Here is a 114,274-nt window from a genome sequence, read left to right on the forward strand (position 1 = left end):
GTACACGCCGGAACAGCAGAACCTCAAGGCGGCCTTCCTCTCGGCAATCTCAGAAAACGGCGTGCGCGACGAATCGGGCAAGGAACATGCGGTGCGCCTGGTGATCGAGCCGGCCAGCTCGCGCCAGGATCAGGACGACCTGATCCGCCTGCTGCTCGCTCACACCAGCCTAGAAACCAACGCCTCGATCAACCTGACGGTACTCGGCACTACCGGCGCCCCGCGCCAGGCCTCGCTGTATTCGATCATCGAGGAATGGTGCCGTTTCCGGCTGTCGACCGTGGAACGCCGCACCCGCCACCGCCTGACGGCCGCCGAAAAGCGCATCCACATCCTTGAAGGCCGGCAGGCGATCCTGCTCGACATCGACCGGGTGATCAAGGTGATCCGCGAGTCGGACGACCCCAAGGCCGACCTGATCGCTGCCTTCAAGCTCTCCGAGATCCAGGCCGAGGACATTCTCGAAATCCGCCTGCGCCAGCTGGCCCGTCTCGAAGGTCTCAAGATCGGCGAGGAGTTGGCCAAGCTGCGCGAAGAAGCCGCCGGCCTGCGTACCCTGCTTGATTCCGAGGCCGCGCTGCGTGCCTGTGTCGCCGAGGAAATCGAGGCCGACGCCAAGAAATACGGCGACGAGCGCCGCACCACCATCGAAGTCGCCGAACGGGTGACCATGGCCGACGCCAAGAACGTCTCGGTGCCCGACGAGCCGACCACCCTGATCGTTTCGCGGCATGGCTGGCTGCGCGCCCGCAGCGGCCACAACGTCGATCCGGCAACGCTGACTTTCCGCTCCGGCGACAGTCTGCTCGCCTGCCTGCCCTGCCGCACCGTCGATCAGTTGATCCTGCTCGACAGCAAGGGCCGCGCCTACTCGATCCCGGCTGCCGATCTACCCGGCGGCAAGGGCGACGGCGTCCCGGCGACCTCGCTGGTCGACTTCCAGGACGGCGGCAAGACGGTGCTGGCGCTGGCGATCAAGCCCGAGCAGCAATACCTGGTCGCCGCTGACGGCGGCTACGGTTTCCGCGTCAAGGGAGAGGACCTGCTCTCGCGCGGCAAGGCCGGCAAGGCCTTCCTGACGCTGGGCGACGGCGAAGCCCCGGCGATCTTCCAGCCGGCCCCGGCCGACGGCGAGATCGCGGTGTTCACCAAGGATGGCCGGGCGCTAGTCTTTGCCCTCGACGAGATCCGCCAGTTGCCGAAAGGCCGTGGCCTGAAGCTGATTGATGCAGCGCCGGGCAAGACGGCGCTGGAGGCGATTGAGCCGGTGATTGACGGCATTGCCGGCAAGCTCAGGGGCGAGAAGCTGGAAAACTGCCGTGGCTCACGCGGCGGAAAAGGCAAGCCGACCCGCGCTATTCGCAAATAAGCGCACAATCAAACGCACAATCGGCAAAAAAGGCCCTGGTTCACGGTCAACCGTAAACCAGGGCCTTTTTCACCACAGCAGTGCCTGCTGTGCCCCGGCCCAAGCTGGCGCGGGCCTCGAACGCAAGGCAGCAGACTATCCATAAGCCATAGATACAACCGGAAGTCGAATCCATAGAATGACGGCGCATTGAGAGTTGTCGAGGCAAGCCTCTGCTCTCAGATGTACTCCCGTATGGCAAGCGGCCGGATTCCTCCCCGGTTCCGGCCCATTTACACCCGCCGGGGTCTTCCCGGCGGGATTTTTTTGCAGCCCGGGGGGCTCAGCCTTCCTTGTTGCGCATGAAATCGGCGGTATGGAAGAAATTGCCGAGCAAGGCGGTTTTCAGGTCGCCATCGATACCTACCGACTCCATCGCCAGGACCATGCAGGCCACCCACTGGTCACGCTCCTGCACGCCAATCGAGAAAGGCATGTGCCGGCCGCGCAAGCGCGGATGCCCGAATTTTTCGACAAACAGATCGGGGCCGCCCATCCAGCCGGAAAGGAACATGTAGAGCTTGTCGCGCGATTCCTTGAGGTCGGCCGGATGCATCGCGCGCAGTTCCTTGAATTGCGGCACCGTATCCATGAAGCCATAAAACCGGTCGCACAGCAATGCGACACCGGCATCGCCGCCGATCAGTTCGTAGGTAGTTTTCTTGTCTGAGGCGGGGACAGCATTGTCCTGCATGGTTATTCTCCCTGAAAGATTTTGGTGGATCGGCGACTCAGCCGCGTCCCTTATTGTTGCGTCCGCTCCCATTATTGCGCGCTGGCACCGGACCGCGTGTCGTGGAGCCACGGCTACCGCCGTTCCCGGCCGAGGTGTTGACGCCCGTCCGGGCTTTTGCGCCGCCCTGAGTCTTGCTGCGTGGCTGATTTTTGCCCGCTGGCGTAGGTTGACCGTGGCTGGCGCGCGCCTGCGCACGAGCGGCACACGACGTACTGCGCCCACCTGCGGCCGCATGCAAGCCGGTACCGGCCGGCTGCCAGGCCGGGATCAGTTGTTTCTTGCCATTGCCGATCAGATCCGCCCGACCCATCGCCTTCAGTGCTTCGCGCAACAGCGGCCAGTTTTCCGGGTCGTGGTAACGCAGGAAGGCCTTGTGCAGCTTGCGCTGCCGCGAATTGCGCACCGCCCCGACGACTTCACCACCCTGCCGCTGCAGCTTCTTGAGCGGATTCTTCTCGGTGTGGTACATCGTTGTCGCCAGCGCCATCGGCGTCGGCAGGAAAGTCTGCACCTGATCGAGACGGAAGTTGTTCTTCTTCAGCCACAGCGCCAGGTTGAGCATATCCTCGTCGGTCGTCCCCGGATGCGCGGCGATGAAGTAAGGAATCAGGTACTGCTCCTTGCCAGCTTCGCGCGAGAAACGCTCGAACAGTTGCTTGAAGCGGTCGTAGGTGCCGATTCCCGGCTTCATCATCTTCGAGAGCACGCCTTCCTCGGTGTGCTCCGGCGCGATCTTGAGGTAGCCGCCAACGTGGTGGGTAACCAGTTCCTTGATGTATTCGGGCGAACGCACTGCGAGGTCGTAGCGCAGGCCGGAGCCGATCTGGATCTTCTTCACGCCCTTCAGCGCCCGCGCCCGGCGGTAGAGCGAGATCAGCTGCGAATGGTCGGTGTTCATGTTCTCGCAGATGTCCGGGTAGACACAGGAGAGGCGCCGGCACGAGGACTCGATCTTGGGGTCCTTGCAGGTCAGATGGTACATGTTCGCGGTCGGCCCGCCGAGGTCGGAAACGATCCCGGTGAAGCCCGGCGTCTTGTCGCGCATTTCCTCGATTTCGCGGATCACCGAATCCTCGGAACGGCTCTGGATGATGCGCCCCTCATGCTCGGTGATCGAGCAGAAGGTACAGCCGCCGAAGCAACCGCGCATGATGTTGACCGAGAAGCGGATCATCTCCCAGGCCGGGATCTTGGCCTCGCCGTAGCTCGGATGCGGACGCCGGGCATACGGCGCCTCATAGACCGCGTCGAGTTCCTCGGTCGCCAGCGGGAAGGGCGGCGGATTGAGCCAGACATCGCGTTCGCCATGACGCTGCACCAGGGCGCGTGCGTTCCCCGGGTTGGATTCGAGGTGAAAGGTGCGCGAAGCATGGGCGTACAGCACCGGGTCGTCCTTGACCTGCTCGTAAGATGGCAGGCGAACCACGGTATGGGCGCGGCGCTCGCGGCGGGCAGCCAGGCGCTCGGCACGCGAGACGATGCGCACTACCTGTTCGCCCTTACCGGCAACAGCATCCTGAGCCTTCGTTCCCGTACCATCCATCGCGTAGGGATCGGCATGCTTGACCAGCGGCCCCGGGGTATCGACCTCGGTCGAATCCATTTCGTCCCAATCCTCACCCGGCAACCAGCCCGGTGGCACCATGAAGGCGGTGCCACGCAGGTCGCGGATTTCGCTGACCTTCTCACCCTTGGCCAGGCGGTGAGCCAGCTCGACGATCGCCCGCTCGGCGTTGCCGAAGAGCAGCAGATCGGCCTTGGAATCGGTCAGCACCGAACGGCGGACCTTGTCCGACCAGTAATCGTAGTGCGCAATCCGGCGCAGGCTGGCCTCGATTGAGCCGATGATCACCGGAACCCCGGAGAAAGCCTCGCGGCAACGCTGGGCATAGACGGTGACGGCGCGGTCCGGGCGCTTGTTCGGCTCGGCATTCGGCGTATAGGCATCGTCGGAGCGAATCTTGCGGTCCGAGGTGTAGCGGTTGACCATCGAGTCCATGTTGCCGGCGGTGACGCCGTAGAACAGGTTGGGTTTTCCCAGCTTGCGGAAGTCGACCGCAGAATTCCAGTCCGGCTGGCTGATAATGCCGACCCGGAAGCCCTGGGACTCCAGCAGGCGGCCGATCAGCGCCATCCCGAAACTGGGATGGTCGATGTAGGCATCGCCGGTGACCAGGATGATGTCGCAGGAATCCCAGCCCAATTGCTCCATTTCCTCGCGGGACATGGGCAGGAAGGGGGCCGGGCCGAAACGGTGCGCCCAGAACTTGCGGTAACCGAAGAGCGGTTTGGCGTGGGCGGAGAGAGGCTGAGTCGAATCCATGCACTATTTTACCGCGTTTTTGCCGGATACCCGAGTGAAGCAGTCGGGTATCCCCCGTGAATGAGCGCCAGGCAAACGCCGTGTTTTCGCCAAAGTGTCATCCTTTTCTGCGAGAATTCCTCTTTTGTCACCCCTTACTTCGGATTCACCATGACCTACAAAGTCTTTGTCGACGGCCAGGAAGGCACGACCGGCCTGCAGATCAACGAATACCTCGCGCAACGCGGCGATATTGAACTGCTCAAGATCGATTCCGACAAGCGCAAGGACCTGGCCGAACGCAAGCGCCTGATCAACGAATCCGACATCACTTTCCTTTGCCTGCCGGATGCCGCCGCCAAGGAGTCGGTGAGCCTGGTCGACAACCCGAATACCTGCGTCATCGACGCCTCGACCGCGCACCGCGTCGATCCGGCCTGGACCTTCGGCCTGCCCGAACTGGCCAAGGACCAGCGCACAAAAATCAAGGCCAGCAAGCGCATTGCCAACCCCGGCTGCCACGCCACTGCCTTCATCCTGGCCCTGCGTCCGCTGGTCGAGGCCGGCCTGCTGCCGGCGGCCACCCAGATCGCAGCCAACTCGATCACCGGCTACTCCGGCGGCGGCAAGTCGATGATTGCCGAGTACCAGAACGCCGCTGCCAGCACGACTGCCCTCAAGGCCCCGCGCCCCTATGCGCTGGCGCTGGCGCACAAGCACCTGCCGGAAATGCAGGCCTACACCGGGTTGACCGTGGCACCGATCTTCCAGCCCATCGTCGGCCCCTTCTACAAGGGCCTGGCGGTCACCGCCTATCTGCAGCCGCAGCAATTCAGCCGTGCCGCCGGCCCGGAAGAAGTACGCCAGATCATCGCCGACTATTACGCCGGCGAACGCTTCATCAATGTCCTGCCCTTTGACCTCGAAGCCACCACCGACGGCGGTTTTTACGATGTCGAAGCCAACAATGGCAGCAACCGCGTCGATATCGCCGTCTTTGGCAATGCCGAACGGATGCTGTTGATTGCCCGCCTCGACAACCTTGGCAAAGGCGCATCGGGCGCAGCGGTGCAGGCGATGAACGTACACCTCGGGGTCGAGGAAAGCCTCGGCCTGGTCTAATCCCCTGAGCAGTGCCCGCCCAAGCCGGGCGGGCAATCGAAGACGGTGCCTCACACTCCTCCGCCTGCGGCCGCCGAGCCCAACTGCATGCGCTGCCGGCATCACCTGATCACCCACGAGCAAGGTAGGCCTTACCAGTGCAATGCACTCGGGTTCAAAAGCGCGCGACTCCCCTGCAAGGTCGTGCTGGAAAGCTCCGGCTTGCCCTGCCTCGCCTACGCCCCGCGCCCGGCCAGGGACTAGGCGGCAAAGACGGGAAACCGCTTAAGCGCCGGGCGCCAAAGCGACTGCCGGCAGGGTAAACCGCAGTTCGCAGCCGCCACCAGCACGATTCAGCGCCTGGATACGACCGCCATGCCCCCGAATGATGTGGCGGCAGATGGCCAGCCCCATGCCCTTGCCACCTGCCGAAGAGCGCGTACGGCTGCTCTGGACAAAGGCGTCGAACACGCTCTCCAGTTCGCCTTCGGGAATACCGAGGCCGCGGTCGGCAACCGTAACCTCAACCGCCTTGCCCCCCTCGCACAAGGTAGCGGCGATACTGACCACGCTGCCAGGCGGCGAAAATTGCAGAGAATTATCGAGCAGGCGACGCAAAACCTCACCAATCCGGGCGCTGTCGCAATGAGCAGCCAGTTCCGGCGAAACGCCACTGGTATCGATCTGCAACTGCCGGACTTTCGCTTCGCCGTGCATCGCAGTCACCGCAGCCTTGACAATCGGGGCCAATTGCCCCGGCTTGAGGACAAAAACCGCAGATCCCGCATCCAGACCGGACAGATCGAGCAGGGAGTGAATCAACTCTTCGAGCCGTGTCGCCGACTCCGAAATGCGCGAAAAATACTGGGCAATCCGGGGAGGAATCGCTGAATTATCCTGGCACCGTTCCTCGCCCAGATGGGCAAATGAAACGACCGCATGCAGCGGCGTTTTCAATTCATGGGAGACATTGGCCAATAGCCTCGACTTGGCTTCACTGGCCTGTTCGGCCAGCCGGCGGGCTGTTTCGGCCTCAGCCGTGCGTTCGTCCACCATCCGCTCCAGACTGCAGCGATAACGCTCAAGTTCATCTTCGTTATGCGCCCGGCGGGTAATATCGATCACCGTGACCAGTGTTTTCTGCTCGTCGTCGATTGAAATCGGGGTCAAGCCAATTTCTGCGATGAATTCACTGCCGTCCTTGCGTAACGCCCAAATCCTCCGGCCGCTCCCCATCTGGCGGGCCATCGGTGCTGCATGGTAACCGGCGACATGGGCAGCATGTCCGGCCCGCGCCGCCAGCGGCACCAGAACCTCGACCGGCTGGCCGGACAGTTCGCTAGCAGAGTAGCCCAGGGTTGCCTCCGCCGATTCATTGCACAACTCGATGATCCCGGCTCGACTGACAATCAGGATGGCAAAAGGCGCCGCTCCGAGGACCGATGCCAGGCGCTGGCGCGAATGCTCAAGTGCCTGGTTGGACAGGCGCAACTCCTCGGCCTGGGTCCGCAGACGCTGCTCGCGGGCAATCGCCGCAGTCATGTCGGTAATCTGCAACATGCAGGCGGCACCGGTCAGCCCGGACAGCGGAACCACATGGATCATGTGGCGCATGCGCAGTCCCTGGCGGCGGTCTTCCGGATTCCGGTACAACGCCAGCAGGGTTCCGTGCAGCGCCGGCGAAAGCAGGGATGGCATCTGCCGCTGGATGGCAAAATTGACGGCCTCGATCAGACGACTACGCTCAATCGCTGGAAATACCTCGGGCAAGGTTTTACCCAAAGCCTCTTCCGGCGCAATGCCAGCCGCCGTGACCAGCCAGCGGTTCCAGATCACCACCCGGGCTTCGGCATCAAGTACCACGACGCCGTTGGCCAGCGCGTCGGAAAACTGCCGGATATCGGCCAACGACCCGCTAAAGCTCATTGCAGGCCGCTCTTGACCAGATAGACATCCAGACACTGCAACAAAGCTTCCAGCGAAGTGACGCTGAGCAGGAAAACGATATGCCCCTGGATGCGGTGCTGACTGATGCGCATCTCCACCTGCAGGAACAACACCATTGAATCCTTGCTTTCCTCGCCCAGCGCGTCGAGGAAGGCGTTGCAGGTATCACCGAAGCTATGTACCGGCAAGGTGCCATCGAAGGCAATTTCCAGCAGGTCGGCAACCGCGCTCATGCAGGCATTGAGGATGATGTTGCCGACCTCGCACATCGCCTCCTGCTCAAGCTCGGACAGTTCCTCGACACTCAGTTCGACTGCCCCGGCCATCAGCCGGACGATTTCCAGCGCATTGGTTTCGGGAAAAATCAGGATCGCCTGCGAATCGAAATCGCCGGTAAATCGCTGGCTGACCATGCTGAATTGACGGAACTCCAGCCCTTGCAGGCTCTCCTGAATGCGATCCAGCGGGCACAGTGAAATCGACGGCGCGGTCAGTTCGATCTGGTTGCCAACCACCAAGCTCAGGCTGGAGGCGGCACGCCCGACGCCGATATTGAAAATTTCGGCCAAGGCATCCTGCTGCAATTCGCTGAGTTCAGCCACCGCTCACTCCTCGAAACAGGCGACCATCTGAGTGATGCTGGCCTCGGTCACCGGTTTCTTGATGAAATACAGATTGAGCTTGCGGCTTTCCTGTTCGGTACTGGCCTGGATGTTGGCAGTACAAATCGCAATCCTGATTTCAGGATGGCGAATCCGGATTCGCCCGGCGGCTTCGAGCCCGCTCATCCCCGGCATATTCACATCCATGCTGACAAAGTCGGGCTGATGCGCTTCAACCTGCGTCAGCGCCTCTTCGCCGGATGCTGCCTCGACGATCGCCCAGCCGGGACGCAACTGGGTCACGATGGCGCGGATCAGCATGCGGGACATCCGGCTATCGTCAACAATCAGCAAGGTAGGGGTAGTTGTCATTTTTGGAGGAATGAGAGGAGATCGGCAGATTTCGAATCTTCCTTTGCCGCTGCGGATTTGTCCAGAGTCTATGACTAAAGTTTCAATAAACTTGCAGACGCCCTCAACGACAGGCTCCGGCAAGCTTTTCCAGTCTGCCGCCACAAGCCGGCAAGCGGCCGGTGGCGAGCGCTTGCCGCTATAATCCAGCCCCCGGCTTTTTATTGGCTGCTGCTCCCGGCGATTACTGTGCCCACCTCCCCCCTGCTTCCTCTGCCGCCCCTTCCCGCCCCCGGCTTGCGTCACGATTTGCCGCTCCCGGCTGGCTCGGCCGACGCCCTGCAACTGGCTGAAATAGCCCGCCGCCCGTCAGGCCGGCAATTGCTGGTGGCGATTGTCGAAAACGCCGCCGACGCGCAAAGGCTGCTCGATGAAATCCCCTGGTTTGCACCGCAATTGCGCGTACGTCTGCTACCCGACTGGGAAACCCTGCCCTACGACAGTTTTTCACCGCACCAGGACCTGGTTTCCGAACGCCTGGCGACCCTGTGGGCGACCTTGCAGGGCGAACTCGACATCCTGCTGGTTCCGGCCTCGACTGCTGTCTATCGACTGGCACCACCGGAATTCCTGGCCGCTTATACCTTTGCCTTCAAGAAAGGCGAAGCGATCGATGCCGAAAAGTTCCGCGCCCAAGTCACGCTGGCTGGCTACGCCCACGTCACGCAGGTGGTTTCGCCCGGTGAATATTCGATCCGAGGCGGCCTGATCGACCTGTTCCCGATGGGTTCGCCGGTGCCCTACCGGCTCGACCTGTTCGACGACGAAATCGAGAGCATCAAGACTTTTGACGTCGACACTCAGCGCACGATTTACCCGGTGCCGGAAGTTCGTCTGTTGCCAGCCCGCGAATTTCCGATGGATGACAAGGGGCGCACCCGCTTCCGCCAGAAGTTCCGCGAAGCCTTCGAGGGCGATCCCGCCAAATCAGGAATTTACAAGGATGTCTCGCAAGGCATCGCCAGCGCCGGGATCGAGTATTACCTGCCGCTGTTCTTTGAAGAAACCGCAACGCTGTTTGATTACCTGCCGCCGGATGCGCTGCTGCTGACTCACGGCGATGCCACGGCCGCCATCGGTGCTTTCTGGAAAGACACCCGTTCGCGCCACACCCTGCTGCAGGGCGACAAGGCCCGGCCGCTGCTGCCGCCGGAAATGCTGTTCCTCAGCGATGAAGAATTCTTCATCGCGGCTAAGCGCCACGGTCGACTGGCGCTAACCGGCAAAAATGCCGATCCTGCGGCGTCGACCGTGAAACTCCCCGACATCGCCGTCGACCGCCGCGCCGAGGACCCGCTGGGCAAGCTCCGGCAGTGGCTGGCCAGCCAACCGGGCCGCGTCTTGCTGCTCGCCGAATCGGCCGGCCGCCGCGAAACCCTGGCCGCGATGCTCGCCGAGCACGGCCTGAAGCCGGCCACCAGCAACGATTTTGCCGGCTTCCTCGGCGGCGATGCCGCGCTGGCGCTGGGCGTCGCCCCCTTGCACGCCGGCTTCATGCTCGCCGGCAGCACCACTGGCGCAGCGCTGAGTTTCGTCACCGAAGCCGAACTCTACGCCGGGGCTCCGCGCCGTACCCGCCGCGAGGCGGCAAGAAAAGCCAGTTTCGACAACTGGCTGAAGGACCTCACCGAACTCAAGGTCGGCGATCCGGTCGTGCATGAAAGCCACGGCATCGGCCGCTACCAGGGCTTGATCCGCATGGACCTCGGCAGCGGCGAGCAGGAATTTCTCGAACTGCACTACGCCAACGCGGCCAAGCTCTTCGTGCCGGTGGCGCAGCTGCACGTAATTTCCCGTTACTCCGGTGCCGAGCCGGAAGCTGCGCCGCTGCACACGCTCGGCTCGGGCCAATGGGAGAAGGCCAAACGCAAGGCCGCCGAGCAGGCCCGTGACACCGCTGCCGAACTGCTGGCGCTCTACGCCGCCCGCGCCGCACGCCAGGGTCACGCCTTCGCTTTCCAGGAAAACGACTACGAATTGTTTGCCGACGGTTTCGGTTTCGAGGAAACCGCCGATCAGGCCGCCGCCATCGCCGCCGTGATCGAGGACATGAAATCCGGCAAGCCGATGGACCGTCTGGTCTGCGGCGATGTCGGCTTCGGCAAGACCGAAGTCGCGCTGCGCGCCGCCTTCTGCGCCGTCGCCGGCGGCAAGCAGGTGGCCGTGCTCTGCCCGACCACCCTGCTCTGCGAACAGCACTACCAGACCTTCGCCGACCGCTTTGCCGACTGGCCGGTCAAGGTCGCCGAGATTTCCCGCTTCAAGACCGCCAAGGAATCGGCGCAGGCCCTGCAGGAACTGGCCGAAGGCAAGATCGACATCATCATCGGCACCCACAAGCTGATCGGCAAGGACGTCAAGTTCGACCGCCTGGGCCTCGTGATCATCGACGAGGAACACCGTTTCGGCGTCCGCCAGAAGGAAACGCTGAAAGCCATGCGCGCCGAAGTCGATGTACTGACCCTGACCGCAACGCCGATCCCGCGCACGCTGGCGATGTCGATGGAAGGTCTGCGCGACTTCTCGGTGATTGCCACCGCGCCGCAAAAGCGGCTGGCGATCAAGACCTTCGTCTCCAAGTTCTCCGACGGCATCATCCGCGAAGCCGTGCTGCGCGAACTGAAGCGCGGCGGCCAGGTGTACTTCCTGCACAACGAGGTCAACACCATCGAGAACATGCGCGAGAAGCTGGAAAAGCTGGTGCCGGAAGCACGCATCGTGATCGGCCACGGCCAGATGAACGAGCGCGAACTCGAACGGGTGATGCGCGACTTCACCAGCCAGCGCGCCAACCTCTTGCTGTGCACGACCATCATCGAGACCGGGATCGACAACCCGCACGCCAACACCATCCTGATCAACCGCTCGGAAAAATTCGGCCTCGCCCAACTGCACCAGTTGCGCGGCCGGGTCGGCCGTTCGCATCACCAGGCCTACGCCTACCTGCTGGTCCAGGATGAAAAAGCACTGACCAAGCAGGCCAAGCAGCGGCTGGAAGCGATCCAGATGTCCGAAGAACTCGGCTCCGGTTTCTTCCTGGCGATGCACGACCTGGAAATCCGTGGTGCTGGAGAAGTGCTCGGCGACAACCAGTCGGGCGAGATGCAGGAAGTCGGCTTCAACGTCTTCACCGAGATGCTCAACCGCGCCGTGTCGCAGCTGCGCCAGGGCAAGACGGTCGATACGCTGGACCTGACCCAGCCGCTCGGGATCAGCACCGAGATCAACCTGCGCACTCCGGCGCTGCTGCCCGACGCCTACTGCCCGGATGTGCACGAACGCCTGACGCTGTACAAGCGCCTGGCCAACTGCGAAAGTGCCGAACAACTCGACGCGATGCAGGAAGAACTGGTTGATCGCTTCGGCGAACTGCCGCTACAGGGCCAGTCCTTGCTGGCGACCCATCGCCTGCGTTTGCTGGTCAAACCGCTGCTGATCCAGAAACTGGATGCGGCGGCGGACCAGATCACCCTCCAGTTCAGCCCGGAATTCACGAAGAATCCGCCGATCGAGCCGATCAGGATCATCAATTTGATCCAGAAGAACCGGAACTACAAACTGGCCGGACAGGATAAAATTTCTCTTTTGCGCCACTGCCCAGGCCTTAATGACAAGGTGGCGGCGATCAAGGACATGATACGCGAGCTGAGCAAATGACCCCCAATACCGAAAACCTCAACGTGGCTGCCTTCGATGCCATGCCGACCCCGGCCGAGATTCATGCCCGGCTGCCGATTTCCGAGTCGGCGACGCAAGTCGTCACCGCTGGCCGCGAAGCGCTGCGCAACATCCTCGACCGCAAGGATCACCGCCTCTTCGTCGTGGTTGGCCCCTGCTCGATCCACGACCCGGTCGCCGGCCTCGACTACGCCCGCCGCCTCAAGGCGCTTGCCGACGAAGTCTCCGACACCCTGGTACTGGTGATGCGCGTCTATTTCGAAAAGCCGCGCACCACCGTCGGCTGGAAGGGCTACATCAACGATCCGTTCATGGACGACTCCTTCCAGGTCAATGTCGGCATGGAAAAGGCCCGCGAATTCCTGCTCGCAGTCAACGAACTCGGCCTGCCCGCCGGTACCGAAGCGCTCGACCCGATTTCACCGCAGTACTACGGCGACCTGATCGCGTGGACCGCGATCGGCGCCCGCACCACCGAATCGCAGACCCACCGCGAAATGTCGTCCGGCCTGTCCACCCCGGTCGGTTTCAAGAACGCGACTAACGGCGACCTCACCGTCGCGGTCAATGCGATTCTGTCCGCCTCGCGTCCGCACTCTTTCCTCGGCATCAACAGCGACGGCCGCGTCGCCATCGTCCGCACCACCGGCAACGCCTACGGCCATGTCGTGCTGCGCGGCGGTGACGGCAAGCCCAACTACGACACGGTCTCGGTCACCGTCGCCGAGCAGGCGATTGCCAAGGGCAAGCTGCCGGCCAACATCGTCGTCGATTGCTCGCACGCCAACAGCTCCAAGAAGCCGGAACTGCAGCCGCTGGTGATGAACGACGTGGTCAATCAGATCCGCAACGGCAACAAATCGCTGGTCGGGGTGATGATCGAATCCAACATTGAAGCCGGCAACCAGCCGATCCCGGCCGACCTCAGCCAGCTCAAGTACGGCTGCTCGGTCACCGACGGCTGCGTCGACTGGGACGCCACCGAAAAAATGATCCGCGACGCCGCCGTAATGCTGCGCGACGTGCTGCCGGGCCGGCTGGATTGAGTCACATGCCCATCGCTCCTTACCTGGATACCGCGCCCAGCCTGGATACCGGCGTTTATCTGCACGCCAGCGCCCAGGTCATCGGCGACGTGCAGATCGGTGCCGACAGTTCGGTCTGGTGCAACGCGGTGATCCGCGGCGACGTCAATCGGATCCGGATCGGTCTTGGCAGCAATATCCAGGACTTGAGCATGGTCCATGTGACACACCGCAGCCCCGGCAAACCGGAAGGCTCGCCGACCGTGATCGGCGATCACGTGACCGTCGGTCACGGCGTCATCCTGCACGGTTGCGAGATCGGTGACGAATGCCTGATCGGCATGGGCAGCATCGTGATGGACGACGCGGTGATCGAACCCCGGGTCATCGTCGGGGCCGGCAGTCTGGTGCCGGCCGGCAAGCGGCTGAGCAGCGGCTACCTGTATGTCGGTCGTCCCGCAGTCCAGGTCCGCCCCTTGACGGCGGAAGAAACCGCCTTCCTGCGCTACTCGGCGGAACACTACATCCGGGTCAAGAACAACCACGTCGAAACGGCTCAGGCAGCCACTTCGAGCGATCGCTGAACACCATGAATCTGATCATCCAGGGCGGCGCCCTGCCCACCTTTCTCCTTGACCGCATTTTTGCCGCTACCGGCGCGTCGACCGTGGAGCCACGTCCGCCGCAGGTCGTCCGCCTGCTCGGCGCGACGCGCACGCCGGCCTTTGATGAGCTGATCCCGCTGATCGAGGCCGAAAAGCTCGACTGGGCCTTCGTCCCGGCCGGCAGGAAGCTGTCCGATTTCGGGCTGATCTGCTTCGACATGGATTCGACGCTGATCACCATCGAGTGCATCGACGAGCTGGCCGATTTTGCCGGCAAGAAGGCCGAGGTTTCGGAAGTCACCGAAGCCGCGATGCGCGGCGAGATCGACTACCGCGAAAGCCTGCGCCGCCGCCTGGCACTGATGGCCGGACTCGATGCCCGCGTGCTCGCCCGTGTCTATGGCGAACGCCTGCTGCTCTCCGACGGTGCCCGCGAGCTGCTCGAAGCCTGCCAGAATGCCGGCCTGCGCACCGCGATCCTGTCCGGCGGCTTCACCTACTTCACCGAGCGCCTGCGCATCGAGCTCGGTCTCGATTTCGCCACCTCAAACGAACTCGAAATCGTCGGCGGCAAGCTCAGTGGCCGCGTCGTCGGCGACATCGTCGACGCCAGCGCCAAGGCCCACCACCTGCTGCGTCTGCGCGACGAACTCGGTCTTTCCAAAGATCAGGTGATTGCCTGCGGCGACGGTGCCAACGACCTGCTGATGATGGCCGAAGCCGGCCTTTCCGTCGCCTTCCACGCCAAGCCGGCAACCCGCGCCAAGGCCGACGTGGCGCTCAACTTTGGCGGCCTCGACGGGCTGCTCAATCTGTTCGACTAAAACCAGGGTGGCTGCGCCACGGGCCCGCTGAACTGCCGCTGAACCGCCACCCATGGCGGCAGATCCGCCCCAGCCAGCGCCGCTGGTTTAGCGATCAGCCAGAATCCGGGCAATCCGTTCGGCAGTTTCCGGATGCGAAGCCAGCCCGCCCCAGCCTGTCTGGCGATCACTGGCCGCTTCCTCTGCAGCCTCCCCGGCGGCGGCCGCATGCGCCGCCTCCAAGCGCTGGAGCATCCCGGCCAGCAGTTGCGGCGGCTGGCCGAGAGCGCGCAGCCGGGCCACCGCATAGGCATCGGCCTCGCGTTCAAAATCGCGTGAATAGCCGGCTTCGAGTAGCGCGGCAGCAAGCCCGGAAACCAGCGAGGACAAGTCGCCCAGGTAAGCTCCGGCAATAAAACCGACCAGCGAAGACTGGATCAACTGGCGCAGCCCGTGCCGTGCCGCGACATGGCCTAGTTCGTGCGCGACCACCGCCAGCACCTGCTCGTCACCCTCGGCCAGTTCGACCAGCGCATCGAACAGCACAATTTCGCCATTGGGCAGCGCCAGTGCATTCGGCCCCAGCGCCGAAGCCCGGAACTGCAGCTGCCAGGCCGGCCCTCCGGCCGCCGGTGGGAACCACTGCTGCGCCTTGGCACGCAAGGCCGCCTGCCGTGCCTCCGGCAAACGGCTGGGTCGCGTCATGCCCCGATCCAGGAAAGCCAGCGTCTGCTGCGCCAGATGCTCGCTGACCGCTGCCGGCGCGGCCGCCGCCAGCCCCCGGCTGAGTGCCGGCAAGCCCCATTGATAGGCGACCAGCACCAGCAGCACGGTCGCCGCCAGCGCCGCGCCGACGCCCCGCCAACTCTGCTGCCAGCGCGTTACCGCCGCCTCGCGCCGGCCCAGCAAGCGCAGCCCGCGTGCCAGGGCCGCGACGTCGCTGACCTCGAAGCTCTGGCCGTCGGCCAGCGTCAGGCTGCGCGGCGTGGCGCCGAGCACCTCGGAGACACTGAATTCGCCGGCCGGCAAACGCCATTCGCCGGCTTCGCTCTCGACCACCACCCCGGTCGCCGAAAAGCGCAGACAGACACGGTGCGCCCGCGCGCTCCGGCCGTCGAAATGACGGGCACTGACGGTAACCGTGGAGGCCTCAGAGGCTGACATCGAGATCAAACAGTTCTGCCGCCTCGTCGCCCAAGGCGGCGACCCGGGCCTGTTCGCCGGCGACAAAGTCGTCCAGCGAACCGTTCACGGCGAGCGCGAAATGCTCGGCACGGAACCGCGCCATGCGCACCCGCGCCCAGGGAATCGCCAGCCCCAGGGTGGCGACGATCAGCAGCCAGTTGCCGACCACGACCGCAAGATAGCCAGCGACCGGCAGGTCGCATTGCAGGCGATGTTCGCCCAGGCGGCTGGCGCTCCACACTGCATTGGCGGTTCGCGCTGGCACATAAGCCAGGACAAACAGATAAAGCGCCAGCGGCAACAGGGCGAACAAGCTGCTGAACGCCACCTTGCCCGCCACGCCGGCAGCCAGCAGCGGCGCGGCAAAGAGCAGCAGCGCAAACAGCGCAGCTACGGTCAACAGGCCCGGCGTGACAAAAATCCGGTAGATCACCCCGATCCCGACCGCGCAGGAAAATGGCGTCGTGCCGTAACGTAGATGATCGATGACAAAAGTACGCAGACGACGGTAGAAGAGCGGGAAAGCCAGCCCGAGGGTGACCAGGGAGAGCAGGCCATAGCCGAGAAAAACCCGGCAAGCCTCACCGTAGGAGGCGGCAAAACCGAAGCGCAGGCCACGGTAGCTGGTATTGAAGGCGCGGAAGCGGAAGGCACGGATCGCCAGCCAGGGCAGCGCCAGAGCGAAGCCGCAGATCGCCACGCCGTAGGCCAGCGGCCCCATCGACTGAGCCAGCGACAAGCCCATCAGTGCTGCCAGTGCAATGCCACGCCCCTTGAGGATGGCCCAGGGTTGGCCGTGATAGGCAAAGGCGGCACCGGCCAGTTGCAGGTTACGGTGGAAATACTGCTCGCGGCGGACCTTGGCCCAGGCCGAGTAAAACCCGAGGGTGATGATGCTGAGCAGCAGATTGACGATCCAGATGCGGAAATACTCGCTGCCCCTGCCGCTGAAATGCAGGCGTTCCCAACCTGCCGGAACTCCCGGAATGGCGGCCGGCTGCTCGGGTTCCGGCGCCAAGCGGGAGGCGGCCGGGAACAGCCAGGCATCGTAGGCCGCCCGCCGTCCGCCGTCGGACAGGGTGGCAAAGGCCTGCCGCAATTGCACCAGGCGTTCGCCGTCATCCGGATGCGGCGCAGTCAGCCGTTTGCGGAAGACTTCAAGCCGGGAAAAATAGGCAACCCGGATCGCCTCGGCATCGGCCTCAGGGGAAATTCCGAGTATTTCGTAGTGATTGAGTGCGGCAGCCGACATCGGCACAAATCCGGTTAATGACAGCCGCGTATTCTAAAGCCGAATCGGCAACCGCCCAAGCGGCAGCGAGAAAAAACAGGGGTTTTGCGGCAATCAAGCGACCAGCCCCTGCGCCAGCCAGCGCCGGATACTAGCCGTGTCCATCGCCCCGGCCTGACGCCGCACTTCGCGCCCATCGACGAAGAGGATCAGGGTGGGAATGCTGCGGATCCCGAAACGCTGACCCAGCGTGGTTTCGTTCTGGGTGTTGATCTTGGCGAAGCGCACCGCCGGTTCGGCGGCCGCCGCCTGGGCAAAGGCCGGCCCCATCATCTGGCAGGGACCGCACCAGGGCGCCCAGAAATCGACCAGGACCGGAATCTGGTTGCGCGAAATATGCCGTTCTGCATTGTCGACCGTGAGATTGAGCACCTGGCCGTCAAGTAGCGGCCGATGACACTGACCGCAGTTCGGGGAATCGGCCAGCCGTTCGGCCGGAAGGCGGTTGATGGCGTTGCAGTGCGGGCAGACCAGATGCAATGAGGAAGGGGCGGCGGACATGGCGACTCCAGAGAATCAGAAAACGCTCATATTGCGTCGATTCCCGCCTTTTCAAGCCCTGCCGAGGCAGGCGGGACATACTGCGCTCAACTCGACCTCCGGGCTATCCAGCCGGTAGCCGGCCTGCGCCAGGGTTTGCAGCAAGGACTGCAGGGCGGCCTCGGCGGCCAGTTCGCTGATGCCGCCGCAACGCGGGCACAGCAGGAACAAGCCGGGCAAGCGGTGCGAATCGTGGCGACAAACGACAAAGGTATTGCTGCGTCCGATCTTGTGCGCCAGCCCCTGTTCGATCAGGAAATCGAGCGCCCGATACACGGTTGGCGGCGTAGCGTTCGGCCGCTGCTGTCGAACCAGAGCCAGCAGATCGTAAGCCTTGAGGCCGGCCGGATGGCGATATAGCCACTCCAGCACCTCACGGCGGATGGGCGTCAGGCTCGCCTGCTGCTCGCGACAACGTTGCTCAATCCCGGCCAGATAGGCGGGCCAGTCTGCCTCGGCGGTCGTTGCTGCAGGCATGGCGGAGGATAAATCCATAGCGGTACGCTTCCCTGTCAAAATGCAATGTTATAACATTGCATTTTTTAATCTCTCAAGAGCGCCGATGGTACTGCAATTCAGCCGACCGTCGTCCGTTCGAACTCAGCCCCGATACTGATGCCAGACGCCGATCGCCGTATTCCCGTCACCCTGCTCACCGGTTTTCTCGGTGCCGGCAAGACGACCCTGCTCAACCACCTGCTGACGCAACCCGAGATGGCCCGTACCGCCGTTCTGATCAACGAATTCGGCAGTGTTGCGGTCGACCACCACCTGGTGCAGAAAATCGACGAGGACCTGGTCTTGCTCGACTCCGGCTGCATTTGCTGCACGGTACGCAGCGACCTGACCCGCAGCCTTGGCGAACTGTTCATGAAGAGCCTGCGCCGCGAGTTGCCGCCGATCAACCGGGTGATCATCGAAACCACCGGCCTGGCCGACCCGGCACCGGTGATCTACACCTTGATGGAAGATTTTTTCATTGCCGAGCGCTTCCGTACTGATGGCGTCGTCACCGTGGTCGACAGCACCCACGCCCTGAGCCAGCTGGCCAGTCAGCCAGAGCCGGTCAAGCAGGTGGCAATGGCCGACCGCCTGCTGCTCAGCAAATGCGACCTCGCCAGCCCGGAGCAGATCGCCGAAGTCAGCCGCACCCTTGCCCGCCTCAACCCGGCAGCAGCACAGATTTACCTCCGGCGCGGCGAAGTGGCGCTGGCTTCGCTCAGCGATTGCGGGCTCTACGATCCGGGTAGCAAGACGCCCGACGTCGCCAGCTGGCTGGCCGAAGAGAAGGTGCGCGAAGAACGGCGCAAAGCCCATGCCCACCACCATCATCACGATGTCGACCGTCACGATGCGCATGTTTATAGCTTTGCCCTGACCTTCTCCGAACCGCTGCAGTGGGTGTTCTTTGCCGATACGGTGGCGACACTGCTGGAAACCCTGGGTGACCGCATCCTGCGCATCAAGGGGCTGCTGAACGTCGCCGGTGACCACAAGCCGCGTGTCATCCAGTGTGTGCAGCATGTGATGTATCCCTACAGCCGGCTCGACGACTGGCCGACCGAGGCCCCGTACAACGACCGCCGGAGCCGCCTCGTCTTCATCGTCCGCGATGTGCCGCAAGCCATGATCGAACAGGCCTTCGCGATGTTCTGCGGGGTCCGCGACCAGGGGCACCAGTCCGACAGCGCAGCGGCGGCATGCTGATCCGCAAGCTGTTCAAGTTCGAGAATGCACACATCGTGCGCGGCTGCAGCACCCGGCGCTGTTCGCACTCGCTCCACGGCCATTCGTACAAGGTCGAACTGCTGCTTGAGGCAGACGCCTTCGATCACGGTCAGATGGTCTACGACTTCGGCCTGCTCAAGCCGGGGCCGGGTCGGCTGATTGATGCCTTCGACCACGCCATCACCCTCTGGTCGGGCGATGACCCGGAGTACATCGCCGCCGGCCAGCGCTTTTCCGAGCGCTGGATCCGCATCCCGGTCTCACCCAGCGCCGAACAGTTCGCGCGGATCTTCTTCGTCCTGATCGACCGCCTGCTGCAAACGACTGCCATGGACAACGGCGAGGCCGACGTGCGCCTGCATTCGGTAATTGTCCATGAAACCGAAACCGGCTACGCGCAGTGCTTCCGCGCAGACGCCGACAATCCCCGCATGGGCCGGATCGCGCTCGCCGACATCGTATTTTCCGACGCCATCCGCAACGACTGGCCCGATCCTGAGCTGTTCGACAAGCTCAAACGAGGCGAGCGAATCACCCATACGCTCTGGCAATGAACCATGATTCACCACAATCCACACGCCAGCAGGCAATTCACTGCAGCCGACCAAAGCGCAATCAGCGAAACGCCTACGGAACAAGTTTTGAGTCAGGTCGCATGAATCTAGCCACACACCGCCTTGGTAGCATCGACCGGCTGCGCGGCGCAGTCATGGTGCTGATGCTGGTCGATCACGTGCGCGAGTTTTTCTATCTCCATCAGCAGGTCGCTGATCCGATGAGCATCGCATCAACGCCACCCGAACTGTTTTTCACGCGCCTGAGCAGCCACATCTGCGCGCCGGTTTTCGTCCTGCTGACCGGTCTGGGGGCCTGGCTTTACGGTAGTAAGCGCAGCATGCAGGCAACGGCAACCTATCTCGCCAAGCGCGGACTGTTACTGATCGCACTGGAATTAACTGTGGTCGGGTTTGCCTGGTCGTTCAGCTTTGCACCGAAGATGATTTATCTGCAGGTGATCTGGGCGATCGGCCTGGCAATGCTGGCGCTTTCAGCCTTGCTCTGGCTGCCGCGCACCGCACAGCTTCTGCTCGCGGTTTTGCTCGTTTTCGGCCACAACGCGCTCGATGGCGTGCATTTTGCCAGCGGCGAGGCGGGATTCATTCCCTGGGCCATCCTGCATCAGCGCAGCGTCATCGAACTGGGCAGCAGTATCGCGGTACGTACCTCTTACCCCGTCCTGCCGTGGATCGGCATCATTCTGTTCGGTTACCTGCTCGGGCCGCTGTATGCGCACGAGGCATCGGCGACAACCCGGCAGCGCCGGCTGCGGGGGATGGGCTTGGCGGCCCTGGGGGCCTTCATGGTGCTCCGCCTGCTCAACGTTTATGGCGACCAGGCCTGGCAGGTCGGGAGCACGACATTGGCGAGCCTGATGTCCTTTCTCAATATCACCAAGTATCCGCCATCACTGCATTTCATCCTCCTCACCCTGGGCATCGGCCTGCTCGCTCTGGCCGGCCTGGAGCGCACCCAGCACGGACGCTTGCTGGCTGGAATCGGACGTGTGCCGATGTTTTTCTACATTGCCCACCTTTACCTGCTGCACCTCATCTATCTGCTGTTCGCCGCATGCTACGCCCCCAACCAGGGAGAGCGCTTCGGCTTTTCCCAGGTCTGGATGATCTGGGCTCTGGCCTTGCCTGTCCTCGCCAGCCTTTATCGGCCCTGCCTCTGGTTTGGCCAGCTCAAGCAAGCAGGGCGGCAGCGCTGGCTGACTTATTTCTGACTTTTTATTGGCATTAGACGTTTCGGACGCAACATGAAAATCAAAGCACTGACGCTCGCGGTCTCCGCCGCATTCGCCACCGCCGCACAAGGCGCGCCATCGGGAGAATCGACCATCACGCTGGGTGAAGTCACAGTACGCACTGAGCAGGGCGGCCCGCTGTTAACCCCCAATATCCTGACCTCGGTCGATGTCATTGCGGGGGATAAAGTCGCAGACAAGCAGGTGATGAACAGTTGGGAATTGCTCGGCCAGATGCCAGGCATCCAGCTTACCGAAACCCGCATGGGCGCGGAGTCCGGCAAGGCGACATTCCGCGCCTTCAACGGCGAGGGGTACATCAACGGGATCAAGGTGCTGATTGATGGCATCCCGAGCAATGTGAATAGCGGCAACCAGCGCTTCATCGATATGATTTTCCCGCTGGAAATCGACTACATCGAGGTAGTACGCGGCACCAACGACCCACGCTACGGCCTGCACAATATCGGCGGCAACTTCAATGTCGGAACCCGTCAGGGTGGCAACTACGCCGACGGACGCCTGACCTTCGGCAGCTTCAACACCCGTGAAATCCAGACGGCACTCGGCCGGGAATCTGGCGGTTTTGCCCAGAATTACTTCTTCGCCAAACAGGATTCAGACGGTCATCGCGATCATTCGAAATCGGAAAAATACTCATTGGGCGGAAAGTGGTTCTACACCACCGACGACCAGCGCCTGAAAATGGGCCTGACGACCCGCATCTATGAGCACGATGCCGAGGAACCCGGCTACCTGACGGCCACGGAGATGGCGGCCAGCCGGACCCAGTCTCCAGCCAAGAATGCCAATGACGCCAGCGCACGCAACATGAAGCAGGTCGCTGCCCACGCTGACTGGCAGATTAGCAACGACCTGCTGTTCAGCAACAAGCTGTATTTCAATCAATACAACGACGACCGCAGGATGACCTTTACCAGCTACACCATTGGCAATGCACCACGCCAGCGGCGCCAATGGGATGAAAAGCAGACCGGGCTGATCAGTACCTTGACCTGGCAGGCCAACGCGATGCTGACCCTGGATGGCGGCATCAACTATGAACATCAGGAAAACGAATATCGCCGCTACCGCTACAACTACAGCGTCCCGACTGATTTTTCCGCGACGCCGGCCCGCGTGCAGAACAATGACAACTACACATTCAACAATTTTGGTGCCTACGTCCAGGCCATCATCAAGCCGATCGAATCCCTGAAAATCATTCCCGCCTACCGTATGGACCGCTTTACCGGACATACGCGGTTGAACACGACGGGCTTATCTGCCCCCTTGCAAGATTACGGCTGGATCAGTCAGCCAAAACTGAGCATGGTCTATAGCGCAGACGCGAACACGCACGTCTACGCCAACTGGGGGAAGACCTTCCAGGTGTTGACCGGTTCTCGCGAGCCCGCCTATCTGACCAGCGGCCAGACTTCCTATAACCCTTCGGTCAATACCGGCAAGGAGATTGGCGTCAAATTCAAGCCACTGGCCGGCACCGAAGCCCGAATTGCCCTCTGGCAGCAGGACGCGACCGACGAGGTGGCGAACATGCCGAGCACGGGAACGACCGTCGGCCTCGGCCAGACCCGGCGCAAAGGCATCGATTTCCAGCTATCCAGTCGAGTGACCGACAAGCTGACCCTGTGGTTCTCGCATGCCCAGCAGGAAGCCAAGGTCGTTAGCGCCTACACGGCCAGCGGTATTTCTTTGGCTGGCAAAGAAGTATTTTCGACGCCGCGCCATATCACCAATCTGGGCGCCGAATACCAGGCTGATGCCAAGTGGCGTTTCGGGTTGCAAGGTCGCGCCCAGGGCAATTACTACATCGACGACCAAAATGCCAAAGGCAAGTATGGCGGCTTTGCCGTACTCGATGCCAGCGTCCGTTACACCCTTTCGGCCACGACCAGCATCGACATTCAGGTCAAGAACCTGACCGACCGCAAGTACGAGTATGTCTGGTATGACAACTTCTTCTGGGGCGGGGCCGACCAGCCGATGTTCTCCCCGGCACCTGGGCGTTCGGGCTACCTGTCACTCAACGTGAAGATGTAAGGACGAATGTTAGCCATGCCCAGCCTGCTCATCCGCAACGCCCGCTTGGTGAACGAAGGGCAAATTTTTGAATCCGACCTGCTGGTCCGCGCTGGCCGCATCGACAAAATCGCGACCAGCATCACCGCCAGCGCCGACCAGGAAATCGACGCCGCCGGCCATTGGCTGCTACCCGGCATGATCGACGACCAAGTGCATTTCCGCGAGCCGGGGCTGACCCACAAGGGCTGCATCGCGAGCGAATCGGCGGCGGCGGTGGCCGGCGGCATCACCAGTTTCATGGACATGCCGAACACCAAGCCGCCAACGCTGTCGATGGCGGCGCTGGCCGAGAAAAAGGCGATTGCGGCGCGTGACTCGCGGGCCAACTACGCCTTTCACTTCGGCGTTTCCTGCGACAATCTCGACGCCGTGGCCGCCCTTGACCCACGCGAAGTGGCCGGCATCAAGGTCTTCATGGGGGCTTCCACCGGCAACATGCTGGTCGATGACCCGGCCGTGCTGGAGCGCCTGTTTGCCTGCGCACCGACCCTTCTGATCACCCATTGCGAAGACACGCCGTCAATTACGGTCAACGAGGAAAAATGGCGAAAAACCCATGGCGACGCCGTGCCGTTTGCCGCCCACCCGCTGATCCGCGATGCCGAGGCCTGTTACAAATCCTCATCCCTGGCGGTAGCGCTGGCAAAAAAACACGCTACCCGGCTGCATGTGCTGCATATTTCCACGGCGCGCGAACTGGAACTGTTCGAGGACAAACCGCTGGCCGCCAAGCACATCACCGCCGAAGTCTGCGTCCACCACCTGCTCTTCGACGACCGCGACTACGCCCGCCTGGGCAGCCACCTCAAGTGCAATCCGGCGATCAAGACGCAGGCCGACCGCGATGCCCTGCGCGCCGCGCTGAACAGCCACCGGCTGGACGTGATCGGCACTGACCACGCGCCGCACACCCTTGAGGAAAAAGCCGGCAGTTACTTCCAGTCGCCGTCCGGCCTGCCGCTCGTCCAGCACGCGCTGCCCGGCCTGATGGGACTGGTGCACGACGGCATCATCGACCTGCCGACACTGGTCGCCAAAACCAGCCACCGGGTCGCCGACCTGTTCGCGATTGCCGAGCGCGGCTACCTGCGCGAAGGCTATTGGGCCGACCTGGTGCTGCTCGGCGACCGTGAGTTCGACGCAGCGGAGGACCCCATCCTCAGCCGCTGCGGCTGGTCGCCGTTTGCCGGCCGCCGTTTCCGCAGCCAGGTCACGACCACCATCGTCTCCGGCCAGCTGGCCTGGCATCGCGGACAACTGCGTCCGAACTGCCGTGGCCGATCACTGGCTTTTTTACGCTAAAGCCCGGTTGACCGTGAAACAGGAGATGCGCCGATGAATGCCCCATTGCCCGCCACCCATCCGGCGCTATCAGCGCCCGCCATGCACATCGACGCAGCAGCTGCCGATGATCCGCTGGTACTGACCGAAATTTTTGCCGACGCAGTGCAATTGGTCGAGTGGCGGCGCCCGCCGCAGGCAGCAATCAGCGCGTGGCTGGCAAGCCATGCCGGTCACCTCGGCAGCGGCCTGCGCCAAATCTTGCGCCCCGGCGACCCGGTCGATCTCTCGCGGTTCCCCGCCGGGCCGGGGCGTGACGCGCTGGCTGCCGATCTGGGCTTGCTCGCGGAAATGCTCGGCGAACTGGTTGCCGCCGAAAGCATCGGCCTGCGTCTCGAGGTGATGCGCCAGGCGATGTGCCCGCGCCTGCACGTCGACCGGGTTGGCATCCGGATGCTGTGCACCTATCGCGGCGCAGGCACCGAATGGGTTGCCGAGCGCGACGTCGACCGGCGTTTTCTCGGTGCCGGGGCCGCCGGCCAGCCCGATACCGACTCCGGCCTGCTGCGCCCCGGTTACCGGATCGAGCGGATTCCGCCCTTTGCGGTGGCCCTGCTCAAGGGCAGCCTGTGGCAGGGCAATGCCGGACGCGGGGCCGTCCACCGCTCGCCGGCGGTCACCGAGGCGCCGCGCATTCTGGTTGCGCTGGACGCCGGCTGGTAAGCCCTCATGCGCCCGCCGCTACGCCTGCCCCCGATGCTTCTGCTGGCAACCCTGCCCTGGCTCGCCGCCAGCTGGCCGGAGCAAGCCGGGGCCCATGTGCACGGCGAGGCGCGGCTGGAAATCGTACTGGCCGGCCAGTCCCTCGAACTGCGCCTCGACGTACCGCAGGAATCCCTGCTCGGCTTCGAGCGAGCACCGCGCAGCGCCAGCGAGCAGCAAGCCTGGACCTCCCTGCAGACGACCCTCGGCGCAGTGGAACGGCTCTTTATCCTGCCCCCGGAAGCCGATTGCCGGGCTGTTCCCGGCGCCGATGGCGCACGGCAACAGCCCGCACCGGCAAGCAGCGAGCATCCCGACCTGGTCCGCCACTATCGCTGGGTCTGTCAGCAGCCCGCGCGACTGCGCGAACTCGGTACCCGCCTGTTCAGCGAATTTCCCAGGCTGCAGCGAATTCGCGTCGAGTACGCCGGGCCTGACGGGCAAAAATCCGGGCGTCTGAGCGCCCGCCACAACCGCTTTGCCTGGTGATGGTCCCTGCCGCCAACCCGACCCTTGCGGTCCGCGCACTGCGTTACCAATGGCCCGGCCACCCCGACTTCGTGCTGAATGTGCCCGATTTCACGGTCGACCGTGGTCAGAGCCTGTTTTTGCACGGCCCCAGCGGCAGCGGCAAATCCACCCTGCTCAACCTGCTCGGCGGCGTACTGCAACCGCAGGCCGGCCATATCGAACTGCTCGGCCAGGTCATTTCCGACTGGCCGGCTCGTCGCCGCGATGCGTTCCGGGCCGATCACATCGGCTTCATCTTCCAGCAGTTCAACCTGATCCCCTATCTCTCGCTGCTCGACAACGTCCTCCTGCCCTGCCGCTTTTCCCGCCGCCGTGCCGACCGTGCCGGTCAGCCGGTGGAAGCGGCGGCGGCGCTGCTGCACGCCCTCGAAATCGCCACCGAACTCCATGCCCGCCCGGCGCACACGCTGTCGGTCGGGCAACAGCAGCGGGTCGCGGCAGCCCGGGCCTTGATCGGCGGACCGGAAATCCTGATTGCCGACGAACCGACCTCGGCGCTCGACGCCGGTCGCCAAAGCGCCTTTGTCGACCTGCTGCTGGCGCAGGCGAGCGCGCACCACAGCAGCGTTGTCTTGGTCAGCCACGACCTCCACCTGGCGCGCCATTTCAGCGCCGTACGCGCGTTGAACGGATGAAGGCAAGCCCGATCAGCTTGTCGTATTGTCCCCGATGGCCGCCCGAAGGCTGCCGGCGGCCCAGCGCACCCATGCAACGGCATGTGCTTTCAGCAATGCCCGCACCGCCCCCTTTTTGCAGCACCGACCGGCGGCGGTCTGCCCCCTCCCTATCCGAGATCGGCTGCGCCGCATGAACGCCCCCTCATTTCTGCTGCCGCTGGCCGCCGCCAGTGCCTGGAACCGGCGCGCTACGCTGGGCCTGACCCTGTGTGCGGTACTGCTCGCCAGTACCCTGCTGCTGGCCACCGAACGCCTGCGCCACGATGCCCGCCACAGTTTTTCCCAGGCCGTTGCCGGCAGCGACCTGATCGTCGGTGCCCGGGGCAGCGCCTTGCAATTGGTCCTGCATGCCTTGTTCCGCATTGGCGAAGCGAATGTGCCGGTGAGTTGGGCCAGCTACCGGAAAATTGCTGCCGATCCGGCAGTGGCCTGGAGCATTCCGCTGGTACTGGGCGACTCGCATCGCGGCTATCCGGTGATCGGCACCAGCGGCGACTACTTCCGGCATTTCCGGCATGGCCTGGGCACCCCATTGCACTTTGCCGCAGGCCGGGCTTTTGCCGACGACGACAGCGGCCTGTTCGAAACCGTGATCGGTGCCGAAGTCGCTCGGCAACTCGCTTACCGACCCGGTGAGCGAATCATCCTCAGCCACGGCGATGCCGCATTCGCGCCGGCTGAACACCAGGACAAGCCGTTTATCGTGGTCGGGATACTGGCGGCGACCGGAACCCCGGCGGACCGCAGCATCCACATCCCGCTGGCGGCCAGCACCGCACTCCACCTCGACTGGCAAGGCGGCCTGCCCCTGCCTGGTCTCCGAATTCCAGCGGAATACGTCGGCAAATTCGATCTGACGCCGCATGAAATCGACGCTTTTCTGCTTGGTCTGCGCCAGCGAACCTCGGTGTTTTCCCTGCAGCGGCAAATCGCCGCCTTCGACGGCGAGCCATTGCAAGCGGCGCTGCCCGGGATAGTTCTCGATCAGCTATGGAGCCGCCTGACCTTCGGTGAACAACTGCTGCGCGGCCTCTCCTGGCTGATTCTCAGCCTCAGTCTATGCAGCCTGCTGGCAGTCATGCTGGCCGGACTGGGCGAGCGCCGCCGCGAACTCGCGATCCTGCGCGCGGTCGGTGCCAGCGCTGGGCATATCATCGGCTTGCTGCTGCTCGAAAGCCTGCTGATCGGCCTGCTCGGCAGCCTCGGCAGCGTCTTGCTGCTGGCGCTGCTAAGCAGCCAGTGCGCGCCCTGGCTGGCCGCGCACTGGGGCATTGTCGTTTCGTCGCCCTGGCCGCAGAGCGATGAACTGCCCCGCCTTGCCGCGATTCTCGCCACCTGCCTGCTGGCCGGCCTGCTCCCCGGTTGGCGCGCCAGCCGACTGGCCCTCGCCGACGGCCTGACACCGCGCCTGTAACCTGCTCTGCATCTGCCCTCGCCCATGCCTTTGCCCGCTCCCATCCTGCCAGCACCATGCCTCATGGCCTTGCCGCATCCGGTCAGGCAATACGTCAGGCGGGTCCCGATCCTTGCCCTGCTGCTCGCCAGCACCGTGCTGCCGACCACCGCCGGCAGCGAACCGGCCAAGCCGCAACTCAGCGCCCAGGCCGCTTCGCTACGTCTGCAGCCCGTCCCAGCGGCCAGGCCAGGGGCGCGCGGCACCTACCGGGAATTGCGCTGGGAGGAACTACAGCCCAAAGACTGGGACCCGGCCGCCGGGTTCAGGCAACTCGATCTGAGCAAGCTCAAGGACAGCGATCCTCGCGCCATCGCCGCGCTGCGGGAATTACGCGCAGCCTGGAATCAGGCGCCGGTGCGCAAAGACCTGGCGGGCTGGCAGGTACGTATCGCCGGCTACGTGATTCCGCTTGACCGCCAGGGTGACCGGGTCAGCGAACTGCTGCTGGTGCCGTATTTCGGCGCCTGCATCCACAGCCCTCCGCCACCGGCCAACCAGACCATCCATATCGTGCTGAACCAGCCCCGCAACGGCATTCAAACCATGGACACCTTCTGGGTCAATGGCCAACTCAGCGTGGACCGGGGCGATAGCGGACTCGGCATCTACGGCTACCGGATCCGCGCCGAACGCCTCGATCCCTTTGCCATTCCCCGCGCTCAAGGCGCCGGCCAGGCACCGAGCGGACGATAGATGGCGCCCGAGGCAGTGCGTGTCGACTGCAGCAACTCAAACCTGGTCGCCCCCCAGGCCGGCAGCTGCAGCGGCGGCAAGAACTCGGGCAAGCGCGTCAATTTGCGCACCAGCGTCAGATGGGGAACAAATGGCCGGCCGGCTTCCGGCACGGAAAAACCGGCCCTTTCCACGGTCGACCGTAGCATGGCCGAAAATTCCGCCAGTTTCGGCACCGCCGGCTGGAGGCCGGCCCATAGCAATCGCTGGTGCGGCCAGACCGCCAGCGGCCCGAATTGCAAATCCAGGCGCGGCCAGGCCTGCGCCGCCTGGCTGGCTGCGGCAAGCAGCGCGGGCAAGTCGGTAGCAGCTAGATCACCGAGAAACAACAGGGTCAGGTGCAGATTGACGGCGGGCACCGGGCGGCCACCGTATTCGCCGGCCAAGCTGGCGGCGTGCGCGGCCAGAGCAGTCGCCAGAGCCGGCGGTAAAGGCAGGGCGAAAAAAAGGCGCAACCGTTCGCCGGCTGCGCCTTGGTTCAAATGCTCAGTCTCAGGCGACTTCGTCGATCCAGGCCTGCTGGATGGCTTCAAGAATTTTTTCACCACAGTGTTTGGGGTCATCATTAAAGCCGGGCAGCGCCATCACCCAGTCACGCAGGTCGACGAAATTGACGCGCAGCGGATCCTTGTCGGGATGCGCCTCGGACAATTCAATGGCAATGTCGTTGATGTCGGTCCACTTCATTTGCGGTGTCCTTCCTTGGCCATGTTGATGCTGTACTTGGGAATTTCGACCACCAGCGGGGTGCTGCCGACAATGGCCTGGCAGCCCAGACGCGAATTCGGTTCCAGCCCCCAGGCCTTGTCGAGCAGGTCTTCCTCGATTTCCTCGGCGGCTTCGAGCGAATTGAAACCTTCACGCACGATCACGTGACAAGTGGTGCAGGCGCAGGACATTTCGCAGGCGTGATCGAGCGGAATGTCGTTGAGCAGCAGGTTTTCGCAGATCGACTTGCCGGCCTCGGCCTCGATCATCGCCCCATCCGGGCACAGTTCCACATGCGGCAATACGATCATCTGGGTCATTTTTCTTCTCCGTGCGGCGTCAGCGCCTGCAATTCATCGACCGAACGCCCGGCCAGTGCGCGCTTGATGCTCTGGTCCATCCGGCGATGGGCGAACTCCTGGGTTTCGTAGCCGAGGTCATCCATTGCGATATTGATCAGGCGGCGGTTGTCACCGACCACCGTTTCGCGGAGCTTGGCAATGGTCGCCTTGATTTTCTCGGTTTCGGCCGCCGACAGCAAATGCGGGTCTTCGGCCAGTGCCGCTTCGGTCGCCTCGATCATCCGCTCGGCTTCGACCTGCGCCTCGCGCAACGCCCGTGCCATCGCGTCGTCCTTGGCATGGGTCATCGAGGATTTGAGCATCTCGGCGATTTCGTCATCGGACAGGCCATACGAGGGCTTGACCGTGATGCTCGCCTCGGTCCCCGAGGTCTGTTCGCGCGCGGTGACCGACAACAAGCCGTCGGCGTCGACCTGGAAGGTGACGCGGATGCGCGGCGCACCGGCCACCATCGGCGGAATGCCGCGCAACTCGAAACGTGCCAGCGAACGGCAATCGGCAACCATTTCGCGCTCACCCTGGACGACATGGATCGCCATCGCGGTCTGCCCGTCCTTGTAGGTGGTGAATTCCTGGGCGCGGGCGGTGGGAATCGTCGAATTGCGTGGAATCACCTTCTCGACCAGGCCGCCCATGGTTTCCAGGCCGAGCGACAACGGGATCACGTCGAGCAGCAGCCAGTCGTCCTTGCCGGTCTTGTTGCCGGCCAGCAGGTTGGCCTGGGTCGCAGCGCCGAGCGCCACCACCTTGTCCGGATCGAGATTGGTCAGCGGCTCCTGGCGGAAGAAGTCGCCGACTGCCTTTTGCACCTGCGGCATCCGCGTTGCTCCACCGACCATCACCACGCCCTTGACGTCGTCCACGCGCAGGCCGGCATCGCGCAGCGCCTTCTTGACCGGCTGCAGGGTCTTGGAAATCAGCGTCTGGGTGATTGCGGCAAAGGTTGCGACATCGAGCTTGACGTCGACCAGTTCGCCCGAATTGAGCCGCGCAGTGATCGGCGCCTCGGGATTCAGGGTCAGGAATTCCTTGGCTTCGCGGCAGCGCATCATCAACAAGCGCGCATCTTCCGGTGACAAGGGCTGCAAGCGCGCCTGCTCGATCACCCAGCAGAAGATGCGGTGGTCGAAATCGTCGCCGCCGAGTGCCGAATCGCCGCCGGTGGCCATGACTTCGAAGACGCCCTTGGTCAGCTTGAGGATCGAGATGTCGAAAGTCCCGCCGCCCAGGTCGTAGACCGCGTACACGCCCTCGGCCGCGTTATCGAGGCCATAGGCGATCGCCGCTGCCGTCGGCTCGTTGAGCAGGCGCAGCACGTTCAGACCGGCGAGACGCGCCGCATCCTTGGTCGCCTGACGCTGGGCGTCGTCGAAATACGCCGGCACGGTAATCACCGCCCCGACCAGTTCGCCGCCGAGCGCACCTTCGGCACGGTGCTTCAGATTTTTCAAAATATCGGCGGAGACTTCGACCGGGCTCTTGATTCCGGCTGAGGTCTTGAGCTTGACCATGCCCGGTGCTTCGATGAAGTCGTAAGGCATCGCCTCAAGGTGGGCGATGTCCTTGAGCCCGCGCCCCATGAAGCGCTTGACCGAAACAATGGTGTTCTTGGGGTCGACCGCCTGCTGCTTCTGTGCATCGTAGCCGGCTTCGTAGCTACCATCGGCATGGTAGCGAACAACCGAAGGCAAGAGCGGACGGCCTTGCTCGTCGTTGAGGCAAACGGCAAGGCCGCTGCGAACGGTAGCCACCAGAGAGTTGGTGGTGCCAAGGTCAATACCGACCGCCAGTTTGTGTTCGTGCGGAGCAGCGGATTCGCCGGGTTCGGCGATCTGGAACAAGGCCATAGACGCTTTCTTTCTCAGTCGTCGAGCGACGCCAGCGCGTCGTCGATCTCATGCAACAATTTTTCGAGGAACATCAGCCGGCGCACCCGGTCGGTCGCCAGCGGATAATTGCGTAGCACGTCGAGCAATTCGCCAAGTTCGTCGTAACGCCCGCGCAGGTCGCCATCGAGACGCTGGTAGAGGTGCTCCAGTTCGTGATGATCGCCGCCGCTCCGGGCTTCGGCCACGGCCTCCCGCCATTCCATCTGCTCGATCAGGAAATCGGCGGGCATCGCCGTATTACTCTCGGCCTGCAGGTCGTGGCCGGCGAGTTCGAGCAGGTATTTGGCACGCTCCAGCGGCTTCTTCAGCGTCTGGTAAGCTTCGTTGGCCCGCGTCGCCCACTGCATCGACAAACGCCGTTCAGCCTCGGAACCATGGGCGAAGCGGTCGGGATGCACCCGCGCCTGCACGTCGCGGTAACGCGAATCCAGCTCCGACAGATTGATGCGGAAGGATTTCGGTAGTTCGAACAACGAGAAAAAATCAGCAGTCAGGTCCAACTCAGGCCTCTCAAAAGCAGCGGATCAGGATGCGCTCCACCTCAAAGCGAAGGCGGGGCCAGGCGCCCCGCACGCAGACAGTACGAATGTACGGCAAGTGCGGGGCAATACCGCCCCGCCGAGCCGTTGACTAGACGTTGAAGGACTCGCCGCAGCCGCACTGATCCTTGACGTTCGGGTTGTTGAACTTGAAGCCCTCGTTGAGGCCCTCACGGGTGTAGTCGAGCTCCATCCCGTCGAGGTAGGGGAGGCTTTTGGCATCGACAAACACTTTCACGCCGTTGCTTTCGAAAACCTGATCGTCCTCGCTGGAATCGTCAACAAACTCCAGTTTGTAGGCCATGCCGGAGCAGCCGCTGGTACGTACCCCGAGGCGCAGGCCGATGCCCTTGCCCCGCTTGGCAAGAAAGTTCGCGACGTGCTGAGCAGCCTTTTCGCTCAAGGTGACTGCCATGCTTATTCTCCGTGCTTCTTCTTGTAGTCGGCGACGGCTGCCTTGATGGCATCCTCAGCCAGAATCGAACAGTGGATTTTAACCGGTGGCAGGGCCAGCTCCTCGGCGATTTCGGTGTTTTTGATTTCCAGGGCCTGCTCGACGGTCTTGCCCTTGACCCACTCGGTCACCAGCGACGAAGAGGCAATCGCCGAACCGCAGCCGTAAGTCTTGAACTTGGCATCCTCAATCACGCCGGCCTTGTTCACCTTGATCTGCAGCTTCATCACGTCGCCACAGGCCGGGGCACCGACCATGCCGGTACCGACGCCATCGTCTTCCTTGCCGAAGGAACCGACGTTGCGGGGATTTTCATAGTGATCGATGACTTTGACGCTATAGCTCATGTTGTTTCTCCTAAATTCAGTAGTCGTTGTTAGCTATCAGGACCAAGCAATCCGTAGAAGACTCCAACTCAATCCTTGATCCGAATAACCAGCAGTCAATCATCAATGCGCAGCCCACTGCACGGTGCTGAGGTCGACACCGTCCTGCACCATTTCCCACAGCGGTGACAGTTCACGCAGCTTGCCGACCTTTGATTTCAGCAAGGCCACGGCATAGTCGACTTCTTCTTCAGTGGTAAAGCGGCCAATCGAGAAACGGATCGAGCTGTGCGCCAGTTCATCGTCGCGACCAAGGGCGCGCAGCACATAGGACGGCTCAAGGCTGGCCGAGGTACAGGCCGAACCGGAAGACACCGCCAGGTCCTTGATCGCCATGATCATCGACTCGCCTTCAATGTAGGCAAAGCTCATGTTCAGGTTGTGCGGTACACGCTGTTCGAGGTCACCGTTCACGTAGGTGCACTCGATCTCTTTGAGGCCGTTCAGCAGCTTGTCACGCAAACGACCGACACGGGCATTTTCCTCAACCATTTCTTCCTTGGCCAGACGGAAAGCCTCGCCCATGCCGACGATTTGATGAGTTGCCAGGGTGCCGGAACGGAAGCCGCGCTCGTGGCCACCACCGTGCATCTGCGCTTCCAGGCGGATGCGCGGCTTGCGGCGGACATAAAGGGCGCCGATGCCCTTGGGACCGTAGGTCTTGTGCGCCGAAAAGCTCATCAGGTCGACCTTGAGTTTGGCCAGATCGATGTCGACCTTGCCGGTCGCCTGCGCGGCATCGACGTGGAAAATCACGCCTTTTTCACGGCAGATTTCACCCATCTGCTCGATCGGCTGGATCACGCCGACTTCGTTGTTGACGAACATCACCGAAGCCAGCACGGTATCCGGGCGAATCGCCGCCTTGAACACTTCAAGATCGACCAAGCCGTTTTCCTGCACATCAAGGTAGGTCGCCTCGAAACCCTGGCGTTCGAGCTCGCGAACGGTATCAAGCACCGCCTTGTGTTCAGTTTTGACCGTGATCAGGTGCTTGCCCTTGGTGCCGGCATAGAAATTGGCCGCGCCCTTGATCGCGAGGTTGTTGGACTCGGTCGCACCGGAGGTCCAGACGATTTCCTTCGGATCAGCATTGACCAGCGCCGCAACCTGCGCCCGCGCCGCCTCGACCGCTTCATCAGCTTCCCAGCCGAAAGCATGGGAGCGCGAAGCCGGGTTGCCAAACTTCTCGACCAGGTAGGGGATCATTTTTTCGGCGACACGCGGGTCGACCGGGGTGGTTGCCGAGTAATCCAGATAGATGGGGAGTTTCATCGTCATTCTCGCTCAGGTCGGTTTCGATATTTTCAGGCAGCGTTGAACGCTGCCAGTCCTTGCAGGCTTCCGACGGTGGCCTGCAGGGCGTTGATGAATTGTTCGATATCGGTCGCAGCAGTGCTGCTACCCAGGCTGACCCGCACTGCGCCACGCGCAATTTCGGGTGCCACACCCATCGCCTGCAACACATGCGAAGGCTCGGGATTGGCACTGGAGCAGGCGGCACCGCTGGCCACGGCAAAACCGGCACGATCCAGCTTCCCGACCAGCGTTTCGCCGTCGATTTCGGCGAAGGCGAAATAGCTGGTATTAGGCAAACGCTCGCTGTCGACCGCGAAAATACGGGCGCCCAACGCTGTCAGGCCGAATTCGAGATTGTCGCGCAATTTCCGCAAACGTGCCGACGTTTCGGCAAGATTAACCGCTGCAAGTTCCGCTGCCTGGCCAAAACCGACAATTGCTGCGACATTTTCCGTGCCGGAGCGCAAACCACGCTCATGGCCGCCACCGGCGATCAACGGCTGCAATTCGACCCGCTTGTCGAGAATCAGTGCCGCCGCACCTTTGGGACCACCGGCCTTGTGCGCCGACACGGTCAGCGCATGCACACCGGCTGCATTCAGTTCGCGAAACGACAGCGGCAGCTTGCCCAAAGCCTGCACCGCATCGCTGTGAAACCAGGCGCCGCAGCCCTTGGCCTGCGCTGCCAGCGCCGGAACAGCCTGCAATGCCCCGGTTTCGTTGTTGGCCAGCATGACCGAGAGCAACTTTGGCCGCTGCGCCAGCACATCACCGAAGGCAGCGGCTTCGACTCGCCCGCCGGTATCGACCGGAAGTTGTCGGACATCCCATCCCTGCCGAGCCAACTGCCCTGCCGGTTTGAGCACACAAGGATGCTCAATCGCCGAGATACCGAGCACACCGGGCCGCAGACAAGCGGCAGCGCCCTTGAGGAACAGATTGTTGGCTTCCGAACCGCCACTGGTAAACACCACTTCGGTTGGATGCGCCCCCACTGCCGCAGCAACTTGCTGCCTTGCCACGTCTACGGCACGCCGGGCGGCACGCCCGTATTCGTGGCGGCTCGACGGATTGCCAAACTGGTTTTGCAGCCAGGGCAGCATCACAGCAAGCACCTCCGGCAACAGCGGAGTGGTGGCGTTGTGATCGAGATAAACCGGGGCAAACATTAAAACCAAATCTCCGCTCAGGCCGCGACAGCCTTCTCCGCCTTGCCACGGCGCGGCAACGGCCCCAGCCGCTGATCGGCCAGCACGGCCAGGGTCGGCGTCGCCTCCTTGGCTTTCTGACGATTGACCAGATCCGCCAGCGACACCGAAGACAGGTATTCGTACATCTTGGCATTGAGCGTGGACCACAAATCATGGGTCATGCAGCGGTGCTCGTCCTGACAGTTTTCCCGACCGCCGCACTGCGTCGCGTCCAAAGGTTCGTCAACGGCCCGAATGATGTCGGCAACGGTCAGCCGGTCGAGCGGCTTGGCAATACAATAACCACCACCGGGGCCACGCACGCTATCGACCAGCTGATAGCGACGCAGCTTGCCGAAAAGCTGCTCCAGATAAGAGAGCGAAATCTGCTGGCGCTCGCTGATGCTGGCCAGGGCAACCGGCCCATTCTCGCTGCGCAGAGCCAGATCAATCATCGCGGTCACCGCGAAACGGCCTTTGGTGGTTAAACGCATTTCGACTCCCTTGGTAATAACCTAGTATTACGGTCAACTATACCCAAGACAGACAAAATTAGTCAACTATTTTACTCAGGTATTGCGGATCAAAATGGTCAGCCGGCTGCACCTCTTGGTCGCAGCGAACCCCCTGTGCTTCGAGTTCGCGCAACAAAGAGGCCAGACGCCGGTCTGTTTCAGCTGCGTGATCAAGCAGGCCATGAATTGCCTTGGCCAGTGGATCATCCTGATCGCGAGCGACGGCATAAGCCGAAAAGCCCATTTTCTCAGCCTGAGCTTCGCGCTCACGGCTTTCACGGTCGATGATCCGGGCCGGATTGCCGACGGCCGTGGCTCCCGCCGGCACCGGTTTGGTAACCACGGCATTCGAACCGACCTTGGCCCCGGCTGCAATGGTGATCGGCCCGAGGACCTTGGCCCCGGCACCCACCACCACGCCATCTTCCAGCGTTGGATGGCGCTTGCCCTTGTTCCAGGAAGTCCCGCCCAGCGTCACGCCATGGTAAAGGGTCACGTCGTCGCCAATCTCGGCAGTCTCGCCGATCACCACGCCCATTCCATGGTCAATGAAGAAGCGCCGGCCGATGGTGGCCCCGGGATGAATCTCGATCCCGGTCAGCATCCGCGAAAGGTGGGCGGTGAACCGCGCCAGCCAGCGCAGGCGATGCCCCCACAGCCAGTGCGCGATGCGATGCATGATCAAGGCATGAATACCGGGATAACAGGTGAGGACTTCCCAGAACGAACGAGCCGCCGGGTCACGGTCAAAAACCGCACGAATATCCTCACGCAAGGGCCGGAACATGGCGCCTGATCTCCGATGAATTAAAGGGAGATTCTAAAATACTCGACTGAATTTGTCAGCTATTGAACCTGACCACGCGCCAATCGAAAACCAATCAGAATTTTTCCTGGCGCAGCACCTGCACCTCGCTGAGGTAGCAGACCATGGCATAGTCGGCAAAATAGCGGTGCTGCAAATGGCGTGCAATCACTCGCCCGGTTGCCAAGTCACAAAGAATTTCAAAGCGCACATTACCACTGTGGTGCCACGATGCATCGCGGCGCCCATGGCTGCCGCACCCGCGCGCATCAATCACGGTGTAGCCGCGCGCACCCAGACGCATCGCATCCTCGGCAACCAGGTTTTCCAATTCAGCCTCGCAAACCACGGTCAACAACTTCAGGGGATGAAAATCCGGATCTTCGGTCAGCATTACAAAACTCCTTCAGTGACGCCGGCAAGCCAGTAATAGACCGGAATACCCAGCGTCAGGTTGAACGGAAAGGTGACACCCAGCGCCGCACCGATCGAAAGCCCGGGATTGGCCTCAGGTACAGCAATCCGCATCGCCGCCGGCGCCGCGATGTACGAGGCACTGGCATAGAGCGTGGCGAGCAGGGTTTTACCGCCCAGACTCAAATCGAGCAAGCTGCCGGTGAGCACCCCAAGCAGGCCGCCAAACAAAGGCATCACCACCGCGAAAACCAGCAGAAAACTGCCGGCGCGGCGCAAGTCCCCGAGCCGCAGCGCCGCAACCAGACCCATTTCCAGCAGGAAAATGGCCAACACCCCCTTGAATAAATCGAAGAACAAGCGATCCAGCGGCTTGATTCCTTCGTCGCCGGCAACCCAGCCAATCAACAGACCGCCTAATAGCAGGACAATGCTCTTGCCGGCAAACACCTCGTGCAGCACCTTGCCCATCGGCACCCCGCTCTCGCCACGACGGGCCAGCCACATACCGATCATCAGCGCAGGAAATTCGAGCAAGACCAGGAAAATGGTCATATACCCCTCGTAGTCATGCCCCCTGGCCGCCAGATAAGTCGCCCCCACCGCAAAAGTCACGACGCTGACCGAACCGTAGTGAGCCGCAATCGAAGCGGCATCGGCCCGCGGCAATCGCCCGAGACGATGCAACAAGGGAAATGCCACCAAGGCCAGTAAAGCGCCGACCGTAACCACCACCAGCGCCGGGAACACTAACGAAGCCACGGGATAGCGGGCCAGTTGTACGCCGCCCTTGAGGCCAATCGCGAGCAGAAGAAAAATGCTCAGAGAATCATAGAGGACTGCCGGAATGCGCAAATCGGAGCGCAACATCCCGGCGGCAGCCCCCAACAGGAAAAACAGGATGACAGGTTCGAAAGACATGCGTAATCAGACAACAAAGCCGGCTTCGCCGACGACGCGCCGACTATCCTGCAATGCAATAATTTAGTCCAATTAAAGTTTTGTCGAATTCAATTTATAAACGCTTATACGAGCTCAGACCCACTGGCTGCTGCCGCCGCCCGCAACCGCAACAACTCGTCGAGAAACGCCTGGGCTGGCAGGGAAAGCACCTTGCCAGCCAGGTGGACAACATGCCAGGCATGCGGCAAAGGAAAACCGGCCACATCGAGAACAGCCAGGCCGTAGCGCCCAGGATCAGCCCCCAGAACATGCCGCGACAACACCGCCAAGCCCATCCCGGAAGCTGCCAGATCGCGGATTGCCTCGTTGCTTCCGAGTGCCAGCCGGACCCGTAATTCAATCCCCTGCTGCAACAGGAATTTATCGATTGCGTGGCGCGAACCAGACCCTGGCTCACGCAATAAAAAGGACTCTCCCGCCAAATCCGGCAACGCATGGCGACCGCCCACCGCCCAATGTCCCTGCGCAGCAACCACCACATGCTCGTTATCAAGAAAGGGATTGACCACGACATCCAGATCGGCCGGCGGATAGGACATCACGTAAAGATCGTCCTCATTCCCGCGCATCCGCTCCAGGATGCGCGCCCGGTTGCCGATTTCCAGCTCGATCTCGACCTCGGGATAGCGGCGGCAAAAATCGCCCAGCATCCGCGGCAAAAAATACTTGGCGGTCGTGACCAGCCCGACCCGCAAACGCCCCCGCCTCATCCCACGAATTTCTGCGAGTGTCGAATCGAAACGATTCCAGACATCGTCGATTCCGCGCACTGCCGCCTGCAACGCCTCCCCTGCCGGCGTCAGGGAAATTTCCCGGCCGATTTGTTCAAACAACGGCATTCCGACCGCTTCGGCAACCTGCCGCACCTGAATCGAAACCGCCGGCTGGGTCAGATGCAGTTGCACCGCCGCCCGGCTGAAGCTGCGACTGCGCGCAACGGCAGCAAAGGTTTCAAGTTGGCGGAATGTCAGTTTGCGCCTAAGCATAAGCAACCCCCCAAACCAATTTCAAATAGATAAACAAAAGCTTATCAAAATCAAACTGGTCGATTAGCGAAAAAAAATGTTGCAATGCACAACAAAATACCCTATAATGAAAATGAATGAGTCTCCAAAGTTCCACGAACCCCAACCCGTTGAACCAGGAATCCGCCCGCGGCAGCGGGCTTTTTTGTTCGCGCCCTTTGCTACTTCGTGGCCAGGCTGGCGCAAAGGAATCCAGATGACGACGACCAAAGTGCTTGAGCAGCTCAAAAAACACGGCCAATTGCTCGACTCCGAGATTGCCCGCGCTACCAAACTGCCGCTGGCAGAAGTGCAAGCCTCGATCATGGAATTGTCGGCACTTGGCGAAATTTCCAAGTGCAGCGTGACCAGCTACGTCAAGGGACGCCCGGTCGAGCACCTGCAATGCCGGATTTCCGGCTACGTCCCCCGCCCTGCCCCCGGGCGCAAGCCGGCAGCCCGTTAAGCCCTCGCCCTGGCGGTGCCAGGGCCTGTGAGCGCGCGAAAACAGCGACACACTCCGGATACGGCAAGAACACTCCGCACCGGAACGCCAACCGGCGCTTTCCCTGACCCGCCAAGCCAGGAAAAAACTCTCCCGGCAGGGTTACTCCCTGTGCGGCCTTTGCGGCGGCTGACCGAACCATGCCCCAAACATTTGCACCGACCCAATCGGCCTTCCTGCCGCCCTGATCGTCGAGGCCCAGCCCTGGTGCCGTCACCGCAGGCGCCTCCAGCTTGGTCACAGCACATCGTTCGCGGGCCTGATCCGCACGGTGCCAGCCGACCCAAACTCAGCAGCCCAACACGGTAGCCCCACGATCGGCCAGCCCTGCTTTGACTCAAGGGCACCTCGACCGCGATCCGGATCGCAGCGATACGGGCGAGTATCGGGAAAGATCGGCCACAAAGCCGGACCTGCCAAGCGACTGCTGAAGGCCGGTTAACTCGCCCGGCCTGCAACGAACGCGACAACTCAGCGACTTTTTACCGCCGCAGCACGCCCCAGCACTGCGGCGACCTGCGGGTAATAGACCAGACAACTGGTCTGCAGCAAGCGGCCAATCCGGACGGCCTCGGCAATTTCGCGCGCGGCAGCGGACTGAGCGAGCAATCCCGGAAAATTCTGCCGCGCCTCAAACAGGCTGAAAATATGCTGCAACAAGCCAGCGCACTGCTGATACTGCTCCGGATCCAACCGGGCACGGCGACTGTCGCTATCGCAGGCATCCAGATAGGCGGCCGCCCGTCCGGCCACAACTTCAAAAGCCTTGAGGCTGGTAGGGTTGAGCGTCTGAGCCATGATTCCCTCCTGTAGCGGGTGACACGCGAAACAAGCGACCTTGAATCTATAACGTCCGTTATAGCCAGCGGGTTGAGTCCGGGTACAAAAACCACACCATCAGCCAATAACGGTCACGTGATGAATCCGTGTTTTCACTATGCCGAAAGCGAACTCAAATTTGTGGCAGAACTGCAAAAACACGGTCGACCCGATAAATACCGATGTTTCCAAGTTAATCCAGCAAATAATGCGCCAGGCAGATATTCACCGCTGCGGTGGCCGCTCATGCCAGTGTGGACGGGGGCCGCGGGGCTGATCAGGAGAACGCTCGCGCATCTCGTTCCGCAAGCGCTGCCGCTCCTCCGGCGGCAGGTCGCGCCAACGTGGCCCGGCATCACCGGCAGACTGGCCACTCTCCTGCAACCAGTGCTCACGCATTTGCTGGCGCATCTGCCTCCGCTCTTCGGGTGGCAGGTCACGCCACCCCGGCTGCGCCCGCAGGCCAACGCTGCCGATCAGGCAGAGCAAGGCAAAACAGGCGCGGAGGCGGAATGATTTCATCGGCGAAAAATCTGGCAGAGCCAATCAGGAAAGAAGCGGTACGAACATTGTCGGCGCTGCCGCCGTTCCCCGCGGCAGCGAATTGTAAAAGAGTTTTTCCCCGGCCGACGGATGGCAAAGCTTGTTACCATTTGCTCTGCTGCCGCTCCGGCAGCGCCTTATTCTCTGCCGCATGAACGAAAACGGACACCACCTGCTGGTCGTCGATGACGACGCCCGCCTGCGCGACCTGCTGACCCGCTATCTTGGCGAACAGGGATTCACCGTCAAAGCCGTTGCCGACGGCCCCCAGATGGACAAGGCCCGCAGCCGCGAACATTTTCACCTGATCGTCCTCGACCTGATGCTGCCGGGAGAGGATGGCCTGGCCATCTGTCGCCGCCTGCGCGGAGGCGGCGACCTGACGCCAATCGTGATGCTGACTGCCAAGGGCGATGAAATCGACCGTATCCTCGGCTTGGAAATGGGGGCCGACGATTACCTGCCCAAGCCTTTCAATCCCCGCGAACTGCTCGCCCGCATCCATGCCGTGCTGCGCCGCCAGGGCAATCGCCCCCCCGGTGCCCCCGACGACGATGCGGCTCCCGTCCGTTTCGGCAATATCGAGGTTGACCTCGCGGCGCGCGTTCTCAAGCGCAGTGGCGAAGTGCAAAACCTGACCACCGGTGAGTTCGCGGTGCTCAAAGTGTTGTTGCAACACCCGAGCCAGCCGCTGTCGCGCGACAAGCTGATGGCTCTCGCCCGGGGCCGCGAACAAGGCCCGTTTGACCGTGCCATCGATGTCCAGGTGTCGCGACTACGCAAGCTGATTGAACCCGATCCGACCCAGCCGCGTTACCTGCAAACGGTCTGGGGCTTCGGCTACGTATTCGTTCCCGATGGGGCAGCCCGGAACGGCGACAACCGCTAATGCCCAACTCACTCCTCGCCCGCACCTTTTTGTTGCTGGCGCTACTCGCACTGCTGACCACGACGGCCTGGCTGTCACTCTTCCGCCACCTTGATGCCGAGCCCCGGGCTCGCGAGTCGGCGCAGCTCGCGGCGTCCACGGTCAACCTGATCCGGGCTGCCTTGTTCGCAGCCACTCCGGAAAAGCGCCCCGGACTGTTTGCCGAACTATCACAGCGCGAAGGTCTCCGCCTATTGCCAGCGGAACCCGGGGACCAGGTCGAGGCCATGCCAGAGGGTCGTTTCTTCCAGCTGCTGCAAGGCGAAATCAGCGCTCGCCTCGGCCCGCAAACCCGCATTGCAGCAGCTGTCGACGGCGTCCCGGGATTCTGGATCAGTTTCCGGCTTGACGAACAGGACGACGACGAATACTGGCTGGTCCTGCCCCGCGACCGCGCTCGTCGCGACTTCACCCGACAATGGCTGCTCTGGGGCCTGCTGGCTACCGGCCTGTCATTGGCAATTGCCTGGCTGATCGCCTCGCGGATCAGCCGCCCACTCAAAGCCCTCGCGGCGTCGGCCCGCTTGGTCGGCAGCGGCCAGCAGCCGCCGCAACTGCCGGAAACCGGCGCTGAAGAATTACGCCAACTGGCAGCAGCGTTCAATGCCATGGCGGGTGATCTGGCCCGCCACGAAAAGGATCGCTCCGAAGTCCTCGCCGGAATTTCGCACGATCTGCGCACGCCGCTGACCCGGCTGCGGCTGGAAGCTGAAATGTCGATCGCCGACTCTGCAGCGCGCGACGCCGCCGTGGCTGACATCGCGCAAATGGAAACCGTAATTGCGCAGTTCATGGACTACGCCCGCTCGGAGGCCGGCGAAACTCCGTTTAGCTGCGCCCTCTCGCCGCTGCTGGCGACGCTGGTCAGTCAGCGACGGGCGCTCGGCCAGGATGTCCATGGCGAACTGGAGGAACTCCCTGCCTCCGCCCTGCGACCGCATGCCATTCTGCGCGCCGTTGCCAACCTGCTCGACAATGCCTGGAAATATGCCCACGACAGCGATGGCCGGAGCAGCCGGATCGACTTGCTGGCGAACCTGCAGGCAGGGGAAATCAGGATCGAAGTCGCCGACCGTGGCCCGGGCATTCCGGAGAGCGAGGTCGAACGCCTGAAGCGGCCGTTTACCCGACTGGAGGATGCACGCACCGACGCCCTCGGCGCCGGGCTCGGGCTGGCCATCGTCGAACGAGTGGCACGCCTGCACGGCGGCCGCCTGGAATTGCTGCCCCGCGCCGGAGGAGGCCTCCGAGCCCGCCTCTGCCTGCCCCTCCGCGAGACCGATTCAGGCTGAGTTGCCGCGCTCAGGCCAGGGCGGCGCAGGTCTCTTCCATATCCTGCACGACCTGCGGCAGAATCGCGGCGATTTTGGCAGGCGTCATCGCCAATCGCTGCCAGGCAGTCCGATCGACCGGCATCACCAGCTCCCGGCGAGCCCCGGACAGGCCCAACCCACGCGCCACGGCATCGGCTACATGAATCAAGTCGGCCAGTGAATCGGCGGTCGCTGCCGCCGGCGCATGATGGTCTGCCAGTGCAGCCCGCAGGCTCTCCGGGAAACGCCAGTTTTCGGCGAGCATGCCGCCCACCGTAGCATGATCGATGCCAAGCAGGTCCCGCTCGGCCACCACCATGAAGCAGTCGTGCTGTTCGCGATAGGCCAGCGCCGCCGCCAGCTCGGCCGGAAAATTGGCGGCCAGCGCCAATTGCCCGAGATCGTGCAGGATGCCGCCAGTAAAAGCCATCTCCGGATTGCGTTCGCAACTTCTCGCCAGCGCCCTCGCCACCAGACCGGTCGCCACGCCGTGCCGCAAATAGCCACGGAAGTCGAAGCCTGCGCAATGGTCAACCTTGAACAGTCCGGTTACACCGACCGCCAGGACCATGCTCCGCACGGCCCGGAAGCCGATCACGACCACGGCTTCGTTGATCGATGCAACCTTGCTCTGCAAACCGTAAAAAGATGAGTTGGCAACCCGCAGAACCCGCGCAGCCAGGCCCTGATCACGGCTGATCAGGCGGGCGATGGCACTGATATCGACATCTTCGTTGTCAAAGGAGGTCAGCAGTTCGGTCACGGCCGCCGGCAGGGACGGCAGCTGCTGCAAGCGAGCCAGGACCTGATCATTGCTCAGCAGATTCATGGCTGATCCTTGAGAAATTCAAACAGGGTCTGGCGCAGCAGCTGGGTTTCCAGCCCTTCTCCGGCCAGTTTGAAGCGCTGCTCAAGTTCGGCGGCGATCCGCGCATGCCGGGCTTCGCGTTCTGCCGGATCTTCTTCGAGTTCGTATTCAACAACCACGGCAAGGACTTCGCGCCGGACCAGCGCAGCCAGCAAACCGGCATTCAATTCGGCGCCGAGCGGGACCAGCACCCGTCCTTGCGCATCGCTGACATTTTCTGCCAGGATCATCCCGGGCACCGCCTCGGCCAGCGGCAATTCGCGTTTTTGCTTCACCCTTTCAACTCCTCAAGCACCAACAGGCGACCGCCTCCACTCCCAAGACGGAGCGGGTGCCAGCCGGCGAAAAATTGCCGCGCCCCCAAGTTGACCGTGGCACTGCCGTTCATATCAGCCAAGATCGGCATGGTTTCAGCCAGAGGCAGGCCAATGCACAGACCGGACTCGCCGAGACACGCAAGCGCCCGGTCATTGGCCATGACCACCACGCCTTCATCGTCCACGCCCAAGACCGGCCACGGCAGCTGGCTGACAATGTCCTCAAGCAGGCGGGCAGCCTGACCGCCCTGCCCCTGCAAGCGACGATTTTCCTCAAGCAACTCGCGGCGTTCGTGCTCGACACGCAGCAACTGCCGTTCGGCCGCCTCGATTTCCTGTTGCAATTGCCGATGCTCATCTGCCAGATGACTCTGGCTCAGCGTTTCCTCAAGCAGGCTGCGCAAGGCGACCGGATCGAGCGGCACCGGCAGGATGCGCACACGCCCTGCCAGCGCGGGCCGGTTCAGTGCCGGCAAGGCCAGGCAAGCTGCATCGGCAAGCAGGAAACCATGACACTGGGCCTGGCTGTGAAATACTTCGTTGAGCAATGCCAAGGTGTCGTTACCTGGCATCGGAGCACCACAAATCACCACCTCTGCCCGATTGCTGGACAGCCAGGCCGAGGCGGTCGCACAATCAGCCACCACCTCGACCCGATGGCCATCGCGGCGCAAGGCATCCAGGGTGTCACCGGGCGCGTCGACGGCAACAAAGAGCAGCAACGGCTCGCGCGTCGGCGACCGCAGCAGATTGCCGGGCAGGGCTTTGCCGGAACGCAGCAAATCGGCCATTTCATCAACCGGCAACGGTCGTGAAAAGAAATAGCCCTGGATCACATCGCACTGATGTGAAATCAGCAGCGCCAGCTGCTCGGCGGTTTCGACGCCTTCGGCCACCACCTGCAGCTTGAGATGGTGCGCCATGGTGATCACCGCCCGCGTGATCGAGGCATCATCGGCATCGGCGGCAATATCCTGAACAAAGGAACGATCGACCTTGACCGTATCGAGGGGAAAGCGCTTGAGATACGCCAGGCTGGAGTAGCCGGTACCGAAATCGTCGAGCGACAAGGTCACGCCCATGGCCTTGAGTTCCCCCAGCAGCACCACCGCCGCATCGGCGTTTTGCATCAGCATGCTCTCGGTAATTTCAAGATCGAGCATTGCCGGTGGCAGTTCGCTATCGGCCAAGGCTTGCGCGACATCACGCAAGAGCGTATCCGATTCGAGCTGGCGCGCCGAAAGATTGACCGAAACGCTGGGCAACTCCAGCCCTTCGGCACGCCAGGCCAGCATTTGCCGGCAGGCCTCCTGCAGCACCCAGCGCCCGACTGGCAGGATCAGGCCGGTTTCTTCCAGCAAAGGGATGAACTGGTCGGGCGGCACCAGCCCGCGCCGGGGATTGCGCCAGCGGATCAGTGCTTCGGCACCGACAATACGACCACTGGTACAACAGGCCTTGGGCTGGTAGTAGAGCAGGAACTCCTGGTTGAGAATGGCATTGCGCAGATCGGTTTCCAGGTACAGCCGATTGCGCACATCGCTGTGCATCGACGGTGCGTAGGCCTGGTAGTTGTTGCGCCCCTGCTTCTTGGCCTGGCGCATTGCCGCCTCGGCATTGGTCAGCAGTTCGTGCGCATCCTTGCCGTCATCCGGAAAAAACGCGATGCCGATACTTGCGGTGGCAAAAACGTCCTGCCCCTTGACCCGAATCGGCTGGATCAGGGTTTCGATCACCCGACGGGCAACGATCCCGGCCTGCTCCATTTCCGAAACATCGGGCAAAAGCGCAGCAAAGACATCGCCGCCGATCCGCCCGAGCACGTCGGATTCGCGCACCGAACCGGACAGCCGCCCGGCGATCTGGCGCAGCAACTCGTCACCGGAAAAATGCCCGAGAGTCTGATTGAGCTCACGGAAATGGTCGATATCGACCAGCAGGACAGCCAATGGAAAATTCTTGCGCCGGGCCAGGGCGATCTGCTGCCGTGCCTGATCGTAAAACATCAGCTGGTTCGGCAAGGCAGTCAGCGAGTCGAAGTGGGCCAGGCGAATCTGATCGCTCGCTCCGACAAAGACTTCGGTCACATCAGTGGCGATGCCGCCGACACTATTCAGCTGGCCGCGCTCGTCATGTACCTCGAAGGTCCGTACGTGCAGCCAACGCAATTGTTCCCCCGGCCGCACAATCCGGAAACGCTGATCGAGCCCGCCGTAGGGCCGTTCGGCCAATGCGCTGCGCAAGTCGGCCAGATCTTCGGGATGGACGTAGCGCAGGCCGTCTTCCGGATCGGCATATAAATCCTCGACCCGATGACCCCAAATCTGCTCGTAGGCCTGATTGACGAAGGTGACCTGGCCGCTGGCCACGTCGGTGAGCCAGTAACACTCAGGGATATTCCGCGCGAGTTGCAGGAAGCGCGCCTCACTGCAATCGACCGGCTGATCGCGCCGGCATTTGAGCGGCAGACCGCACTCGCGCTCGACCACGCCGAGCAGGCGGGCCGGATTGCTCTTGAGCACGAAATCGCACACCCCGCCGGCCAGCAGTTGCGCCGGCAATTCGCTCTGATCACGGTCGACGGTCAGCACCACCGGAATTTCAGGAGCCTGCTGGCGCAAAATCTGCAGCAAATCGGCCACATCGACGCCCGGCAAGCGCCCCGCCAGCAACGCAATCGCCCAAGGGCCGTTGGCCAGGGCCATCCGCAATTCATCGTCCGTGATCGCAAAACAGGACTCCAGGGCATAACCACGCCCCTGCAAGACCCGTAACAGGCGCTCGCCATCCTTGCGGTCGGCCTCCAGCAACAAGATCCGTAAACCTGCCGTTGGCGACAAACCGAGTGATTCAATCTCCATCAAACACCCCTCCCAGGGTTCAGGGCCGGCGCTCGATCAGCACCACCGCCTGCGCTTCGATGGCCTCCTCGCGACCGAGATAGCCCAGTCGCTCGTTGGTCTTTCCCTTGATATTGACGCAATCCCGGGGCAAACCCAGGTCGCTCGCCAAATTGTCGACCATCGCCTGGGCAAAAGGTGCCAGCTTTGGCCGCTGCGCGATCAGGGTTGCATCGACATTCACCGGCTGCCAACCACGCTCGTGCAGCAAAGTCACTGCGGCCCGCAGCAAGACGCGACTGTCGGCCCCCTGATAACGCGGGTCGGTATCGGGAAAATGCCGACCGATATCGCCTAGTGCAGCCGCCCCGAGCAGCGCATCGGTAACTGCGTGCAGCAGCGCATCGGCGTCGGAATGCCCGAGCAGGCCCGTGACATGCGGAATTTCGACGCCGCCGAGAATCAGCTTGCGCCCCTCGACCAGACGATGCACATCGTAACCCTGTCCCACCCGAAAATTCATTTGCGCCCCCGCAAGATCATCGCTGCCAGCACCAGATCGGCTGGATAAGTCACCTTGAGATTGGTCGAATCGCCGCGCACCAGACGTGGCGCCATACCATCCCCCTCGATCGCCCCGGCCTCATCGGTCACTTCGCGACCGGCAGCACGGGCATTTTCCAGCGCCCGGCAGAGTCGACCGTAGCGGAACATCTGCGGCGTCTGTGCCTGCCACAAACCATCGCGCGGCTCAGTAGCTGCAACCCGTGCGGCGGCATCGGCCCGCTTCAGGGTATCGGCCACCGGCACGGCCAGAATGCCGCCAACCGGGTCGCTCGCCAGTTCGGCAAATAGCGCCTGCAGCATCGCCTGCGACAAACAGGGCCGGGCAGCGTCGTGCACCAGAATCCAGTCATCGTCGGCAGCCACCATTGCCGCCGCCTTGAGCCCGTTACCGACACTGGCCGCGCGGGTAGCCCCGCCGCAGCGCAGGGTCTCCAGCTTGCTGCCCAGTTCAGACCAGTCGTACTGCGACCACCAGTCGTCCTCCGGCGACAGCACTACCCACACCCGCTCGATCTCGGGACAAGTCACCAGAGTTTGCAAAGTGTGAAAAATCAACGGCCTGCCGAGCAGGTCGAGGTATTGCTTGGGCTGCTCGGCACCGAAGCGCGAACCGCTGCCGGCAGCGGGAACAATTGCGAAATGACGTTGCATCCAGTAATTTTACCCAAGAACACCGCCAACAGAGGCTTTCGAGCAAGCAGCACCACACGGAATTGCCATTGGAATTAAGTGCTTACCCAATCGAAATACCCCCCGGAGCTGCACCCCGGGTAGCCGCCCCTTACTCCAAGCCAAGCGCAGGAACAGAGTCAAAATGAGCTACGTCGCCCCTGAACTGGCCACCCCGGTTCTCGCCTTCTCCACCGCCCTCGGGATCGGCCTGCTGATCGGCATGGAGCGCGAACGCCGCCCCGATGCAGCAGCCGGCTTGCGCACCTTCGCGCTAGTATCGATGCTCGGCTGTCTTTTTGCGATGCTCGGCGAACGCGCCGGCGGTGGCCCATGGATGCTCGCCGTCGGACTGCTGGTGATCGCAGGCGCGATGATCGCGTCCAATTTCTCGACCCAGCAAGAAGAGCAATATCGCGGCTTCACCTCCGAAGCCGCGATTGTCGTCACCTACGGCCTGGGCGCTGCCGTCTGGTACGGCTACTCGACGCTGGCGGTAATGCTGGCCATCGCCACCACCGTCCTGCTCTACTTCAAGGCCGAACTCAAACATATCAGCGAACGCACCACGCCCAAGGACATCAACTCGATCCTGCAATTCGGCGTGCTCTCGATGGTCATCCTGCCGATCCTGCCCAACGAAGACTTCGGCCCCTACGAAGCCTTCAACCCGCGTCAGGTGTGGTGGATGGTGGTCCTGATTTCCGGCCTGGCCCTGGCCGGTTACCTCGCCCTGCGCATCATCGGCGCCCGCCACGGCGCCGCAGTCCTCGGCATTTTTGGCGGTTTGGCGTCGTCGACCGCAACCACCATGATGTTCTCGCGCCACGCCAGCGAACACCGTCACCTGGTACGGATGGCGGCAATCGTGATCCTGATCGCCAACGTGATGGTGATGATCCGGCTGTGGCTGGTTGCCGGCGTGGTTGCGCCGCAACTGGCGGGAAAGATCGCCACGGTTTTCGCCTGCGGCATCGTCCCGGGGGTATTGATGGCGCTCTATGGCTGGAAAATCCTTGCTGAAGCCGGCGAACTGCCGATGCCGGAAGTGAAGAACCCGACCGAACTGAAAACCGCCATTTCCTTCGGCCTGCTTTACGCCGGCGTACTGCTGGCCTCCGCCTGGCTGCAGGAAATTGCCGGCAACAGCGGCGTCTACATCGTCGCCCTCGCCTCCGGCCTGACTGACGCCGACGCCAGCGTGCTATCGACGCTGCGGATGTTCAACCTGGAAAAAATCGCCGGCGGTGAAGCGGTGATCGCGGTCACCCTGGCGCTGATCGCCAACCTGATTTTCAAGATCGGACTGGTGATCTCGATCGGCGGCAGCGCGCTCGCCCGCCACGCCCTGCCCGGACTGCTGGCGATTGGCGCCGGGATGGGACTGGGCCTGCTGCTAGCCTGAGCACAACGAGCCCCGCCACGCCCGACGGTACAAAACAAGCAGGTGTTCGGGCTCCCGACAACCGGGTACGCAGTGCTGCAGCGGCCCCGAGCGGAGAGCGACACGACGGGGGCAAGCCGCACAAATAGAAACGCCCGCAAGGCAATCTTGCGGGCGTCTGAATTTTGGCTCCCCGACCTGGGCTCGAACCAGGGACCTACGGATTAACAGTCCGGCGCTCTACCGACTGAGCTATCGGGGAATCGAAGCCAGCATTATAGGAATCGCCCCAGGTAGCGTCAAGGGCTTTTACGGAAAATCACCCAGTCGGCGACAGGCCAGCGGCTGCGCCCCTCGCCGCCTGCCGGGCGAGCCGGTAGAATCCGCTGCCCGGCCATTTTCACGGTCGACTCCGTTTTTTTGTGATTTTGCCCATGACCGATTACTCCGCCGCCTCGATCCGCGTATTGAAAGACCTTGAGCCCGTCAAGGAACGCCCCGGCATGTACACCCGCACCACCTGCCCGACCCACATCGTGCAGGAGGTGATCGATAACGCTGCCGACGAGGCTCTGGCCGGTTTTGCCAAACGGATTTCAGTGAGGATCGCCGCCGACGGCCTGATCGAGGTATCCGACAACGGCCGCGGCATCCCGGTCGACATCCATCCCGAGGAAGGCAAGCCGGCGGTCGAACTGGTGTTCTGCAAGCTGCACGCCGGCGGCAAGTTCAACAAGAAGGAATCGGGCAACGCCTACCGTTTCTCGGGCGGTCTGCACGGCGTCGGCGTCTCGGTCACCAATGCGCTGTCCACGCTGCTCGAAGTCGAGATCAAGCGCGGCGGCGGCGTGCATCGCATCGCGTTCTCCGAAGGCTTCGTCACCGAGCCGCTGACCCGGATCGGCGAGGTCGGCCCGCGCACCAGCGGCACCACCGTGCGCATCCGCCCCAACGGCAAGTATTTCGACTCGCCCAAGGTCAACCTGGCGCAACTGGAGCATCTGCTACGTTCCAAAGCCGTGCTGATGCCGAATGTCACGGTCGACCTCGAAATCGAGGCAGAAAACGCGCCTCCCATCAAAAAGATCTGGTGCTACCAGAACGGGATGGCCGACTACCTCGGCGAATTGATGGCCGGAACACCGGTGGCGCCGATTTTCGTCGGCGAAAAATACGTCGAGAGCGACAACGGCTTTGCCATCGGCGAAGGTGCCGGCTGGGCGCTAGCCTGGTTCGAGGAAGGCGGCGGCAAGCCGGAAAGCTACGTCAACCTGATCCCGACCCTCGACGGCGGCACCCACGAGGCCGGGCTCAAGGCCGGCGTGTTCGAAGCGGTCAAGGCTTTTGCCGAACACCACGCGATCCTGCCGGCCAAGGTCAAGCTGGCGCAGGACGACGTTTGCGGGCGGATGACCTTTCTGCTTTCGGCCAAGGTCCTCGACCCGCAGTTCCAGGGCCAGACCAAGGAAAAACTGACCAGTCGCGACGCCTACAAGTTGGTCGCGCAAATGGTCCGCGACCCCTTCGAACTGTGGCTCAACAGCCACGCCGAGCACGGTAAGAAGATCGCCGAACTGGCGATCAAGGCGGCGCAAAACCGGATGAAGTCGGCACAAAAAGTCGAGAAGAAGAAGTCCTCCGGCATCGCCACCCTGCCCGGCAAGCTGACCGACTGCGAATCCGATGACCTCAGCCGTAACGAACTCTTCCTGGTCGAGGGCGACTCGGCCGGCGGGTCGGCCAAGCAGGGCCGCGACAAGGAAACCCAGGCCATCCTGCCGCTGCGCGGCAAGGTGCTCAACACCTGGGAAGTCGACCGCGACCAGTTGTTCAAGAACAACGAAGTGCATGACATTTCGGTCGCCGTCGGCGTCGACCCGCACGGCCTGGAAAAAATCGACGAAGTCGACCTCTCCGGCCTGCGCTACGGCCGTATCGTCGTGATGTCCGATGCCGACGTGGACGGCAGCCACATCCAGGTGCTGCTGTTCACCCTTTTCCTCAAGCACTTCCCGGCGCTGGTCGAAAAAGGCCACATCCACGTCGCGCAGCCGCCGCTGTTCCGGGTCGATGTCGAAGCCCGTGGCCAGACCAGGAAAATCTACTGCCTCGACGAAGCCGAAAAGCAGCAGACCCTGCACAAGCTCGGCGAAGAAGGCGTCAATCCCAACAAGATCAGCGTTTCCCGCTTCAAGGGTCTGGGCGAAATGAATCCCGACCAGCTGTGGGAAACCACGCTCTGCCCCGACACCCGCCGCCTGGTCCCCTTCCAGGCCGACCGCGCCACGCTGATCGAAATGGCCAACACCTTCAACCTGCTGATGGGCAAGGGCGAAGCCGCCGGCCGCCGCGCCTGGATGGAAAAGGACGGCGGCCTGGTCGAGGCCGACGTCTAGCCGGCTGTCCCTACTGGAGGAAGAACCATGCCCCGCCTGCCCGCCCTTGTTCTCCTCTGCCTGTTGCCATTGTTTGCCGGGGCAGCCCCGGAAACCCCTGCCGGCAAGAGCAAGCCACGGGTCGAAGAAGTGCTGGCGGCGTTCGACAGCCAGCCGCTGGAACTGGAAAGAATCGCCAAAGCGCGGCAGGCGGCGCAGGCCGAGATTCCGGCCAACGGCGAACCGGCGCAGTTGGCGCGGCAATACTGGGCGCGGGCACGGGCCAATGGCGAACTCGGGCTGGTCGGCGCGCAGCTGGCCGATATGCGGCGAGTGATTGAATTTGGCGGCGGCGATGATCCGGGACGCGCCTGGCGCGAACTGGGACAAGCCGAATTGCTGGGCGGCGATCTGCTCAAGGCCATTGAAGCTCGGCGCCAGGCAATCAGCCTGACCCCGGCCAACCAGCGCGGCAGGCAACTTGGCGATCATGTGGCACTGGCCGACTATTACCGCCGCCTCGGGCAGTTTTCGGCCGCCCGGCAACAGGTCGAAGCCGCTGAAAAACTCCTGCCCATCCTGCGCAACGGCAAGGGCTGGGCCGATAACCAGTACGCCTGGCAAATGCAGCTGGAAGATGCCCGTGGCCGGGTCGAGTTCGCCGCCGGCCACTACCAGGAAGCCGAAGCACGCTTTCGCAAGGCGCTCGACTGGCTCGACCGCGAAGCCGAGCAAAATACCCTGCGCCAGGCCGACGGCAAAGCCGGCACGCCGGCCTATCGCCTCGACAACCGGCGCGACGGACTGGAAAACTGGCTGTCGCAAAGCCTGTGGAAACAGGGGCGCCTGCACGAAGCCGAGGTACATGCCCGCAACGCCGCTTACAACAGCCTGCGCCGGGGGGGCGAAGACAGCCTGCAGGCCGCCACCAATACCCAGCAGTTGATCGGCATCCTCTCCGAGCAGGATCGGCTGCCGGCAGCCCTGCAACTGCTCGAACGCACACAACGCACTTTCGACCGCCAGGGTTTGCCGCCGACCGCCTTTTTCGTCGCCCGCAACCAGCGGCTGCTGGGCAATACCTTGTCTGGACTGGGGCGCTGGCAGCAGGCTATCGAAGTGTTCGAAAAAAATCGCCAGGCACTGGCGGCAACGCCTGAACTGCAGGAACCGCTGGCCGGCGCAACGCTCGGCTGGCTGCGGGCGCTGATCGGGGTCGGGCGCCTCAGCGATGCGGCGACCATGGGCGAACAACTGCTCGCTGCGCATACCGCAAAGCTCGGCCCGAGCGCCTATGAAACCCAGGAGGTACGCGCTTATCTGGCCAGCGTGCTGGCCCGGCAAGGTCGTCGCGACGAGGCCTTGCCGCTGTTCCGCGAAGCCCTGGCAACCCTGCTGCCGGAAGCTGCACAGGCCGACCGCTCGACCCGTCGCTTCCGCCGCCTGGCCTACCTGATCGAAAGCTACCTCGCCCTGCTTGCCGAGATTCGCCGCAGCGGCGGCGACCCGGCTCGCGACGCGACGCTGGTCAGCGAAGCTTTTCGCATTGCCGACGCACTGCGCGGCCAAGCCGTGCAACAGGCAATGGCAGCCTCGGCCGCCCGCGCCGCTGCCGATACCCCGGCACTCGCCGCCCTGGTGCGCGAAGAACAGGACGCCCGCCACGAACGCGATGCGCTCAACGCCATCCTCGCCGACCTGATGTCGCGCCGGGCCGACCAAACCCCGACTGCGATCATCGGCGAGATGCGCGAACGGGTAAGCCGGCTCAATCAGCAGTGGCAGCAACTGGGCGAGCGGATTCGCCGCGAGTTTCCCGATTACGCCGAGTTGGTGACCCCGAAACCGGCGACGCTGGCCAACATCCAGGCAACACTGCGGCCAGGCGAAGCCTTGCTGTCGCTCCTTGCCAGTGAAGAACAGACCTATCTGTGGGCGATACCGGCCCGCGGCCAGGTCGCCTTCGCGGCCGTACCGCTGCCGCGGGCAACACTGAACCGCGACGTTGCCCGCCTGCGCGCCGCGCTCGACCCGGGCGAGGTCGAACTGGAGAAGCTGCCCGCTTTCGATGGTGAAACCGCGCACCGCCTGTACACTCAATTGTTACAACCAGTCGCCGCCGGCTGGCAAGGTGCCGAGCATCTGATCGTTGCCGCTGGCGGCAGCCTCGGTCGCCTGCCGCTGAGCCTGCTGCTCAGCGCGCCGCCGCCGGCCGGCAAGCAGCCACCTGCCTTTGCCGAATACGCCGCCTGGCCCTGGCTGGTCAAACAAATGGCGATCAGCCAGTTGCCGGCAGCCAGTTCGCTGCCGGTACTGCGCGGGATGCGGCCGGGAGCGGCGCAGCGCCTGGCACTGGCCGCCTTCGGCGACCCCGATTTTGGCGAAATTTCACGGTCGACCGCAAAAGGCCGGGCTTTTCGCTCGACGTTGCGCAGCCAGGGCGAAGCTGCCCCGCTCTCGGATTACAGCCGCATTCCACCGCTGCCCGACACCCGCGACGAAGTCCTGGCTCTGGCGCGCATGCTTGCCGCCGACCAGAGCCGCGACGTCTTCCTCGGCCGTGAGGCCAGCCGGCAGAAGGTGCAGCAAACCCCCTTGCACAACCGCCGGGTGATCGCCTTCGCGACCCACGGACTGCTTGCCGGTGAGTACCCCGGCGTAGACCAGCCGGCGCTGGCGCTGGCCAATCCCGGTCACGGCGAACACGGTCTGCTGACCCTCGACGATATTCTCGGTCTCAAGCTCGACGCCGACTGGGTGATCCTTTCCGCCTGCAACACCTCGGCCGGCGACGGTCAGGGCGGCGAAGCGGTTTCCGGACTCGGGCGCGGCTTTTTCTACGCTGGCGCGCGTTCGCTGCTGGTCACCCATTGGCCGGTCGAGACCGTCTCGGCCCGCGAACTGGTGGTCGGCATTTTCCGTGCCCTTGCCGCCCGCCCCGAACTGCCCCGCGCCAAGGCTCTGCAAGCCTCGATGCTGCAGGTGATGAGCCGGCATGGCAACGAAGGCGGTTTCCGTTTCTCCTACGCCCACCCGATGTTCTGGGCCCCCTACGCCCTGGTCGGCGACGGCGGCCGCTAACCCGAAGACAAGCCGATGAACAAGGAAAAGATTCTCGCCGCACAAAAAATCATGGTTCCCCTGACCCTGCTGGTCCACCTCTGGGTGGTGGTACACGGTCATGCTGCCGACGGCGCACTGTGGGGCACGCTGTACTTCGTGCTCTTCGTCTATGCCGAACTGTATTGGGCCTGGCGCAGCTTCAACGAAAGCGGATTCAGCCCCTTCTTCGTCTGCAGTGCCTTGGCCGGGCTGTGGTGGCTGTTCCTGTTCGCGGTGCGCTACCGCGACCGCCGCGCCGGCAAGGCTGACTGAAGAACGACCGCCAACCGCCGGTCAGGGCTGAGGTTCAAGCCCCGATCACCGGGCCACCCACGGTCGACCGTAGCCGATGGCCTTTTTGCGGCTAAGCCAGGCGCGCCGATAGCAGCAAATTGCGCGGCGTCAGTTCGCGGGCACAGAAAACGCCGAGGCGCACCGCGTAGCCGCGCTCCTCAAGATGTACGGCGAGGTCAAGCGCGAGCCAGATTTCGAGTGCCCGGCGGAAAGCGTGGCGGACCACCGAATAGCGCATCAACTCATCGCGCCGCCGCCAGCCGGCACGTTCGCACTCGGCCAGCACGGCGGCGGAAGGCAGCGGCAAGCCCTCGCGCGGGCACAGGTAGCCCATGCACTCGGCGAAGGAAGCGCGCAGCCAGGCATCAGGCACCGGCTTGAAATTCCGGTAGTCGCCGGCGCCGCCCTGCGCGCAATCGTACAGCCGGCGGTAATGGTCAAAACCCAGCTTCCAGGCCAGGGCCTGGTCGCGCAGCCGGGTTTCGCGGGCCCCGGCGGTCACTGTCTCGGTCACCGCCAGGCGGGTGTCGTCGCGGCTCAGGCGCAAGGCCAGCGGCGCGGCCAGCGGCTGGTAATGCGTCTCCACCCCCCGGTAATAACAGCAGGGCGCGACATCAAGGGCGCCAACGCCGCAGCGGGCACCCTCGCGGATCAGCCGGCGATGCAGTTCGCCGCAGGCGTGCAGCGCCACTGCATGCTCGCCGCGACGCGGCCAGTCGCTGACCGCCAGCGCATCGGCGTGCACGAAATCCTGCCCGGCCCGCGCCCGCGTCGCCAGCGCGGCGCCGGCGGCGCATAGCCCGGCGTCGAAGTCGAGGCTGTGCACCGGCACCTGCCAGGAGAGTGCCAACAGCCGTCCGAGGTGGCCCTTGCCGCCGCACCAGTCGAGCACCGGGCGCTGCGCCTCCGCCGCTGCCAGGCCGCTGCGGGCGGCGTTGGCGGCGGCGGCAAAGGCCTCGATCTGCGCCTTTTTGCGGCCGGGGATTTCCCAATCCCAGAAACTGTTGGCCGGCGGTTGTGCCGGCTGCGCCGGCAAGTCGGACAAGGCGGTCAGCGCCAGCAGTTCGCCGACCTCGGGCAGATGCGTTGCGAGCAGGCGCAAGGCGGCGGCACCATCGTCGTTGAGCCGGGTCACCTCGGTCTCGGAGAGCGCCAGGACTTGCGCGGCCAGCGCCGGCCAGGCCTGCGTCCACGCCGGTTGCAATTCGCGGAAAGGCTGCGGTTGCCAGAGTTCGCGCCAGGCATGCAGCTGTGTATCCAGACAGCGCCGCCGCTCGGCCGCGCCCCACTCGTTGCCGGCCATCAGCGGGCGGCCCGCCGTTCGCGCCGACGATAGCCGAGCCAGGCCGGAACAATCGCCGCCAGCAGCAGGGCGAAGCCGGCCAGCAGCGGCCAGAGCACCGGCAGGTTCCAGTCGCGCCGCGCCTGCTCACGGTCGACCACGTCGATCCGCTGATATTTGAGGATGTTGTTGCCGACATCGCTGGGTTTGCGGTTCTTCAGCCAGCGGTGGCCCAAGGTGTAACTCTTGGGGTGGAAGCCGAAGACCCACGGCGCGTCGTGCTGCAATTGCCGGTTCATGCGGCGGATGATGCCCAGCCGCTCGGGGGTGTTGTCCATGTGCTTCATTTCGGCAAACAGCCGGTCGAACTCGGGACTGGCGTAGTTGGCGGTATTTTCGCCGCCGGTGGCGACTTTGCTTTCCTTGCCGTCGAGCAGGAAGAAGAAATTCTCCGGGTCCGGGTAGTCGGCGTTCCAGCCCAGGTAGTAGAGTTGGACGTTACCCTTCTTCAGCTTGTCCTGGAAACGGTTGAAGTCGGTCGGACGGACCACCAGTTGCACGTCGATCTTCTGCAACTGGCGGACCAGCCAGTCGAGCCGCGACTTTTCGCCGGCACCGCCGCCGGTGGTATCAAGGTAAAGCACCAGCGGCTCGCCGCTTTTGGCGTGGCGGCCGTTCGGATAGCCGGCCTCGGCGAGCAGGCGCCTGGCGACCTCGACCGGCTTGCGCCTGGGTTTTCCCTCGACCCAGTCATAAACGTAGGGATTGATCCCGGCCTGACCGTCCTCGAAACCGAAGATGCCCGGTGGCAGTGGCCCTTGTGCCGGAATGCCGCGACCGTTGGCAAAGATCGAGATGAATTCCTCCTGGTCAATCGCAATTGCCACTGCCTGGCGCAGCTTGGCTTGCGTCTCGGCCAACCCGCCGACCACCGGGTCGAGCAGATTGAAGCCGAGGTAAAAGGTCGAGGCCTTGACCGAGGTCAGCAGGCGGATGCCCTTGGCCGCCATTTCGTCGCTGAGGCCGACGTCGCCGTCGATGCCAATGCGCACCGCCTGATCAAAGCTGTCTGACGAAATCCCGGAAGCGTCGTAATAGCCTTGCAGGAACTTGTTCCAATAGGGAATCGACTCCTTTTCGCGGGTAAACACCGCCGCGTCGAGCAGCGGCAGCGGCTGGCCACAGTCGGCGAGCAAACCGGCCGCACGGTCGCCGGCCTCGCCCTCGCAGGGATAGGTTTCGCCGTGGAAATTGGGGTTGCGGCTGAGCACCATGCGCCGGTTGGGGTCGTTCTCGGTGAGCATGAACGGGCCGGTGCCGACCGGCCACCAGTCGAGCGTCAGGTTTTTCTCGGCCATGCCCGGCTGGGCATAGAAACGGTCCACCTCACGTGGCACCGGGGCAAAAAAGGGCATTGCCAGCCAGTAGAGGAATTGCGGATATTTGCCCTGGATACGGATGCGCCAGGTGTAGCGGTCGATCTTCTCAACGCCGCTGAGCGGGAAGGCGTCGAGGTCCAGCCAGTCGTCGGCGGTGGCCAGCTTGCCAGCTTGCTTGCCCGCCTGTTTACTCGCTTCACCCAGCGCGTCGCCCAGGGCTTTGAGACCAACGATCTTGTCGGCCATCATCCCGTAGATCGGCGAATGCAGGCGCGGATGCGCCAGCCGCTTGAGCTGGTAGATGTAGTCGTCGGCGACCAGTTCGCGGCTGTCCTGCTGCGGGAAGTCGGCCGGCGACTGGCGCCCGGCGGCGGCATTTTTGCCCAGATATAGCGGTTGACCGTGACTATCGCGGGCAAAGGCCGGATGCGGCTGGTAGCGGATGCCGGGCCGTAACTGCAACTCGTACACGCTTTCGGCAATCTGCCCGGCGGCGGCCGTGGCCGGCAATTCGCGGCCAGCAGCATCGAAGAAACGCGGTTGCGGCACCCGGGTCAAGGTCGCCGGAATCAGTTCGTAAGGCCGCTTGAGGTAGTGATATTGCAGCGGCGGCTCGTAGATCTGGCCGGTGAAAGTCGCCTCGTCCTCGGTGTAGGACTGCGCCGGGTCGAGGTGCTTGGGCCGCTCGCTGAAGGCGGTGTACAGCACCTGCCGCCCGGCCGGCTGCGCGCCACCGGCCGGTGGATAGGGGTCGTTCCACGGCGGGCTGCAGGCCGCCAGCAGCCCGGTCAGCACGCCGCCCACCGTGCGCCACAACCATGCCCGCAGCCGCTGGTTCATGCTGCCCTCGCCGCTCAGACCACGACCAGCGTCTGCCGGCCGTACCATTCCTCGCCCGGTTCGACCGTCACCGGATTATCGGCGGCGGCAGCTTCGACGCAGAGGAAGCGGCGCCAGCCGTCGAGCGGCAGGTCGTCGATCTGATTGCAGCGATCGACCCAGGGATTCCAGATCACGGTATCGGGGAAATCGCGCTGATGGATGCCCAGGCTGTAGTTCCCGGCTTGCAGCAGGAAAGGCCGGCCGACATTGCGGTAGACCCGGTCAACCTCGCTCTCGACCACCAGCTGGGTGCCGCTTTCGCGCACTTCGCGGTCACCGAGCACGGCATCGCGGTAGGTATAGCCATGCACACCTTCAAGCGCCGCATCCTCGACCTGAGTCAGACGCAGGTAGCTGTGCAAGGCGCCGGTGAAGCTGAATGCTTCCTCGCCCTCGTTCACCACGCACAGTTCAAGGTCGATCCGGTCGGCTTCGAGCATCACCGTCAGTTCAAGGCGGAAAAAGTGCGGCCACAGCGCCCGGGTCAGTTCGTCGTCGCTGATTTCCAGCGTCGCCAGCGCGTAATCGTCCCCCGTGCGGCGGGCGCTCACGGTCCACTCGCGGGTGCGGACAAAACCATGCTTGGGCAGATCACCCAACTGGGCGAACTGCGGGAAGCAGACCGGCACGCCGCCACGGATCGGCTGGCTGCCGTCGAACACCGCCCGCTCGGAGAGGTAGAGCCGCTCGCGGCCGTCGGGCGTGATCCACGACAGCAGTTGCCCGCCGAACAGCGCAATCGTCGCGCTGGCACCGTTGGGCGCGGCCAGACGCAGGGCCGGCTGGCCGTTGAATTCGATATCTTCAATCGTGTAAGTCTTGGGGGACATGGGTTTCCTTGTTTTTTTCTCCGGCCGGCGCAGGCGCGGCCACCGTCGGACGCAACTGAATGATGCGGGCCGTCGGCTGCGGAGTGGGGTTCGGGGTCGCTGCGGGAAAAGCCTGCGAACGATCGGAAATTTCTCGCTCAGTCGGTCGCGAAGCGTGGCGGATGCTCAGCCACTCGACGCTTTGCCCGAGCAGGGTGATGCTGCCGCGACTGCGCTCAAAGCCGCTCTCAGAGTATTCAAAGGCGTAAATCCGGCGCAGCCGCAACCGGCCTTCGTCATCGCGCGCCAGGCGCACGCCGCGTCCGGCAACGCTCTCGTCGAGGAATTGCCAGCCTTCGGCGGCGCAGGCTTCGCGCGCAGCAAGCACTCCGGCCTCGCGCGCCTTCAGCGTGTCGAGCCAGAACCAGAGGCCGGCCAGGGCCAGCAGGAGCAAAAAGCTTTCTTCTATCGGCATGGCGGCGAAGTATACTGCGCCCATGCTTAGTTATCGCCATGCCTTTCACGCCGGCAACCACGCCGACGTGCTCAAACACCTGATCCTGGTCGACATTGCCCATTACCTCGGGCAAAAATCGGCCCCCTTCTGGATCATCGACACCCACGCCGGCGCCGGTCGTTACGCGCTTGACTCGGCCCACGCCAGCAAGCTTGCCGAGTACAGCGACGGCATCGGCCGTCTGTGGCAAACGCCAGACCTGCCGGAAATCGTCGCCGACTACGTCGAACTGGTCCGTAGCCTCAACCCGGACGGAAAATTGCGCCACTACCCAGGCTCACCCTGGCTGGCCAAGCAGTTGCTGCGCGATGGCGACCGCCTGCGCCTGTTCGAGATGCACAGCACCGACCAGCGCCTGCTCAAGGAATGTTTTCAGGGCGCCGGGCGCCAGGTCGCGATCACCGAAGGCGATGGTTTTGCCGGACTCAAGGCGCTGTTGCCGCCGCCACCGCGCCGGGCGCTGGTACTGATCGACCCATCCTACGAAACCAAGGCCGACTACGCCGCCGTGATCAAGGGCCTGCAGGAAGCACTCAAGCGTTTTCCGACCGGCACCTACGCGCTGTGGTATCCGACCCTGGCCAAGCGCGAGGCCTTCGAACTGCCCGACCGACTCAAGAACCTCGGCGCCAAAAGCTGGCTGCATGCCGTGCTGCAGGTCAAGGCCCCGGCCAAAGACGGCTTCGGCATGCACGGCAGCGGCATGTTCGTGATCAATCCGCCGTGGACGCTGGAACAGAAGCTGCATGCGGCACTGCCGCAGCTGACCGAGTTGCTCGCCCAGGACGCCGGCGCAAAATACCTGATCGAAAGCCAGGAAGGCTGAAAAACTCCGGTTTCCACGGTCGACCGTGGAAACCGGCCAAAACCGTGCGCGGCCGGCTCGTGCCGCGCCATGCCCGGCACGAACGATTCCCGGCAAGCGCAGTCCTATGGCAAACCTGCCGAGGAGTCTGCCATGCGCCCGCCACCTGCCTCCACACCCGCCGCCGCACTATGGCTGGGCATTGGCGGTCTCCTGCCCTTTGTGCTGCTTGCAGCCTGGCGCATCCACGACCCGCAGGGACCGGGCATCGTGCATATCGCACTGGTCGCCTACGGCGCGGTGATCCTGACCTTCGTCGGCGCCCTGCACTGGGGCTTTGCCATGCTGCTACCCCACGCCAGCCGTCGGGAACAATGGCTGCTGATGGGCTGGAGCACGATTCCGGCACTGGCGGCCTGGTCGGCAATGATCGTTCCGGCCAATGTCGACCTTGGGCTGCTGATTGCCGTGTTCTGGCTGCACTACGCCTTTGACATGACACTCGCCCGGCGCCGCCACCTGCCGGCCTGGTATCTGCCGCTACGAACCCTGCTGACCCTGGGCGCCACCTTGTCGCTGCTGGCGGTACTGGTGTTCGCCAGCGTTCCCGGCCCGTCGCGGCTGCTCCCCAACGGGATGACGATTCCCCACCCGCTGCCGCCGCGGATGCAGCAGTTCTGAAACCTGAACCGGGGAAAACGGCGAAAATTCAGGCCTTGAGGCCGCGCTCGATCATCAGGTTGATCAGATCGCGCTTTTCCGGTGCTTCGCTGGCCTGCAGCAGGCTCAGGGCGCTCTGCCCCTTGCGCGCCACCGCGTTCAACTCGGCCCCACGCTCGATCAGCAGACGGGCAATCTCGAACATGCCGCCGGAAATCGCCAGCATCAGCGGCGTGAAACCGAACACGTCGCGGACATTGAGCAGTGCCTTCTTGGCGATCAGCTTTTCGGCAATCACCCGGTAGCCCGGCGTGGTCTTGCCGCAGGCGACCAGCAAGGGGGTCAGCCCGAGGTTGTCGCGGGCATTCACGTCAGCCCCGGCATCGATCAGAATCTTGGCAACCACGGTATGCCCGCGCCGCAGCGCGGCCAGCAGCAGGGGAACACCATTGTCGTCAGGCGGCGGCTTGAAGCCGGCACGAACGAACAGGTCGATCAGTTCCTGGTTGCCATCGCGAAAGGCATGCATGAAGCCGTCGGCGGTCAGCAGTACCTTGCGTGCGACCAGCCGCTGCGCGGCCTCCTCCTTGCGCTCGGCCGAGCGGAAGGTTTCGACTTCGTGGAATTCACGCAGCTTGACGATATCCATCGCGACCTCGGGCGGAAACCCCTGGCGCCCGCCGCGCTTGTCGATCAGCAAATCGGAGAAATAATCCTCGATCAGCGGCATTCCCCACAATTGCTCGATCTTGATCAGGATGCGCTCGTACTGCGCTTCCAGATGCATCGGATAATCCTTGCCCATCGGGGCAAACAGGGGGTGTTTCATCGCTGGTCCAACTTCAATTCGGTGTATTTGGTGCGCGACCCGCGCACCTGCTCGGCCGGATACTTGGCGGCATTCTTTCCGATTTTCGCATAAGCGGCGGCAGCCAGGTCAATTCCGGCCCGCTCGGCAACCAGCAGCAGGTAGAGCAGTACATCGGCACACTCGTCGGCCAACGCCTCGCACCGCTGCGGATCGGCCGGAATCGCCTCAATCTCGTGATCGGCTTGCCATTGCGTCAGTTCAAGCAACTCGGCCGCCTCCAGGTTGAGCGAAACGATCAGGTTGCGCAAGGAGTGGAAGCGGGCCCAGTCGCGCTCGTCGCGAAACCGCAGCAAGGCCGCCGTCAATCCCTGCAAGTCGCTAACGCCTGTGTCCATCGCGGGCCCCGTGCTATTAATCAGTAGCGCGCGATGATGCCAGTCGCAGCAGAGCTGGGCAATCCCGCTACAATTCCCTCCCCGTCCGGACTCTCCCTCCACCATGCTCCTTGCCTCACTCAATTCGCGCATTCTCGCCGGCTGCCTGCTCGGTCTCGCTGGCGGCAGCTGGCTGGCCGGCCACCCGGGGGAACCGCTCACGGTCAACACACTGTATGCGGCAAAAATGCTCGGCAACCTGTTTCTCGACCTGCTTCGGATGGTGCTGGTGCCGCTAATCTTCGCCTCGATTGCCGGCGGCGTTGCCAACCTGCGCGCGCATCACCAGATGCACCGGGTATGGACTACGACACTGGTGTTCTTTTTTGCCACCATGGCACTGGCAATCTTGATCGGCTTCTCCGCCGCACACCTGTTCCGCCCCGGAGAAGGCCTGCAGTTGGCCATGTTTGCCGATGCCACGGCGCACTACCAGGCACGCCAGATGCCACTGCCGGACTACCTTGCACAATTCATGCGCGGGCTGTTCCAGAATCCGTTCAAGGCACTGGCCCAGGGCGACATCCTCGCCGTCGCGATCATCGGGCTGTTTCTTGGGGTCGCACTGGTAATTGGCGGCGAACGCTTCAAACAGCTGCGACAGCTGATCGACGAGTTGCAGGACTTGTGCCTGCTGATCGTTGGCTGGATCATGCACCTGGCCCCATTCGGCCTCGCCGCGCTACTGCTGCAACTGGTTGCCACTCAACAAGGAGCCCTGCTCGCCAGCCTCGGCCATTTCATCGCAGTGGTCACCGGTACTACGCTGTTCCACGGACTGATCGTACTACCGGCCCTGCTCTGGCTGTTCACCCGCATCTCGCCAAGCAAATTTTTCAAGGGTGCGCGCGAAGCCCTGGTCACCGCCTTCGTTACCTCGTCGAGCGCCGCAACGCTACCGATCACCTTGCGCTGTACCGAACAGCACCTGCATGTGCGCAAGGACATCGCCGGCTTCGTGATTCCGCTCGGGGCGACCGTGAATATGGACGGCACGGCGCTGTACGAAGCGGCTGCCGCACTTTTCGTTGCCCGCCTGGCCGGCATCGAACTCGATCTCGCCAGCCAGGCCATCGTCTTCGCCGTGGCCATGCTGGGAGCCATCGGCGCCCCGGGGATTCCCAGCGTCGGGATGTTGTCGATGGTGCTGGTGCTGGAATCGGTCGGATTGCCGACCGAGGCGATTGCCATCCTGCTGCCGATTGACCGCCTTCTGGATACCACACGAACAATGGTCAATGTCGAAGGCGACATGGTCGGCAGCCTGATTGTGCAGAAGCTCGCCGGCAGCGACGCCGAGACGGCCGGCACCAGCCGGCAGCCAGCCTGATTAACGCGAGTAGAGGAGATCGCCGGGGCGGACCACCAGCGTCGCTGGCTTCTCGCGCAACTCGACTACGGCGAAGCGCGGATAGACCTCGCGAATCACCGCCTGCACTGCCGCCCCGCGCTCCCTGCCCAGGGCAGTGCCCGCTGGCGTAGCAATTTCGCCGTTTTTCCAGGTCTGCAGCAGCAATACATCGCCGGCACTCAAACCCGCTTCGCTACCAGCATCGATATGCAGGGTCCTGGAGTTTTTTGGCCCGGTTTTGACTACCCGGGCGATGAAGGGCAAACAAGACGCGCGCTGCTCTGCCCACTGGGCTATTTCGTCGAGCAAGGCCATCCAGCCCTGACCAAAGTCGGTCGCCGCAAAAGCCGCCGTGCCAATGGTGTGTTTGCTGCTGATTTCGGCTCGCCCGCCAAGTTCGCGGGCAAAAACCTGGCGCGCCAGCAGTTCACCGCTGGCTGGATCGTGCAGGAAGGCCTCGATCTGCAAGTTGCGCTTGCGATCTACCCACGGCCCCTGCACGCCAAGGTCGCGGTACACTCCGGAAAGCAAATACTGCCCCCGCTGCCCGCCAAGGATTTCGGCAGAGGCTGCCGGATCGCGCAACAACGGCGCCCGTGCCGGCGAACGATAGGGAAAGTGCGCATCATCGGCTACTGCCGGCAAACGCCCGCGCTGCTCCAACCGCCGTGCCAGCGCCAGCGCGGTAGCACCAGCAAGCCGGGCCGGTTCATCGAACTGCTTCTGTTCCGGGTACTCAAGCGCGAAGGCAGCCACCAGCAAGCGGTTGCGATAGCTGACCAGACATTCGCGGCGACACGCCTCGCGCTCGGCAACTTCGACCCGCAAAGACACGGTCAACTCCTTGCCGGTGACTTTTTCGGCGATCTGCTCGCTGCGCCCGGTGCAGGCATCGGCGGCAACCTGCACGCTTTCCTGGAGCACACCGGACTCAACCACTGCCCGCGAACTGACCCGCGCACCATGAAATTCGGCGGCCCGCGCCAGCGCCCGCCGGATCGCCTCCTCACGGGCCGCGCCGATGCCAGCTGCGCCGATCACCGCGCTTCCCTCGACCGTGACCTCGGCGGCCTTCAGTGGGGTGCAGCAGGCTGCCAGTGCCAACAGCAAGGGCAGAAAGCGGTTCCGACTCACCGGCAAAACGGGCTGGCGCGACAATTCAGTTGCTTTCCGGGACGTCGATTTCCAGGCGCACTTCCCAATTACCATCGCTGTTGCTCGCCACATGAACCACCCGGGCGCCACGCACCAGCGCTTCGGTCTGGGTCTTGATCGTATCGCCTTGGCTGGAGAAGGCGGCCGTCGAGGTGGTGGCCGTCAAACTGACGCCCTTCATCTGCTCGGCCAGATTCCGATAGGCATCGACCTGCGCCGCACGAATCGCCATCAGCCGCTGCTGGCCGAAAGTCAGGTTGGTATAAGGGGCCGCCGTCCCGTAGCCGACGGCGGTCAGGCGTTTGCTCGCCCCGCCCGCACTCCGGACCGGCATTTCGTCCTGCCCGGTCGAAGCACAGGCAGCAAGCAACAAGGCTGAGCAGACAGCCAGCGCACCAAGGCGAGAATTGCAGGCAGACATGATTCCCCTCTCTTAGAATGTCCCGGTCAACGTCCTCATGCGGCGATAACGACATTTCAAGGGATAACTTTAGGTATCCCTTATAACATACTGTTTTTTTATTGTTAACCAAGAACCAGCACCGTCCGGAAGGAAAGCGTATGCCTGTTTTCAAACTTGCCGACAAAGTTCCCGTCCTTGCCGCCTCGGCATGGATAGCCCCCAACGCCACAGTGATTGGCGATGTACGCCTCGGTGAAAACAGTTCGATCTGGTGGAATGCGACGCTACGCGGCGACAACGATCCGATTGAGATCGGCGCCAACAGCAATATCCAGGACGGCTCAGTGCTGCATACTGACGCAGGCGTACCGATGAAGATTGGCGACCATGTCACCGTCGGTCATCTGGTGATGTTGCATGGTTGCACCGTCGGCGACGGCAGCCTGATCGGAATCGGCTCGGTGATTCTTAACCGGGCGGTAATCGGCAAGGGCTGCATTGTCGGCGCGAATACCCTGATCCCGGAAGGCAAGGTCTTTCCCGATCATGTGCTGATCGTCGGCTCACCCGGCAAGGTGGTGCGCGAACTCAGCGCCGACGAAGTGGCCCGTCTGCAAGCCTCGGCCGCCCATTACGTGGACAACGCCCAACGCTACCAAAACTGCCTGGAAGCCCTATAAACGGGATCGGTGAACGACAACGCGGGGCCATAGCCCCGCGCTTCCTTGCGGCAGAAGGCCGACCGGATCAGACGCTGCTGGCAAGATTGCTCAGCATCACCTTTGAATTCATTTTTTCCATCACCTTCTGGATACCGACGCGCGCGCGGATATTGATCAACAGCGGTGCCCGCAGGTTCGGTGAAATCGCCGTCTTGCCGTCCTCTTCTTTCTTGAACAGCATCTGCATCACGGCCACATCTTCCGAAGCGGGAGTCTGCAGCAAGGCCTTTTCCTCGTCGCTGAGGGCCAGTTCATAGCTGAAGCCAAGGTCGGTCGGGTCGACAATCTGGAAAGCCAGCGCCGGGTCGTCCAGCGACTGCAGGGTGAAGGTATTCGGAATCGCCTCGTCTTCTTCGTGAATCAGCGTGAAGCGTTTTGCTTCCTCGAAGGCCACCAGACCGTTCGGGAAGGTAATGACCTTCTCCGGAGAAACCTCAAGCTCGCCAAACAGGTAGGTGTCGACTTTCATTGTTCATCCTCCTCTGAAAAAATTTGCCATTGGGAAACATGCTACACGAAAGCCTCTCAGTTGTATTTTCCCGTTGAATTCCGCATCATTCACCCCCCGTTTTTTTGAAGCCGTCCGATCCATGCTCGCTCCCATCGAACACCGCATCGCTCTCGAACTCGGCGTGCGTCCGCCGCAGGTCACCGCTGCCGTCGCCCTGCTCGACGAAGGTGCTACCGTGCCCTTTATCGCCCGCTATCGCAAGGAAGTCACCGGCGGCCTCGACGACACGCAATTGCGCAATCTGGAAGAGCGGCTGACCTATCTGCGCGAACTCGAAGACCGGCGCGGCGCGATCATCGCCAGCATTGAAGAACAGGGCAAGCTGACCCCGGAGTTGAAGAACGAGATCGAAAACGCCGAAACCAAGCAGCGCCTCGAAGACCTCTACCTGCCCTACAAGCAGAAGCGCCGGACCAAGGCCCAGATCGCCCGCGAAGCCGGGATCGAACCGCTGGCGCTGGCCTTGCTGGAAAACCCGGAACTGACACCGGACGACGAAGCCGAAAAATTCCTTAACGCCGACGCCGGCTTCGCCGATGCCCGTGCCGTGCTCGACGGTGCGCGCCAGATCCTGATGGAAAAATTCGCTGAGGATGCCGACCTGCTGCTGCAACTGCGCGAATACCTCAACGAGCATGGCCTGGTCCGCTCCCTGGTGGTCGCGGGCAAGGAGGTTGAAGGAGCCAAGTTCCGCGACTGGTTCGACTTCGCCGAGCCGATCGCCAGCATGCCTTCGCACCGGGCATTGGCGCTGCTGCGCGGGCGTAACGAAGGCTTCCTCGGCGTGACCCTGGTGCTCGATAGCGAACTTGACGAAGACAACATCAAACCGGGGCCGAATCCCTGCGAACAGCGCATCGCCGCCCGCTTCGGGATCAAGGCCCAGGGCCGCCCGGCCGACAAATGGCTGGGCGACACCGTGCGCTGGACCTGGAAGGTCAAGGTCTACACCCACCTTGAACTCGACCTGATGAACGAGTTGCGCGAACGCGCGGAAGAAGAAGCGATCCGCGTCTTCGGCAAGAATCTCAAGGACCTGCTGCTTGCCGCCCCAGCCGGCAAGCACGTGACCATGGGCATCGACCCGGGGATCCGCACTGGCTGCAAGATCGCCGTCGTCGACGCCACCGGCAAGCTGCTCGAAACCGCCACCATTTACCCGCACGAACCGCGCAACGACTGGGCTGGCTCGATGCACACTATCGTCCGCCTGGCGGCACAGCACGGCGTCTCGCTGGTCGCTATCGGCAACGGTACCGCCAGCCGCGAAACCGACAAGCTGGTACAGGACGTGATGAAAAAATATCCCGAGGCACGCATGCAGAAAATCGTGGTTTCGGAAGCCGGCGCCTCGGTGTATTCGGCCTCGGAATTGGCGGCCAAGGAATTCCCGGAACTCGACGTGTCGCTACGCGGCGCAGTGTCGATTGCCCGCCGCTTGCAAGACCCGCTGGCCGAACTGGTCAAGATCGAACCCAAGTCGATCGGTGTCGGCCAATACCAGCACGATGTTTCTCAGAGCAAACTGGCCAAGAGCCTGGATGCGGTGGTCGAGGACTGCGTCAATGCCGTCGGCGTCGATGTGAATACCGCGTCGGTGCCGCTGCTGACCCGGATTTCCGGTCTCAACGCCGGGCTGGCAGCGAATATCGTCAATTTCCGCGATGCCAACGGCCCGTTTACCAGCCGCAATGCACTGAAGAAGGTGCCGCGCCTCGGTGACAAGACTTTCGAGCAGGCCGCCGGCTTCCTGCGCGTGCCGGATGGCGACAACCCGCTCGACGCTTCGTCGGTACACCCGGAAGCCTACCCGGTGGTGGAAAAGATCCTGACCACGCTCAACAAACCGCTCAAGGACGTGATGGGCGACCCGCGCCTGCTCAAGGCGGTCAATGCCAGCCAATACACCGACGAGCGCTTCGGCCTGCCAACCGTGCAGGACATTCTCAAGGAACTGGAAAAACCCGGCCGCGACCCGCGACCCGAGTTCAAGACCGCGACCTTTGCCGACGGCGTCACCGAGGTCAAGGACCTGCAACCGGGCATGATCCTCGAAGGCGTGGTCACCAACGTCGCCGCCTTCGGTGCCTTTGTCGACATCGGCGTGCATCAGGACGGCCTGGTGCACGTGTCGGCGCTGTCCAATACCTTCGTCAAGGATCCGCACGACGTGGTCAAGGCCGGCCAGGTGGTCAAGGTCAAGGTGCTGGAAGTGGACCTGCAACGACAGCGGATCGCGCTGACCATGCGCATGAGCGACGAGCCGAAGAAGCACGATGGCGGCGCCGCCAGCCAGCGCGGTGCGCCGCTGTCACGGCAGCAGGCCCGGCATAACACGCCCGCACCAGCCGGCAACGCGATGGCGGCAGCATTCGCCAAGCTACGCAAATAGTCGATCGGCAAACGCAGCCAATACCCCTGTCATTGACAGGGGTATTTTACGTTCACGGCCGCTAAAACCCCGGGGAAACTCCCTATAATGCCCCGTCCCTGCGCCTTTAACGCCATGACCGCTCACTCCCTGCCGCGCTTCCTCCTGCTGCTCTGTGCCCTGTTCCTGGCGATCATCAGCCCGACCGTGCTGTCCTTGGCCAAGGCCAGCGACAACCTGCTCTCCTCGCTGTTTCGTCACCACACCTCGGTGATGCTGTTCATCGATCCGGCCAATGGCGCAATCGTCGATGCCAATCTGGCGGCCAGCGAGTTTTACGGTCGCCCCTTAGCTGAACTGAAAAAGCTGCGCATCCAGGACCTTAACGCCTTGGGCCCGGACGAAGTGGCAGCCGAGCGTCTCCGGGCCAAAGAAGAAAAGCGCAACTATTTCATCTTTCCGCATCGACTCGCCGATGGCAGCATCCGCACAGTCGAAGTGTACTCGTCGCCGATGCGGCTCGACGACGAGCGGACCCTGCTCTTCTCGGTGATTCACGACACCACCGGCAAGCAGATGCCAACCTCAGAACTGCAGGCCTATCAGGACAAGCTGGAAGAAATGGTTGCCCAGCGCACCCGGGAACTCGCCGAGCAGCATGCCCGTCAGCGCCTGATCCTGCTGCTCGGTCTGCTCGGGCAAGCCGCAATCATCGGCCTGCTGGTCCTCAACATCCGCCGCCGCAAGCAGGCCGAGAGCGAGCTGGCCAGCGAACAGGAAGCCTTGCGCGAAAGCGAGGAGTACAACCGGGTGCTCTTTGCCGGATCACATACCCCGCTGGTGGTGATGGACCCGGAAAGCGGTCGCTATCTCGACTGCAACGATGCCGCTGTAAGAATTTATCAGGCCCGCTCCCGCGCAGAAGTCCTGAACTGGACTCCGCTCGATGTCTCAGCCCCCACCCAGGCCAGCGGCGAAGACTCGGAGCAGGCTGGACGACGCCATGTCCTGGCTTGCCTCAACCGGGGGATCGAGGTCTTCAACTGGGAACACTGCCGCCCGAATGGCGAACGCTGGACTGCCGAAGTCCGCCTGATGGCGGTCCGCCACAAGGGTAAAACCCTGCTCCAGTTCAGCCTGCTGGACATCACCGAACGACTCAAGGTCGAGCGGCAACTTGCCGATTACCGCGAAAATCTTGAGCGCATGGTCGATGCGCGGACCCGCGAGTTGGCCACCGCCCGCGATGCAGCCGAAGCTGCCAACCGGGCAAAATCATCGTTCCTGGCCAACGTCAGCCATGAAATCCGCACCCCGCTGAACGCCATCACCGGGATGGTCTACCTGCTGCGCCGGGTCTGTCCCGGCAGCGAACAACAGGAACGCCTGCAGAAAGTCGACGACGCCACCCAGCATCTCAACGGGATCATCAACGACATTCTCGACCTGTCCAAGATCGAGGCCGGCAAACTGACTCTGGAAGAACTTGATCTGCGTCCGCACAAGTTGCTCGAAGACGTCCAGACCATGCTCAATGACCGTGCCCAGGCACGTGGCCTGAGCCTGCGCCTCACCGCCAGCGAGGTGCCGGAGCACCTGCTCGGCGATCCAACCCGGATCAAACAGGCGCTGCTCAACTATGTCGGCAATGCCATCAAGTTCACCGATCAGGGATACATCGAAATCGGCTGCCAGACCCTGGAACAATCTCAGGAAAGCGCGCTACTACGCTTTTCCGTTCGCGACACCGGGGTTGGCATTGACCCGGGCGAACTGCAACGGCTGTTCGTCCCCTTCGAACAGGGCGACAATTCGATTGCCCGGATGCACGGCGGCACCGGCCTGGGCCTGACCATCACCCGCCGGCTGGCACGAATGATGGGCGGCGATGCCGGCGCCGAAAGCCACCCGGGCAACGGCAGCGAATTCTGGTTCACCGTCCGGCTCAAAGTGGCGGAGCCCAGCAGCCAACCCGCAGCAGCCCCCTCCGGCCAGCCCAAGATGCCGCGCACCGGAGCCGGCAAACGCATCCTCCTGGTCGAAGACGAAATGATCAACCGCGAAATCGCCATTGAACTGCTCTGCGATCTTGAGTTGGCCATCGATACCGCCGGCGATGGTTTCCAGGCTGTCGAGATGGCGGGCAGTACCGCCTACGACCTGATCCTGATGGATGTACAAATGCCACGGATGGACGGCCTGGAAGCAACCCGCCGCATCCGCGCCCTGCCCGGCTGCGCGCAAACACCGATCCTGGCAATGACCGCCAACACCTTTGTCGAAGATCGCAAACGCTGCCTCGATGCCGGAATGAACGACTTCATCGCCAAGCCGGTCGATCCCAACTACCTGCTGGCCACGGTCAGCCGCTGGCTGAACGGCGAAGCTGACTGAAACCGGCAGATTCACGGTCGACTGCCGCCCGGGGCAAAATCCGGGCGCTGGCCGCGCATTCAGGCCTGCTGCGAATCTTCGACCAGCCGCCCTGCGGCAATCCGCAGGCGGCGCTGGCAGCGCCCGGCGATTGCCTCATCGTGGGTTACCAGCAACAAGGTCGTGCCGGCCGTGCGATTCAACTCGAACATCAAGTCGATGATCTGCCGCCCCGTGACCGGATCAAGATTGCCGGTCGGCTCGTCGGCCAGTACCAGGCGCGGTGCGGCGGCAAAGGCTCGGGCCAGAGCCACCCGCTGCTGTTCGCCACCCGATAGCTGACGCGGGAAGTGCTGCAGCCGCTGCCCCAGGCCAACCCGCTCCAGCCAGGCCCGCGCCTGCCCGGCGGCATCCCGCCGCCCGCTCAATTCAAGCGGCAGCATCGTGTTTTCCAGCGCCGTCAGCGCCGGCAGCAACTGAAAGGACTGGAAGACAAACCCCAGCAGCCGGGCCCGTAGCCGGGCCCTGGCATCCTCGTCAAGTGCGCTCAGGCCCACCCCGTCAAGAAAGACCTCGCCCGCAGTGGGCAAATCGAGCCCGGCCAGCAAACCGAGCAGGGTAGACTTGCCCGAACCGGAAGCTCCGACCATCGCCACGCACTCGCCGGGCATGACGCTGAAGGCAATATCCTGCAGAATCGTCAATTCGCCGCCCTCGCCTCCGGCGCCGGCAACCACCTTGGCCAGCCCTTCGACCCTCACCACTGCCTTGTCTGTCATGCGTCCTTTTCCTTCCTGCTCAACCTACCACCGCCCGCTCACAGGGTGGCACTGCGTCGCACTACTGCTGGTTGCACTTGGCCTGCCGGGCAGCGGGCTGGCGGCAGCAAAAACCTTGCTGGTTTTTGGCGACTCGCTGTCAGCCGGTTACGGCCTGCGCCCCGAAGCGGCCTGGCCAATGCTGCTGCAGCAACGGCTGCGCGAACGCGGCAGCGATTATAACGTCGTCAATCGCTCGCTCTCCGGCGAAACCAGTGCCGGCGGCAGAAGCCGCCTGGCACCGCTGCTCAGCCGCGAAAAACCGGCCCTGGTGATCCTCGCCCTGGGCGCCAACGATGGTCTGCGCGGACTGCCGCTGGCGCAATTGCGCGACAACCTGGCAAACATGATCGACCATGCCCGCCACAGCGGCGCCCGGGTGTTGCTGGTAGGGATGCGCCTGCCCCCGAACTATGGTCCCTACGCTGACGAATTCGCCCAGGTCTTCGTCGAGCTCGCACGTACTCGCAAAATTCCCCTGCTCCCGTTCCTGCTCGAACCGGTCGCCACTCGCCCGGAACTATTCCAGGCCGACCAGTTGCACCCAACCGCCGCAGCCCAACCGCTGCTGCTCGAGCATCTCTGGGGGACGCTGGCACCGCTGGTAAAATGAGCAGATGAAGAACAAGCTCCCCACCGTCGCCGACCTGGCGGCTTACGACTGCGTCATCGATGTCCGCTCACCGGCCGAATTTGCCGAAGACCACATCCCCGGCGCAATCAACTGCCCGGTCCTCGACGACGAACAGCGCGCCCGCGTCGGCACCATCTACAAGCAGGTCTCGCCCTTCGAGGCCAAAAAAATCGGGGCGGCGCTGATTTCTGCCAATATCGCCCGCCACCTCGAAGGGCTATTTCTCGAACAGCCTAAAAACTGGCGCCCCCTGATCTACTGCTGGCGCGGCGGCATGCGCAGCGGCTCGATGACCACCGTGTTCCGCAGCATCGGCTGGAACGCCGGCCAGCTGGAAGGCGGCTACAAAGCCTGGCGGCGACACGTGATCGACGAACTCGAACGCCTGCCGGCCAGCCTCGATTTCCGCGTTGTCTGCGGCGCCACCGGCAGCGGCAAAACGCGCATCCTGCAGGCAATCGGGGCGCACGGAGAACAGATTCTCGATCTCGAAACCCTGGCCAGCCATAAAGGCTCGGTCCTCGGCATCCTGCCCGATCAGCCACAACCGCCGCAAAAATGGTTTGAAACCCAGTTGCTGCAAGCCCTGCAAGGCTTCGACCCGAGTCGCCCGGTGTATGTCGAAGCCGAGAGCCGCAAGGTTGGCAACCTGCACGTACCGGAAGCGCTGATGCAGCGCATTCGTGCCGGCCGCTGCCTGCAGATTGACGCCTGCCTGCCGGCGCGGGTGGATTTCCTGCTCGCTGACTACGACTACTTCCTCAGCCGCCAGGAACTCCTGCTGCGCCGCCTGCACGCACTGCAAGGCCTGCAAAGCAACGAAAATCTGCAACGCTGGTCGGGCTATGTCGCTGCTGGCCACTGGCGCCAATTGGTCCAGGAACTCCTGGAACTGCACTACGACCCGCTCTATCACCGCTCGCAAGGCCACAATTATCTCGGCCTCGAACAAGCCAGCCGTTTCGCCAGCGACTGTCTCGACCCGCAGGGAATCGACCGGATTGCGGCGGCAATGATCGCCAGCCGCTGAGATTTTTCTCTGTTTTCACGGTCGACCGTGAAAACAGAGAAAAATCAGCCGCTGTTTCACCCACTCACCCGACGCGCCACGATAGCCTGCCGCACCGCCGGCCTGGGCTGTTCGACATACCCCTCGGCAAAAGCGATTTCCTGCAAGCCGGCAGCACCACAGCGCGCCCGCAATTCGCCCGGTTGAAGCAGAAAATCCGGACGCGATGGCTTGCCATAGGCGGCATTCCCCTGCATGAAGGTCTCGTACACCAACACCCCGGCGGGCGCCAGCAGTGCCAGCAAGGCATCGAAACGCGGCCGCCACAGATAATTGGTGACGATCACTGCGGCAAAGCGTTCTCCAGCCAGCGGCCAGTTCTCGCCCTCCAGGTCGCAGCAACGGGTCGATACTCCCGGCAATCCGGCGAGCGACTGCAAAGCGGCAGAATCACGGTCGACTGCCAAAAACCGCAATTCCTCGCTCGCCACGGCTGCTGCCCGGTATTCGGCCAACCAGCGCAAATGCCGGCCCCGCCCGCAGGCCAGATCGAGGATGCAACCGCGCCTGGGCAATTGCGCGGCATGTGCCAGCAACCACGGCGAGGGCGGTATGATCGCGTTCATTTCATGCAAGGAGTCAACCATGGCAGCCAGTTCAGTCATCGTCAGCGAAAACGGACGCGGAAGATACCAGCAGACAGTATGTGCCGGCCAGCACCAGTTGCTCGCCGACGAGCCAGCGAGCATGGGCGGCGAGGATGCCGGCCCGGCCCCCTTCGATTACCTGCTCGCCGCACTCGGCGCCTGCACCTCGATGACCTTGCGGATGTACGCCGAGCGCAAGGACCTGCCGCTGGAGCAGGTGGAAGTCGAGCTACGGCACGACCGGATCGAGATTGACGGACAACTGCGTGATCGCATCCGTCGCCAGATCACCCTGCGCGGAGACTTGAACCCCGAGCAGCGACAGCGGATGCTCGAAATCGCTGGCAAATGTCCGATTGCCCGCGCCCTCGGGCAGCCCCTGCTGCTCGAAGCCGAACTGGCTGCGTAAAAAATTTCGCGTTTTCCCGCCCAAACAAGGGAAATCCCCTACTTGAATCATGGAAAACAGAAATCGCTTGTGCCAGAATATTGCGCTGCACAATGACAAATCCGGAGTTCTTCCGGAACAGGCTTAAACAGGGGTAAACCATGTTGGAACAGCACTATCTCACCGCGCTTTTCGAGCCCAAATCGGTGGCTGTGATCGGCGCCTCCGAACGCGAGAACTCGGTCGGCAACGTCATTTTCCGGAACATCAAGAACTCGGGGTACAAAGGTCGGCTCTACCCGATCAACCCCAAGCACGAAACCATCCTCGGCGAGAAGGCCTACAAGTCGATCGAGGAAATCGGTGCCCGGGTCGAAATGGCGGTGATCGCCACCCGTCCGCAGACCGTGCCGCAGATCATCGAACAATGTGGCCGCAGCAGCGTCCGCAACGTGATCATCATCAGTGCCGGCTTCTCCGAATCCGGCCACATCGGCGCTGCGCTCGAACGCAAGGTGCTGGAAATTGCCCGCTCCTACAACGTCCGCATTCTCGGCCCCAACTGTCTCGGCATCATCCGCCCCGACCTCGGCCTCAACGCCACCTTCGCCAAGGTCAGCGCCAACCCGGGCAACCTGGCGCTGGTTTCGCAATCGGGCGCGATGTGCTCGGCGGTACTTGACTGGGCCAAGGCCAACCAGGTCGGTTTTTCGTCGGTGATTTCGCTGGGCGTCACCACCGACGTCGACTTCGGCGAGATTCTCGACTATCTGATCTACGACAGCCGCACCCACTACATCCTGATGTACGTCGAGGGCATCCGCAACGCCCGCCGCTTCATGAGCGCACTGCGTTCGGCCGCCCGCATCAAGCCGATCATCCTGCTCAAGGCCGGCCGCCACGAAGCCGGTTCGCAGGCCGCGCTGGCCCACTCCGGGATGACCGCCGTTTCCGACACCGTGTTTGACGCCGCCGTGCGCCGTGCCGGTGTTGTTCGCGTGCAGAACGTCGGCCAGCTGTTCTACGCCGCCAAGGCGCTCGCCTCCAAGTTCCGCCCGCAGGGCAACCGTCTGGCGATCATCACCAACGGCGGCGGACCGGGCGCAATGGCCGCCGACCGCGCCGGCGACTTCGGGATTCCGCTGGCGCAATTGTCCGACGAGACCATGGCCAAGTTGAACAAGGCCTTGCCGACCACCTGGTCGCACAGCAACCCGATCGACATCGCCGGCGATGCCACGCCGGAGCGCTACCGTGAAACGATCATGGCGGTGACCCAGGATCCCAACGTCGATAGCACCCTGGTGATGCTGACACCGCAGGCGATGACCGAACCGCTGGAAGTGGCCAAGGCGATCCTCGAAATCTCTGACAAGCTCAACCGCTCGCTGATCTGCTGCTGGATGGGCGAGGAACAGGTGGCCGAGGCCCGCAAGCTGCTCGAAGACAATGGCATTCCCGCCTTCCGCATGCCGGAAACCGCGATCGAGCTGTTCCACCACATCTCCAAGTACTACCGCAACCAGAAGCTGCTGCTGCAGGCACCGGAGCCGACCCGCCAGTACGACCGGCCGGAAACCGAAGGTGCCAAGATGCTGATCGAGGCGCTGCTCGCCGAACGGCGCAAGGTACTCTCCGAAATGGAATCGAAGGCGATCCTGCGCGCCTTCAAGGTGCCGGTGGCGCAAACCATGGTTGCCCGCACCGCGACCGAAGCCCTGCTGCTCGCTGAGCAGATCGGTTTCCCGGTGGCAATGAAGGTCGATTCACCGGATCTGACCCACAAGTCCGACGTCGGCGGCGTCCGCCTCAACATCGTCAATGCCCCGGCCGTCCGCAATGCCTATCACGACATCATCGATACCGTGCAGAAGCGCCGTCCGGATGCCAAGATCAACGGCGTCTCGATCGAACCCTTCCTGTCGCGCCCGAACGGCCGCGAACTGATGATCGGCGTCTTCCGCGACCCGATCTTCGGGCCGGTGATCACCTTCGGCGCCGGTGGTTTCGACGTCGAAATCTTCTCCGACCGCTCGGTCGCGCTGCCGCCGCTGAACAAATTCCTGGCCAAGGACCTGATCGACTCGACCCGGGCATCGAAGATTCTCGGCCAGTTCCACAACATGCCGCCGGTCGACCGTGAAGCAATCAAGGAAGTCCTGCTCTGCATTTCGGAAATGGTTTGCGAACTGCCGTGGATTCAGGAACTCGACCTCAACCCGCTGATCGTCGATGAAAACGGTGCGATTGCGGCTGATGCCCGCATCGTCATCGACCACACCGCCGGTGCGTCGGGTGACCGCTACGCGCACATGTCGATCTACCCTTACCCGGTACACCTGATCCAGGAATGGACGATGAACGACGGCAAGACCGTCACCATCCGCCCGATCCGCCCGGAAGACGCGGAAATGGAGCAGGACTTCGTCAAGAACATGTCCGACGAGTCGCGCTACTACCGCTTCATGGATACCCTGCGCGAACTGACCCAGACCATGCTGGTCCGCTTCACGCAGATCGACTACGACCGCGAAATGGCGCTGGTGGCGACGCTGCCGCGCGAGATCGAGGACAACGTCGACGGCGTCGAGCCGCCGGAACTGCAGATCGGCGTTGCCCGCTACGTGCTCAATCCGGATGGGGAATCGGTCGAATTCGCGCTGGCGGTCGGCGATGATTGGCAGAAGTGCGGCGTCGGCCGCAAGCTGATGACGGCGCTGATCGACTGTGCCCGCTTGAAGGGCTACCGCGCCGTAGTCGGCGACGTGTTGTCGACCAACACCAAGATGTTCCGCCTGATGACCAGCCTCGGCTTCACCATCCACCCGCACCCGGAAGACACCGCAGTCAAGCGCGTGGTCAAGCCGCTGACGGGCTAAACGGCAGTTTCGCGGAAGCAGCAGGCAAAAGGGGCGGCAACGCCCCTTTTTCACTTTTGCCACCGCCCTGAGCGCCTACATCTTTGGCCCGCAAAATTCGCCTCCGGCGCAAAAACTGTCGTTTTCACGGTCGACCGTGGCTGGCGGTAACAATCAGCCCCACACCCCGGGAATGAAAAAAGCCGGTCGTCGGACCGGCTTAGGGTTCTGCCTGGGCAGAGGGGACACCCAGTCCCCTGGCGAATTTATTCGCCGAAGAAATTGACGTCGTAGGGATACGACTTTTGCGGCACCTTGGAAGCAGCGTTACGCACGGTGGTGTCGACATCCTGCTTCTTGTCCCACCACAGGGCACGACCGGCCTTCTGATCCTCGACCCATTCCGGGTTCTTTTCCAGGAGTTCGTTCATCCACTTGGTGTGGTCGGAGACATAGCTGGTATTCACGTCGCCCATTTTGACTGGTTTCCTCAAGCAGGTAGAAGACAATGCCCGCGATTCTAGCACGTCAATGCAGCGCGATGGGCTGTGCCTTGTCGTCGCAGTAATCGTCGAGAAAGGCATCAATGGTCGCCTCATCGCGTTCGGCTTCGGGAATCTGCTCCATCGCATAGCGAAAACTCCAGGCTGCCGCTCCTTGCAGGAATAGCAGCCGCTTTCTTTCCCTGTCGAACAGTTCCACCCCCTGCTGCGCCGGGTAGGACAGAATCCAGAAATGCTCACTGCTGTAGATCATGCGCATCACACACCTCCCTGGTCGGTCCAGCGTTCCTGCAACGATCTCTACGGCACCCTCGCCGTCTTTCTGAAACTGCTTACGGATACAAGCCGCGAATCGCCCGTGCCTCCAGTACCCGGCTGCAAGCAATCACGAATGCTGCCGTGCGCAATGACAAACCGCGCTCCCCGGCCAGCACCCAGATTGCGGCAAAGGCGTCGGCCATGATTTTTTCCAGCCGGCGATTGATTTCGTCCTCACTCCAGAAAAAGTTGGAAAAATCCTGTACCCATTCAAAGTAGCTGACAGTCACCCCACCAGCATTGGCGATCACATCCGGCACCACCACCACGCCCTTGTCGGCAAGAATTGACTCGGCTTCCGGGGTGGTTGGGCCATTGGCTCCCTCGACGATCACCCTGGCGTTGATTTCACCGGCATTGAACTGATTGATCTGCGCCTCCAGCGCGGCCGGCACGAGAAAATCACAGGGGAGGCGCCAGAATTCCTCACGCCCGATCGTCTCGCACCCCGGGGCTCCCTGCAGCGAACCGGTTGCGCGCAAATGCTGCCGCAAGGCTGCAAGATCGAGCCCTCCCGGGGCATACACCGTGGCGCTGACATCCTGAATCGCGATCACACTGGCCCCGGCCTCGGCAAAGATGCGCGCCGCTGCCTCGCCAACATTGCCGAAGCCTTGCACCGCAACGCGTGCGCCGGGGATCGGCAGGCCCAGGCGCTGGCCGACCTCCCGGGCAACCACATAAACACCACGCCCGGTCGCATCCGGACGGCCGAGCGATCCGCCGAGCGAAATCGGCTTGCCGGTCACGACGCCGGTCACCGTCCGCCCTTCGCCCATCGAATAGGTATCCATGATCCAGGCCATCACCTGGGCGTTGGTGTTCATGTCGGGGGCCGGAATATCCTTGTCCGGGCCGATCATCGACACGATCTCGCTGGTATAGCGGCGGGTCAGGCGCTCCAGTTCGGGTTGCGACAACTGGCGCGGATCGACCCGCACGCCGCCTTTGGCACCACCAAACGGCACATTGACCACGGCATTCTTGATCGTCATCCAGCCGGCCAGCGCCATCACCTCCGACAAGGTCACATCCTGATGAAAGCGAATCCCGCCCTTGCCCGGCCCGCGCGAGGTGTTGTGATGCACGCGATAGCCTTCGAAATGCTCGATCCGGCCATCGTCGAGACGGATCGGAACATCGACGATCAGCGAACGCTTGGGCCGGCGCAGGGTTTCGACCCAGGGCTGCAAAGCCTTGTCGAGCAAGGGCGCAACCCGGTCGACCTGCTCCAGGTAGATATGCCATGGCCCGACGTTTTCGCGGGATATATACGAAGGCAGTTTGCGGTCGCTGAACATGTTGCGCCTCCCTATTCGATCAGCCTTGCCTGATCAGACCAAAAGCCGGTCACCGGGTTCCGTACCCACCCCCGGTCATGGCATGATTCCCGAACAACATCACTGATCCTACCTTGAGGAGACCAACTTGGCTGCACTGCTTCCGCAACCCGATCCACTCGGACTGCTTGAATACTCCGTGGTCTATACCGACCGTGCGCTCAACCACATGTCGCAACGCTTCCAGGGGGTGATGCGGGACATTTCGCGGATTCTCAAAGCAGTTTACAACGCCCGCTCGGCCATCGTCGTCCCGGGCAGCGGCACCTTCGGCATGGAAGCGGTTGCCCGCCAGTTCGCCACCGACAAGAAATGCCTGATCATCCGTAACGGCTGGTTCAGCTTCCGCTGGTCGCAGATTCTCGACACCGGCCGGATTCCCTCCGCCACCCAGGTGCTCAAGGCCCACCGGATCGGCGACGGCGCCGAAGCCCCGTTTGCCCCGCCACCGCTTGCTGAGGTCGTCGCCACCATCCGGCGTGAAAAGCCCGAACTGGTCTTTGCCCCCCACGTTGAAACCGCCTCCGGAATGATCCTGCCCGACGACTACCTGCTTGCGGTCGGTCAGGCAGTCCGCGAAGTCGGCGGCCTGTTCGTGCTCGACTGCGTTGCCTCCGGTACGGTCTGGGTGGATATGGCTGCGAAACAGGTTGACGTACTGATCAGCGCCCCGCAAAAAGGCTGGAGCGGCTCACCGTGCTGCGCCCTGGTGATGCTTGGCGAACGCGCCCGCGAGCAGATCGAGAGCACGACCAGCAGCAGCTTCGCCTGCGATCTCAAGAAATGGCTGCAGATCATGGAAAGCTACGAACAGGGCGGACACGCCTACCACGCGACCATGCCTACCGATGCACTGGCTGCGCTGCGCGACGTGATGCTGGAAACCGAGGCTTACGGCTTTGCCCGGGTTTGCCAGGAACAGCAGGAACTTGGCCGACAGGTGCGTGCAATGCTGGCTGGAAAAGGCTTTGCCAGTGTGGCCGCCGAAGGCTTCCAGGCTCCGGGCGTGGTCGTCAGCTATACGCGTGACCCGGAAATCCAGAATGCCCGCAAGTTTCTCGGCGTCGGCGTCCAGACGGCTGCCGGCGTGCCGCTGCAATGCGATGAAGGCCCCGACTTCCGCAGTTTCCGGATCGGTCTGTTCGGACTGGAAAAACTGCACAACCCGGAACGTACCGTTGCCAGCCTGGCACGGGCGATTGACCAAGCCCTCGCCTGAGTGCCACGGCACTCCGGCCGACACAAAAAAAGGGCGACCGCCAGGCCGCCCTTTTTTGCCAGAAATCGAATTTCAGGCTCCCTTGACCCGGTACCACAGGCCATAAGCCCAGCAAGCGGCACAAAAACCGGTCACCAGATCAATCAGGGCAAAGACGAGAATCGCTACAGCCGGAATCATCCCGATCTCGGAGTCGAGCAGCCAACTCACCGCCATCACGCTGCCAGCCAGCATCACCACCTTGTCGGCAAACATCTTCGAACCGGCGTTCTGCAATTTCTTCCAGCCGAGCTTTTCGCTGAAGCCGGCAAACAGGCGGTAAGACAGGCAGCGATGCGGCGAGACAAACCCCCGGATCAAGCCACCGAAAGCCAGCAGGAATGCGACCCAGCGGTAGGGAGTAAACAGGTAGATGGCGGCGATGGTAAAACTCATCGCGGCCTGAAAACGGTAAGCATTGGAACATACCGGAGCAATATCGAAGCGCAGCATGCGGGTCCTCCAATCAATCAGCGATACCATATATTAGCATTTTATTATTTTCAAATCAAGGTACTGCTGCAAGGTGTCAATGCGCCACCGCCCCGCAGTATTTCAACTCGCCGGCCGGCACTGCGAACGGCAACCAGTTTTCCGGCGGTGGCAATGGGCAGGTGGCAAACGGGGTAAACGCGCAAGGCGGGTTGTAAGCACGGTTGAAATCCAGCGTGATCACCTCGCCCACCGGCCGGACTGCCTTGAGGAAACGGCCGGCACCATAGCTTTCGCGCCCGCTGCTGCGATCGCGAAAAACGAAAAAGACCTCATTTTCATCGACACTCATCGGCAGCAAGCACACCTCGCTGCCTGCATGTACAAATACTGCCTGCCAAGCGATCTCGACTGGGCGCAGTTCGCCGGCCACATTGGGCACTTCGATCCGTACCGGTTCGGGCAAAGCCAGCCAGCGGGCTTCAATCCGCCATTCCGGGGCTGGAGGAAAATAGTCTAGGCCGGCAAATGGCCGGCTTTGCGCCCACTCGCGGTCACGCAAGCGGAGGGCGAGGCGTCGGTCACGGTCGACCACGAAAAAGGACCAATTTTCGAGGTCGACCGTAGTAGGCGCTCCATCGCGGTCAGTGACCAGGGGTTTCATGACCCCATCGGTAGCCTGCCAGAACAGAAGATCCCGCTCTGGCTCCCAAACCACCTCGCCAGCACAAGCCGGCCCCGCCGGCAGGCGCAGCGGACAATCGGCGGCGGATCCCAGGACATTCCGTCCAGGCTCCAGCCAGAACAAGCCGGCCATACCCAGCCAGCTTTCCGCAGTTGCCAGTTCCTGCCGGCGGTTTGCTTGCCAGGCGGCCAGCGCGGCAGCGAATTCGGTATTCAATGAGTGCATGTTAACCTTTTGGCGAGAGCGACGTTATAGACTGCAGAGCCTGCCGTTGCAGGCCAGAATGGAGATATGAAGATGCGAATTCCCTTGCTTTTAGCCACTTTGTTGGCGATACCGGCGTTCAGCCAGGCCACCGACATCAACGTCAATCTCGGCCAGGTCCGAATTGCTGCTCCCGGCATCACCGTCACCTTCGGCAGCCGCAATGAGCGTGGCTACTACTGGGATGGCAACGACTGGCGCGATCCGGATTACTGGAAGAAACATAACGGCCCGCGTGGCGAGAAATACTATACCGGCCGCGGCAACCCCGGCGTGCCGCATCAGGGCGGCGGCCACTGCCCGCCCGGCCAGGCCAAGAAAGGCAATTGCTGAACCCCGCCAGCCAGCCGGCGCGGTCCGATCGCGCCAGCCGCATAGAAAGCGGATAAAAACCAGATAGACAACAGGCCCCCGCTCGGGTGCCTGTTTTTTTCGACCGCTCTTCTTCAACCCCTGGCGAATGCGAGCACTCCGAGCGCCGGATCGCAACTGACGCGGATCGTGTCCTTGGCGGCAAAACGGCCTTCGAGAATCGCCCGAGCCAGCGGGTTTTCGATCTGCTGCTGGATCGCCCGCTTCAGCGGCCGGGCGCCGAAAACCGGGTCGAAGCCGGCCTTGGCCAGTTCGAGCAAGGCCGACTCTTCGACCACCAAGCCCATCTCCATCTGCGCCAGCCGTTTTTCCAGATAGGCCAGCTGGATTTTGGCAATCCCGGCGATGTGCTGCTCGTCGAGGCTGTGGAAGACCACCACTTCGTCGATGCGGTTGACGAACTCGGGCCGGAAGTAGGTCTTGACCTCGGCCATCACCGCCAGCTTGATCAGACCGTAGTCGTCGCCCTGCATCTGCTGGATCATCTGGCTGCCCAGGTTGGAAGTCATCACGATCACGGTATTTTTGAAGTCGACCGTGCGCCCCTGACCATCGGTCATCCGCCCGTCGTCGAGCACCTGCAGCAGCACGTTGAAGACATCCGGGTGCGCCTTCTCGACCTCGTCGAGGAGGATCACGCTATACGGCTTCCGACGCACGGCCTCGGTCAGGTAGCCGCCCTCCTCATAACCGACGTAGCCCGGCGGCGCGCCGATCAGGCGGGCGACCGAGTGCTTCTCCATGAACTCGCTCATGTCGATGCGGATCAGGTGCTCCTCGGAGTCGAACAGGAACTCGGCCAGCGCCTTGCACAACTCGGTCTTGCCGACACCGGTCGGGCCAAGGAAAAGGAAGGAGCCGTAGGGCTTGTTCGGGTCGGCCAGACCGGCGCGCGAACGGCGGATGGCATCGGCAACCAGACGCACCGCCTCGTCCTGCCCGACTACGCGGTGATGCAGTTTGTCTTCCATCTTGAGCAGCTTGTCGCGCTCGCCCTGCATCATCTTGCTGACCGGGATACCGGTCGCGCGACTGACCACCTCGGCGATTTCCTCAGCGCCGACCTGGGTGCGCAGCAGCTGGTTTTTTGCCTTCGTCGCACCGTCGACCGTGTCTGCCGCCTTCAATTGCGCTTCCAGTTGCGGCAGTTTGCCGTATTGCAGTTCGGCCACCTTGTCGAGTTTGCCTTCGCGTTGCAGGCGGGCAATCTCGGCCTTCACGTGGTCGATTTCTTCCTTGATCTGCGCCGAACCCAGTACCGCCGACTTCTCGGCCTTCCAGACCTCTTCGAGATCGGAATACTCCTTGGTCAGGCGGGCGATTTCCTCCTCGATCAAGGCCAGCCGCTTCTGCGAGGCTTCGTCCTTCTCCTTCTTGACCGCTTCGCGTTCGATCTTGAGCTGAATGATGCGGCGGTCGAGCTTGTCCATCACCTCCGGCTTGGAGTCGATTTCCATCTTGATCCGGGCCGCCGCTTCGTCGATCAGGTCGATCGCCTTGTCGGGAAGGAAACGGTCGGTGATGTAGCGATGCGACAGTTCGGCGGCGGCGACAATCGCCGGATCGGTGATGTCGACCCCGTGGTGCAGTTCGTAACGTTCCTGCAGGCCGCGCAGGATGGCAATGGTCGATTCGACGGAGGGCTCATCAACCAGCACCTTCTGGAAGCGGCGTTCAAGCGCGGCATCCTTCTCGATGTATTTGCGGTATTCGTCGAGCGTAGTCGCGCCGATGCAGTGCAGTTCGCCGCGCGCCAGCGCCGGCTTGAGCATGTTGCCAGCGTCAATCGCACCCTCGGCCTTGCCGGCGCCGACCATGGTGTGGATTTCGTCGATGAAGAGGATGATCCGGCCCTCTTCCTGGGCAACCTCTTTCAGAACTGCCTTCAGCCGCTCCTCGAATTCGCCGCGATACTTGGCGCCGGCGAGCAGGCCGGCCATGTCGAGCACCAGCACCTTCTTGCCCTTGAGCGTTTCCGGCACCTCGTCATTGACAATGCGCTGGGCCAGGCCTTCGACGATGGCAGTCTTGCCCACCCCCGGCTCGCCGATCAGCACCGGGTTGTTCTTGGAACGACGCTGCAGAATCTGGATCGCGCGCCGGATTTCGTCGTCGCGGCCGATCACCGGGTCGAGCTTGCCTTGCGCCGCGCGTTCGGTCAGGTCGATACAGAATTTCTTCAGCGACTCGCGCTGCGCTTCGGCCTCCTGCGAATTCACCCCCTGGCCACCACGCACCGCGAGAATTGCCGCTTCCAGCGCCTTCTTCTGCAGTCCAGCCTGCTTGGCCAGGCGGCCGGTTTCCCCCTTGTCGTCGCAAACGGCGAGCAGGAACATCTCGCTGGCGATGAACTGGTCGCCACGCTTCTGCGCCTCCTTGTCGGTCAGGTTGAGCAGGTTGCCCAAATCGCGACCGATACTGACCTCGCCACCGTGCCCTTCAACCTTGGGCAGACGGCCTAACCCCTGTTCGAGATCGCGACGCAATGCCGGTACATTGACCCCGGCCCGGCCAAGCAGCGATACCGTGCCGCCGTCGTCCTGGTTGAGCAGGGCCAGCAGCAGATGCTGCGGCTCGATGAACTGCTGGTCGTTACCGATGGCCAAGCTCTGCGCATCGGCCAGAGCTTGCTGAAATTTGGTCGTAAGTTTGTCCAGTCGCATTGCGCAGGCCTCCATGAATAGTTCCGATAAATCATCAAGTAAGGCAGTTTTGTGGTTTTTCAAGCGTCGACCGTAAAAATCAGCCCGCCACCCTCCATAAGAACTAGTTAAACAACCAGACAAAAATGATAAAATTGTTTACGCATTACTTTAGTAATAGACAAGGTGATGACGTCGAAGAAATACGCCAGTATTCACCCAGGGGGGAGGAGAGCAATCATGGCAATGCAGAAAATGAGCTTGCGCGGCAAACTGACCGCAATGACCCTTGCCACCATCGTTGCTCTGGTGGCGCTTTTCGCGGTGCTGCTGATCAACGAAAGAAACCTGATGATGGAAGATCGTCAGGACAAGGTCAGAAACCTGGTTGAGGTGGCCCACAGCACGATTGGCCACTATGAGCAACTGGCGAAAAACGGCAGCCTTTCGGTCGAGGATGCAAAGAAAGCCGCGAAGGAAGCCCTGCGCCCGCTGCGCTACGACAAGACCGAATACTTCTGGATCAACGACCTCACCGACCTGATGGTCATGCATCCGATCAAGCCGGAACTTGACGGCAAGAAACTCGACCAACTGAAGGACAAGAACGGCAAGTTCCTGTTTGCCGAGTTCAACAAGGTGGTCAAATCGCAGGGAGCCGGCTTCGTTGACTACGTCTGGCCCAAGCCGGGCTCGGAAAATCCGGTTCCCAAACTGTCCTATGTCAAGGGTTTTGAACCCTGGGGCTGGGTCATCGGCACCGGCATCTACATCGACGATGTAGATGAAAAGTTCCGTGCCGATGCGATCAAGCTGCTGCTCTGGGGGCTGGCCATCGGCGGTTTCATTTCGATCTCGCTGCTGCTGGTCTCGCGCAACATCATCCGGACGCTTGGTGGCGACCCTGAAGTTGCCTCGGCCGTCACCCGCCGGATTGCCGCCGGCGACCTCGCCACCCCGGTCGATGGCGATCCGAACGACCGCGACAGCCTGCTCGGCAACATCCGCACGATGCAGGAAACCCTGCGCCACATGATCTCGACCATCACTGCCAATGCCAAGCAGGTCGCCGGTTCGGCCGACGAATTGCTGCGTGCTTCCGAACAGGTCGCCGACCGCGCCCGCCACCAGAGCGACGCAGCAGCCTCAATGGCTGCCGCCGTCGAGCAGATGGCAGTCAGCATTGACGTGGTCCGCGACAACGCCAATGAAGCGCATGCCCTGTCGCGCGAGGCCGGCTCGCTGTCGGAAGAAGGCGCCGCCGTGATCCACAATGCAGCCAACGAAATGCGCAAGATTTCCCAGGCAGTTCAGTCTTCGTCGAGCATTGTCGAAGACCTCGGCCACCAGTCAGACCAGATCACCTCGATCGTCAACACGATCAAGGAAATCGCCGATCAAACCAACCTGCTCGCCCTCAACGCTGCGATTGAAGCGGCACGCGCCGGCGAACAGGGCCGTGGCTTTGCCGTCGTCGCCGACGAGGTACGCAAGCTGGCCGAACGTACCGGCCTGTCGACCACCGAGATTGCCGAGATGGTCAACAAGATCCAGAGCGGCACCCGCAGTGCGGTCAGCAGCATGCAATCAGGAGTTGACCAGGTCGGCAGCGGTGTCGAACTGGCCAATCAGGCAGGCGAATCGATCACCCGCATCCGCGACGGCGCCCAGCGCGTGACCCAGATGGTGACCAGCATCTCCGATTCAATCGCCGAACAGAGTGCTGCCGGCAACCAGATTGCCCAGCAACTGGAAACAATTGCCCAGATGTCGGAAGAAAGTGCTACCGCAGTACGCAATACCGCCAACGCCGCACGCGACCTGCACACCTTGTCGGCTTCCCTGCACCAGGCGGTCTCGCAATTCCGCACCTGAAAGCCCTGCTGCTCCGCCAGGCCGGCTATTGCCGGCCTTTTTTTATGGCACATCAACGACCGCTTGCGAAATTCCTTGCATGCTGACTGCCATGACTGCCAGCACCTCCCTCCCCCTGCCGGAAGAATCGGTACCTCCCGAACCGACCGCAAATGTTGCCGGTAGCGGCGGACACATCCCTGGCAACAAGGGGATCTGGGTCGGCATCACTTGCGAATTCGTCGAATTCCTGGTCCTGTTCGTCGTTTACTTCGTCTCCCGCGCCCACTTTCCAGAGGCCTTCGAAGCCGGCAGTGAACGACTGTCCCGCGTTGCCGGCTCGGCGATCACGCTGCTGATGATCAGCAGCAGCTTCTGCCTCGCCTGCTCGGTCGCCTGCATCCGCGTCGATGCCCGCCGGCAATCCTTGTACTGGCTGCTGGCGGCGTTGGTTCTGGCGCTTGGCTACCCAGTGGCCAAAGTCCTCGAAATCCAGTGGAATCTGGCACATGGAATCGATGGCAATTCCGGGATCTTCTTTACCGTCTATTACTACCTGACCTTCAATCACCTGGTACACGCGATGTGGGGCGTACTCGGCATGCTCTGGGTCCTTGCCCGCCACCTGGCCGGCGGCTATAACGCCGAAGAACACAGCGGGCTGGAGGCACTGGCCAGTTACTGGCACGCTACCGACATCATCTGGCTGGTGATATTCCCCTTCTTTTACGTGTTGACATGAGCCCCACCGCTCCCAATCTCAAACCACTGGTGCGCACCTGGCTCGCCTTGTTCGCGTTGACCTTGCTCAGTCTCGCGCTGGGACACTGGCTACAAGGAGCGAACTGGCTGTCGTTACTGGTTGCTGCCATCATCTGGCTCAAAGGCGACCTGATTGCCCGCCACTTCCTTGAGTCTGCCCGTGCCACCCCGTTCATTGCCCGCCTGCTGCGCTATTTCATCGCCTTCACCCCCCTGGCGCTGATTTTTACTGCCTTTTTTGGCCGCGAATTCGCGCGTTGGGCCACTCTGTAATAACCGCCGGGCCACGGCAAAGAAACAAAATCAGCAAAAGCGGCAGCATCCTCTAACCGTGGGCCTGCGCATGGTATATTCTTCGAACGTATCCTGTCTTTTGATCGCCCACCATGCAAAATACTGCTCACCGCGCTTTCGGGCGTCTGGTCGCGATGGCTGCCCTGCTCTTCGCCACCCAGACGCCGATTCCCGTCCTGGCCCAAGAAGCCTCCGCCAACCCCGACTTGGGCAAGCCTTTCGCCACCGTCACCCGAATCAAGGGCGAGGTGACTGCCAGCGGCAAGCAAGGCGCGCCGCGCAAACTGAAGGAAGGCGCAGTCATTCTCGTTGGTGAAACAGTCAAAGCAGCACCGAACGGAGAGGCCGTACTTAAAACCAACGACGCCGGGATGATCGCGGTTCGCCCCGATGCCGAGTTCGTTCCCGAACGTTACGCAGCCGAAGGCAAGCCGACCGACCGGCAGGTGCTGCGCCTGGTCACTGGCTCATTGCGGGTGATCAGCGGCTGGATTTCACAAACCAACCGCAGCGAGCACAAGGTTGTCACCCCGTCGGCCACCATCGGCATTCGCGGCACCGACCATGAACCCTACGCACTGCCGGCCGAAAAAGCGAGCGAACAGTACGTTCAGGGCACCTACGACAAGGTCAATCGCGGTGGCACCACGCTGGAGGCCAGTGGCGGCAGCGTAGACATCGACCCCGGGAAGGTCGGTTTCGCCCGCGACCCGAAAGCCGGGAAGCGGACTCGCGCCCTGTTCACCATCCTGTTGCCTACCCTGCTCGACAAGGTCCCGGATTTTTACGTTCCCGGTGCATTCGATGCCGAGCTTGACCGCTATTCGGCCAGCCAGGAAAAGCAGCCGGCTCAACCGCCGCAGGTTAAAGGACCAGCCACCGCAGTCGCCAAGGCAGCCGCCGATGGCTGCAAGCCGCAGCAGCTCGGCGAACAGTGGCTGAAGCGCTTCGACAGCGCCCTGGCTGCCCGCGACAGCAAGTCGGTACTGGCGCTGTTTGCTGACGACGTCAAGGCCAGCGCCACCGTGCGCACCAATAACGGCGGCAGTGAAACGATCGATTTCAGCCGCGATGAAATGGTCAAGAGCACCCTTGAAGCCATTGCCAGCCTGCAGGATTACCAGCAGCGCCGCCTGTCGATCCAGGCCAAACTGGCCGCTGGTGAAAGCGAAGCCGCCTGCAAGCGGATCGAACTCAACTCGGTCGTGATCGAGCAAGGCAAGATGGGCAGCAAGCCGTACCGGATCGAAGCCACCGAAGACTACCTGCTCGAACTGCGCAATGGCGAATGGCTGGCCACCCGGGCCAGCACCAGCCAGCGCTGATCGGCACCGCACCAGCCAAAGCCGCCGTCCGCAAGGGCGGCGGCTTTTTTCTTGATCTGTCTCACCCGTCGTGCTTTGACGCCTGCGTATAATCGTCTGCCGATGGAGATACCCGAGTTTTCCCTGCCGCAACCCGCCCCCCTGACGCTGGCCGACCTGATTCGACATCAGGCGGCTCGACAGCCTGCGGCCCCGGCACTATTGCTGGCCAACCAAGGCTACAGCTACAGCCAACTGGCAACCGCCATTGGCGAACAGGCACAACGGGTTGCGGACTGCCGCATCTACCGAGCCACTGGCGACAACATCACGCTGGCCTGGGGAGCCTATGTCGCAAGCTGGCGGAATTTGCCTTTTTTTCCGGTTGACCGTGACATTTCATTACCACCAGTTCCCTCGCTCCCTTCCGACAGCGCACTGCTGATTGCTACCAGCGGTAGCGAAGGCGAGCCCAAGCAGGTTGTTCTCGGCAACCAGCAACTGCTCGCCGCAGCCAGCGCGGCCAATCAGCGCCTGCCGCTCGGGCCGGGCGACCTGTGGCTGGCCTGCCTGCCGCTACACCACATTGGCGGCCAAAGCATCCTCTGGCGAACTGCCACCGCCGGTGCCGGGCTCCTGCTCCACCCCGATTTTTCTCTACCGGAAGTCGTCGCAGCCTTGCAGCAACACCCGGTAACGCATCTCTCGCTGGTTCCGGCAATGCTGGCCAAGCTACTAGCCGCCGACTGCCGTCCTCCCGCCAGCCTGCGCCACGTGATCATCGGTGGCGCCGCTCTGGCGCCAGCCCTCTATCACCGCAGCTGTACCCTGGGCTGGCCACTGCACCCGAGCTACGGGATGAGCGAGACCGCTGCCCAGGTTGCGACCTGGACCCCTGCTGACGGCCCCTGGCAACCCGGCTTGGTCGGTCGACCACTGGCCGGCAGCGAGATCGCGATTGGCGAGGATGGCCGCATCCGTATCCGTAGCCCGCAACTGATGCTTGGCTACCTCGGACACTGCCGTGAAGAGAGCGGAATCGACGCTGCAGGCTGGCTGACCAGCGGGGATCTTGGCCACCTTGATAGTGCCGGCCGCCTCTTCGTTACTGGCCGAGCCGACGACATGCTGATCAGCGGCGGGCGGAATATCCACCCGCAGGAAATCGAGGCCTGCCTGACTGGTTTTCCCGGCCTTGTGGACATTGCCGTGACCGGCTTGCCCGATGCCATTTGGGGGGACCGGATTGTCGCACTGATCGTCGGCGATGCCGACGAAGCTCAACTTCTCGACCATGCCCGCCAGCGACTCCCCGGCGCAGCCCTGCCCCGCCGCCTGCTGCGTGTCAGCCACTTGCCGCGCAATGCGGCCGGCAAACTCAACCGGGCGGCGGTACGCGCCCTTGCCGCCAGTCAATGAGTGATTTTCGCCCGCTGTTGCAAGCCTGGCTGGACGAAGCCGCGAACGATGCCGCAATCGCAAGCTGGCAAGGGCAGCCTCCCGGCGACCGCCTGATCACGCTGCAACTCGAACTGGGAGACTACACCGGCAACTGGCTTGAATACCTCCCGGTCGAGCCCACCTATTTTTGCTACCAGGCCACCCCGGCCCACCGGGATTACCGACTTGGTCTCGGCCAGGCATGGCGTAGCGAAGCGAATGGCAACCGGCGCCTCGACGATCTTGCGAACAATCTGGCTGCCACCCGCAAAAACTGGCAAGGAACTCAGCCGGCCGAGTTGTTGCTGGCATTTCCTTTCCATGCCGGCGCCCAACCCGATGTCCCTGGGGCGGTCCTCGAATTGCCTGCGCTCTGGCTGATCGCCACAGGCGGTCGGGCTCGCGCCTGCTTCAGTTGCCGCCTGCGAGAATTCTCCAGTCAGCAGCAAGCCGTGCTCAAGCTACTGGCTGACGGCACACATCCCACACCGGAGCCGGTGGCATGCCCGGCCCAAATGCAGCCGATCAACGATTACGCCGCATGGGAGCAGCGCGTCCACCATGCCTTGCAGGCGATTGACAACGGACCGCTGAAAAAACTGGTTCTGGCCCGCGAAATCGAAGTCTGCAGCGAACAGCCCTTCGCCCCTGCCACCATCCTGCAACGCCTGCTCAACCAAGACGGCAGCGGGCTGACATACGCGCGAGGCACTGACCGACAGTGCTTTCTCGGCACCACGCCGGAAACCCTGGTCGCGCTCGATGCCGGGAAAATCACTGCAGACGCACTGGCCGGCACCGCCTGGCCCAACTCGCCGCACCTCGAAGACAGCAAGAACAGCCGCGAGCAACACTATGTCGTAACCGCTGTTGCTGCCGCACTGGCCCCCTGGTGCCAACCCGACAGCGTACAGATTGCCCCCCGGGAGAAGTGCCCGGCCGGGCAACTACAGCACTGGCGCAGCCGGGTCAGCGGACAGGCCCTGCCGACCACAACCCTACTGCAACTGGCTACCGCCCTGCACCCGACGCCAGCCGTCGGCGGTTTTCCGCCATTGGCCGCCTGGCGCTGGCTGGAAGCTGCCGGCGAGCAGCGTACCGCCTGGTATAGCGGCGGAATTGGCAGGATTGATGCCGCCGGCAACGGTCAGCTATGGGTTGCCCTGCGCTCGGCTCTGCTTGCCGGCGGCTGCGCCAGGCTGCAAGCCGGTGCCGGCATCGTCGCCGGCTCGGACGCACTGACCGAATACCGGGAAACCGAAGCCAAACTCGGCAGCATGCTGGCCGCGCTGCAACCCTGAAACAGAGCACCACCGCACTGCCGCCGGCCAATGAGTGGCTGTCATGTCCCGGTAATGATCGCGCAACAAAATACCGGCCTCTGGACATATACTCTGTCAGTTACCCGGAACCGTGCGTCATGAACCATCCCTACCTCCAGCCCCGCTTCCCGACCGCCCATTATCTCAACCGCGAACTGGGCATCCTCGCTTTCAACCGCCGCGTGATGGCGCAGGCCCAGGACGAACGGGTGCCGCTGCTTGAGCGGCTGCGCTTCCTGTGCATCGTCTCGAGCAACATGGACGAGTTTTTTGAAATCCGCATGGCCGGACTCAAGGAACAACTGAAAGCCCGCGCCTCGGTCGTCACCACCGATGGCAAAACGCCGCAAGAAGCCTACCGGATGGTCTCGGCCGAGGCCCATGCCATTGTCACCGAGCAATACCAGTACCTCAACGAAGTGATCCTGCCCGCACTCGACGCCGAAGGCATTCGCTTCCTGCGCCGCTCTGACTGGAACGAGGCCCAGCGCGAATGGATCCGCGACTACTTCCAGCGCGAAATGGTGCCGGTACTGACCCCGATCGGGCTCGACCCGTCGCATCCCTTCCCGCGCGTACTCAACAAGAGTCTCAATTTCGCCGTCGAACTCGAAGGCAAGGACGCCTTCGGCCGCGTCTCCGGTGCCGCCATCGTGCAGGCACCGCGCGTGCTGCCACGCGTTATCCGGCTACCGGAAGAACTCGCCGGCTGCCCCTACGGCTTCGTCTTCCTGTCATCGATCCTGCACGAATTTGTCGGCGAGCTATTCACCGGCATGACCGTGCTCGGCTGCTACCAGTTCCGCGCAACGCGCAACTCCGACCTGTTCGTCGACGAAGAAGAAGTCACCAACCTGCGCACCAAACTGCAGGGCGAACTGTCGCACCGCAACTTCGGCGATGCCGTGCGTCTTGAAGTTGCCGACAACTGCTCGCCGGCGATGACCGACTTCCTGCTTGCGCAATTCGGTCTGGAACACAGCGATCTCTACCGGGTCAATGGCCCGGTCAACCTGGTCCGCCTGATGCAGGTGCCAGACTGGGTCGACCGCCCCGACATGAAATTCAGCCCCTTTGTCGCCGGCTCGGCCAAGGGACTGACCAAGGGCAACAATATTTTCGACAGCATCCGCAAGCAGGACATCCTGCTCCACCACCCCTACCAATCGTTCGCCCCGGTCATCGAATTCCTGAACCAGGCGGCCAACGACCCCAACGTGGTCGCGATCAAGATGACCGTGTACCGCACCGGCACCGACTCGGTGCTGATGCAATCGCTGATTCGCGCCGCCCAGAGCGGCAAGGAAGTCACCGTCGTGGTCGAATTGATGGCCCGCTTCGACGAAGAGGCCAACATCGGCTGGGCAACCAAACTGGAAGAAGTCGGCGCCCATGTGGTCTATGGCGTCGTCGGCTACAAGACGCACGCCAAGGCCTTGCTGATCGTCCGCCGCGAGGAAGGCGGCCTCAAGTCCTACGCCCACCTCGGCACCGGCAACTACCATCCGCGTACCGCCCGCCTCTACTCCGATTTCGGCCTGCTCACCGCCAACGAAGAAATTACCCACGACGTTGCCGAAGTCTTCAAACAGCTGACCGGCCTAGGCAAGGCGCGGACGCTGAAGCACCTTTGGCAGGCACCGTTCACGCTGCAACCCAACGTCGTCGCAGCGATCCGCGCCGAAACCGAAGCCGCCAGAGCCGGGCAAAAAGCGCAGATCGTCGCCAAGATGAACTCGCTGCTCGAACCGGAAGTGATCAACGCCCTTTACGAAGCCTCGCAGGCTGGTGTCTCGGTCGACCTCATCGTACGCGGCGTCTGCGCGCTGCGTCCCGGCGTTCCCGGTCTCTCGGAAAACATCCGGGTCCGCTCGATCATCGGCCGCTTCCTCGAACACCACCGGGTGATGTACTTCTACGCCGGCGGCCAGGAAAAGGTCTACCTCTCCTCCGCCGACTGGATGGAACGCAATTTCTTCAAACGCATCGAACTCGGCTTCCCGGTCCTCGACCCCAAGCTGAAGAAGCGCGTGATCACCGAAGGCCTCAAGTTCTACCTCGCCGACAACCTGCAAAGCTGGGACATGAACGGCGAAGGCCACTACCAGCGCCGCCGCAACACCCGCAGCAAGCCGCACAGCGCCCAGAACGAACTGATGCTGACCCTGGGCGGCAGCTAAGCCCCAATCCGCCGAGCATCGGCAAAAACCCGCTTGTTCACGGTCAACCGTGGGAAAGCGGGTTTTTCTCCATTTAAGAAAACTCCTCGACCCAGAAGGCCGCAATCGCCAGCAACGCGATAATCCGCAAACTCGCCGTTGTAGCTCCCTCTCTCACCCCGGAAAGCTACAATCACTGCTGACATTGCTGCCAGCGCCGCCTGGGTTGTAGCTCCCTCTCTCACCCCGGAAAGCTACAATCCAGGCCATCGTCAATGCCGTGGCCGCGCACGTTGTAGCTCCCTCTCTCACCCCGGAAAGCTACAATCCGGGTCCGCCGGCGTCGTCGCCCTGTCGATGTTGTAGCTCCCTCTCTCACCCCGGAAAGCTACAATCTTTTCTGGAGACCTCCCAATGCCTGTCAAGGTTGTAGCTCCCTCTCTCACCCCGGAAAGCTACAATCGGTGCAAAAATACCTCCCTGCGGTGGGAGCGTTGTAGCTCCCTCTCTCACCCCGGAAAGCTACAATCCTGCAATCTGACTGGTATAACTACTTTTTCGTTGTAGCTCCCTCTCTCACCCCGGAAAGCTACAATCCACCCGGCGTCCATATGCTCCAGGAAGACGGTTGTAGCTCCCTCTCTCACCCCGGAAAGCTACAATCATCGACTCCCTTCCGTCCCGTAAGCGCACCGTTGTAGCTCCCTCTCTCACCCCGGAAAGCTACAATCTCACGAACTTTGCGATAACTAGGCGTCGTCGTTGTAGCTCCCTCTCTCACCCCGGAAAGCTACAATCTGCCGGTGTTCTGGTAGCCGAACGGATGCAGTTGTAGCTCCCTCTCTCACCCCGGAAAGCTACAATCACACCGACCTACTGATACTTACGCTTCCATGTTGTAGCTCCCTCTCTCACCCCGGAAAGCTACAATCCCATGCACCCCTCCACAGAGGTGCTAACGCGTTGTAGCTCCCTCTCTCACCCCGGAAAGCTACAATCCCAGCCTTGACGATAGATGCACGGCCGCAGGTTGTAGCTCCCTCTCTCACCCCGGAAAGCTACAATCATCGTCTCCAAGCTGACCGCCGATCCGGCCGTTGTAGCTCCCTCTCTCACCCCGGAAAGCTACAATCCTACCCGCGCCGGCACTTTCACGATGACCTGTTGTAGCTCCCTCTCTCACCCCGGAAAGCTACAATCCGCTCGATCTGCGTTACGCTGGCCACCGAGGTTGTAGCTCCCTCTCTCACCCCGGAAAGCTACAATCAGAACAGGCGTTCGCCTTCAACAGGTTCGCGTTGTAGCTCCCTCTCTCACCCCGGAAAGCTACAATCTTCGGTGGTCATCAATGCCTATTTTGCCAAGTTGTAGCTCCCTCTCTCACCCCGGAAAGCTACAATCGCGAGGGCATTGAGGTGGTCGCGGCGGCAGGTTGTAGCTCCCTCTCTCACCCCGGAAAGCTACAATCATTGTTATAACCATACGCGGTGCCGGAGCGGTTGTAGCTCCCTCTCTCACCCCGGAAAGCTACAATCCGCAACGAGCAAGGACGCCACGCATTCTAAGTTGTAGCTCCCTCTCTCACCCCGGAAAGCTACAATCAGCATGACCCAGCTGGATATATTCAATCACGTTGTAGCTCCCTCTCTCACCCCGGAAAGCTACAATCTTGCGGTGCGTGCGGTGCTTGCGGGGCGGTGTTGTAGCTCCCTCTCTCACCCCGGAAAGCTACAATCCCTGTAGCTGGACAGTCGAGAGCCCCTTATGTTGTAGCTCCCTCTCTCACCCCGGAAAGCTACAATCCTTTGAGCGAGCATCGACGAGGAATGAGCGGTTGTAGCTCCCTCTCTCACCCCGGAAAGCTACAATCGCCATCAAGCAAGGGGCTGCATGCCAAGGAGTTGTAGCTCCCTCTCTCACCCCGGAAAGCTACAATCACGTGATAGTGCGGAGCGCCGCGCTTCTGTGTTGTAGCTCCCTCTCTCACCCCGGAAAGCTACAATCACGACAGAAACAACCTCATAGGTTTTCCCGGTTGTAGCTCCCTCTCTCACCCCGGAAAGCTACAATCTCCTTCAGCATAAAATCCCGTCGCAGTTGGGTTGTAGCTCCCTCTCTCACCCCGGAAAGCTACAATCTTTACTTCGGTTTTGCCTTTTTGAACCTCGGTTGTAGCTCCCTCTCTCACCCCGGAAAGCTACAATCCCGGAACCCATTACACCGCAATAGCATTTGGTTGTAGCTCCCTCTCTCACCCCGGAAAGCTACAATCATTGCTCAACGATGCGCGGAACGTCTTGATGTTGTAGCTCCCTCTCTCACCCCGGAAAGCTACAATCGGGCGTGGCGCTTTGCCGATGGGCCATTGGTTGTAGCTCCCTCTCTCACCCCGGAAAGCTACAATCTCAAGTTCCATCGGCACAGGTTCGCGGGCTGTTGTAGCTCCCTCTCTCACCCCGGAAAGCTACAATCTTGTTCCGCGCAGGGGCGATGATACGATGAGTTGTAGCTCCCTCTCTCACCCCGGAAAGCTACAATCCAATGGCATTCCGCGCCTCGCTATGACGAGGTTGTAGCTCCCTCTCTCACCCCGGAAAGCTACAATCCTTGAGCGCAGCAATGGCGTCGCCGAAGTTGTTGTAGCTCCCTCTCTCACCCCGGAAAGCTACAATCCTGGCTGCCGAGATGGTCGGTAAAGACCTCGTTGTAGCTCCCTCTCTCACCCCGGAAAGCTACAATCTTGCAACAATCATCTTCGTAGGGCCACGTAGTTGTAGCTCCCTCTCTCACCCCGGAAAGCTACAATCCATTGTCCAAGCGGCCTGCCGCGACTTGCTGTTGTAGCTCCCTCTCTCACCCCGGAAAGCTACAATCTCATCAAGACCGATTTAAGAACAAGACAGAGTTGTAGCTCCCTCTCTCACCCCGGAAAGCTACAATCCAGGCCGGGAAGCTCAGAGGTCAGCGCCGCGTTGTAGCTCCCTCTCTCACCCCGGAAAGCTACAATCCCAGACATACGGGAACAGCCGATAAGGGTCGTTGTAGCTCCCTCTCTCACCCCGGAAAGCTACAATCTTCTGTTTCGTGAGGGCCGCTAGTTCCTCCGTTGTAGCTCCCTCTCTCACCCCGGAAAGCTACAATCTCAACAACGCGCGTCAGCTTTGCCAGTGTTGTTGTAGCTCCCTCTCTCACCCCGGAAAGCTACAATCCTCGCCCCTCTTCTGACTTTATGCCTAGCGGTTGTAGCTCCCTCTCTCACCCCGGAAAGCTACAATCCAGATCGCCGAGACTCTGGCTGCCGTCAATGTTGTAGCTCCCTCTCTCACCCCGGAAAGCTACAATCCCGCCCAGCTGCCGCTGCATCGCCAGCGAGGTTGTAGCTCCCTCTCTCACCCCGGAAAGCTACAATCGTATTGCCACGCACTTGCTTGTCTTCCCGTGTTGTAGCTCCCTCTCTCACCCCGGAAAGCTACAATCTTCGCTAGAACCCTCGCCATAGTACCTTACGTTGTAGCTCCCTCTCTCACCCCGGAAAGCTACAATTCTTGGTGCGGGACGACGAATGCAAGCGGGGTTGTAGCTCCCTCTCTCACCCCGGAAAGCTACAATCTCACCGACCCGAAATTCCCGCCCGGCGTAAGCTGGGCGGGAATTTTTTTGCCAAAATGTGCATCAGAAAAGCAGCATTTGGTTGGCCGTGACCTTTTTTTCCTGAAAAAGGGGCAGGCCAACCAACAGTTTTATACCCGCGAACTGCTTTTCGGTGACGGTCATGCAGCGCACGGAACCGGCCGGAGGCAGGTTGTCGATCAGGCGCTTTTGGTGTTTTTCCTGATCGTCGCTGCCATTGAGCAAGCGGCCGTAGACGGACCACTGGATCATGTCGTAGCCGTCGTTGAGCAGAAAGCGGCGAAATTGCACGTAGGCGCGCTTTTCTGTCTTGGTGACCATAGGTAAGTCAAAGAAGACGATGAGTCGCATGAAGCGTCGTGTCTCCTTGCTCATGCCTCAGCATTCCAGCACGTGAGCGTGCAGGCCGATGAGCTTCGGCAGATCGAGATCGCTGTCATCCTGCTCGTAGAGGCGGGCCAGGCTTTCTACGGCATATTCGATGGCGGACAGCGCCGACATTTTGCCCTGCGGCATAGCGACATCGACATTCAGCAGGGCAACCAGCGTTGCCTTGTCCTGCGGTGAGAGGTCGCCTTCCGTCACGGCGTGATGCTTATAAACGTGGAGATCGACCAAGGGGCGAAACGGTTCGATCAGATCGTCGGCCAGATTGAAGGCGTTTTGCTCACTGGCATGGAACAGCCCAATGGGCGGATGCAGGCCGTGGGCAACCAACCCACGGGCGATGGCGCCGCGAAAAACGGCGTAGCCATAATCGAGGGCTGCATTGGTCCAGCGTTCCTCGGCGCGATAAAAGCCCTGGCCGAACAGTTGGGCAAAATAGAAGGCAGCGGCCTGGCCTTCGAGATTGTCAGCATCGCCGGAACGTACCCGGTTGGCGTAGGAGTTCATACGGTCAACGCCCTTGCGATTGCATAAATGCAGGCATTCAGCCTGATTTTCAATCTTGCGCCGGACGATGTTGGCCCAAGCCTGCTTGGCGAGTGGTTTGCCGATCTCCAGTTGCTTACGCATCAGCCGCGTGGTGCGCGAATGGGAGAGAAAAGGCAGGAAAACGCCGCTGGGCTGATGATTATGGCCTGTGGCATAGAGGCCGATACCGTACTCGGCACAGGCCGAAAGGACCGGGTGGGAGAGCGTGATTTCCCGGTGATTGAGAACAATGATGGCAATGTCCTCGAAGGGGACAAAGGCCGTTTGATCCTGCTCGATGGCCAATGAGAAATGCTCCCGGCGCAGCTTGGCCGGCCGGGAGATCATCACGCTACGCCAACCCACAGCGTGGCTCCGGTTTGGCAGGGTGGATATTGCCGAGGGTGTCGACGTGGAATTTTTCGACGTTCAGGGCGGTTTTGATGCCAATGCTGCGAACTAAACCATCTTTTCCGACCGCTTGATTTCGATCTTGTGCCCAGAGGCTAATCGCCCCAGTTGAACGATCCATGCCAGCGTAGTAACCAATATAGTCCGCATTTTTTAGCGTGACCTTGATGAGATCGTTTGGGTACATTGAGAAGTGCCAAGCATAAGTGGAATCTATGACTGTCCATTCGTCTTCTTCACGCCCCTGTACAACCGCACGTTCCGGCAATCCAGTCACCCGATGATGCACATACACCGGCACGAGATAGAATTTCCCGCCCTTGCTGAACACATCTACCCGCAGCATGCTGTCGTTCTTGGCGATGCCACCGCGTACCGGGATGCCGGAGAGTTTGTCGATCAGCAACGTGACGGTACGAACGATGGGGCCGGTCGGGTTGCCAGCGCGGTCCGGTTTGCGCAGCGGATTAGAGGCAGGAAAGGCTTTGTCGCCTTTGCCGCCATGGGCTTCTAGGCGCTCGCGGATAGCGGTGTAGAGTTTGGCGTTGCGGTGTGGATCAACCAGATTGTCGAGGTCTTTCAGGGTCAGGCTGGTGAGGGCGACCTTTTGGGTGACGCTGCCGTTTTCGCGCATTTTTTCCGGTTGACCGTAGATGGTGTCCTTGTGCGCAGCACCACCGTTGCGCCGCTGGACAGCGCGGGAAACGAACAGCGGGCGGACTGCTTCGAGTGCAACCTCCTCGTAGCTACCCAGGCGGGCCATTTCCTCGCGCAAGAGTACCGGGTCGTCGATCTTGAGGCGTGCTTCGAGTTCGTGGTGGAAATGCGGCCAAGGCTCGGGGAAGTGCTGCCTGAGTTGCCGGAACATCGCCGGATCAACCATTTCACCGGTGGTGGTGTCGACAAAGCCGCTGCTCACCTGGGCCAATTCTTTGGTGCGCGAGTAGTCGGATAAGCGCTTGACCATGCCGTGTGTACAGGCTGCAACCACGGCGGCATCGAGGGCGTGGTGACGGTCGCTTTCGCTACGAATCTTGTTGATACCCCAGCGGGCGCGCAGGAAGGCGGTCATCTGGCCGCTCAGCACCACGCAACGCTTGGCTTCGCTGCCTTCGGCCAGCTTCAGATGGCGTTCCACGTAGTTCTTGAAAAAGCGGCAGATATAGCGGGTGTCGTTGAGGTTGCGCGCCTTGAATTCCTCGGCTTCTTTTACGCCGAAATCCTTGCGTAGCAGGCGGCTGCGCTTAGCGAGGCGGTAGGCGTGGTTCTGTTGAACATAAGCGACGAACAACTGCCAACGCGGGCTGTTTTCCGCGCCACCCAGGTATTCGTAGGGGGTTCGGTTGCCCTTGTCGCGGTTCTCCTTGGTCAGTACCAGCACCTTGTTGTTCTTGCTGTCGTCGAAGCTGCGTGAGTAGGGCAAGGCGTGGTCGATTTCGACATAGCCAGGTTCAAGCAGGCGTTCGAGGTCGATAGCTTCAAGTGAGTAGGCGCATTTGCCGAGCTGCTCACGATAAAGACGGAATTTCTCGAACTCGCCCCCCTTGGGCGGTTGGCCGAATTGCTCGACAAACTGAGTCTTGTCGCGTTCATTTCGTACCTTGTATTCGTCCTGTTCCTTCTTGATCTTGTTGCGCTCATCCAGCGGTCGCGACAAATCCCGCGCCATTTCGATGTTGACCGCCAGCGGTGAACCGTAGAGACGGACGACGGCATTGACGACCTTGCGTGCCTGATTGAGTGCACGTAGGACGACCGGGTTGCGCGGGATGTCGGCATCGTCGGCAAAGACCATACGTCCATCCTTGTCGCGTCCGGCGTAGAGAGGCGGCAGTGTCCGACACGCCCCTTCCCCGGCTTTGTGCAACTGGCTGTGGTGGCCGTACTCAGGTATGGCGGCGACCGCTTCGTCGTAGCGCATGCCGGTTTCCATGAAGGGAACGATCTTGTAGAGGGCTGCCAGTGACAGGGAGTGGAATTTGTCGAAGCGAATGTCGAGCAAGGCTTCGACCATGTGCTGAGGATTGGGCAGATCGAGTTTGTTCAGTTCGGCGCGAGCTTCGTCGTCGTCTTTATAGATGCTGAGCACGCGTGCAATGTCGTCAAGAACTTGCGGCTGGCCGTTAAATGCGGCACCAGCCAGCCCTTCCCATTCAGTTTCCAGGCCGGCGTTCTTGAGCTTGCTGCGTAACTCTTGCCAGCCGGGCAGTTTGACCAGCGTGGCGCCTTCCGGGTCTTTGGCCTTACCTTCGGTTTTCTGCTTTTCGCTCGGGTAAGAGAGGCCAGCGAATTTGAAACCGTCCTTGGGCAGCAAACCGGCTCTTGTCAGCGCAGCAGCCAGTTGCTTGTAGGTGAGATCACTAGCCTGCTGATAGGGGAGCGGCAAGGCCAGTTGGCGCTCCTGTTCGTTGAGCGGGCGGGTAACGCCGTCAATAACAATACGCAGGTTGTTCAGCCGCGTCAGCCAGACATGGCGCTCGGCAGTGAAACTGGCTTTGGGGGCGCGGTATTCATTCTTTTCGAAAGTGCATTTGCCGAGCATCTTGAGCAAAGCTGCGCCGGAGAGCGGCGGCTTCTGCTGCCAGAACAGGCCGCTCTTGCGGTCACCACTGCCGAGGATGGCGGCTTCCAGCATTTGGCTGGCAAACGGATTGCCGTATCCGCGTTGAAGCACGAACAACTGCCGTAACTCGTCGCCAAGCAGCCCCCGTGAAAGAGCTTTGGTGTATTCGCCATGCTTGTTCCGTTGCGCACCAGGAAACTCGGCCAGCACCATTTCAGCAGCACTGCGAAAGCACTTTTCTTCCATTAAGCGCCGCGTGCCAGCCAAGCCCTGCTTGACTTTGCCGCCTTCACTCTTGGCATCGCCGTCGGCCTGTTTTTCTTCGGCCCGGCTCACCCAGTGAAAACCGCGATGTTTGCACAGGTGGTAGATCACCCGCGCCCATTCATCCCGCTCGAGCTTGCGATCCAAGCCCGCAACGCGCAACTGCCAGGGAGAAACCAGCGCCGGATTGGCAGGCGAGAAAAATTGTTTATCTGCGACCAGGCCATGCTGCTTGAGAAGGCGCGCCAACTTGGTCAGCCGCCATGCACGGCGCGCCAAACGCCTTCTGGTCAATCTAGCCATCCGGCGCGTCAGATTTAGGGGATCACCTTCTTTGGCGGTTTCAGCCTTATCGAAGGCGCGCACGCCCAGGTCGACAATCCTCTGCTCGCCCAACACACACCACCCCACGGAAGCGATCCCGATATCCAGGCCCAGCGTATACGGCTCCGCCATAAATCCCCCACGTCATTAACCAAAACGATTATAATAATCCCGTTGTAGTTTTCCGGGGTGAGAGCCGTTGCTACAATAAGGTGTCCCTTCGGGGACGACCGAATCCAACCCGGCAAGCCCTGCTTGCCGGGTTTTCCTTTTCTGGGGCGGCCTTAACGCTCCCCAACCCAGCCCGCCAGTTCATCCACCAGCACCCGCACCCGGTGCGGAACCTGGCGGTTGCTGGGGAAGACGGCGTAGATACCGAGTAACGGGACGGGGTGGTCGACGAGGATTTCTTCCAGCCGGCCGCTGGCGAGCAGGTCGGCGATGATGAAATCCGGCTGGCAGGTGATGCCCAGCCCTTGCGCGGCGGCTTCGGCAAGTACATCGCCGTTGCTGGCGCTGAGGGTCGCCGGCAGCGCCAGGGTCCGCGCCTTGCCGGCTTCGCCGAACTGCCAGGGCAACAAGCTGCCGCCACTGGTATAGCCCAGGCATTGGTGGCCGGGCAAATCTTCGGGTTTTTGCGGTCGACCGTGGCGGGCAAGATATTCCGGCGCCGCGACCACACGCATCCGTTCGCTACCGATCCGGCGCACCACATCTTGCCCGGCCAGGCGGTGGGTGATGCGAATGGCGACGTCGACACCGTCTTCGATCAGGTTGATGCGCCGGTCGCTGTAATCCATGTCGAGTGCCACCTCGGGATAGCGGCGGGCAAAGGCGAGCAGCCAGGGCGCCAGTTTTTTCAGTCCGTAACTGAGCGGCAAGCTGAGCCGGATCGGCCCGCGCAAGGCCTGCCGCTCCTCGGCCACGCCGGCTTCGGCGGCATCGACCAGATTGAGGATGACGCGGCATTTTTCCAGATAGGCGCTACCGGCTGAAGTCAGCGTCAGCCGCCGGGTGCTGCGTGCCATCAGTTTGGCACCGAGATGCTCCTCCAGCGCCGCGACCTGCCGGGTCACTACCGAACGGGCAACGTTGAGTTGCTGCGCGGCGGCGGCAAAGCTGCCGAGCTCGGCAACGCGGACAAACAGCTGCATGGCGGCGAGGCGATCCATTGTTGCTCATATAGCAATAATCATTTGCAGATTGTCTGCTATTTCGCGCCGCGATGCACGCCTAAAGTACGCCCATCGCCGCACGCTGCGGCTCACCGCTACCGAGGCTTCCCGATGCCGCTCTCTCCTGCTTCCGACACGACCACCCCGGCCCTCTTGCCGACGCTGTTCGTACCGCACGGCGCACCGACCTTCGCACTCAAGCCCGGCGCGGCGGGTGCCGCGATTGCACGCCTCGCCGACAAGCTGCCCCGACCGCGCGCAGTCATCGTGGTCAGCGCCCACTGGCAAACGCCGCTCCCGACGGTCGGCAGCGCGACGCGGCTGGAAACGATTCACGATTTTTGGGGCTTTCCCGACGAGCTTTATGCCCTGCGCTACCCAGCCAGCGGCTGCCCGGAAGCGGCGCGTGAAATCGCCGCCACCTTGAGCGCAGCCGGCGTGCCGGTGGCGCTGGACAACGAGCGCGGCCTCGACCATGGCGCCTGGGTGCCGTTACGCCTGCTCTACCCGGAGGCCGACGTGCCGGTGATTCCGCTCTCCCTGCCGCTCAGTGGCGGCCCGCAGGCTGCCTGGGAGCTCGGCCGGGCACTGGCACCGCTCAGCAAACGCGGCTTCCTGATCGTCGGCTCGGGCAGCGTTACCCATAACCTGCGCGACTACCAGATGGCCTGGCGCAACGGCGGCCAGACCCCGGCCTATGTCCGCCAGTTTGCCGATTGGGTGGACAGCCAACTGCAGGCCGGCGACACCGCCGCCTTGCTCGCCTATCGCCAGCAGGCACCGGGTGGTGCGCAAGCCCATCCCAGCGACGAGCACCTGCTGCCCCTGTTCGTCGCCTGGGGGGCAGCCCAAGCGGCCACAGCCACTCCGGCGGCCACACGTCTGCACGCCGGCATCGACGATTTCGTGATCGCGATGGATTTATGGGCCTTCGGCACCTCGCCAGAGCAGCAATCGCCAGACGCCGCCTTTTTGCCGAATTAAGGAGTTGACCGTGAATTCGCTATCCACCCCTGTTTCCCCCGCGCCGGTGCGCTACACCGCCACCGCCAAGGTCCTGCACTGGCTGCTCGCCTTGCTGATATTTGCCCTGATCGGCCTCGGCTTTTACATGCACGATCTGCCCCTGTCGCCGGAAAAACTGCAGCTGTATTCCTGGCACAAATGGGCCGGCGTCAGCGCCTTTCTGCTGGCAGTGATCCGCCTTGGCTGGCGCTTCACCCACCAACCGCCGGCGCTGCCGGCCAGCATGTCCGCCGCACAACGCCTGGCTGCACACGTCGGCCACCTTGGGCTATACGCGCTGATGCTGGCGATTCCGCTCTCGGGCTGGCTGATGAGTTCGGCCAAAGGCTTCCAGACCGTGTGGTTCGGCGTACTGCCGCTACCCGATCTGGTCGCCAAGGACAAGGCGCTCGGCGAGTTGCTGGCCACCCTGCACCTCGGCCTCAACCAGGCCCTGCTCGCCCTGCTCGCTGGTCACATCGGCGCCGCCCTCAAGCACCACTTCATCGACCGCGACGACATCCTGACCCGGATGCTGCCCGGCCGGCGCCCGCTAGCCTGATCTCTATCCCCCCACGGAGAAAACCCATGCACACCAAACTGATCACCACCGCCATCGCCACCACCCTGGCCGGCAGCCTGTTCCTCGCTCCGCTGGCCCACGCCGTCGAATACACCCAGGTGCAAGCCGACAAAAGCACGGTCCAGTTCAGCTACCAGCAGATGGGCGTCAAGATGGACGGCCGCTTCCGCAAGTTTTCCAGCCAGTTGAGTTTCGACCCGGCCAAGCCGGCCGCCGCCCGCGTCAGCTTCGAGGTCGAATTGGCCAGCGTTGACACCGGCTCGCCCGAAGCCGATCAGGAAGTCGCCGGCAAGCCGTGGTTCAACAGCGCCGCCTTCCCGGTCGCCCGCTTCGTGTCGAGCAGCGTCAAGCCGCTCGGCAACAACCGCTACGAAGTCGCCGGCAAGCTGACGATCAAGGGTAAGACACAAGACCTGACGTTCCCGGCCAGCTTCGCTGCGCCAGGTAACAACGACAAAGGCGGCGTCTTTGAAGGCGGCTTCACCCTGCGCCGTGCCGATTTTTCGATTGGTGAAGGCAGCTGGGCCAAGTTCGACATCGTGGCCAACGACATCGGCCTCAAGTTCCGCATCGCCGTGCAAGGCAAGTAAGCCCGGCAGCCAATTTTTTGCTCTTTTTCTGATTCACGTTTTACCCCCCAACCTCCAGGAGTCACACCATGCGCAAGCAAATCGCCACCCTCGTCCTCGCCCTCGCCGCTGCCGCCCCCGCGCTGGCAGCCCCGGAAACCTACGTGGTTGAAGGCACCCACACCTACCCGCGCTTTTCCTACAGCCACTTCGGCTATTCGACCCAATTGAGCCGCTTCAACAAGACCAGCGGCAAGATCGTTTTCGACAAGGCCGCCAAGACCGGCAGCGTCGATATCGTGATCGACACCACCTCGGTCGATACCGGTTTCGCCACCTTCAACGAGCACATCCAGGGCGACGACTTCCTCGCCACCGGCAAATACCCGCAAGCGACCTTCAAGTCGACCAAGGTCAATTTTGCCGGCGACAAGCCGTCGACCGTGGAAGGCCTGCTCACGCTCAAAGGCGTCACCAAGCCGGTGACGCTGACCGTGGAATCCTTCCAGGCGATGCCGCATCCGATGCTGAAGAAGGACGCGATCGGCGCCAACGCCTGGACCGTGGTCAAGCGCTCCGAATTCAACGCCGGCAAGTATGCGCCTTACGTTGGCGACGAAGTCCGCATCGATATCGCCGTCGAAGCAATCAAGGAATAAGCCCCTTTTTTGCGACAAATCCGGGGGAACGCGAAATAAGCTTTGCCTTTCCCTCGGATAGCGCGTATGCTGCGGCGCAGCGAAAGTCAAGTACTCCTGTTTTCTTGTTGGTTTAGTTCCCGTACCTCACGTCTGCGGCGCCATTTCCATCCTGAGCACGCCGTCTTGATCTCGCATTTTTCAATTATTTCTCTGGAGATCCAAGATCATGGCTACCGGTACCGTCAAATGGTTTAACGAAACCAAAGGCTTCGGCTTCATTTCCCCCGAGGGCGGCGGCGAAGACCTCTTCGCTCACTTTTCCGCCATCGCCGGCACGGGCTTCAAAACCCTGGCCGAAGGTCAGCGCGTCACCTTCGACGTGACCACTGGCCCCAAGGGCAAGCAAGCTTCCAACATCAAGCCGGCCTAAGCGCCCGCTGCGGCGCCACGCGCCGCCCGCCGCCGGTCCGCATTCGCCGGGCCGGCGCCATTACCTCCCTCTTACAATCAGGAGGCCATCATGGCCAAGGAAGAATTGCTGGAAATGCAAGGCGTTGTCACGGAAGTACTTCCTGACTCCCGCTTTCTCGTCACGCTCGACAACGGGCATCAATTGATCGCCTACACGGCTGGCAAAATGCGCAAGCACCATATCCGCATCATCGCTGGCGACAAGGTCTCGCTTGAATTGTCCCCGTATGACCTCGACAAGGGCCGCATCACCTTCCGCCATATCGAAGGCCGTGCCCCGATGGCCCCCCGGCCCCGCCGCTAAACTGCGGCCAAGCAAGGAACTGAATGAATTTGCAGCAACAACGGGCACTCGCCCGGCAACAATGCGCGGACCAGAAGATCACGGTCCTCCCTTACGGCAATGCCTGGTGGTTACTGGGCGACGGCGTCAACCAGGTAGTTGGCGAACTGGCCGGTATTTCCCCCGCGCAGCTCCAGCGTTTTACCAGCGTCCGCCGCTAACGCATTACCCTTACGGCCGCCCGGCAGGCAATGCCGCAGGCCACCGCTGCCGGCTATAATCGGTGGTTTCGACCTTTTCCCGGCCTCCGCCTGCCATGCTCAAGAAGCTCTTGCTGGTTTGTGTGCTCTGCTTGCACGCCCTTGACGGGCACTGCTCGCCACCAGCCACCAGCGTGCCATTGAGCGAGGCCGAGCGCAGCTATCTGGCACAGCTGGGTCCGATCACCATGTGCGTGGACCCCGACTGGACTCCCTTCGAGAGAATCAATGAAGCCGGAGAACACGAAGGAATTGCCGCCGATCTGATCCAGCAAGTGGCCCTCCGCCTAGGCATCACGATCCGGTTGCATCGGGTCCGCCTGTGGAGCGAAAGCCTCGAAGCCTCACAGCAGGACCGCTGCCAGATCATGAGCTTTCTCAATCAGACACCGGTACGTGATCGCTGGCTGTTATTTACTCGGCCGATTTTCTCCGATCCGAACATCATCATCACCCGCGAAGAGCAGCCCTTCATCGCCGACCTCCACACCTTGCGCGGGAAAACCGTGGCTCTGCCAGGCGGCACGATGGTCGAAGAACGCATTCGCAAAGATTACCCGGACCTGAGCGTCATCGTCACACAAAGCGAACGCGAAGCGGTAACCATGGTTTCCGAGCGCAAGGCCGACCTCACTGTACGCACCTTGATCGGCGCCGCTTACGCCATCCGCAAGGAAGGGCTCTTCAATCTGAAGATTTCAGGCCAGATTCCCGAATACACCAACCAATTACGCATTGGCGTGCACCGCAACCACCCGGAACTGCGCGAGATTCTTGACCGGGGCGTGGCAACGCTCAGCGATCAGGAAAAGGAAATCATCTGGAACCGCCACGTCTCGATCAACGTGCAGCAGAGCCTGGACTACCGGCTGCTGGCAAAAATCGTACTGGCCGCCGCGCTGGTGCTCGGGATTTTCACCTACTGGAACCGCAAGCTAAGCCGGCTCAACCGCGAACTAGAACGCCTCTCGATCACCGACCGGCTGACCGGACTCAATAACCGGATGCGACTGGACGAATGCTTTGACCGAGAAATTCAGCGCTGCCAGCGCTACCCCCGAACATTCAGCATCATCCTGCTCGATATCGATCATTTCAAACAGATCAATGATAGCCATGGTCATCAGGTCGGCGACCAGGTGCTGATCGCTGTCGCCAACTGCCTGCAGGGAAATCTGCGGCAAACCGATGTGATCGGCCGCTGGGGCGGCGAGGAGTTCATGGTCCTGTGCCCGGAAACCGACCTCGAAGGGGCCATGACACTGGCCGAAAACCTGCGCGGACACCTGGCCGCCACAGCGATGCCGCCCGCCGGACAGGTCACAGCCAGTTTCGGGATCGCCACCTACGCCCCAAACGACCAGCCACAGGACATGGTCAGCCGCGCCGACCGCGCCCTTTATGCCGCCAAGCACGCCGGCCGAAACCGGGTTCACAGTGAGCCCACCCCCTCAAAGCCTGAGCTTACCTAACCGAAAGCACCGGCACGCTTGCCGCAGCAGCACCGCCAGAGATTCCAACGGAGGGGGCTGACTCGATAGTTACCCGAACCTCGAAGGCTCCTGCATCACAACGCCAGCTTGAGCGTCACAAACACCTGCCGTGGCAGCCCGACCTGCAGGGTCTGGTAGTCGCCGCTGGCGGTATAACCGCTGGTGCCTACGGTCGACACGTATTTCCGGTCAAAAAGGTTGAGCACGTCAAGGCGCAACCCTGCCTCGCCCAATCCGCCCCAGCGCCCCAACTCAACCCCGCCGCCGAGGTTGAACAGCCAGCGTCCGGGAACCGACTGGTCGTTGCCATAGGTGTAGAAACGCGCGGACTGGTAATCGGCCTGCAGATGTAACTGGTAAGGACCATGCCGGTAGGCCAGTTCGCTCTTGTATAGCCAGCGCGGCGTATCGACCACCGTTTTGCCGGCAATCGCGATTCGTTCCTGGTTGCTGAAATAATCGTCATCGTAGGTGGCGCGGGTATAACTCAGCGACTGTTGCCAGCGCCAGCCGCGGGCGAAACGCAGCGCCCCGGCCACTTCGATGCCATTCATTGTGACCCCACCGACATTGGCCAGCACAGCCGCCCCGGAAGTCGCGGCGAGCAACGAACCACCGGGCGAGATATTCAGCAGGCGATCGCTGAAGCGCACGTGGTAGAAGCTGACAGCCCCCTGATAGCCACGCAACGGACCGGCAGCAAGCTCACCGGCAAAACGGTAACCGGCCTCATAGGTCCATGCAGTTTCCGGATTCAGTTGCGCTTTGGCCAGGTCAAAAGCCGCCTGATTGCGTACTGCCCAGGGAGACTGGCCAATACCGTAGCCCCCCAACTGGTAGCTGCGCAGGGTTTTCGAGAGGTCAAAAAAGAGTTCGCTACGCCCTCCCAGCGACCACTTCGCTCCCAGTTGAGGCAAAAAACCGTCCTGCGCGGTCAGACTGCCTTGCGGCAAAGCCAGGCCGCCTAGCCGGTCGACTGTCGGCCGCCCCTCGCTACGGCTGTACGAGGACTTGAAGCCGGCCAGCAGGCTGAACTGCTCGTTCAGTTGCCAGACATCCTGCAAGTGATACTGCAGCGTCTGGGTATTGAAGCGATACGCCCACTGGGTGAAGAAGGCGCTGTCCGGATCGGGAAAGCGGTACGGCGACCAGGCCGGGCCGCTACGGTCAACCGGGAAAAACAGGCGTTTTTGCGTCGCCTCCAGATATTCGTACCAGAATCCGGTCGATAGCTGATGAGCCCCCCAGGACCCGCTGAGCGAGGCCAGTCCGCCAACCCGCTGCGAATCGTAAGCCAGTACCCGCTCGGACAAGGGCGAGCCGCTTGCTCCCGGGGTAGCACGGTGCGGGGTATACCAGATACTCGCCCCCCGATAGTCATGCGCATAGACACTCGCCTTCCACTCGCCCTGCTGACCAGTGGCACCTTGCAAGGTGGCATAGGCAAAATGATCGCGACGCACCCCGGCCGCCGCGTAGTAAGCGGCATCGACCGGATTGGCCACCGTCTGCCCGCCATTGACCGGAACCCCGCTGGCTCCGGTATTCGCTGCATTGGCGATGGCCGCCGGCAGATTCGGCCAGTAATTGCTCCAGCGGTAACCCAACTGGTCGATCCAGGCCTTGGTCAGGTCCTGGTAATCCATCTCCTGCCGATCGGAAAAGTTGTAATAGAGGCTCAGATGGCGGTCATCGAAGACCTGCGTGTATTTCAGGTTGACTTGATCCTGGCTCTGATGGCCGCTGCCTTTCCATAAATCCGTGCTCTGGTGCGCAGCAGCGACATAGAACTTGCCATCGTTGGCCAAGCGGCCACTATCGGCACGCAGCCAGGTGCGCTGACTGCCATGACTGCCCAAGGTTTGCGCCAGTTGTCCACCGGCCCGCTCCGCCGGGTCCTGCGAATAAAACTGCAAGGTTCCGCCAAGATTGCTGGTTGCTGCCGTTTCCAGCGCCCCGCTCCCCTGCGAGATACGAATCCGCCCCAGATTTTCGCCAATCAGGGCGCGATTGATCGACAGCCCGTTCAAGGTCGAGTAGTACATTTCGCCCAGCGGCATGTCGTCGAGGGTAAAGCCGAGTTGCGCAGCACTGAAGCCGCGCAGCGAAATCCGGGTCGCCCACTCGTAGCTCCCGAAAGGATCGGCCGCCTGAAAATTGACCCCGGCCAGCCGGTTCAGGGATTTCAATGGCGTTTCGCCCGCAGCCACCGGCGCGTCGACCGGCGGCCGCCAACTTTGTACCTGGCGAAACTCGCCGTGGCCGTAGACCTCGACCTCTGGCAAATGCACCGCCGACTCTGCTGCGCAGGCAACCGGCAAACCACCGGCAAGAAAATACAAGGTCGCCGGAAAAATTGGCAGTTTGGGCATTTGAAACCGGAATCAAGGGTGAAAGAAGGCTCGCGGCGGATGTTTGCGCAAGAGCAAATCGACAAATATAGCAATTGTATGCGACCTTGCCACCTTCGTCTCCGATGGCGAACTCGCGTAAGCTGTCATTCTCCCTTCCTGCCCCTGCCCCCCATGCCTGATCAAGCCAGTGTCTATTGGATTCTTCGCCACGAACAACGGCTGCTGCTGCGCATCGCCGACCCATTGACTCCGTTTCCACAACTGGCAGCCTCCTTGCCTCTGACTACAAAAGCACCGCCGCTGAAAATCGGCGAGTGGCTGGGGCGTCCCTGCTACGCTGCTGAACTGCGTGATTTTCCCGAGCAGCTTGAGCTTGAACCGCTGCCGCTGCGCACCCTTTTTGCGCATGCCGGGCCGGAAGCCTTCGCCCTCGCCGGACGAGGCGTGCAACTGCTTGACTGGCAGGCACAACATCGCTTCTGCGGCCGTTGCGCCACACCGGCCGAGGCTCTTACAGGCGAATTCGCGATGCGCTGCCCAGCCTGCGGCCTGGTGGCCTACCCTCGCCTGTCGCCGGCGATCATGGTCCTGGTCCGCGATGGAGAGCGCCTGCTGCTGGCTCGCAGCCCGCATTTCAAGCCCGGTGTGTATAGCGCCCTGGCCGGTTTTGTCGAACCGGGTGAGACCCTGGAGCAATGCGCAGTCCGAGAGGTGCGCGAAGAAGTAGGTATCGAAATCACCAATTTGCGCTACTTCGCCAGCCAGCCCTGGCCTTTTCCCAACTCGCTGATGATCGCCTTCTTTGCCGACTATCTTAGCGGTGAAGTCCGTCCGGCTCCCGACGAAATCGAGGCGGCTGACTGGTTCACCGTCGACCGGCTGCCACTGCTGCCAGAGCCGGTCAGCATTTCTCGACGACTGATAGAGGCAGCCTGCACTCGCTCTGCCTGAACCACCCCGGGACATCCGGAGCGGGGAAAAACGGGATTTTCACGGTCGACCATGACCGGTTCCATTTTTTTCCGGCTATTGGGCAAAGGCGGCCCGCAATTCATCGGCAATCGCAAAATTGCCCTTGCCGCAATGCTTGACCCGGTACATCGCCTCGTCGGCACGATGAATCAGGCCGGAAACACTCATTCCATCATAGGGAAAAAGACACAGCCCGATACTGGTACCCAAAGGAAGGTCGCCAGGAAAACCGGGCATCGGGGCTGCAACCAGATCTAGCAGCTTGCGCGCCAGCGCACAGGCGCTGTCGCGATCGCCAATATCCAGCGCCAGCACGAAAAACTCATCGCCGCCGATCCGGGCCACGGTGTCGCTGGCACGTACCGCCGTACGCAAACGCCGCGCGATCTCGCGCAGAACCTCGTCACCGGCTTCGTGCCCCAGTCGATCATTAACCGCCTTGAAACCATCCAGATCGAGAAAATAGCCACAGTGCAGCCCGCCGGCTCGCTGTGCCTCGGCAAGCGCATGTTTGATCCGGTCAAACAGCAGGTCGCGATTGGGCAAACCAGTCAGCGGATCATGCAATGAGCGGCTGAGGTGCCGCTGCCGCTCCTCTTCCAATTCGCTTTCGTGCAAGAACAGCAGTCGGCGCTGGCGCTCGGCCAGATAGCCGGCGGTCCCGCCAATCAGGTTGGCCGACAGGAAGAAAAAGTTGTGGGCCAGCAACAAATACCCGGGATACCCCGAATGCCAAGCAAAGACCAGGTTGTAGGAAAGAAGCAGACCAAGATCGACGCAAAAGGCATGCACGAAGCGGGTCCCGATGAAGTTGTAGGTATAAAACG

104 protein-coding genes, 1 tRNA gene and 1 CRISPR repeat array (2 of these 106 only partly in view) are annotated in these 114,274 nt (G+C 62.2%); of the genes, 51 read left to right on the forward strand and 54 right to left on the reverse strand.

Annotation, left to right across the window (positions count from 1 at the left end; genetic code table 11):
- On the forward strand, positions 1-1,369 hold the 3' portion of the coding sequence (parC, locus tag VX159_RS08840) for a DNA topoisomerase IV subunit A (protein ID WP_371322525.1). Its footprint begins 971 nt before the window's first position; the window shows 1,369 of its 2,340 coding nt (coding positions 972-2,340); the start codon falls outside the window, past its left edge; it ends in the stop codon at positions 1,367-1,369.
- A gap of 322 nt (positions 1,370-1,691) precedes the next feature.
- Here parC and VX159_RS08845 read toward each other — a convergent pair whose 3' ends face one another.
- Positions 1,692-2,102: a group II truncated hemoglobin gene (locus VX159_RS08845; RefSeq protein WP_371322526.1), complete on the reverse strand. Its 411-nt coding sequence runs from the start codon at positions 2,100-2,102 to the stop codon at positions 1,692-1,694.
- Positions 2,103-2,139: 37 nt separating this feature from the next.
- Positions 2,140-4,371: a YgiQ family radical SAM protein gene (locus tag VX159_RS08850; protein ID WP_371325505.1), complete on the reverse strand. Its 2,232-nt coding sequence runs from the start codon at positions 4,369-4,371 to the stop codon at positions 2,140-2,142.
- 246 nt (positions 4,372-4,617) lie between these two features.
- On the opposite strand from VX159_RS08850, the gene argC reads away from it, so the two are divergent.
- Complete coding sequence (argC, locus tag VX159_RS08855) at positions 4,618-5,568, forward strand: N-acetyl-gamma-glutamyl-phosphate reductase (RefSeq protein WP_371322527.1); 951 nt, start codon at positions 4,618-4,620, stop codon at positions 5,566-5,568.
- Positions 5,569-5,832: 264 nt separating this feature from the next.
- Here the strand turns inward: argC and VX159_RS08860 are convergent, their stop codons facing one another.
- Genes VX159_RS08860 through VX159_RS08870 form a run of 3 tightly spaced genes read right to left on the reverse strand, consistent with a single transcriptional unit; the run spans position 5,833 to position 8,468 of the window.
- Complete coding sequence (locus VX159_RS08860; RefSeq protein ID WP_371322528.1) at positions 5,833-7,473, reverse strand: ATP-binding protein; 1,641 nt, start codon at positions 7,471-7,473, stop codon at positions 5,833-5,835.
- Entirely contained in the window at positions 7,470-8,096 is a 627-nt protein-coding gene (locus VX159_RS08865; RefSeq protein ID WP_371322529.1) for a chemotaxis protein CheC, read from the reverse strand. The genes VX159_RS08860 and VX159_RS08865 overlap by 4 nt, the downstream gene beginning before the upstream one ends.
- Positions 8,097-8,099: 3 nt before the next feature.
- Entirely contained in the window at positions 8,100-8,468 is a 369-nt protein-coding gene (locus tag VX159_RS08870; protein WP_371322530.1) for a response regulator transcription factor, read from the reverse strand.
- A 228-nt stretch (positions 8,469-8,696) separates the two neighbouring features.
- Between VX159_RS08870 and mfd the strand changes: the two genes are divergently transcribed.
- Genes mfd through serB form a run of 4 tightly spaced genes read left to right on the forward strand, consistent with a single transcriptional unit; the run spans position 8,697 to position 14,639 of the window.
- On the forward strand, positions 8,697-12,164 hold the full coding sequence (mfd, locus tag VX159_RS08875) for a transcription-repair coupling factor (protein WP_371322531.1): 3,468 nt from the start codon (positions 8,697-8,699) through the stop codon (positions 12,162-12,164).
- On the forward strand, positions 12,161-13,231 hold the full coding sequence (locus VX159_RS08880; RefSeq protein ID WP_371322532.1) for a 3-deoxy-7-phosphoheptulonate synthase: 1,071 nt from the start codon (positions 12,161-12,163) through the stop codon (positions 13,229-13,231). The genes mfd and VX159_RS08880 overlap by 4 nt, the downstream gene beginning before the upstream one ends.
- Positions 13,232-13,236: 5 nt before the next feature.
- Positions 13,237-13,794 (forward strand): gamma carbonic anhydrase family protein, encoded by a 558-nt coding sequence (locus tag VX159_RS08885; RefSeq protein WP_371322533.1) that lies wholly within the window; start codon positions 13,237-13,239, stop codon positions 13,792-13,794.
- 5 nt (positions 13,795-13,799) lie between these two features.
- A complete protein-coding gene (gene serB, locus VX159_RS08890; RefSeq protein WP_371322534.1) occupies positions 13,800-14,639 on the forward strand; it encodes a phosphoserine phosphatase SerB in 840 nt (279 codons plus the stop codon).
- Between the two features lie 87 nt (positions 14,640-14,726).
- Here serB and VX159_RS08895 read toward each other — a convergent pair whose 3' ends face one another.
- The 4 genes from VX159_RS08895 to VX159_RS08910 all read right to left on the reverse strand — a co-directional run bounded on the left by VX159_RS08895 (position 14,727) and on the right by VX159_RS08910 (position 18,111).
- Positions 14,727-15,782 carry a M48 family metallopeptidase gene (locus VX159_RS08895; protein WP_371322535.1) on the reverse strand — a complete coding sequence of 352 codons (1,056 nt, stop codon included), beginning with the start codon at positions 15,780-15,782 and terminating at the stop codon, positions 14,727-14,729.
- Complete coding sequence (locus tag VX159_RS08900) at positions 15,769-17,055, reverse strand: DUF898 family protein (protein WP_371322536.1); 1,287 nt, start codon at positions 17,053-17,055, stop codon at positions 15,769-15,771. Before VX159_RS08900 ends, VX159_RS08895 begins: the two co-directional genes overlap by 14 nt.
- Positions 17,056-17,148: 93 nt before the next feature.
- Positions 17,149-17,595, reverse strand: a complete 447-nt coding sequence (gene trxC, locus VX159_RS08905; RefSeq protein ID WP_371322537.1) for a thioredoxin TrxC — start codon at positions 17,593-17,595, stop codon at positions 17,149-17,151.
- Positions 17,596-17,646: 51 nt separating this feature from the next.
- Entirely contained in the window at positions 17,647-18,111 is a 465-nt protein-coding gene (locus tag VX159_RS08910; protein ID WP_371322538.1) for a transcriptional repressor, read from the reverse strand.
- A gap of 138 nt (positions 18,112-18,249) precedes the next feature.
- On the opposite strand from VX159_RS08910, the gene VX159_RS08915 reads away from it, so the two are divergent.
- The 10 genes from VX159_RS08915 to VX159_RS08960 all read left to right on the forward strand — a co-directional run bounded on the left by VX159_RS08915 (position 18,250) and on the right by VX159_RS08960 (position 28,675).
- On the forward strand, positions 18,250-19,341 hold the full coding sequence (locus VX159_RS08915) for a GTP-binding protein (protein WP_371322539.1): 1,092 nt from the start codon (positions 18,250-18,252) through the stop codon (positions 19,339-19,341).
- The gene (locus tag VX159_RS08920) at positions 19,335-19,916 is read left to right on the forward strand and encodes a 6-pyruvoyl tetrahydropterin synthase family protein (RefSeq protein WP_371322540.1); all 582 of its coding nucleotides are present in this window, start codon (positions 19,335-19,337) and stop codon (positions 19,914-19,916) included. Before VX159_RS08915 ends, VX159_RS08920 begins: the two co-directional genes overlap by 7 nt.
- Before the next feature lie 101 nt (positions 19,917-20,017).
- Positions 20,018-21,148 carry a DUF1624 domain-containing protein gene (locus VX159_RS08925; protein ID WP_371322541.1) on the forward strand — a complete coding sequence of 377 codons (1,131 nt, stop codon included), beginning with the start codon at positions 20,018-20,020 and terminating at the stop codon, positions 21,146-21,148.
- A gap of 33 nt (positions 21,149-21,181) precedes the next feature.
- Positions 21,182-23,233, forward strand: a complete 2,052-nt coding sequence (locus tag VX159_RS08930) for a TonB-dependent receptor (RefSeq protein WP_371322542.1) — start codon at positions 21,182-21,184, stop codon at positions 23,231-23,233.
- Positions 23,234-23,248: 15 nt separating this feature from the next.
- Complete coding sequence (locus VX159_RS08935) at positions 23,249-24,577, forward strand: dihydroorotase (RefSeq protein ID WP_371322543.1); 1,329 nt, start codon at positions 23,249-23,251, stop codon at positions 24,575-24,577.
- 33 nt (positions 24,578-24,610) lie between these two features.
- Positions 24,611-25,279: a DUF1826 domain-containing protein gene (locus VX159_RS08940; RefSeq protein ID WP_371322544.1), complete on the forward strand. Its 669-nt coding sequence runs from the start codon at positions 24,611-24,613 to the stop codon at positions 25,277-25,279.
- Between the two features lie 6 nt (positions 25,280-25,285).
- Complete coding sequence (locus VX159_RS08945) at positions 25,286-25,807, forward strand: DUF2796 domain-containing protein (protein WP_371322545.1); 522 nt, start codon at positions 25,286-25,288, stop codon at positions 25,805-25,807.
- Positions 25,807-26,484, forward strand: coding sequence for an ABC transporter ATP-binding protein (locus tag VX159_RS08950; protein WP_371325506.1), 678 nt, complete (start codon positions 25,807-25,809; stop codon positions 26,482-26,484). The genes VX159_RS08945 and VX159_RS08950 overlap by 1 nt, the downstream gene beginning before the upstream one ends.
- Positions 26,485-26,656: 172 nt before the next feature.
- Positions 26,657-27,940 (forward strand): FtsX-like permease family protein, encoded by a 1,284-nt coding sequence (locus VX159_RS08955; protein ID WP_371322546.1) that lies wholly within the window; start codon positions 26,657-26,659, stop codon positions 27,938-27,940.
- Positions 27,941-28,003: 63 nt separating this feature from the next.
- Positions 28,004-28,675: a DUF3299 domain-containing protein gene (locus VX159_RS08960; protein WP_371322547.1), complete on the forward strand. Its 672-nt coding sequence runs from the start codon at positions 28,004-28,006 to the stop codon at positions 28,673-28,675.
- On the opposite strand, the gene thpR is transcribed toward VX159_RS08960, so the two are convergent.
- The 14 genes from thpR to VX159_RS09030 all read right to left on the reverse strand — a co-directional run bounded on the left by thpR (position 28,642) and on the right by VX159_RS09030 (position 39,224).
- Complete coding sequence (thpR, locus tag VX159_RS08965) at positions 28,642-29,169, reverse strand: RNA 2',3'-cyclic phosphodiesterase (RefSeq protein WP_371322548.1); 528 nt, start codon at positions 29,167-29,169, stop codon at positions 28,642-28,644. The genes VX159_RS08960 and thpR overlap by 34 nt on opposite strands.
- A gap of 37 nt (positions 29,170-29,206) precedes the next feature.
- Positions 29,207-29,401 carry a Fe-S cluster assembly protein IscX gene (gene iscX / locus VX159_RS08970; protein ID WP_371322549.1) on the reverse strand — a complete coding sequence of 65 codons (195 nt, stop codon included), beginning with the start codon at positions 29,399-29,401 and terminating at the stop codon, positions 29,207-29,209.
- On the reverse strand, positions 29,398-29,742 hold the full coding sequence (gene fdx / locus VX159_RS08975; RefSeq protein WP_371322550.1) for an ISC system 2Fe-2S type ferredoxin: 345 nt from the start codon (positions 29,740-29,742) through the stop codon (positions 29,398-29,400). The genes iscX and fdx overlap by 4 nt, the downstream gene beginning before the upstream one ends.
- Entirely contained in the window at positions 29,739-31,631 is a 1,893-nt protein-coding gene (gene hscA / locus VX159_RS08980; RefSeq protein ID WP_371322551.1) for a Fe-S protein assembly chaperone HscA, read from the reverse strand. The genes fdx and hscA overlap by 4 nt, the downstream gene beginning before the upstream one ends.
- Positions 31,632-31,645: 14 nt before the next feature.
- Entirely contained in the window at positions 31,646-32,173 is a 528-nt protein-coding gene (gene hscB, locus VX159_RS08985) for a Fe-S protein assembly co-chaperone HscB (RefSeq protein WP_371322552.1), read from the reverse strand.
- Positions 32,174-32,303: 130 nt separating this feature from the next.
- A complete protein-coding gene (iscA, locus tag VX159_RS08990; RefSeq protein ID WP_371322553.1) occupies positions 32,304-32,627 on the reverse strand; it encodes an iron-sulfur cluster assembly protein IscA in 324 nt (107 codons plus the stop codon).
- Between the two features lie 2 nt (positions 32,628-32,629).
- The gene (gene iscU / locus VX159_RS08995; RefSeq protein WP_346192566.1) at positions 32,630-33,013 is read right to left on the reverse strand and encodes a Fe-S cluster assembly scaffold IscU; all 384 of its coding nucleotides are present in this window, start codon (positions 33,011-33,013) and stop codon (positions 32,630-32,632) included.
- A gap of 102 nt (positions 33,014-33,115) precedes the next feature.
- Positions 33,116-34,327 carry an IscS subfamily cysteine desulfurase gene (locus VX159_RS09000; protein ID WP_371322554.1) on the reverse strand — a complete coding sequence of 404 codons (1,212 nt, stop codon included), beginning with the start codon at positions 34,325-34,327 and terminating at the stop codon, positions 33,116-33,118.
- 32 nt (positions 34,328-34,359) lie between these two features.
- The gene (locus VX159_RS09005) at positions 34,360-35,520 is read right to left on the reverse strand and encodes a cysteine desulfurase family protein (protein ID WP_371322555.1); all 1,161 of its coding nucleotides are present in this window, start codon (positions 35,518-35,520) and stop codon (positions 34,360-34,362) included.
- 17 nt (positions 35,521-35,537) lie between these two features.
- The gene (gene iscR / locus VX159_RS09010) at positions 35,538-36,035 is read right to left on the reverse strand and encodes a Fe-S cluster assembly transcriptional regulator IscR (protein ID WP_371322556.1); all 498 of its coding nucleotides are present in this window, start codon (positions 36,033-36,035) and stop codon (positions 35,538-35,540) included.
- A 58-nt stretch (positions 36,036-36,093) separates the two neighbouring features.
- Positions 36,094-36,843: a serine O-acetyltransferase gene (gene cysE, locus VX159_RS09015; protein ID WP_371322557.1), complete on the reverse strand. Its 750-nt coding sequence runs from the start codon at positions 36,841-36,843 to the stop codon at positions 36,094-36,096.
- 94 nt (positions 36,844-36,937) lie between these two features.
- The gene (locus tag VX159_RS09020; protein ID WP_371322558.1) at positions 36,938-37,255 is read right to left on the reverse strand and encodes a P-II family nitrogen regulator; all 318 of its coding nucleotides are present in this window, start codon (positions 37,253-37,255) and stop codon (positions 36,938-36,940) included.
- Positions 37,255-38,196, reverse strand: a complete 942-nt coding sequence (locus VX159_RS09025; protein ID WP_371322559.1) for a sodium-dependent bicarbonate transport family permease — start codon at positions 38,194-38,196, stop codon at positions 37,255-37,257. The genes VX159_RS09020 and VX159_RS09025 overlap by 1 nt, the downstream gene beginning before the upstream one ends.
- A gap of 104 nt (positions 38,197-38,300) precedes the next feature.
- Entirely contained in the window at positions 38,301-39,224 is a 924-nt protein-coding gene (locus VX159_RS09030) for a LysR family transcriptional regulator (RefSeq protein WP_371322560.1), read from the reverse strand.
- A 235-nt stretch (positions 39,225-39,459) separates the two neighbouring features.
- Here VX159_RS09030 and VX159_RS09035 point away from each other — a divergent pair, with 235 nt between their 5' ends.
- Positions 39,460-39,708, forward strand: coding sequence for a transcriptional regulator (locus VX159_RS09035; protein WP_371322561.1), 249 nt, complete (start codon positions 39,460-39,462; stop codon positions 39,706-39,708).
- Between the two features lie 510 nt (positions 39,709-40,218).
- On the opposite strand, the gene VX159_RS09040 is transcribed toward VX159_RS09035, so the two are convergent.
- Together VX159_RS09040 and VX159_RS09045 are read right to left on the reverse strand one after the other, a co-directional pair.
- Complete coding sequence (locus tag VX159_RS09040; RefSeq protein WP_371322562.1) at positions 40,219-40,545, reverse strand: hypothetical protein; 327 nt, start codon at positions 40,543-40,545, stop codon at positions 40,219-40,221.
- Between the two features lie 246 nt (positions 40,546-40,791).
- A complete protein-coding gene (locus VX159_RS09045; RefSeq protein WP_371322563.1) occupies positions 40,792-41,088 on the reverse strand; it encodes a hypothetical protein in 297 nt (98 codons plus the stop codon).
- A 172-nt stretch (positions 41,089-41,260) separates the two neighbouring features.
- On the opposite strand from VX159_RS09045, the gene ompR reads away from it, so the two are divergent.
- The gene (gene ompR / locus VX159_RS09050) at positions 41,261-41,998 is read left to right on the forward strand and encodes a two-component system response regulator OmpR (protein WP_371322564.1); all 738 of its coding nucleotides are present in this window, start codon (positions 41,261-41,263) and stop codon (positions 41,996-41,998) included.
- Positions 41,998-43,329, forward strand: a complete 1,332-nt coding sequence (locus VX159_RS09055; protein WP_371322565.1) for an ATP-binding protein — start codon at positions 41,998-42,000, stop codon at positions 43,327-43,329. The genes ompR and VX159_RS09055 overlap by 1 nt, the downstream gene beginning before the upstream one ends.
- 10 nt (positions 43,330-43,339) lie before the next feature.
- On the opposite strand, the gene VX159_RS09060 is transcribed toward VX159_RS09055, so the two are convergent.
- From VX159_RS09060 to ispD, 5 genes are read right to left on the reverse strand one after another with little or no spacing between them, the layout of a single operon-like run.
- Complete coding sequence (locus VX159_RS09060) at positions 43,340-44,179, reverse strand: HDOD domain-containing protein (RefSeq protein ID WP_371322566.1); 840 nt, start codon at positions 44,177-44,179, stop codon at positions 43,340-43,342.
- Complete coding sequence (locus VX159_RS09065; protein WP_371322567.1) at positions 44,176-44,493, reverse strand: hypothetical protein; 318 nt, start codon at positions 44,491-44,493, stop codon at positions 44,176-44,178. Before VX159_RS09065 ends, VX159_RS09060 begins: the two co-directional genes overlap by 4 nt.
- Positions 44,490-47,396, reverse strand: coding sequence for an EAL domain-containing protein (locus tag VX159_RS09070; protein WP_371322568.1), 2,907 nt, complete (start codon positions 47,394-47,396; stop codon positions 44,490-44,492). The genes VX159_RS09065 and VX159_RS09070 overlap by 4 nt, the downstream gene beginning before the upstream one ends.
- A 19-nt stretch (positions 47,397-47,415) precedes the next feature.
- Positions 47,416-47,898: a 2-C-methyl-D-erythritol 2,4-cyclodiphosphate synthase gene (ispF, locus tag VX159_RS09075; RefSeq protein ID WP_371322569.1), complete on the reverse strand. Its 483-nt coding sequence runs from the start codon at positions 47,896-47,898 to the stop codon at positions 47,416-47,418.
- Complete coding sequence (gene ispD / locus VX159_RS09080; protein WP_371322570.1) at positions 47,895-48,593, reverse strand: 2-C-methyl-D-erythritol 4-phosphate cytidylyltransferase; 699 nt, start codon at positions 48,591-48,593, stop codon at positions 47,895-47,897. Before ispD ends, ispF begins: the two co-directional genes overlap by 4 nt.
- Before the next feature lie 163 nt (positions 48,594-48,756).
- Here ispD and VX159_RS09085 point away from each other — a divergent pair, with 163 nt between their 5' ends.
- Complete coding sequence (locus VX159_RS09085) at positions 48,757-50,016, forward strand: MgtC/SapB family protein (RefSeq protein WP_371322571.1); 1,260 nt, start codon at positions 48,757-48,759, stop codon at positions 50,014-50,016.
- A 165-nt stretch (positions 50,017-50,181) separates the two neighbouring features.
- Here VX159_RS09085 and VX159_RS09090 read toward each other — a convergent pair.
- Positions 50,182-50,257, reverse strand: a tRNA-Asn gene (locus tag VX159_RS09090).
- Positions 50,258-50,429: 172 nt separating this feature from the next.
- Here VX159_RS09090 and parE point away from each other — a divergent pair.
- Genes parE through VX159_RS09105 form a run of 3 tightly spaced genes read left to right on the forward strand, consistent with a single transcriptional unit; the run spans position 50,430 to position 55,745 of the window.
- Complete coding sequence (gene parE, locus VX159_RS09095; RefSeq protein WP_371322572.1) at positions 50,430-52,391, forward strand: DNA topoisomerase IV subunit B; 1,962 nt, start codon at positions 50,430-50,432, stop codon at positions 52,389-52,391.
- A 27-nt stretch (positions 52,392-52,418) separates the two neighbouring features.
- Complete coding sequence (locus VX159_RS09100) at positions 52,419-55,451, forward strand: CHAT domain-containing protein (RefSeq protein WP_371322573.1); 3,033 nt, start codon at positions 52,419-52,421, stop codon at positions 55,449-55,451.
- A 15-nt stretch (positions 55,452-55,466) separates the two neighbouring features.
- Positions 55,467-55,745: a hypothetical protein gene (locus tag VX159_RS09105; RefSeq protein ID WP_371322574.1), complete on the forward strand. Its 279-nt coding sequence runs from the start codon at positions 55,467-55,469 to the stop codon at positions 55,743-55,745.
- 91 nt (positions 55,746-55,836) lie between these two features.
- Here VX159_RS09105 and VX159_RS09110 read toward each other — a convergent pair whose 3' ends face one another.
- From VX159_RS09110 to VX159_RS09125, 4 genes are read right to left on the reverse strand one after another with little or no spacing between them, the layout of a single operon-like run.
- Positions 55,837-57,069, reverse strand: a complete 1,233-nt coding sequence (locus tag VX159_RS09110; RefSeq protein ID WP_371322575.1) for a methyltransferase — start codon at positions 57,067-57,069, stop codon at positions 55,837-55,839.
- Positions 57,069-59,267 carry an ABC transporter substrate-binding protein gene (locus tag VX159_RS09115; protein WP_371322576.1) on the reverse strand — a complete coding sequence of 733 codons (2,199 nt, stop codon included), beginning with the start codon at positions 59,265-59,267 and terminating at the stop codon, positions 57,069-57,071. Before VX159_RS09115 ends, VX159_RS09110 begins: the two co-directional genes overlap by 1 nt.
- Before the next feature lie 14 nt (positions 59,268-59,281).
- On the reverse strand, positions 59,282-60,139 hold the full coding sequence (locus tag VX159_RS09120) for a D-hexose-6-phosphate mutarotase (protein WP_371322577.1): 858 nt from the start codon (positions 60,137-60,139) through the stop codon (positions 59,282-59,284).
- Complete coding sequence (locus VX159_RS09125; protein ID WP_371322578.1) at positions 60,114-60,617, reverse strand: DUF3301 domain-containing protein; 504 nt, start codon at positions 60,615-60,617, stop codon at positions 60,114-60,116. Before VX159_RS09125 ends, VX159_RS09120 begins: the two co-directional genes overlap by 26 nt.
- Between VX159_RS09125 and VX159_RS09130 the strand changes: the two genes are divergently transcribed.
- Positions 60,616-61,461 (forward strand): 23S rRNA (adenine(2030)-N(6))-methyltransferase RlmJ, encoded by an 846-nt coding sequence (locus VX159_RS09130; RefSeq protein WP_371322579.1) that lies wholly within the window; start codon positions 60,616-60,618, stop codon positions 61,459-61,461. The genes VX159_RS09125 and VX159_RS09130 overlap by 2 nt on opposite strands.
- A gap of 132 nt (positions 61,462-61,593) precedes the next feature.
- Complete coding sequence (locus VX159_RS09135) at positions 61,594-62,121, forward strand: DUF3429 domain-containing protein (protein ID WP_371322580.1); 528 nt, start codon at positions 61,594-61,596, stop codon at positions 62,119-62,121.
- A 28-nt stretch (positions 62,122-62,149) separates the two neighbouring features.
- On the opposite strand, the gene VX159_RS09140 is transcribed toward VX159_RS09135, so the two are convergent.
- Entirely contained in the window at positions 62,150-62,929 is a 780-nt protein-coding gene (locus tag VX159_RS09140) for an ankyrin repeat domain-containing protein (RefSeq protein ID WP_371322581.1), read from the reverse strand.
- Positions 62,926-63,306 (reverse strand): nucleotide pyrophosphohydrolase, encoded by a 381-nt coding sequence (locus VX159_RS09145; RefSeq protein WP_371322582.1) that lies wholly within the window; start codon positions 63,304-63,306, stop codon positions 62,926-62,928. The genes VX159_RS09140 and VX159_RS09145 overlap by 4 nt, the downstream gene beginning before the upstream one ends.
- Positions 63,307-63,409: 103 nt before the next feature.
- Between VX159_RS09145 and VX159_RS09150 the strand changes: the two genes are divergently transcribed.
- Positions 63,410-64,675, forward strand: a complete 1,266-nt coding sequence (locus tag VX159_RS09150; protein WP_371322583.1) for a dicarboxylate/amino acid:cation symporter — start codon at positions 63,410-63,412, stop codon at positions 64,673-64,675.
- Here the strand turns inward: VX159_RS09150 and VX159_RS09155 are convergent, their stop codons facing one another.
- Together VX159_RS09155 and VX159_RS09160 are read right to left on the reverse strand one after the other, a co-directional pair.
- Positions 64,676-65,854, reverse strand: coding sequence for a flagellar assembly protein T N-terminal domain-containing protein (locus tag VX159_RS09155; RefSeq protein WP_371322584.1), 1,179 nt, complete (start codon positions 65,852-65,854; stop codon positions 64,676-64,678).
- Position 65,855: 1 nt separating this feature from the next.
- Entirely contained in the window at positions 65,856-66,272 is a 417-nt protein-coding gene (locus VX159_RS09160) for an LPP20 family lipoprotein (protein WP_371322585.1), read from the reverse strand.
- A 140-nt stretch (positions 66,273-66,412) separates the two neighbouring features.
- On the opposite strand from VX159_RS09160, the gene VX159_RS09165 reads away from it, so the two are divergent.
- Positions 66,413-66,934 carry a gamma carbonic anhydrase family protein gene (locus VX159_RS09165; protein ID WP_371322586.1) on the forward strand — a complete coding sequence of 174 codons (522 nt, stop codon included), beginning with the start codon at positions 66,413-66,415 and terminating at the stop codon, positions 66,932-66,934.
- A 67-nt stretch (positions 66,935-67,001) separates the two neighbouring features.
- On the opposite strand, the gene fliW is transcribed toward VX159_RS09165, so the two are convergent.
- Positions 67,002-67,445 carry a flagellar assembly protein FliW gene (fliW, locus tag VX159_RS09170; protein WP_371322587.1) on the reverse strand — a complete coding sequence of 148 codons (444 nt, stop codon included), beginning with the start codon at positions 67,443-67,445 and terminating at the stop codon, positions 67,002-67,004.
- 121 nt (positions 67,446-67,566) lie between these two features.
- Between fliW and VX159_RS09175 the strand changes: the two genes are divergently transcribed.
- Positions 67,567-69,879, forward strand: coding sequence for a Tex family protein (locus VX159_RS09175; RefSeq protein WP_371322588.1), 2,313 nt, complete (start codon positions 67,567-67,569; stop codon positions 69,877-69,879).
- Positions 69,880-69,993: 114 nt separating this feature from the next.
- Complete coding sequence (locus VX159_RS09180; RefSeq protein ID WP_371322589.1) at positions 69,994-72,252, forward strand: response regulator; 2,259 nt, start codon at positions 69,994-69,996, stop codon at positions 72,250-72,252.
- Between the two features lie 59 nt (positions 72,253-72,311).
- Here VX159_RS09180 and VX159_RS09185 read toward each other — a convergent pair whose 3' ends face one another.
- Complete coding sequence (locus tag VX159_RS09185; RefSeq protein WP_371322590.1) at positions 72,312-73,010, reverse strand: ABC transporter ATP-binding protein; 699 nt, start codon at positions 73,008-73,010, stop codon at positions 72,312-72,314.
- Between VX159_RS09185 and VX159_RS09190 the strand changes: the two genes are divergently transcribed.
- Together VX159_RS09190 and mnmH are read left to right on the forward strand one after the other, a co-directional pair.
- A complete protein-coding gene (locus VX159_RS09190) occupies positions 73,009-73,662 on the forward strand; it encodes an arylesterase (RefSeq protein WP_371322591.1) in 654 nt (217 codons plus the stop codon). The genes VX159_RS09185 and VX159_RS09190 overlap by 2 nt on opposite strands.
- A 4-nt stretch (positions 73,663-73,666) precedes the next feature.
- Entirely contained in the window at positions 73,667-74,713 is a 1,047-nt protein-coding gene (gene mnmH, locus VX159_RS09195) for a tRNA 2-selenouridine(34) synthase MnmH (protein ID WP_371322592.1), read from the forward strand.
- A 56-nt stretch (positions 74,714-74,769) separates the two neighbouring features.
- Here the strand turns inward: mnmH and VX159_RS09200 are convergent, their stop codons facing one another.
- Positions 74,770-75,318, reverse strand: a complete 549-nt coding sequence (locus VX159_RS09200) for a class I SAM-dependent methyltransferase (RefSeq protein WP_371322593.1) — start codon at positions 75,316-75,318, stop codon at positions 74,770-74,772.
- A gap of 19 nt (positions 75,319-75,337) precedes the next feature.
- Between VX159_RS09200 and VX159_RS09205 the strand changes: the two genes are divergently transcribed.
- Entirely contained in the window at positions 75,338-75,748 is a 411-nt protein-coding gene (locus VX159_RS09205) for an OsmC family protein (RefSeq protein ID WP_371322594.1), read from the forward strand.
- 140 nt (positions 75,749-75,888) lie between these two features.
- A complete protein-coding gene (locus VX159_RS09210; RefSeq protein WP_371322595.1) occupies positions 75,889-78,606 on the forward strand; it encodes a GNAT family N-acetyltransferase in 2,718 nt (905 codons plus the stop codon).
- A 245-nt stretch (positions 78,607-78,851) separates the two neighbouring features.
- Here the strand turns inward: VX159_RS09210 and VX159_RS09215 are convergent, their stop codons facing one another.
- The 3 genes from VX159_RS09215 to VX159_RS09225 form a co-directional block, all read right to left on the reverse strand.
- Positions 78,852-79,061: a DUF3460 family protein gene (locus VX159_RS09215; protein WP_371322596.1), complete on the reverse strand. Its 210-nt coding sequence runs from the start codon at positions 79,059-79,061 to the stop codon at positions 78,852-78,854.
- Positions 79,062-79,113: 52 nt separating this feature from the next.
- Complete coding sequence (locus tag VX159_RS09220) at positions 79,114-79,347, reverse strand: DUF3567 family protein (protein ID WP_371322597.1); 234 nt, start codon at positions 79,345-79,347, stop codon at positions 79,114-79,116.
- A gap of 73 nt (positions 79,348-79,420) precedes the next feature.
- Complete coding sequence (locus VX159_RS09225) at positions 79,421-80,707, reverse strand: Glu/Leu/Phe/Val dehydrogenase (protein ID WP_371322598.1); 1,287 nt, start codon at positions 80,705-80,707, stop codon at positions 79,421-79,423.
- Positions 80,708-80,834: 127 nt separating this feature from the next.
- Between VX159_RS09225 and VX159_RS09230 the strand changes: the two genes are divergently transcribed.
- Positions 80,835-81,965, forward strand: a complete 1,131-nt coding sequence (locus VX159_RS09230) for an aminotransferase class V-fold PLP-dependent enzyme (protein ID WP_371322599.1) — start codon at positions 80,835-80,837, stop codon at positions 81,963-81,965.
- Positions 81,966-82,037: 72 nt separating this feature from the next.
- Here VX159_RS09230 and VX159_RS09235 read toward each other — a convergent pair whose 3' ends face one another.
- Together VX159_RS09235 and VX159_RS09240 are read right to left on the reverse strand one after the other, a co-directional pair.
- Positions 82,038-82,457, reverse strand: coding sequence for a DUF4395 family protein (locus VX159_RS09235; RefSeq protein ID WP_371322600.1), 420 nt, complete (start codon positions 82,455-82,457; stop codon positions 82,038-82,040).
- 76 nt (positions 82,458-82,533) lie between these two features.
- Positions 82,534-83,346, reverse strand: coding sequence for a DUF1684 domain-containing protein (locus VX159_RS09240; protein WP_371322601.1), 813 nt, complete (start codon positions 83,344-83,346; stop codon positions 82,534-82,536).
- 72 nt (positions 83,347-83,418) lie between these two features.
- On the opposite strand from VX159_RS09240, the gene VX159_RS09245 reads away from it, so the two are divergent.
- Positions 83,419-83,718 carry a DUF2502 domain-containing protein gene (locus VX159_RS09245; protein WP_371322602.1) on the forward strand — a complete coding sequence of 100 codons (300 nt, stop codon included), beginning with the start codon at positions 83,419-83,421 and terminating at the stop codon, positions 83,716-83,718.
- A gap of 113 nt (positions 83,719-83,831) precedes the next feature.
- Here the strand turns inward: VX159_RS09245 and clpB are convergent, their stop codons facing one another.
- Positions 83,832-86,420 (reverse strand): ATP-dependent chaperone ClpB, encoded by a 2,589-nt coding sequence (gene clpB / locus VX159_RS09250; RefSeq protein ID WP_371322603.1) that lies wholly within the window; start codon positions 86,418-86,420, stop codon positions 83,832-83,834.
- Between the two features lie 219 nt (positions 86,421-86,639).
- On the opposite strand from clpB, the gene VX159_RS09255 reads away from it, so the two are divergent.
- The 7 genes from VX159_RS09255 (at position 86,640) to ppk1 (ending at position 95,555) form a co-directional block, all read left to right on the forward strand.
- Entirely contained in the window at positions 86,640-88,274 is a 1,635-nt protein-coding gene (locus tag VX159_RS09255; protein ID WP_371322604.1) for a methyl-accepting chemotaxis protein, read from the forward strand.
- Between the two features lie 79 nt (positions 88,275-88,353).
- A complete protein-coding gene (locus tag VX159_RS09260) occupies positions 88,354-88,995 on the forward strand; it encodes a cytochrome c oxidase subunit 3 family protein (protein WP_371322605.1) in 642 nt (213 codons plus the stop codon).
- On the forward strand, positions 88,992-89,288 hold the full coding sequence (locus VX159_RS09265; RefSeq protein WP_371322606.1) for a hypothetical protein: 297 nt from the start codon (positions 88,992-88,994) through the stop codon (positions 89,286-89,288). The genes VX159_RS09260 and VX159_RS09265 overlap by 4 nt, the downstream gene beginning before the upstream one ends.
- Positions 89,289-89,401: 113 nt before the next feature.
- The gene (locus VX159_RS09270; protein ID WP_371322607.1) at positions 89,402-90,634 is read left to right on the forward strand and encodes a hypothetical protein; all 1,233 of its coding nucleotides are present in this window, start codon (positions 89,402-89,404) and stop codon (positions 90,632-90,634) included.
- Positions 90,635-90,736: 102 nt separating this feature from the next.
- Complete coding sequence (locus tag VX159_RS09275; RefSeq protein ID WP_371322608.1) at positions 90,737-92,032, forward strand: class I adenylate-forming enzyme family protein; 1,296 nt, start codon at positions 90,737-90,739, stop codon at positions 92,030-92,032.
- A complete protein-coding gene (locus VX159_RS09280; protein WP_371322609.1) occupies positions 92,029-93,354 on the forward strand; it encodes an isochorismate synthase MenF in 1,326 nt (441 codons plus the stop codon). Before VX159_RS09275 ends, VX159_RS09280 begins: the two co-directional genes overlap by 4 nt.
- A gap of 119 nt (positions 93,355-93,473) precedes the next feature.
- Positions 93,474-95,555 (forward strand): polyphosphate kinase 1, encoded by a 2,082-nt coding sequence (ppk1, locus tag VX159_RS09285; protein ID WP_371322610.1) that lies wholly within the window; start codon positions 93,474-93,476, stop codon positions 95,553-95,555.
- A 137-nt stretch (positions 95,556-95,692) separates the two neighbouring features.
- Positions 95,693-99,144: direct repeats of the CRISPR family, unit length 37 nt; unit sequence GTTGTAGCTCCCTCTCTCACCCCGGAAAGCTACAATC.
- A 62-nt stretch (positions 99,145-99,206) separates the two neighbouring features.
- Here ppk1 and cas2 read toward each other — a convergent pair.
- From cas2 to VX159_RS09305, 4 genes are all read right to left on the reverse strand, one after another.
- On the reverse strand, positions 99,207-99,515 hold the full coding sequence (gene cas2 / locus VX159_RS09290) for a CRISPR-associated endonuclease Cas2 (RefSeq protein WP_371322611.1): 309 nt from the start codon (positions 99,513-99,515) through the stop codon (positions 99,207-99,209).
- Positions 99,516-99,542: 27 nt separating this feature from the next.
- Complete coding sequence (cas1, locus tag VX159_RS09295) at positions 99,543-100,427, reverse strand: type II CRISPR-associated endonuclease Cas1 (protein ID WP_371322612.1); 885 nt, start codon at positions 100,425-100,427, stop codon at positions 99,543-99,545.
- Between the two features lie 4 nt (positions 100,428-100,431).
- On the reverse strand, positions 100,432-103,773 hold the full coding sequence (gene cas9, locus VX159_RS09300) for a type II CRISPR RNA-guided endonuclease Cas9 (RefSeq protein WP_371322613.1): 3,342 nt from the start codon (positions 103,771-103,773) through the stop codon (positions 100,432-100,434).
- Between the two features lie 152 nt (positions 103,774-103,925).
- The gene (locus tag VX159_RS09305; RefSeq protein ID WP_371322614.1) at positions 103,926-104,813 is read right to left on the reverse strand and encodes a LysR family transcriptional regulator; all 888 of its coding nucleotides are present in this window, start codon (positions 104,811-104,813) and stop codon (positions 103,926-103,928) included.
- 114 nt (positions 104,814-104,927) lie between these two features.
- Here VX159_RS09305 and VX159_RS09310 point away from each other — a divergent pair, with 114 nt between their 5' ends.
- The 8 genes from VX159_RS09310 to VX159_RS09345 all read left to right on the forward strand — a co-directional run bounded on the left by VX159_RS09310 (position 104,928) and on the right by VX159_RS09345 (position 110,100).
- Positions 104,928-105,800 (forward strand): class III extradiol ring-cleavage dioxygenase, encoded by an 873-nt coding sequence (locus VX159_RS09310; RefSeq protein ID WP_371322615.1) that lies wholly within the window; start codon positions 104,928-104,930, stop codon positions 105,798-105,800.
- Positions 105,801-105,810: 10 nt separating this feature from the next.
- Positions 105,811-106,383, forward strand: a complete 573-nt coding sequence (locus VX159_RS09315; RefSeq protein WP_371322616.1) for a cytochrome b — start codon at positions 105,811-105,813, stop codon at positions 106,381-106,383.
- Between the two features lie 26 nt (positions 106,384-106,409).
- On the forward strand, positions 106,410-106,994 hold the full coding sequence (locus VX159_RS09320) for a YceI family protein (protein ID WP_371322617.1): 585 nt from the start codon (positions 106,410-106,412) through the stop codon (positions 106,992-106,994).
- 68 nt (positions 106,995-107,062) lie between these two features.
- Complete coding sequence (locus tag VX159_RS09325; protein ID WP_371322618.1) at positions 107,063-107,632, forward strand: YceI family protein; 570 nt, start codon at positions 107,063-107,065, stop codon at positions 107,630-107,632.
- 208 nt (positions 107,633-107,840) lie between these two features.
- On the forward strand, positions 107,841-108,044 hold the full coding sequence (locus tag VX159_RS09330) for a cold-shock protein (RefSeq protein ID WP_371322619.1): 204 nt from the start codon (positions 107,841-107,843) through the stop codon (positions 108,042-108,044).
- A 90-nt stretch (positions 108,045-108,134) separates the two neighbouring features.
- Positions 108,135-108,389, forward strand: a complete 255-nt coding sequence (gene infA, locus VX159_RS09335; protein ID WP_371322620.1) for a translation initiation factor IF-1 — start codon at positions 108,135-108,137, stop codon at positions 108,387-108,389.
- Positions 108,390-108,412: 23 nt separating this feature from the next.
- On the forward strand, positions 108,413-108,589 hold the full coding sequence (locus VX159_RS09340) for a hypothetical protein (protein WP_371322621.1): 177 nt from the start codon (positions 108,413-108,415) through the stop codon (positions 108,587-108,589).
- A gap of 95 nt (positions 108,590-108,684) precedes the next feature.
- The gene (locus VX159_RS09345; RefSeq protein ID WP_371322622.1) at positions 108,685-110,100 is read left to right on the forward strand and encodes a diguanylate cyclase; all 1,416 of its coding nucleotides are present in this window, start codon (positions 108,685-108,687) and stop codon (positions 110,098-110,100) included.
- A 95-nt stretch (positions 110,101-110,195) separates the two neighbouring features.
- Here VX159_RS09345 and VX159_RS09350 read toward each other — a convergent pair whose 3' ends face one another.
- Positions 110,196-112,493 carry a hypothetical protein gene (locus VX159_RS09350; protein WP_371322623.1) on the reverse strand — a complete coding sequence of 766 codons (2,298 nt, stop codon included), beginning with the start codon at positions 112,491-112,493 and terminating at the stop codon, positions 110,196-110,198.
- 153 nt (positions 112,494-112,646) lie between these two features.
- On the opposite strand from VX159_RS09350, the gene nudC reads away from it, so the two are divergent.
- The gene (gene nudC / locus VX159_RS09355; protein WP_371322624.1) at positions 112,647-113,426 is read left to right on the forward strand and encodes an NAD(+) diphosphatase; all 780 of its coding nucleotides are present in this window, start codon (positions 112,647-112,649) and stop codon (positions 113,424-113,426) included.
- Between the two features lie 75 nt (positions 113,427-113,501).
- Here the strand turns inward: nudC and VX159_RS09360 are convergent, their stop codons facing one another.
- Positions 113,502-114,274, reverse strand: partial view of a diguanylate cyclase domain-containing protein gene (locus VX159_RS09360; protein ID WP_371322625.1) — the 3' portion only. It continues 379 nt past the right edge of the window; the window shows 773 of its 1,152 coding nt (coding positions 380-1,152); the start codon falls outside the window, past its right edge; it ends in the stop codon at positions 113,502-113,504.

Origin of the sequence: Dechloromonas sp. ZY10, assembly GCF_041378895.1 — a bacterium.
Classification (GTDB): domain Bacteria; phylum Pseudomonadota; class Gammaproteobacteria; order Burkholderiales; family Rhodocyclaceae; genus Azonexus; species Azonexus aquae.

Bases quoted from the DNA above. Each gene is read 5' to 3' on its own strand.
- ispD (WP_371322570.1), bottom strand. From the start codon at position 48,593: ATGCAACGTCATTTCGCAATTGTTCCCGCTGCCGGCAGCGGTTCGCGC.
- VX159_RS08915 (WP_371322539.1), top strand. From the start codon at position 18,250: ATGCCAGACGCCGATCGCCGTATTCCCGTCACCCTGCTCACCGGTTTT.
- VX159_RS09180 (WP_371322589.1), top strand. From the start codon at position 69,994: ATGACCGCTCACTCCCTGCCGCGCTTCCTCCTGCTGCTCTGTGCCCTG.
- VX159_RS08945 (WP_371322545.1), top strand. From the start codon at position 25,286: ATGCGCCCGCCGCTACGCCTGCCCCCGATGCTTCTGCTGGCAACCCTG.
- fliW (WP_371322587.1), bottom strand. From the start codon at position 67,445: ATGAAAGTCGACACCTACCTGTTTGGCGAGCTTGAGGTTTCTCCGGAG.
- infA (WP_371322620.1), top strand. From the start codon at position 108,135: ATGGCCAAGGAAGAATTGCTGGAAATGCAAGGCGTTGTCACGGAAGTA.
- VX159_RS09185 (WP_371322590.1), bottom strand. From the start codon at position 73,010: ATGACAGACAAGGCAGTGGTGAGGGTCGAAGGGCTGGCCAAGGTGGTT.
- VX159_RS09000 (WP_371322554.1), bottom strand. From the start codon at position 34,327: ATGAAACTCCCCATCTATCTGGATTACTCGGCAACCACCCCGGTCGAC.
- VX159_RS09070 (WP_371322568.1), bottom strand. From the start codon at position 47,396: ATGGAGATTGAATCACTCGGTTTGTCGCCAACGGCAGGTTTACGGATC.
- VX159_RS09005 (WP_371322555.1), bottom strand. From the start codon at position 35,520: ATGTTTGCCCCGGTTTATCTCGATCACAACGCCACCACTCCGCTGTTG.
- VX159_RS09160 (WP_371322585.1), bottom strand. From the start codon at position 66,272: ATGTCTGCCTGCAATTCTCGCCTTGGTGCGCTGGCTGTCTGCTCAGCC.
- VX159_RS09280 (WP_371322609.1), top strand. From the start codon at position 92,029: ATGAGTGATTTTCGCCCGCTGTTGCAAGCCTGGCTGGACGAAGCCGCG.
- ppk1 (WP_371322610.1), top strand. From the start codon at position 93,474: ATGAACCATCCCTACCTCCAGCCCCGCTTCCCGACCGCCCATTATCTC.
- iscX (WP_371322549.1), bottom strand. From the start codon at position 29,401: ATGAAGTGGACCGACATCAACGACATTGCCATTGAATTGTCCGAGGCG.
- VX159_RS09145 (WP_371322582.1), bottom strand. From the start codon at position 63,306: ATGGACACAGGCGTTAGCGACTTGCAGGGATTGACGGCGGCCTTGCTG.
- VX159_RS08870 (WP_371322530.1), bottom strand. From the start codon at position 8,468: ATGACAACTACCCCTACCTTGCTGATTGTTGACGATAGCCGGATGTCC.
- VX159_RS08940 (WP_371322544.1), top strand. From the start codon at position 24,611: ATGAATGCCCCATTGCCCGCCACCCATCCGGCGCTATCAGCGCCCGCC.
- VX159_RS09270 (WP_371322607.1), top strand. From the start codon at position 89,402: ATGCAAAATACTGCTCACCGCGCTTTCGGGCGTCTGGTCGCGATGGCT.
- VX159_RS08880 (WP_371322532.1), top strand. From the start codon at position 12,161: ATGACCCCCAATACCGAAAACCTCAACGTGGCTGCCTTCGATGCCATG.
- VX159_RS09135 (WP_371322580.1), top strand. From the start codon at position 61,594: ATGCGCCCGCCACCTGCCTCCACACCCGCCGCCGCACTATGGCTGGGC.
- VX159_RS08850 (WP_371325505.1), bottom strand. From the start codon at position 4,371: ATGTCCCGCGAGGAAATGGAGCAATTGGGCTGGGATTCCTGCGACATC.
- VX159_RS09045 (WP_371322563.1), bottom strand. From the start codon at position 41,088: ATGAAATCATTCCGCCTCCGCGCCTGTTTTGCCTTGCTCTGCCTGATC.
- VX159_RS08930 (WP_371322542.1), top strand. From the start codon at position 21,182: ATGAAAATCAAAGCACTGACGCTCGCGGTCTCCGCCGCATTCGCCACC.
- VX159_RS09200 (WP_371322593.1), bottom strand. From the start codon at position 75,318: ATGAACGCGATCATACCGCCCTCGCCGTGGTTGCTGGCACATGCCGCG.
- argC (WP_371322527.1), top strand. From the start codon at position 4,618: ATGACCTACAAAGTCTTTGTCGACGGCCAGGAAGGCACGACCGGCCTG.
- iscU (WP_346192566.1), bottom strand. From the start codon at position 33,013: ATGAGCTATAGCGTCAAAGTCATCGATCACTATGAAAATCCCCGCAAC.
- ompR (WP_371322564.1), top strand. From the start codon at position 41,261: ATGAACGAAAACGGACACCACCTGCTGGTCGTCGATGACGACGCCCGC.
- VX159_RS09275 (WP_371322608.1), top strand. From the start codon at position 90,737: ATGGAGATACCCGAGTTTTCCCTGCCGCAACCCGCCCCCCTGACGCTG.
- VX159_RS09110 (WP_371322575.1), bottom strand. From the start codon at position 57,069: ATGGCCGGCAACGAGTGGGGCGCGGCCGAGCGGCGGCGCTGTCTGGAT.
- VX159_RS08845 (WP_371322526.1), bottom strand. From the start codon at position 2,102: ATGCAGGACAATGCTGTCCCCGCCTCAGACAAGAAAACTACCTACGAA.
- VX159_RS08885 (WP_371322533.1), top strand. From the start codon at position 13,237: ATGCCCATCGCTCCTTACCTGGATACCGCGCCCAGCCTGGATACCGGC.
- VX159_RS08920 (WP_371322540.1), top strand. From the start codon at position 19,335: ATGCTGATCCGCAAGCTGTTCAAGTTCGAGAATGCACACATCGTGCGC.
- fdx (WP_371322550.1), bottom strand. From the start codon at position 29,742: ATGACCCAGATGATCGTATTGCCGCATGTGGAACTGTGCCCGGATGGG.
- VX159_RS09120 (WP_371322577.1), bottom strand. From the start codon at position 60,139: ATGTCCCCCAAGACTTACACGATTGAAGATATCGAATTCAACGGCCAG.
- VX159_RS09340 (WP_371322621.1), top strand. From the start codon at position 108,413: ATGAATTTGCAGCAACAACGGGCACTCGCCCGGCAACAATGCGCGGAC.
- VX159_RS08950 (WP_371325506.1), top strand. From the start codon at position 25,807: ATGGTCCCTGCCGCCAACCCGACCCTTGCGGTCCGCGCACTGCGTTAC.
- VX159_RS09115 (WP_371322576.1), bottom strand. From the start codon at position 59,267: ATGAACCAGCGGCTGCGGGCATGGTTGTGGCGCACGGTGGGCGGCGTG.
- nudC (WP_371322624.1), top strand. From the start codon at position 112,647: ATGCCTGATCAAGCCAGTGTCTATTGGATTCTTCGCCACGAACAACGG.
- VX159_RS09235 (WP_371322600.1), bottom strand. From the start codon at position 82,457: ATGCTGCGCTTCGATATTGCTCCGGTATGTTCCAATGCTTACCGTTTT.
- VX159_RS09150 (WP_371322583.1), top strand. From the start codon at position 63,410: ATGCTCCTTGCCTCACTCAATTCGCGCATTCTCGCCGGCTGCCTGCTC.
- VX159_RS09220 (WP_371322597.1), bottom strand. From the start codon at position 79,347: ATGCGCATGATCTACAGCAGTGAGCATTTCTGGATTCTGTCCTACCCG.
- VX159_RS08960 (WP_371322547.1), top strand. From the start codon at position 28,004: ATGGCCTTGCCGCATCCGGTCAGGCAATACGTCAGGCGGGTCCCGATC.
- VX159_RS09100 (WP_371322573.1), top strand. From the start codon at position 52,419: ATGCCCCGCCTGCCCGCCCTTGTTCTCCTCTGCCTGTTGCCATTGTTT.
- VX159_RS09035 (WP_371322561.1), top strand. From the start codon at position 39,460: ATGACGACGACCAAAGTGCTTGAGCAGCTCAAAAAACACGGCCAATTG.
- VX159_RS09190 (WP_371322591.1), top strand. From the start codon at position 73,009: ATGCGTCCTTTTCCTTCCTGCTCAACCTACCACCGCCCGCTCACAGGG.
- VX159_RS09105 (WP_371322574.1), top strand. From the start codon at position 55,467: ATGAACAAGGAAAAGATTCTCGCCGCACAAAAAATCATGGTTCCCCTG.
- VX159_RS09310 (WP_371322615.1), top strand. From the start codon at position 104,928: ATGCCGCTCTCTCCTGCTTCCGACACGACCACCCCGGCCCTCTTGCCG.
- VX159_RS09245 (WP_371322602.1), top strand. From the start codon at position 83,419: ATGCGAATTCCCTTGCTTTTAGCCACTTTGTTGGCGATACCGGCGTTC.
- VX159_RS09175 (WP_371322588.1), top strand. From the start codon at position 67,567: ATGCTCGCTCCCATCGAACACCGCATCGCTCTCGAACTCGGCGTGCGT.
- VX159_RS08925 (WP_371322541.1), top strand. From the start codon at position 20,018: ATGAATCTAGCCACACACCGCCTTGGTAGCATCGACCGGCTGCGCGGC.
- VX159_RS09330 (WP_371322619.1), top strand. From the start codon at position 107,841: ATGGCTACCGGTACCGTCAAATGGTTTAACGAAACCAAAGGCTTCGGC.
- VX159_RS09225 (WP_371322598.1), bottom strand. From the start codon at position 80,707: ATGTTCAGCGACCGCAAACTGCCTTCGTATATATCCCGCGAAAACGTC.
- VX159_RS09140 (WP_371322581.1), bottom strand. From the start codon at position 62,929: ATGAAACACCCCCTGTTTGCCCCGATGGGCAAGGATTATCCGATGCAT.
- mnmH (WP_371322592.1), top strand. From the start codon at position 73,667: ATGAAGAACAAGCTCCCCACCGTCGCCGACCTGGCGGCTTACGACTGC.
- VX159_RS09265 (WP_371322606.1), top strand. From the start codon at position 88,992: ATGAGCCCCACCGCTCCCAATCTCAAACCACTGGTGCGCACCTGGCTC.
- iscR (WP_371322556.1), bottom strand. From the start codon at position 36,035: ATGCGTTTAACCACCAAAGGCCGTTTCGCGGTGACCGCGATGATTGAT.
- VX159_RS09130 (WP_371322579.1), top strand. From the start codon at position 60,616: ATGCTTAGTTATCGCCATGCCTTTCACGCCGGCAACCACGCCGACGTG.
- cas9 (WP_371322613.1), bottom strand. From the start codon at position 103,773: ATGGCGGAGCCGTATACGCTGGGCCTGGATATCGGGATCGCTTCCGTG.
- cysE (WP_371322557.1), bottom strand. From the start codon at position 36,843: ATGTTCCGGCCCTTGCGTGAGGATATTCGTGCGGTTTTTGACCGTGAC.
- VX159_RS09215 (WP_371322596.1), bottom strand. From the start codon at position 79,061: ATGGGCGACGTGAATACCAGCTATGTCTCCGACCACACCAAGTGGATG.
- VX159_RS09060 (WP_371322566.1), bottom strand. From the start codon at position 44,179: ATGAATCTGCTGAGCAATGATCAGGTCCTGGCTCGCTTGCAGCAGCTG.
- VX159_RS09020 (WP_371322558.1), bottom strand. From the start codon at position 37,255: ATGCTGACCGAAGATCCGGATTTTCATCCCCTGAAGTTGTTGACCGTG.
- ispF (WP_371322569.1), bottom strand. From the start codon at position 47,898: ATGAATTTTCGGGTGGGACAGGGTTACGATGTGCATCGTCTGGTCGAG.
- VX159_RS09085 (WP_371322571.1), top strand. From the start codon at position 48,757: ATGAGCTACGTCGCCCCTGAACTGGCCACCCCGGTTCTCGCCTTCTCC.
- VX159_RS09325 (WP_371322618.1), top strand. From the start codon at position 107,063: ATGCGCAAGCAAATCGCCACCCTCGTCCTCGCCCTCGCCGCTGCCGCC.
- VX159_RS09350 (WP_371322623.1), bottom strand. From the start codon at position 112,493: ATGCCCAAACTGCCAATTTTTCCGGCGACCTTGTATTTTCTTGCCGGT.
- cas2 (WP_371322611.1), bottom strand. From the start codon at position 99,515: ATGCGACTCATCGTCTTCTTTGACTTACCTATGGTCACCAAGACAGAA.
- VX159_RS08935 (WP_371322543.1), top strand. From the start codon at position 23,249: ATGCCCAGCCTGCTCATCCGCAACGCCCGCTTGGTGAACGAAGGGCAA.
- VX159_RS09165 (WP_371322586.1), top strand. From the start codon at position 66,413: ATGCCTGTTTTCAAACTTGCCGACAAAGTTCCCGTCCTTGCCGCCTCG.
- VX159_RS09205 (WP_371322594.1), top strand. From the start codon at position 75,338: ATGGCAGCCAGTTCAGTCATCGTCAGCGAAAACGGACGCGGAAGATAC.
- trxC (WP_371322537.1), bottom strand. From the start codon at position 17,595: ATGTCCGCCGCCCCTTCCTCATTGCATCTGGTCTGCCCGCACTGCAAC.
- VX159_RS08910 (WP_371322538.1), bottom strand. From the start codon at position 18,111: ATGCCTGCAGCAACGACCGCCGAGGCAGACTGGCCCGCCTATCTGGCC.
- VX159_RS08895 (WP_371322535.1), bottom strand. From the start codon at position 15,782: ATGTCAGCCTCTGAGGCCTCCACGGTTACCGTCAGTGCCCGTCATTTC.
- VX159_RS08955 (WP_371322546.1), top strand. From the start codon at position 26,657: ATGAACGCCCCCTCATTTCTGCTGCCGCTGGCCGCCGCCAGTGCCTGG.
- VX159_RS09055 (WP_371322565.1), top strand. From the start codon at position 41,998: ATGCCCAACTCACTCCTCGCCCGCACCTTTTTGTTGCTGGCGCTACTC.
- VX159_RS08900 (WP_371322536.1), bottom strand. From the start codon at position 17,055: ATGTCGGCTGCCGCACTCAATCACTACGAAATACTCGGAATTTCCCCT.
- VX159_RS09210 (WP_371322595.1), top strand. From the start codon at position 75,889: ATGTTGGAACAGCACTATCTCACCGCGCTTTTCGAGCCCAAATCGGTG.
- VX159_RS09345 (WP_371322622.1), top strand. From the start codon at position 108,685: ATGCTCAAGAAGCTCTTGCTGGTTTGTGTGCTCTGCTTGCACGCCCTT.
- VX159_RS09025 (WP_371322559.1), bottom strand. From the start codon at position 38,196: ATGTCTTTCGAACCTGTCATCCTGTTTTTCCTGTTGGGGGCTGCCGCC.
- VX159_RS09320 (WP_371322617.1), top strand. From the start codon at position 106,410: ATGCACACCAAACTGATCACCACCGCCATCGCCACCACCCTGGCCGGC.
- parE (WP_371322572.1), top strand. From the start codon at position 50,430: ATGACCGATTACTCCGCCGCCTCGATCCGCGTATTGAAAGACCTTGAG.
- serB (WP_371322534.1), top strand. From the start codon at position 13,800: ATGAATCTGATCATCCAGGGCGGCGCCCTGCCCACCTTTCTCCTTGAC.
- VX159_RS09040 (WP_371322562.1), bottom strand. From the start codon at position 40,545: ATGGCTCAGACGCTCAACCCTACCAGCCTCAAGGCTTTTGAAGTTGTG.
- VX159_RS09240 (WP_371322601.1), bottom strand. From the start codon at position 83,346: ATGCACTCATTGAATACCGAATTCGCTGCCGCGCTGGCCGCCTGGCAA.
- VX159_RS09260 (WP_371322605.1), top strand. From the start codon at position 88,354: ATGCTGACTGCCATGACTGCCAGCACCTCCCTCCCCCTGCCGGAAGAA.
- clpB (WP_371322603.1), bottom strand. From the start codon at position 86,420: ATGCGACTGGACAAACTTACGACCAAATTTCAGCAAGCTCTGGCCGAT.
- VX159_RS09305 (WP_371322614.1), bottom strand. From the start codon at position 104,813: ATGGATCGCCTCGCCGCCATGCAGCTGTTTGTCCGCGTTGCCGAGCTC.
- VX159_RS08860 (WP_371322528.1), bottom strand. From the start codon at position 7,473: ATGAGCTTTAGCGGGTCGTTGGCCGATATCCGGCAGTTTTCCGACGCG.
- VX159_RS09125 (WP_371322578.1), bottom strand. From the start codon at position 60,617: ATGGGCGCAGTATACTTCGCCGCCATGCCGATAGAAGAAAGCTTTTTG.
- cas1 (WP_371322612.1), bottom strand. From the start codon at position 100,427: ATGATCTCCCGGCCGGCCAAGCTGCGCCGGGAGCATTTCTCATTGGCC.
- VX159_RS09030 (WP_371322560.1), bottom strand. From the start codon at position 39,224: ATGCTTAGGCGCAAACTGACATTCCGCCAACTTGAAACCTTTGCTGCC.
- iscA (WP_371322553.1), bottom strand. From the start codon at position 32,627: ATGGCAGTCACCTTGAGCGAAAAGGCTGCTCAGCACGTCGCGAACTTT.
- VX159_RS09255 (WP_371322604.1), top strand. From the start codon at position 86,640: ATGGCAATGCAGAAAATGAGCTTGCGCGGCAAACTGACCGCAATGACC.
- hscA (WP_371322551.1), bottom strand. From the start codon at position 31,631: ATGGCCTTGTTCCAGATCGCCGAACCCGGCGAATCCGCTGCTCCGCAC.